The 109,937-nt window shown below is 60.2% G+C and carries 116 protein-coding genes and 1 pseudogene (2 of these 117 only partly in view); 84 read left to right on the top strand and 33 right to left on the bottom strand.

Going from position 1 to position 109,937, the window contains the following annotated elements; all coding sequences use genetic code 11:
• Positions 1-562, top strand: partial view of a phosphoserine phosphatase SerB gene (gene serB / locus ACZ9IL_RS15075; RefSeq protein ID WP_476004217.1) — the 3' portion only. Its footprint begins 443 nt before the window's first position; only the last 562 of its 1,005 coding nucleotides appear in the window; its start codon lies beyond the left edge, outside the window; it ends in the stop codon at positions 560-562.
• A 24-nt stretch (positions 563-586) separates the two neighbouring features.
• Positions 587-1,492, top strand: coding sequence for an alpha/beta fold hydrolase (locus ACZ9IL_RS15070; RefSeq protein WP_476004216.1), 906 nt, complete (start codon positions 587-589; stop codon positions 1,490-1,492).
• A 98-nt stretch (positions 1,493-1,590) separates the two neighbouring features.
• On the opposite strand, the gene ACZ9IL_RS15065 is transcribed toward ACZ9IL_RS15070, so the two are convergent.
• The gene (locus ACZ9IL_RS15065; protein WP_476004215.1) at positions 1,591-3,960 is read right to left on the bottom strand and encodes a PilZ domain-containing protein; all 2,370 of its coding nucleotides are present in this window, start codon (positions 3,958-3,960) and stop codon (positions 1,591-1,593) included.
• Between the two features lie 100 nt (positions 3,961-4,060).
• Here ACZ9IL_RS15065 and radA point away from each other — a divergent pair, with 100 nt between their 5' ends.
• Positions 4,061-5,425 carry a DNA repair protein RadA gene (gene radA / locus ACZ9IL_RS15060; protein ID WP_476004214.1) on the top strand — a complete coding sequence of 455 codons (1,365 nt, stop codon included), beginning with the start codon at positions 4,061-4,063 and terminating at the stop codon, positions 5,423-5,425.
• A 57-nt stretch (positions 5,426-5,482) separates the two neighbouring features.
• On the opposite strand, the gene ACZ9IL_RS15055 is transcribed toward radA, so the two are convergent.
• The gene (locus tag ACZ9IL_RS15055; protein ID WP_476004213.1) at positions 5,483-5,869 is read right to left on the bottom strand and encodes a PilZ domain-containing protein; all 387 of its coding nucleotides are present in this window, start codon (positions 5,867-5,869) and stop codon (positions 5,483-5,485) included.
• Between the two features lie 102 nt (positions 5,870-5,971).
• Positions 5,972-6,454 carry a sigma D regulator gene (gene rsd, locus ACZ9IL_RS15050; protein WP_476004212.1) on the bottom strand — a complete coding sequence of 161 codons (483 nt, stop codon included), beginning with the start codon at positions 6,452-6,454 and terminating at the stop codon, positions 5,972-5,974.
• A gap of 340 nt (positions 6,455-6,794) precedes the next feature.
• On the opposite strand from rsd, the gene hupA reads away from it, so the two are divergent.
• Entirely contained in the window at positions 6,795-7,067 is a 273-nt protein-coding gene (gene hupA, locus ACZ9IL_RS15045; protein ID WP_476004211.1) for a nucleoid-associated protein HU-alpha, read from the top strand.
• A 113-nt stretch (positions 7,068-7,180) separates the two neighbouring features.
• Positions 7,181-7,606: a hypothetical protein gene (locus ACZ9IL_RS15040; protein ID WP_476004210.1), complete on the top strand. Its 426-nt coding sequence runs from the start codon at positions 7,181-7,183 to the stop codon at positions 7,604-7,606.
• An 80-nt stretch (positions 7,607-7,686) separates the two neighbouring features.
• Here ACZ9IL_RS15040 and ACZ9IL_RS15035 read toward each other — a convergent pair whose 3' ends face one another.
• Positions 7,687-7,836 (bottom strand): hypothetical protein, encoded by a 150-nt coding sequence (locus ACZ9IL_RS15035; RefSeq protein WP_252995557.1) that lies wholly within the window; start codon positions 7,834-7,836, stop codon positions 7,687-7,689.
• A 3-nt stretch (positions 7,837-7,839) separates the two neighbouring features.
• A complete protein-coding gene (dusA, locus tag ACZ9IL_RS15030) occupies positions 7,840-8,826 on the bottom strand; it encodes a tRNA dihydrouridine(20/20a) synthase DusA (RefSeq protein ID WP_476004209.1) in 987 nt (328 codons plus the stop codon).
• 136 nt (positions 8,827-8,962) lie between these two features.
• Between dusA and zur the strand changes: the two genes are divergently transcribed.
• From zur to ACZ9IL_RS15015, 3 genes are read left to right on the top strand one after another with little or no spacing between them, the layout of a single operon-like run.
• A complete protein-coding gene (gene zur / locus ACZ9IL_RS15025) occupies positions 8,963-9,421 on the top strand; it encodes a zinc uptake transcriptional repressor Zur (protein ID WP_476004208.1) in 459 nt (152 codons plus the stop codon).
• Positions 9,411-9,872 (top strand): chemotaxis protein CheX, encoded by a 462-nt coding sequence (locus ACZ9IL_RS15020; RefSeq protein WP_033129238.1) that lies wholly within the window; start codon positions 9,411-9,413, stop codon positions 9,870-9,872. The genes zur and ACZ9IL_RS15020 overlap by 11 nt, the downstream gene beginning before the upstream one ends.
• Positions 9,873-9,877: 5 nt before the next feature.
• Complete coding sequence (locus tag ACZ9IL_RS15015; RefSeq protein WP_476004207.1) at positions 9,878-10,105, top strand: hypothetical protein; 228 nt, start codon at positions 9,878-9,880, stop codon at positions 10,103-10,105.
• An 85-nt stretch (positions 10,106-10,190) separates the two neighbouring features.
• On the opposite strand, the gene brnQ is transcribed toward ACZ9IL_RS15015, so the two are convergent.
• Both brnQ and ACZ9IL_RS15005 read right to left on the bottom strand, forming a co-directional pair.
• Positions 10,191-11,480 carry a branched-chain amino acid transport system II carrier protein gene (brnQ, locus tag ACZ9IL_RS15010; RefSeq protein WP_476005363.1) on the bottom strand — a complete coding sequence of 430 codons (1,290 nt, stop codon included), beginning with the start codon at positions 11,478-11,480 and terminating at the stop codon, positions 10,191-10,193.
• 207 nt (positions 11,481-11,687) lie between these two features.
• Entirely contained in the window at positions 11,688-12,398 is a 711-nt protein-coding gene (locus ACZ9IL_RS15005) for a tRNA1(Val) (adenine(37)-N6)-methyltransferase (protein WP_476004206.1), read from the bottom strand.
• A gap of 129 nt (positions 12,399-12,527) precedes the next feature.
• On the opposite strand from ACZ9IL_RS15005, the gene srmB reads away from it, so the two are divergent.
• Complete coding sequence (gene srmB, locus ACZ9IL_RS15000) at positions 12,528-13,751, top strand: ATP-dependent RNA helicase SrmB (protein ID WP_476004205.1); 1,224 nt, start codon at positions 12,528-12,530, stop codon at positions 13,749-13,751.
• A gap of 183 nt (positions 13,752-13,934) precedes the next feature.
• Here the strand turns inward: srmB and yaaA are convergent, their stop codons facing one another.
• From yaaA to tapT, 3 genes are read right to left on the bottom strand one after another with little or no spacing between them, the layout of a single operon-like run.
• Positions 13,935-14,708 carry a peroxide stress protein YaaA gene (yaaA, locus tag ACZ9IL_RS14995; protein ID WP_476004204.1) on the bottom strand — a complete coding sequence of 258 codons (774 nt, stop codon included), beginning with the start codon at positions 14,706-14,708 and terminating at the stop codon, positions 13,935-13,937.
• 31 nt (positions 14,709-14,739) lie between these two features.
• Positions 14,740-15,849, bottom strand: coding sequence for a PilT/PilU family type 4a pilus ATPase (locus ACZ9IL_RS14990; protein ID WP_476004203.1), 1,110 nt, complete (start codon positions 15,847-15,849; stop codon positions 14,740-14,742).
• A gap of 26 nt (positions 15,850-15,875) precedes the next feature.
• The gene (gene tapT / locus ACZ9IL_RS14985) at positions 15,876-16,910 is read right to left on the bottom strand and encodes a type IVa pilus ATPase TapT (protein WP_476004202.1); all 1,035 of its coding nucleotides are present in this window, start codon (positions 16,908-16,910) and stop codon (positions 15,876-15,878) included.
• A gap of 39 nt (positions 16,911-16,949) precedes the next feature.
• Here tapT and ACZ9IL_RS14980 point away from each other — a divergent pair, with 39 nt between their 5' ends.
• The 5 genes from ACZ9IL_RS14980 to ACZ9IL_RS14960 all read left to right on the top strand — a co-directional run bounded on the left by ACZ9IL_RS14980 (position 16,950) and on the right by ACZ9IL_RS14960 (position 19,941).
• The gene (locus ACZ9IL_RS14980) at positions 16,950-17,651 is read left to right on the top strand and encodes a YggS family pyridoxal phosphate-dependent enzyme (protein ID WP_476004201.1); all 702 of its coding nucleotides are present in this window, start codon (positions 16,950-16,952) and stop codon (positions 17,649-17,651) included.
• Positions 17,652-17,808: 157 nt separating this feature from the next.
• On the top strand, positions 17,809-18,633 hold the full coding sequence (gene proC, locus ACZ9IL_RS14975; RefSeq protein WP_476004200.1) for a pyrroline-5-carboxylate reductase: 825 nt from the start codon (positions 17,809-17,811) through the stop codon (positions 18,631-18,633).
• 24 nt (positions 18,634-18,657) lie between these two features.
• The gene (locus ACZ9IL_RS14970) at positions 18,658-19,209 is read left to right on the top strand and encodes a YggT family protein (RefSeq protein WP_476004199.1); all 552 of its coding nucleotides are present in this window, start codon (positions 18,658-18,660) and stop codon (positions 19,207-19,209) included.
• The gene (yggU, locus tag ACZ9IL_RS14965; protein WP_476004198.1) at positions 19,209-19,517 is read left to right on the top strand and encodes a DUF167 family protein YggU; all 309 of its coding nucleotides are present in this window, start codon (positions 19,209-19,211) and stop codon (positions 19,515-19,517) included. The genes ACZ9IL_RS14970 and yggU overlap by 1 nt, the downstream gene beginning before the upstream one ends.
• 4 nt (positions 19,518-19,521) lie before the next feature.
• Positions 19,522-19,941 carry a DUF4426 domain-containing protein gene (locus tag ACZ9IL_RS14960; RefSeq protein WP_042643266.1) on the top strand — a complete coding sequence of 140 codons (420 nt, stop codon included), beginning with the start codon at positions 19,522-19,524 and terminating at the stop codon, positions 19,939-19,941.
• A 79-nt stretch (positions 19,942-20,020) separates the two neighbouring features.
• Here ACZ9IL_RS14960 and ACZ9IL_RS14955 read toward each other — a convergent pair whose 3' ends face one another.
• The 3 genes from ACZ9IL_RS14955 to ACZ9IL_RS14945 all read right to left on the bottom strand — a co-directional run bounded on the left by ACZ9IL_RS14955 (position 20,021) and on the right by ACZ9IL_RS14945 (position 21,821).
• Positions 20,021-20,860 (bottom strand): lysostaphin resistance A-like protein, encoded by an 840-nt coding sequence (locus tag ACZ9IL_RS14955; protein ID WP_476004197.1) that lies wholly within the window; start codon positions 20,858-20,860, stop codon positions 20,021-20,023.
• A 237-nt stretch (positions 20,861-21,097) separates the two neighbouring features.
• On the bottom strand, positions 21,098-21,394 hold the full coding sequence (locus tag ACZ9IL_RS14950; RefSeq protein WP_476004196.1) for a hypothetical protein: 297 nt from the start codon (positions 21,392-21,394) through the stop codon (positions 21,098-21,100).
• A gap of 52 nt (positions 21,395-21,446) precedes the next feature.
• Entirely contained in the window at positions 21,447-21,821 is a 375-nt protein-coding gene (locus ACZ9IL_RS14945; RefSeq protein WP_476004195.1) for a YacL family protein, read from the bottom strand.
• A gap of 176 nt (positions 21,822-21,997) precedes the next feature.
• On the opposite strand from ACZ9IL_RS14945, the gene ACZ9IL_RS14940 reads away from it, so the two are divergent.
• From ACZ9IL_RS14940 to ACZ9IL_RS14905, 8 genes are all read left to right on the top strand, one after another.
• A complete protein-coding gene (locus ACZ9IL_RS14940) occupies positions 21,998-22,138 on the top strand; it encodes a hypothetical protein (protein WP_476004194.1) in 141 nt (46 codons plus the stop codon).
• Positions 22,125-23,240: a sugar diacid recognition domain-containing protein gene (locus tag ACZ9IL_RS14935; protein WP_476004193.1), complete on the top strand. Its 1,116-nt coding sequence runs from the start codon at positions 22,125-22,127 to the stop codon at positions 23,238-23,240. The genes ACZ9IL_RS14940 and ACZ9IL_RS14935 overlap by 14 nt, the downstream gene beginning before the upstream one ends.
• A gap of 119 nt (positions 23,241-23,359) precedes the next feature.
• Positions 23,360-24,622, top strand: a complete 1,263-nt coding sequence (locus tag ACZ9IL_RS14930; protein ID WP_476004192.1) for a GntP family permease — start codon at positions 23,360-23,362, stop codon at positions 24,620-24,622.
• A gap of 9 nt (positions 24,623-24,631) precedes the next feature.
• Positions 24,632-25,765: a glycerate kinase gene (locus ACZ9IL_RS14925; protein WP_476004191.1), complete on the top strand. Its 1,134-nt coding sequence runs from the start codon at positions 24,632-24,634 to the stop codon at positions 25,763-25,765.
• A 201-nt stretch (positions 25,766-25,966) separates the two neighbouring features.
• Positions 25,967-26,530, top strand: coding sequence for an NnrU family protein (locus ACZ9IL_RS14920; protein ID WP_476004190.1), 564 nt, complete (start codon positions 25,967-25,969; stop codon positions 26,528-26,530).
• 53 nt (positions 26,531-26,583) lie between these two features.
• A complete protein-coding gene (locus tag ACZ9IL_RS14915) occupies positions 26,584-27,120 on the top strand; it encodes a glutathione peroxidase (protein WP_476004189.1) in 537 nt (178 codons plus the stop codon).
• A gap of 76 nt (positions 27,121-27,196) precedes the next feature.
• On the top strand, positions 27,197-28,132 hold the full coding sequence (locus ACZ9IL_RS14910) for a LysR family transcriptional regulator (RefSeq protein WP_476005362.1): 936 nt from the start codon (positions 27,197-27,199) through the stop codon (positions 28,130-28,132).
• Positions 28,133-28,314: 182 nt separating this feature from the next.
• The gene (locus tag ACZ9IL_RS14905) at positions 28,315-29,511 is read left to right on the top strand and encodes a NupC/NupG family nucleoside CNT transporter (RefSeq protein ID WP_476004188.1); all 1,197 of its coding nucleotides are present in this window, start codon (positions 28,315-28,317) and stop codon (positions 29,509-29,511) included.
• Positions 29,512-29,787: 276 nt separating this feature from the next.
• On the opposite strand, the gene ACZ9IL_RS14900 is transcribed toward ACZ9IL_RS14905, so the two are convergent.
• Together ACZ9IL_RS14900 and arfB are read right to left on the bottom strand one after the other, a co-directional pair.
• Positions 29,788-30,279 (bottom strand): methylated-DNA--[protein]-cysteine S-methyltransferase, encoded by a 492-nt coding sequence (locus tag ACZ9IL_RS14900; RefSeq protein ID WP_476004187.1) that lies wholly within the window; start codon positions 30,277-30,279, stop codon positions 29,788-29,790.
• 39 nt (positions 30,280-30,318) lie between these two features.
• On the bottom strand, positions 30,319-30,735 hold the full coding sequence (gene arfB, locus ACZ9IL_RS14895; protein WP_476004186.1) for an alternative ribosome rescue aminoacyl-tRNA hydrolase ArfB: 417 nt from the start codon (positions 30,733-30,735) through the stop codon (positions 30,319-30,321).
• A gap of 202 nt (positions 30,736-30,937) precedes the next feature.
• On the opposite strand from arfB, the gene glnK reads away from it, so the two are divergent.
• From glnK to ACZ9IL_RS14870, 5 genes are all read left to right on the top strand, one after another.
• Positions 30,938-31,276 (top strand): P-II family nitrogen regulator, encoded by a 339-nt coding sequence (gene glnK, locus ACZ9IL_RS14890; protein WP_476004185.1) that lies wholly within the window; start codon positions 30,938-30,940, stop codon positions 31,274-31,276.
• Between the two features lie 229 nt (positions 31,277-31,505).
• The gene (locus tag ACZ9IL_RS14885; protein ID WP_476004184.1) at positions 31,506-32,513 is read left to right on the top strand and encodes a Fe(3+) ABC transporter substrate-binding protein; all 1,008 of its coding nucleotides are present in this window, start codon (positions 31,506-31,508) and stop codon (positions 32,511-32,513) included.
• 39 nt (positions 32,514-32,552) lie between these two features.
• Positions 32,553-34,178: an ABC transporter permease gene (locus ACZ9IL_RS14880; RefSeq protein WP_476004183.1), complete on the top strand. Its 1,626-nt coding sequence runs from the start codon at positions 32,553-32,555 to the stop codon at positions 34,176-34,178.
• A gap of 198 nt (positions 34,179-34,376) precedes the next feature.
• Complete coding sequence (locus ACZ9IL_RS14875) at positions 34,377-35,435, top strand: ABC transporter ATP-binding protein (RefSeq protein ID WP_476004182.1); 1,059 nt, start codon at positions 34,377-34,379, stop codon at positions 35,433-35,435.
• A gap of 55 nt (positions 35,436-35,490) precedes the next feature.
• Positions 35,491-36,396: a Dyp-type peroxidase gene (locus tag ACZ9IL_RS14870; RefSeq protein ID WP_476004181.1), complete on the top strand. Its 906-nt coding sequence runs from the start codon at positions 35,491-35,493 to the stop codon at positions 36,394-36,396.
• A gap of 194 nt (positions 36,397-36,590) precedes the next feature.
• On the opposite strand, the gene argR is transcribed toward ACZ9IL_RS14870, so the two are convergent.
• Positions 36,591-37,061 (bottom strand): transcriptional regulator ArgR, encoded by a 471-nt coding sequence (gene argR, locus ACZ9IL_RS14865; RefSeq protein ID WP_005308670.1) that lies wholly within the window; start codon positions 37,059-37,061, stop codon positions 36,591-36,593.
• A 200-nt stretch (positions 37,062-37,261) separates the two neighbouring features.
• On the opposite strand from argR, the gene ACZ9IL_RS14860 reads away from it, so the two are divergent.
• The 7 genes from ACZ9IL_RS14860 to ACZ9IL_RS14830 all read left to right on the top strand — a co-directional run bounded on the left by ACZ9IL_RS14860 (position 37,262) and on the right by ACZ9IL_RS14830 (position 42,397).
• A complete protein-coding gene (locus ACZ9IL_RS14860) occupies positions 37,262-38,002 on the top strand; it encodes an ATP-binding cassette domain-containing protein (RefSeq protein ID WP_476004180.1) in 741 nt (246 codons plus the stop codon).
• 24 nt (positions 38,003-38,026) lie between these two features.
• Positions 38,027-38,764, top strand: a complete 738-nt coding sequence (locus tag ACZ9IL_RS14855) for a transporter substrate-binding domain-containing protein (protein WP_476004179.1) — start codon at positions 38,027-38,029, stop codon at positions 38,762-38,764.
• 3 nt (positions 38,765-38,767) lie between these two features.
• A complete protein-coding gene (gene artQ / locus ACZ9IL_RS14850) occupies positions 38,768-39,418 on the top strand; it encodes an arginine ABC transporter permease ArtQ (RefSeq protein ID WP_476004178.1) in 651 nt (216 codons plus the stop codon).
• Between the two features lie 2 nt (positions 39,419-39,420).
• Entirely contained in the window at positions 39,421-39,546 is a 126-nt protein-coding gene (locus tag ACZ9IL_RS14845; RefSeq protein ID WP_476004177.1) for a hypothetical protein, read from the top strand.
• Positions 39,547-39,548: 2 nt separating this feature from the next.
• Complete coding sequence (artM, locus tag ACZ9IL_RS14840; protein WP_476004176.1) at positions 39,549-40,211, top strand: arginine ABC transporter permease ArtM; 663 nt, start codon at positions 39,549-39,551, stop codon at positions 40,209-40,211.
• A 242-nt stretch (positions 40,212-40,453) separates the two neighbouring features.
• A complete protein-coding gene (mdh, locus tag ACZ9IL_RS14835) occupies positions 40,454-41,389 on the top strand; it encodes a malate dehydrogenase (RefSeq protein ID WP_476004175.1) in 936 nt (311 codons plus the stop codon).
• Between the two features lie 408 nt (positions 41,390-41,797).
• Complete coding sequence (locus ACZ9IL_RS14830; protein WP_476005361.1) at positions 41,798-42,397, top strand: tetratricopeptide repeat protein; 600 nt, start codon at positions 41,798-41,800, stop codon at positions 42,395-42,397.
• A gap of 90 nt (positions 42,398-42,487) precedes the next feature.
• On the opposite strand, the gene hmpA is transcribed toward ACZ9IL_RS14830, so the two are convergent.
• Positions 42,488-43,681: an NO-inducible flavohemoprotein gene (gene hmpA / locus ACZ9IL_RS14825; RefSeq protein ID WP_476004174.1), complete on the bottom strand. Its 1,194-nt coding sequence runs from the start codon at positions 43,679-43,681 to the stop codon at positions 42,488-42,490.
• Between the two features lie 110 nt (positions 43,682-43,791).
• On the opposite strand from hmpA, the gene ACZ9IL_RS14820 reads away from it, so the two are divergent.
• The gene (locus ACZ9IL_RS14820; protein ID WP_476004173.1) at positions 43,792-44,265 is read left to right on the top strand and encodes an Rrf2 family transcriptional regulator; all 474 of its coding nucleotides are present in this window, start codon (positions 43,792-43,794) and stop codon (positions 44,263-44,265) included.
• Between the two features lie 31 nt (positions 44,266-44,296).
• Here the strand turns inward: ACZ9IL_RS14820 and ACZ9IL_RS14815 are convergent, their stop codons facing one another.
• Both ACZ9IL_RS14815 and ACZ9IL_RS14810 read right to left on the bottom strand, forming a co-directional pair.
• Positions 44,297-45,577 (bottom strand): HlyC/CorC family transporter, encoded by a 1,281-nt coding sequence (locus ACZ9IL_RS14815; RefSeq protein ID WP_476004172.1) that lies wholly within the window; start codon positions 45,575-45,577, stop codon positions 44,297-44,299.
• A 39-nt stretch (positions 45,578-45,616) separates the two neighbouring features.
• Positions 45,617-46,408 carry a cytochrome C assembly family protein gene (locus tag ACZ9IL_RS14810; protein WP_476004171.1) on the bottom strand — a complete coding sequence of 264 codons (792 nt, stop codon included), beginning with the start codon at positions 46,406-46,408 and terminating at the stop codon, positions 45,617-45,619.
• A 286-nt stretch (positions 46,409-46,694) separates the two neighbouring features.
• Between ACZ9IL_RS14810 and ffh the strand changes: the two genes are divergently transcribed.
• The 5 genes from ffh (at position 46,695) to rplS (ending at position 50,216) form a co-directional block, all read left to right on the top strand.
• The gene (ffh, locus tag ACZ9IL_RS14805) at positions 46,695-48,074 is read left to right on the top strand and encodes a signal recognition particle protein (protein WP_476004170.1); all 1,380 of its coding nucleotides are present in this window, start codon (positions 46,695-46,697) and stop codon (positions 48,072-48,074) included.
• 182 nt (positions 48,075-48,256) lie between these two features.
• Positions 48,257-48,505, top strand: coding sequence for a 30S ribosomal protein S16 (gene rpsP / locus ACZ9IL_RS14800; RefSeq protein WP_033129199.1), 249 nt, complete (start codon positions 48,257-48,259; stop codon positions 48,503-48,505).
• A 24-nt stretch (positions 48,506-48,529) separates the two neighbouring features.
• Positions 48,530-49,051 (top strand): ribosome maturation factor RimM, encoded by a 522-nt coding sequence (gene rimM / locus ACZ9IL_RS14795; protein ID WP_033129198.1) that lies wholly within the window; start codon positions 48,530-48,532, stop codon positions 49,049-49,051.
• A 34-nt stretch (positions 49,052-49,085) separates the two neighbouring features.
• Positions 49,086-49,832 carry a tRNA (guanosine(37)-N1)-methyltransferase TrmD gene (gene trmD / locus ACZ9IL_RS14790; RefSeq protein ID WP_476004169.1) on the top strand — a complete coding sequence of 249 codons (747 nt, stop codon included), beginning with the start codon at positions 49,086-49,088 and terminating at the stop codon, positions 49,830-49,832.
• Positions 49,833-49,868: 36 nt separating this feature from the next.
• On the top strand, positions 49,869-50,216 hold the full coding sequence (rplS, locus tag ACZ9IL_RS14785; protein ID WP_005313505.1) for a 50S ribosomal protein L19: 348 nt from the start codon (positions 49,869-49,871) through the stop codon (positions 50,214-50,216).
• 97 nt (positions 50,217-50,313) lie between these two features.
• Here the strand turns inward: rplS and ACZ9IL_RS14780 are convergent, their stop codons facing one another.
• The gene (locus tag ACZ9IL_RS14780; RefSeq protein ID WP_476004168.1) at positions 50,314-50,643 is read right to left on the bottom strand and encodes an isoamylase early set domain-containing protein; all 330 of its coding nucleotides are present in this window, start codon (positions 50,641-50,643) and stop codon (positions 50,314-50,316) included.
• 83 nt (positions 50,644-50,726) lie between these two features.
• A complete protein-coding gene (mutH, locus tag ACZ9IL_RS14775; RefSeq protein WP_476004167.1) occupies positions 50,727-51,401 on the bottom strand; it encodes a DNA mismatch repair endonuclease MutH in 675 nt (224 codons plus the stop codon).
• 732 nt (positions 51,402-52,133) lie between these two features.
• On the opposite strand from mutH, the gene rppH reads away from it, so the two are divergent.
• The 8 genes from rppH (at position 52,134) to ACZ9IL_RS14735 (ending at position 59,958) form a co-directional block, all read left to right on the top strand.
• Entirely contained in the window at positions 52,134-52,673 is a 540-nt protein-coding gene (gene rppH / locus ACZ9IL_RS14770; RefSeq protein WP_476004166.1) for an RNA pyrophosphohydrolase, read from the top strand.
• A gap of 12 nt (positions 52,674-52,685) precedes the next feature.
• Positions 52,686-54,965, top strand: a complete 2,280-nt coding sequence (gene ptsP, locus ACZ9IL_RS14765) for a phosphoenolpyruvate--protein phosphotransferase (RefSeq protein WP_476004165.1) — start codon at positions 52,686-52,688, stop codon at positions 54,963-54,965.
• A 66-nt stretch (positions 54,966-55,031) separates the two neighbouring features.
• Entirely contained in the window at positions 55,032-55,856 is an 825-nt protein-coding gene (lgt, locus tag ACZ9IL_RS14760) for a prolipoprotein diacylglyceryl transferase (protein WP_476004164.1), read from the top strand.
• A gap of 94 nt (positions 55,857-55,950) precedes the next feature.
• Complete coding sequence (thyA, locus tag ACZ9IL_RS14755) at positions 55,951-56,745, top strand: thymidylate synthase (RefSeq protein WP_476004163.1); 795 nt, start codon at positions 55,951-55,953, stop codon at positions 56,743-56,745.
• Between the two features lie 350 nt (positions 56,746-57,095).
• Positions 57,096-58,286, top strand: a complete 1,191-nt coding sequence (gene nhaA / locus ACZ9IL_RS14750; protein ID WP_476004162.1) for a Na+/H+ antiporter NhaA — start codon at positions 57,096-57,098, stop codon at positions 58,284-58,286.
• Between the two features lie 20 nt (positions 58,287-58,306).
• Positions 58,307-58,687: a hypothetical protein gene (locus ACZ9IL_RS14745; protein WP_476005360.1), complete on the top strand. Its 381-nt coding sequence runs from the start codon at positions 58,307-58,309 to the stop codon at positions 58,685-58,687.
• The gene (gene nhaR, locus ACZ9IL_RS14740) at positions 58,674-59,606 is read left to right on the top strand and encodes a transcriptional activator NhaR (protein ID WP_033129189.1); all 933 of its coding nucleotides are present in this window, start codon (positions 58,674-58,676) and stop codon (positions 59,604-59,606) included. Before ACZ9IL_RS14745 ends, nhaR begins: the two co-directional genes overlap by 14 nt.
• A 49-nt stretch (positions 59,607-59,655) precedes the next feature.
• Positions 59,656-59,958 (top strand): ArsR/SmtB family transcription factor, encoded by a 303-nt coding sequence (locus tag ACZ9IL_RS14735; protein ID WP_476004161.1) that lies wholly within the window; start codon positions 59,656-59,658, stop codon positions 59,956-59,958.
• Positions 59,959-60,007: 49 nt separating this feature from the next.
• Here ACZ9IL_RS14735 and rpsT read toward each other — a convergent pair whose 3' ends face one another.
• Positions 60,008-60,271, bottom strand: a complete 264-nt coding sequence (gene rpsT, locus ACZ9IL_RS14730) for a 30S ribosomal protein S20 (RefSeq protein WP_033129187.1) — start codon at positions 60,269-60,271, stop codon at positions 60,008-60,010.
• A 191-nt stretch (positions 60,272-60,462) separates the two neighbouring features.
• Here rpsT and murJ point away from each other — a divergent pair, with 191 nt between their 5' ends.
• The 12 genes from murJ (at position 60,463) to ACZ9IL_RS14670 (ending at position 74,443) form a co-directional block, all read left to right on the top strand.
• Complete coding sequence (gene murJ, locus ACZ9IL_RS14725; RefSeq protein ID WP_476004160.1) at positions 60,463-62,031, top strand: murein biosynthesis integral membrane protein MurJ; 1,569 nt, start codon at positions 60,463-60,465, stop codon at positions 62,029-62,031.
• Between the two features lie 221 nt (positions 62,032-62,252).
• Positions 62,253-63,227: a bifunctional riboflavin kinase/FAD synthetase gene (gene ribF, locus ACZ9IL_RS14720; protein WP_476004159.1), complete on the top strand. Its 975-nt coding sequence runs from the start codon at positions 62,253-62,255 to the stop codon at positions 63,225-63,227.
• Positions 63,227-66,088 (top strand): isoleucine--tRNA ligase, encoded by a 2,862-nt coding sequence (gene ileS, locus ACZ9IL_RS14715; RefSeq protein ID WP_476004158.1) that lies wholly within the window; start codon positions 63,227-63,229, stop codon positions 66,086-66,088. The genes ribF and ileS overlap by 1 nt, the downstream gene beginning before the upstream one ends.
• Positions 66,088-66,591: a signal peptidase II gene (lspA, locus tag ACZ9IL_RS14710; protein ID WP_476004157.1), complete on the top strand. Its 504-nt coding sequence runs from the start codon at positions 66,088-66,090 to the stop codon at positions 66,589-66,591. The genes ileS and lspA overlap by 1 nt, the downstream gene beginning before the upstream one ends.
• Positions 66,588-67,040, top strand: coding sequence for an FKBP-type peptidyl-prolyl cis-trans isomerase (gene fkpB / locus ACZ9IL_RS14705; RefSeq protein WP_476004156.1), 453 nt, complete (start codon positions 66,588-66,590; stop codon positions 67,038-67,040). Before lspA ends, fkpB begins: the two co-directional genes overlap by 4 nt.
• A 64-nt stretch (positions 67,041-67,104) precedes the next feature.
• Positions 67,105-68,040 (top strand): 4-hydroxy-3-methylbut-2-enyl diphosphate reductase, encoded by a 936-nt coding sequence (ispH, locus tag ACZ9IL_RS14700; RefSeq protein WP_476004155.1) that lies wholly within the window; start codon positions 67,105-67,107, stop codon positions 68,038-68,040.
• Between the two features lie 110 nt (positions 68,041-68,150).
• A complete protein-coding gene (tppA, locus tag ACZ9IL_RS14695) occupies positions 68,151-68,558 on the top strand; it encodes a type IVa pilus pseudopilin TppA (protein ID WP_476004154.1) in 408 nt (135 codons plus the stop codon).
• Between the two features lie 3 nt (positions 68,559-68,561).
• Positions 68,562-69,125, top strand: a complete 564-nt coding sequence (gene pilV / locus ACZ9IL_RS14690) for a type IV pilus modification protein PilV (protein ID WP_476004153.1) — start codon at positions 68,562-68,564, stop codon at positions 69,123-69,125.
• Positions 69,122-70,114 carry a PilW family protein gene (locus ACZ9IL_RS14685; RefSeq protein WP_476004152.1) on the top strand — a complete coding sequence of 331 codons (993 nt, stop codon included), beginning with the start codon at positions 69,122-69,124 and terminating at the stop codon, positions 70,112-70,114. The genes pilV and ACZ9IL_RS14685 overlap by 4 nt, the downstream gene beginning before the upstream one ends.
• The gene (gene tppD, locus ACZ9IL_RS14680; RefSeq protein ID WP_476004151.1) at positions 70,111-70,542 is read left to right on the top strand and encodes a type IVa pilus pseudopilin TppD; all 432 of its coding nucleotides are present in this window, start codon (positions 70,111-70,113) and stop codon (positions 70,540-70,542) included. The genes ACZ9IL_RS14685 and tppD overlap by 4 nt, the downstream gene beginning before the upstream one ends.
• A gap of 11 nt (positions 70,543-70,553) precedes the next feature.
• Positions 70,554-74,162 carry a pilus assembly protein gene (locus tag ACZ9IL_RS14675; RefSeq protein ID WP_476004150.1) on the top strand — a complete coding sequence of 1,203 codons (3,609 nt, stop codon included), beginning with the start codon at positions 70,554-70,556 and terminating at the stop codon, positions 74,160-74,162.
• Positions 74,159-74,443: a TapY2 family type IVa secretion system protein gene (locus tag ACZ9IL_RS14670; protein ID WP_476004149.1), complete on the top strand. Its 285-nt coding sequence runs from the start codon at positions 74,159-74,161 to the stop codon at positions 74,441-74,443. The genes ACZ9IL_RS14675 and ACZ9IL_RS14670 overlap by 4 nt, the downstream gene beginning before the upstream one ends.
• A gap of 13 nt (positions 74,444-74,456) precedes the next feature.
• On the opposite strand, the gene ACZ9IL_RS14665 is transcribed toward ACZ9IL_RS14670, so the two are convergent.
• On the bottom strand, positions 74,457-74,960 hold the full coding sequence (locus tag ACZ9IL_RS14665) for a GspH/FimT family pseudopilin (RefSeq protein WP_476004148.1): 504 nt from the start codon (positions 74,958-74,960) through the stop codon (positions 74,457-74,459).
• A gap of 138 nt (positions 74,961-75,098) precedes the next feature.
• On the opposite strand from ACZ9IL_RS14665, the pseudogene ACZ9IL_RS14660 reads away from it, so the two are divergent.
• From ACZ9IL_RS14660 to luxS, 4 genes and pseudogenes are all read left to right on the top strand, one after another.
• A pseudogene (locus ACZ9IL_RS14660) lies at positions 75,099-76,723 on the top strand (NAD+ synthase).
• A gap of 9 nt (positions 76,724-76,732) precedes the next feature.
• A complete protein-coding gene (gene glnB, locus ACZ9IL_RS14655) occupies positions 76,733-77,071 on the top strand; it encodes a nitrogen regulatory protein P-II (protein ID WP_005308848.1) in 339 nt (112 codons plus the stop codon).
• Positions 77,072-77,122: 51 nt separating this feature from the next.
• On the top strand, positions 77,123-77,722 hold the full coding sequence (locus tag ACZ9IL_RS14650; protein WP_476004147.1) for a transglycosylase SLT domain-containing protein: 600 nt from the start codon (positions 77,123-77,125) through the stop codon (positions 77,720-77,722).
• A gap of 17 nt (positions 77,723-77,739) precedes the next feature.
• Positions 77,740-78,249 carry an S-ribosylhomocysteine lyase gene (gene luxS / locus ACZ9IL_RS14645; protein WP_476004146.1) on the top strand — a complete coding sequence of 170 codons (510 nt, stop codon included), beginning with the start codon at positions 77,740-77,742 and terminating at the stop codon, positions 78,247-78,249.
• Positions 78,250-78,306: 57 nt separating this feature from the next.
• Here the strand turns inward: luxS and ACZ9IL_RS14640 are convergent, their stop codons facing one another.
• A complete protein-coding gene (locus ACZ9IL_RS14640) occupies positions 78,307-79,329 on the bottom strand; it encodes a GGDEF domain-containing protein (RefSeq protein ID WP_476004145.1) in 1,023 nt (340 codons plus the stop codon).
• A gap of 133 nt (positions 79,330-79,462) precedes the next feature.
• On the opposite strand from ACZ9IL_RS14640, the gene rnr reads away from it, so the two are divergent.
• From rnr to ACZ9IL_RS14615, 5 genes are all read left to right on the top strand, one after another.
• On the top strand, positions 79,463-81,835 hold the full coding sequence (gene rnr / locus ACZ9IL_RS14635) for a ribonuclease R (protein WP_476004144.1): 2,373 nt from the start codon (positions 79,463-79,465) through the stop codon (positions 81,833-81,835).
• Positions 81,832-82,581 carry a 23S rRNA (guanosine(2251)-2'-O)-methyltransferase RlmB gene (gene rlmB / locus ACZ9IL_RS14630; RefSeq protein WP_476004143.1) on the top strand — a complete coding sequence of 250 codons (750 nt, stop codon included), beginning with the start codon at positions 81,832-81,834 and terminating at the stop codon, positions 82,579-82,581. Before rnr ends, rlmB begins: the two co-directional genes overlap by 4 nt.
• 10 nt (positions 82,582-82,591) lie before the next feature.
• Positions 82,592-83,158: a Crp/Fnr family transcriptional regulator gene (locus ACZ9IL_RS14625; RefSeq protein ID WP_476004142.1), complete on the top strand. Its 567-nt coding sequence runs from the start codon at positions 82,592-82,594 to the stop codon at positions 83,156-83,158.
• A gap of 59 nt (positions 83,159-83,217) precedes the next feature.
• The gene (locus ACZ9IL_RS14620; protein WP_476004141.1) at positions 83,218-83,673 is read left to right on the top strand and encodes a GNAT family N-acetyltransferase; all 456 of its coding nucleotides are present in this window, start codon (positions 83,218-83,220) and stop codon (positions 83,671-83,673) included.
• A gap of 104 nt (positions 83,674-83,777) precedes the next feature.
• On the top strand, positions 83,778-84,614 hold the full coding sequence (locus ACZ9IL_RS14615) for an EamA family transporter (protein ID WP_476004140.1): 837 nt from the start codon (positions 83,778-83,780) through the stop codon (positions 84,612-84,614).
• 36 nt (positions 84,615-84,650) lie between these two features.
• Here the strand turns inward: ACZ9IL_RS14615 and ACZ9IL_RS14610 are convergent, their stop codons facing one another.
• Both ACZ9IL_RS14610 and ACZ9IL_RS14605 read right to left on the bottom strand, forming a co-directional pair.
• The gene (locus ACZ9IL_RS14610) at positions 84,651-85,499 is read right to left on the bottom strand and encodes an alanyl-tRNA editing protein (protein ID WP_476004139.1); all 849 of its coding nucleotides are present in this window, start codon (positions 85,497-85,499) and stop codon (positions 84,651-84,653) included.
• Positions 85,500-85,609: 110 nt separating this feature from the next.
• The gene (locus ACZ9IL_RS14605; RefSeq protein WP_476004138.1) at positions 85,610-86,833 is read right to left on the bottom strand and encodes an Nramp family divalent metal transporter; all 1,224 of its coding nucleotides are present in this window, start codon (positions 86,831-86,833) and stop codon (positions 85,610-85,612) included.
• Between the two features lie 237 nt (positions 86,834-87,070).
• Here ACZ9IL_RS14605 and rpsF point away from each other — a divergent pair, with 237 nt between their 5' ends.
• From rpsF to ACZ9IL_RS14585, 4 genes are all read left to right on the top strand, one after another.
• On the top strand, positions 87,071-87,457 hold the full coding sequence (rpsF, locus tag ACZ9IL_RS14600; RefSeq protein WP_033131862.1) for a 30S ribosomal protein S6: 387 nt from the start codon (positions 87,071-87,073) through the stop codon (positions 87,455-87,457).
• 30 nt (positions 87,458-87,487) lie between these two features.
• Complete coding sequence (gene rpsR, locus ACZ9IL_RS14595) at positions 87,488-87,718, top strand: 30S ribosomal protein S18 (RefSeq protein ID WP_005313392.1); 231 nt, start codon at positions 87,488-87,490, stop codon at positions 87,716-87,718.
• A 49-nt stretch (positions 87,719-87,767) separates the two neighbouring features.
• Positions 87,768-88,214 (top strand): 50S ribosomal protein L9, encoded by a 447-nt coding sequence (gene rplI, locus ACZ9IL_RS14590; protein ID WP_033131861.1) that lies wholly within the window; start codon positions 87,768-87,770, stop codon positions 88,212-88,214.
• Positions 88,215-88,326: 112 nt separating this feature from the next.
• On the top strand, positions 88,327-89,070 hold the full coding sequence (locus ACZ9IL_RS14585; RefSeq protein ID WP_476004137.1) for a ferredoxin--NADP reductase: 744 nt from the start codon (positions 88,327-88,329) through the stop codon (positions 89,068-89,070).
• 400 nt (positions 89,071-89,470) lie between these two features.
• Here ACZ9IL_RS14585 and ACZ9IL_RS14580 read toward each other — a convergent pair whose 3' ends face one another.
• Positions 89,471-89,818: a hypothetical protein gene (locus ACZ9IL_RS14580; RefSeq protein ID WP_476004136.1), complete on the bottom strand. Its 348-nt coding sequence runs from the start codon at positions 89,816-89,818 to the stop codon at positions 89,471-89,473.
• A 247-nt stretch (positions 89,819-90,065) separates the two neighbouring features.
• Between ACZ9IL_RS14580 and ACZ9IL_RS14575 the strand changes: the two genes are divergently transcribed.
• Complete coding sequence (locus ACZ9IL_RS14575; RefSeq protein ID WP_476004135.1) at positions 90,066-91,052, top strand: Preprotein translocase subunit SecY; 987 nt, start codon at positions 90,066-90,068, stop codon at positions 91,050-91,052.
• A 169-nt stretch (positions 91,053-91,221) separates the two neighbouring features.
• On the opposite strand, the gene ACZ9IL_RS14570 is transcribed toward ACZ9IL_RS14575, so the two are convergent.
• Positions 91,222-91,389 carry a hypothetical protein gene (locus tag ACZ9IL_RS14570; RefSeq protein ID WP_349922608.1) on the bottom strand — a complete coding sequence of 56 codons (168 nt, stop codon included), beginning with the start codon at positions 91,387-91,389 and terminating at the stop codon, positions 91,222-91,224.
• A gap of 56 nt (positions 91,390-91,445) precedes the next feature.
• On the opposite strand from ACZ9IL_RS14570, the gene ACZ9IL_RS14565 reads away from it, so the two are divergent.
• From ACZ9IL_RS14565 to gshA, 4 genes are read left to right on the top strand one after another with little or no spacing between them, the layout of a single operon-like run.
• Positions 91,446-92,411 carry an NADP-dependent oxidoreductase gene (locus ACZ9IL_RS14565; RefSeq protein WP_476004134.1) on the top strand — a complete coding sequence of 322 codons (966 nt, stop codon included), beginning with the start codon at positions 91,446-91,448 and terminating at the stop codon, positions 92,409-92,411.
• Positions 92,408-92,845: a YqaA family protein gene (locus ACZ9IL_RS14560; protein ID WP_476004133.1), complete on the top strand. Its 438-nt coding sequence runs from the start codon at positions 92,408-92,410 to the stop codon at positions 92,843-92,845. Before ACZ9IL_RS14565 ends, ACZ9IL_RS14560 begins: the two co-directional genes overlap by 4 nt.
• A 27-nt stretch (positions 92,846-92,872) precedes the next feature.
• Positions 92,873-95,686: a M16 family metallopeptidase gene (locus ACZ9IL_RS14555; RefSeq protein ID WP_476004132.1), complete on the top strand. Its 2,814-nt coding sequence runs from the start codon at positions 92,873-92,875 to the stop codon at positions 95,684-95,686.
• 58 nt (positions 95,687-95,744) lie between these two features.
• Entirely contained in the window at positions 95,745-97,343 is a 1,599-nt protein-coding gene (gene gshA, locus ACZ9IL_RS14550; protein ID WP_476004131.1) for a glutamate--cysteine ligase, read from the top strand.
• 128 nt (positions 97,344-97,471) lie between these two features.
• Here gshA and ACZ9IL_RS14545 read toward each other — a convergent pair whose 3' ends face one another.
• Complete coding sequence (locus ACZ9IL_RS14545) at positions 97,472-98,791, bottom strand: anaerobic C4-dicarboxylate transporter (protein ID WP_476004130.1); 1,320 nt, start codon at positions 98,789-98,791, stop codon at positions 97,472-97,474.
• Between the two features lie 130 nt (positions 98,792-98,921).
• Entirely contained in the window at positions 98,922-100,364 is a 1,443-nt protein-coding gene (gene aspA / locus ACZ9IL_RS14540; RefSeq protein ID WP_476004129.1) for an aspartate ammonia-lyase, read from the bottom strand.
• A gap of 449 nt (positions 100,365-100,813) precedes the next feature.
• On the opposite strand from aspA, the gene ACZ9IL_RS14535 reads away from it, so the two are divergent.
• The gene (locus ACZ9IL_RS14535) at positions 100,814-101,287 is read left to right on the top strand and encodes an FxsA family protein (RefSeq protein ID WP_476004128.1); all 474 of its coding nucleotides are present in this window, start codon (positions 100,814-100,816) and stop codon (positions 101,285-101,287) included.
• 36 nt (positions 101,288-101,323) lie between these two features.
• On the opposite strand, the gene ACZ9IL_RS14530 is transcribed toward ACZ9IL_RS14535, so the two are convergent.
• The gene (locus ACZ9IL_RS14530; protein ID WP_476005359.1) at positions 101,324-102,658 is read right to left on the bottom strand and encodes an MATE family efflux transporter; all 1,335 of its coding nucleotides are present in this window, start codon (positions 102,656-102,658) and stop codon (positions 101,324-101,326) included.
• A gap of 242 nt (positions 102,659-102,900) precedes the next feature.
• Between ACZ9IL_RS14530 and ACZ9IL_RS14525 the strand changes: the two genes are divergently transcribed.
• The 5 genes from ACZ9IL_RS14525 to ACZ9IL_RS14505 all read left to right on the top strand — a co-directional run bounded on the left by ACZ9IL_RS14525 (position 102,901) and on the right by ACZ9IL_RS14505 (position 107,666).
• Positions 102,901-103,194 carry a co-chaperone GroES gene (locus tag ACZ9IL_RS14525; protein ID WP_005318973.1) on the top strand — a complete coding sequence of 98 codons (294 nt, stop codon included), beginning with the start codon at positions 102,901-102,903 and terminating at the stop codon, positions 103,192-103,194.
• Positions 103,195-103,234: 40 nt separating this feature from the next.
• The gene (gene groL, locus ACZ9IL_RS14520; protein WP_476004127.1) at positions 103,235-104,869 is read left to right on the top strand and encodes a chaperonin GroEL; all 1,635 of its coding nucleotides are present in this window, start codon (positions 103,235-103,237) and stop codon (positions 104,867-104,869) included.
• A gap of 95 nt (positions 104,870-104,964) precedes the next feature.
• Positions 104,965-105,462: a putative pterin-binding protein gene (locus ACZ9IL_RS14515; RefSeq protein ID WP_476004126.1), complete on the top strand. Its 498-nt coding sequence runs from the start codon at positions 104,965-104,967 to the stop codon at positions 105,460-105,462.
• A 25-nt stretch (positions 105,463-105,487) separates the two neighbouring features.
• Positions 105,488-107,419, top strand: a complete 1,932-nt coding sequence (locus ACZ9IL_RS14510; RefSeq protein WP_476004125.1) for a putative bifunctional diguanylate cyclase/phosphodiesterase — start codon at positions 105,488-105,490, stop codon at positions 107,417-107,419.
• Positions 107,420-107,477: 58 nt separating this feature from the next.
• The gene (locus tag ACZ9IL_RS14505; RefSeq protein WP_476004124.1) at positions 107,478-107,666 is read left to right on the top strand and encodes a hypothetical protein; all 189 of its coding nucleotides are present in this window, start codon (positions 107,478-107,480) and stop codon (positions 107,664-107,666) included.
• 58 nt (positions 107,667-107,724) lie between these two features.
• Here ACZ9IL_RS14505 and rluA read toward each other — a convergent pair whose 3' ends face one another.
• Together rluA and rapA are read right to left on the bottom strand one after the other, a co-directional pair.
• A complete protein-coding gene (gene rluA / locus ACZ9IL_RS14500; RefSeq protein ID WP_476004123.1) occupies positions 107,725-108,381 on the bottom strand; it encodes a bifunctional tRNA pseudouridine(32) synthase/23S rRNA pseudouridine(746) synthase RluA in 657 nt (218 codons plus the stop codon).
• A gap of 36 nt (positions 108,382-108,417) precedes the next feature.
• Positions 108,418-109,937, bottom strand: the 3' portion of a protein-coding gene (gene rapA / locus ACZ9IL_RS14495) for an RNA polymerase-associated protein RapA (protein ID WP_476004122.1). The gene runs 1,348 nt beyond the window's last position; the window shows 1,520 of its 2,868 coding nt (coding positions 1,349-2,868); its start codon lies off the right edge, out of view; the stop codon is at positions 108,418-108,420.

Raw genomic sequence — 109,937 nt, 5'->3', positions numbered from 1 at the left:
CGCCGCCGTGACGGCGGCGGCCATGCAGGGCAAGCTGGAATTTGCCGACAGCCTGCGCAGCCGGGTCGCCCTGCTGGAAGGGGCGCCAGTCGCCATTCTCGACGAGGTGGCGGCCAACATGCCCTGGATGCCGGGCTTGAAACTGATGGTCGATACACTCAAGCAGGCGGGCTGGAAGGTGGCGATCGCCTCCGGTGGCTTCACCCGCTTCGCCGGTGAGCTGCAACAGGCGCTGGGGCTGGATGCCATCTTCGCCAACGAGCTGGCGGTGGAGAGTGGCCGCCTGACCGGGCAGGTGAGCGGCCCCATCGTTGATGCCACCGTCAAGGCCGAGGTGCTGCAACGGCTGGCGGCCGAGTACGGTATCGATCCGGCCCAGACCGTCGCCGTCGGCGATGGTGCCAACGATCTCAAGATGATGGCGGTGGCAGGCCTTGGCATCGCCATTCACGCCAAGCCGCTGGTGCGGGCTCAGGCGGCAGCCACCCTCAATCATCACGATCTGGAAGGGGTACTCTGTCTGCTCGGGGCCCTCTCTTGCCGCGAACGGCGCTGGAACTGAACAAGGGTCAAGGAGGACCCATCGATGGAACTGTTGCAACAATCCCTGTTTATCCCCTGTGGCGAGCATCGACTGCACGTGCGCCACATCCAGCCCAAGGTCGCGGTGCATGCCGACCCCATCCTGATGGTGCACGGCGCCATCGAGAACGGCCGCATCTTCTACACCGAATCCGGCAAGGGGCTGGCCTGTTATCTGGCACGTCACGGCTATCAGGTCTATGTGGCCGACCTGCGCGGCCGGGGCCTGAGCACGCCGGCCATCGCCCAGCAGACCGGGCACGGTCAGCATGAATTGATCACCGAGGATCTGCCCGCACTGCAACACTGGGTCGCGGCCCGCCATGCCGGCGCCCGGGTGCACTGGATGGCCCACTCCTGGGGCGGGGTCATCATGGCCTCGACCCTGGCCCGTTTCCCCGAGCTGGCCGAGCAGATAGCGAGTCTGGTGTTCTTCGGTACCAAGCGGGGCGTCTCGGTGCAGAACCCGGAGCGCTGGCTGAAGGTGGACTTGATTTGGAATCGGCTGGCCCCCTGGCTGGCACGCGGCAGCGGCTTCCTGGCGGCGCGCAAGTTGAAGATGGGGGCCGATGACGAGCCCCTGCGTTACTTGCAGGAGACCATTCCCTGGGTGAAATGCGGGCCCTGGCAGGATCCCCACGACGGCTTCGCCTATGACGAGGCGGCGAGCCGGGTGGCCTGGCCGCCGCTCTGGATGATCTCGGCCAAGGCGGACAAGGTGCTGGGTCATCCGATCGACGTGCGCCGTTTCAGCACGGAAATGGGCTCGGCCACGCGCCACACCCGGCTCGGGCTCGACAACGGCAACCGGCTCGACTACGACCACATCAACATGCTGACCGCCCCCCAGGCGCAGGAGGATCACTTCCCCCAGATCCTGAGCTGGTTGCAGGATCCGCAACCGGGCTGATGTCGCTTGAGCGAGCCATCCCAGGCCTGGGCCGGGCCGATAGCACAAGGGCGACCCACTGGGTCGCCCTTGTCGTCAGCCATGCTTGTCCTGCCGCTTCAGCCCGCGGAGGAGGGGATACCGAGCCGGAACAGGGTAGCCTGGCTGGTGTCGGTCAGCTCACCCACACCCACCACGCTCCACAGCTCTTCCTCCAGCTTCTTGGCCTTGTGAATGGCAAATTTGGCGATGTAGTCCAGCTCATTGGCGATGAAGCTGGTGTCCGGCCGGCCGGTGCGGGAGATGCCGACCAGCACCGAGTAGAACTCGCCCTGCTGCAGGGCCAGCTCGACGAAGCGGCGCTTGTCCTCCAGCGACGCAAAGCTGCTGGCCAGCCGGCTGAGGAACAGGGGGGCGCCACCCTGTGAGTGCAGGCTGGCGATGTAGACCTCCTCCTCCTTGGGTTTGTCTTCCCGCTCGATGGCCCGCAAGGGATTGAGCAGCAGGGTCTTGAGCAATCCGCCCTGGAACAGGGGATAGAGGTTCGCCTGATCCTCTTGCTCGGCGCAGGCTTGCAACAGCCGGGAGAGGCTGCGCGGGCGAGGGGCCAGCCCCACCGCGGCCGGCGTCGGGGCAGCCTTGAACTTGTTGAGATAGACGGGGGTGTTGAAGGTGTGGTGGGTGAAGATGTTGCGCAGTGCTCGCGCCATGCCTCGGTAGCGCCTGTGTTCCCGGGTGGTCTTGAGCTTGTTCTGGTTGCTCTCGATCAGCAGGCTGAAGAACTGGTGGCCGATGTGGCGAGCCGCATCCCCTTCGATGCACAGGTGCAGCACGGTGCGGCTCAGGTTGAGGCTGACCAGCCGATAGGGCAGCCGCTGCAGATCCATGCTCTTGGCGAGATCCTGCAGCCGGGGCAGGGCGACGGTGATGATCTCCCCCTTCTCTCCCTCGAACGCCTCTTCCAGCTCGATCTGCATGCCATGGGCCGAGATGTCCCGGGTCCAGCCGAGCCAGGCTCTCTCCTTGTGGCGGATCACGATCGCCGTCTTGTGGATGTAGCGCGCCTCCTTGCGCAGTTGCACGTAGTGCAGCGTCTCTATGTCGAAGGGGGTGGTACTGGTGCCGTGGCCGAAGCGCTGCAACTCGTTGGCATTGTGTGGCTGGTTGGCATCGTAGCGAAACTCGTCGCGCTGATTGTCGAGCCCTATCTCCTGCAGCAGGCCGACATGGCCTATCTGCTGCAGCCGTTCACGCATCAGCATGTCCTGCAACTGGTGCGACTCCGATTGGTTGTCGAGATCGGCCTCGTGCAGAGAGCAGGCCTCCAGGCTGAACTTGTAGACCCGCCAGCTGGGGCGGCGAGCGCCGACCTGGAAGAACAGCGAGGTCAGGCCGCTTTGCTGCAACTCTTCCCGGGTGGCGGAGAAGAAGTAGAGGTGGCTGCGTACCGAATGGGTGAAGCTGTAGATCAGGGTCTCGCGCAGTGTTCCTCTGGCCGGGAGCAACGACCGCATCCGTGCCGCCGGGAACAGGCTGGCGAGCATGTCGCGGTTCTTGGCATCCCGCCAGTACTCGAGCAGGTGCTGGTTGTTCTCGGTGCGCAGGGTCATCTCCAGCGCGGGGCTGTCACCCTTGCCGAAGAACAGCGGCATGCCGGTCATGCGTGGCAGGTAGAACTGCTCGTAGCCCTTGACGATGGCCGCCGACAGCAGGTAATCGACGCTGACCCGGTAGCGGTTGCGGTTGTGTTCGATGAATTCGCGCAGGAAGTGGTCGAAGGCGGGATAGTCGCCACTCTTCACCAGCCGCAGCCAGAATTTCCCCTCCTTCTGCTCTTCCCCCAGGATCTGGTAGCCGATGGGGGAGCGCAGTATGGGGTTGGCGTGTTCCCGCTCCAGCCCGGTGAAGAGTACCTCGACCTGTTCGCCGGTCTGGTAATCGGGCAGATAGGGCACCGATACCCGGATCCCGCCGAGGGAGATGTCCGAGCTCTTGGCAAACAGCTTCTCTCCATTTAGCAGCTTGAGCACCATGGCGGAGCTGAAGTGCATCCGCTCCTCTTGTCGGCCGTAGTGGCTGGCGAAGGGGATGGCCTGAACGTCGAAGAGACGAAAGGGGCTGGCGGGCAGGGACAGACTCTCCCCCCGGCCCTGATTGAGTTTGTACCAGGCCTGCAGCGCCTCGTAGACCCCTAGCGTGTAGCTGTCCCGGTAGAGGTAGCACTGGGATTGAAACTGCTCGACCGCCTCGGCGGGCATGAAATGGGTGACGCCTTCAAACTCGTGCACCAGACAGAGATCGCTCAGCTCGTTGCGCATGTCGATCACCCGCCGGCAGGGGGCGCATTTACGCTTGATCTCCATCTTGAGCAAGAAGCGGCTGTTGGCATTCTCGTTCTGGGTCAGGCGGTTGAAGATCTCGTCGAAATCCTTTTCTCTGAGCAGGGGGACAAGCTGTTCTATCAGGTGTAGCGGTTGTTCTGAATCCATGTATTCCTGCCGCGGAAAGTCACTTTTCCGATTCTGGGTTTGATCTGTCGGTCGCAAACCAGTATATCAAGCAGGAAATCATCCTGTCCCCGAGTTATCCATGGCCAAAAACAAAACCGCCTATGTTTGTACCGAATGTGGAGCCGACTTCACCCGCTGGCAAGGTCAGTGCGGCGAGTGCAAGGAGTGGAACACCATTACCGAGGTCCGGCTCGGGGTCACCACCCCCGGCAAGAGCGCCCGTTACACCGGCTATGCCGGCGCCATCGGCAGCCAGGTACAGACCCTGGCGGAGGTCGCGACCACCGAGATCCCCCGTTTCGGTTCGGGCTTCAAGGAGCTGGATCGGGTGCTGGGCGGCGGTGTGGTGCCCGGCTCGGCCATCCTGATCGGCGGCAACCCGGGGGCGGGCAAGTCGACCCTGCTGCTGCAGACCATGTGCGGCCTGGCCGAGCGGATGAAGACCCTGTACGTGACCGGGGAAGAGTCTCTGCAGCAGGTGGCGATGCGGGCCAACCGGCTCGGGCTGCCCACCGACAAGCTGCGGATGTTGTCCGAGACCAGCGTCGAGCAGATCTGCATCATCGCCCAGCAGGAGCAGCCGCAGATCATGGTCATCGACTCCATCCAGGTAATGCACGTGGCGGATGTGCAGTCATCCCCCGGCTCCGTCTCCCAGGTGCGGGAATCGGCGGCCCTGCTCACTCGCTACGCCAAGCAGAACCACGTCGCCATCTTCATGGTGGGCCACGTCACCAAGGACGGCACCCTGGCCGGTCCCAAGGTGCTGGAGCACTGCGTCGACTGCTCCGTGCTGCTGGACGGTGCCCATGATTCGCGTTTTCGTACCCTGCGCTCCCACAAGAACCGTTTCGGTGCGGTCAATGAACTCGGCGTCTTCGCCATGACGGGGCAGGGTATGAAGGAGGTGAGCAATCCCTCTGCCATCTTCCTGAGCCGGGGCGAGGAGCAGGCGCCAGGCTCCATCGTGGTGGTGATCTGGGAGGGTACCCGGCCACTGCTGGTAGAGTTGCAGGCGCTGGTGGACTACTCCCAGGTCTCCAACCCGCGCCGGGTGGCGGTGGGGATGGATCACAACCGCCTCGCCATGCTGCTGGCGGTGCTGCATCGCCACGGTGGCCTGCAGATGGCGGATCAGGACGTCTTCATCAACGTGGTGGGTGGGGTCAAGGTCGAGGAAACCAGCGCGGATCTTGCGTTGCTGCTGGCCATGGTCTCCAGCTTCCGGGATCAGGCCCTGCCCAAGGATCTGGTGGTGTTCGGCGAGGTGGGGTTGTCCGGGGAGATCCGGCCCGTGCCCTCCGGCCAGGAGCGTCTGCAGGAGGCGGCCAAGCACGGCTTCCGCCGCGCCATAGTCCCTTACGCCAATGCCCCCAAGCACCCCATCGAAGGGATGGAAGTGGTGCCGGTGAAGAAGCTGGCCGATGCCCTCGAGGCTTTGTAAGCCGTGAGCTGACAATAAAAAAGGAGCGCATGGGCGCTCCTTTCTCGTTACTGCAATTCAGGCCGAAGGAGGGTTGTGCTCCTGGTGCTCCTGCAGCAGTTGCTCCAGCTCACGATACAACAGTTGCTCTTCCCCGACGTTCAGTTCGATCATCCGCTTGAGGTGGCTGGCACTGTCGATATCGATGTGGTGACAGTAAAAGCCCAGCTTCTTGCTGGCCTCATGCGTCAGCGTCACCTGCATCTTGATCTCGATGTCGCTGCCGCCGAGTACGAAGCAGATCTCGTACTCCTTGTCGTCGCTGCCAATCCAGTCCTCTGGTCTGAGCAACAGAGCACCCTGCAGGGAGACATCGACCAGCTGGGTCCGCCATTGGTGCGGCCCCTGCATCAGCTTGGCGGCTGTCAGATAGAAGATCCTGGTAAAGTGGCGTCGCTCGGCCATGTTCATCTCCGGTCTGCGTGTGAACGCAGTGCTAACAATTCAGGTTCCAGAGTGTAATGTAGCTTGCTCATCAGGATCTTGAACTGGCTCAGGTATTGGACATCAGACCTGCTGATGGCTGAGGGATTCGACCACCTGCAGCGCCTTGACCAGACGATCCTCCTGCTTGAACCTGTCCTCCAGCACGGGCCCCAGATGATTCAGGTCTTCGTCGAGCAACAGCAACTGGGCTTCGTCGGCGTTGCTGTATTTGTCGTTGAACTCCAGGGCAAACTCGGTGCAGGCCCGGATATGGGGATAGATGCGTTTGGCCAGTTCCAGCTTGTCACCGCTGGCCTGCTCGAAGGCGGTGACCACGTGGTTGTAGATCTCGAAGTGACCGGCGCTGACATAGTCGACCAGTTGCTCGCAGAAACGCTGCAGTTCGACGTGACCGGGGAGGGAGCGTTGCTTGGATCTGGCAGGCATGAGCCCGGCCAGCCGCATGTACTCGACCAGTAACGCCTGCCTGGCATCGAGCCAGTCATCGATCGCTCTGTGCTTGCCTGACAGCGCGCGCTTGGTTTTTTCCAGTTCAGTTAACATAGTCCCTCCGTGGGCATGGCATGGAGCTAGATGGCTACAAGCCTGCGGTCATTCCCATCGACTGACAACACTCCCTATAACTAGGGAAAATACTGTTGACCGTCAATAGGAGTGTGGGGATATTGTTACATCAGATGGGGGTTTGCGTACAAGTCCTCATCGGTTGTTCGCCACCGTACCGTCAATCAGGACGACGAAGGGGCGAGATATGTGACTATTTCCGCAGATCTTGATGAAAACCCCAGCATTCAAGCCAACCCGGCTGATAAAGCCTTTGCCTGAGTGTTTTTTTTTGAATAGAGTGGCCCGGTGCTAAATGCCCGATCATAAAGGAAATGTTATGAACAAAGCTCAACTTGTCGATGCAATTGCCGCCAAAGCAGACCTGAGCAAAGCTCAGGCTAAAGTCGCTCTGGAAGAGATCATCAATGGTATTACCCAGAGCCTGAAAGAGGGCGATGCCGTTCAGTTGGTGGGTTTTGGTACCTTCAAGGTCAACCATCGTGCGGGCCGTACCGGTCGTAACCCGCAAACTGGCAACGAGATCCAGATTGCAGCCGCCAATGTGCCGTCCTTTGTGGCAGGCAAGGCGCTGAAAGACGCCGTAAAGTAATAGCGTAAAGTTATCGAATGAAACCCGGCGCCAGCCGGGTTTTTTCTTGCCATCGTCAGCAAAATTTGTTTCAGATACACTCAGGATATGGCATGCGCTGTAGCGAGGTGGATATGGAACAGAAGAATGCCATTCGGCAGGTTGCCGTGCCATGGGCACCCTCCCGTCAACTCCCCCCCGGTCTGGTCGTGGCCGAACTGCATCAGGATATCTGGGGTGACAATCTGACGGTCGTGCTGGGCCGCGCCCGCAGCATCGATCTGCCACCGCAACCACTCTGCCGGGTCAATTTTCGCCATATCTTCGCCGTGCGGGTGATGGAAGACTGCGATCTGGCGGAAGGCCGGGACAGCCATGCCATCGAGGAGCAGATCCAGCTGATCATCCCGTCCCGTTTCGCGAGCTGGTTCCATCAGGAATCCGATGGTCTGCATCTGGATGAGGATCTGCAGCACTATCGCATCTCGACCTGGGATTACTGCGCCGACGTGCTGACCTCAATGCCCCCCGAGCTACAGTTTGTGGAGGTGGGCGAATAAGCGGGGCGTCGCAGCAGACATAAAAAAGCCGGAGCATCAGTGCTCCGGCTTTTTTGCATCCAATGGCCAGGCGGCGGGTGTCAGCCCAGCAGTTGATCCTTGTGCAGACCCAGTACTATCACGAGTCCGAGCAGGTAGAAGGCGCTGAGCTTGATGCCGAGGATGGCGAGCAGACCGGCACAGAGGCGAACCAGCGCCTTGTGCAGCCAGGATCCGGTGAAGCGATACATGGTTTACTCCACCGTCAGCGGGCTGGCGAATTCGGGCACCTTGGCCATGGCATCCAGCACCACCTGGATGCCGGCGCCCGGTTTGCAGGCATTCTCGCTCAGGTGACGACGCCAGGCCCGGGCACCCTGCATGTTCTGGAACAGGCCCAGCATGTGGCGGGTCATGTGGGAGAGGTAGTTGCCCTTGGCCAGCTCCTGCTCCATGTAGGGCAGCATCATCCGCACCACCTCGTGGCGGCTCGGTATCTCGTTGTTCAACCAGAACACCTGGTTGTCTACCTGAGACAGGATGTAAGGGTTCTGATAGGCCTCGCGCCCCATCATGACCCCATCCACGTGCTGCAAGTGTGCTAGGGTCTGCTCCAGGCTGGTCACGCCCCCGTTGAGGGCAATGGTCAGATTGGCATAGTCCTGCTTGACCCGATAGACGCGCGGGTAGTCCAGCGGCGGGATCTCCCGGTTCTCGCGGGGGCTCAGGCCGCTCAGCCAGGCCTTGCGGGCGTGGACGATGAAGGTGTCGCAGCCGGCGTCGCGTACCTGCTCGATGAAGGCTTGCAAGAATTCGTAGGAGTCTTGCTCGTCGATGCCGATGCGGGTCTTGACCGTCACCGGAATATCGACCACGTCGCGCATCGCCTTGACGCAGTCGGCCACCAGCGCGGGTTCACCCATCAGGCAGGCACCGAAGCGGCCGTTCTGGACCCGGTCAGACGGGCAGCCCACGTTGAGGTTGATCTCGTCGTAACCGCGTTCCTCTGCCAGCTTGGCGCAACGGGCCAGATCCGCCGGGTTGCTGCCTCCCAGTTGCAGGGAGATGGGGTGCTCCTGCTCGCTGTAACCCAGATAATCCCCCTTGCCGTGAATGATGGCGCCGGTGGTCACCATCTCGGTATAGAGCAGCGTCTGACTGGTCATCAGACGGTGAAAGTAACGGCAATGCCGATCGGTCCAGTCCAGCATGGGGGCGATGGAAAAACGCTGCGCCTGCATAAAAATCATCCGGGTTCGCAAAACAAGGGGGCGGATTCTACCACAACGTGAGGGAGCCCCAGAAAATGAATTTTGTCGCCGCGCAAGCGGGGCCCTGTGATAGGATCCGGCTAATTGACAGGGTAGCTGCGTGATCATGAATCAAGACCAACTCTTACTACGGGCGGAACGCCTCTGCGAACAACGGGGGATCCGCTTCACCCCGACCCGGCGCCAGGTGTTCCGGCTGCTTGCCGCCCACGGCAATGCCATCAGCGCCTACGATCTGCTGGCCCAGTTGCAGCAGACCGAGGCCCATGCCAAGCCGCCCACCGTCTACCGGGCGCTCGACTTTCTGCTCGAGCAGGGTTTCGCTCACAAGGTGGAGTCCCTCAACGCCTTCATCTTCTGCTGCCACTTCGACCATGCCCACCCGATGCAATTGCTGATCTGCGATCGCTGCGGGGAAGTCGTGGAGCTGCACGATCCGGCCATCGACGGCGCGTTTTCCGAGCAGGCTCATCTGCATGGCTTTACTATTACCAACAAGACCATAGAAGCCCATGGTCAATGTGCTCGCTGTTCCGACCCCGTAGGAAGTCAAGATGAAGGCTGATTTTGTAAACCCGTTCCTGCTCTCCCTGCTCAATGTGCTGTCCACCATGGCACAGCTGGAGCTCAAGCCTGGCGCCCCCAAGCGCAAGACGGATGAGCTGGCGCGCGGGGATGTGTCCGGCCTCATCGGCATGGTGGGCCCGCAGACTCGGGGTTCGCTCTCCATCAGCTTCGAGAAGGGACTGGCGCTCGAGATCATGCGCCGCATGCTGGGGGAGGCGCCGACCTCCATCAATGAGGAAGTCACCGACATGGTGGGCGAGATCACCAACATGGTGACCGGCGGGGCCAAGCGCATGCTGGGGGAGAAGGGCTACGAGTTTGACATGGCGACGCCCATCATCGTCTCGGGCCCCAATCACACCATCACCCACAGAGCCGATGGGGCCAAGATCATGATGCCGTTTGATTCGGATTATGGCCGCGCCACCATCGAAATCTGCTTCGAGTAATCATCATGTGGACTGTGCTGAAATGGAGTGTCATCGGTAGTGTGCTGCTGCTTATCCTGTCCGATATCCAGCTCAGCACCTCCATCTACAAGTACGAAGACAATCGGGTGCAGATAAACTTCCCGCGCTGGCAGGCCAAGCAGCCCTGGGCCACCCTCAGCTGGCATGCGGGTCAGACCGAGTACCAGTGGTATGGCTTCGCGGGCAAACCCAAGCCGCTATCCGTGCTCTAGCGCCAGCGTCTTTACTCACGCAGATATGCGCAAAAAAAGAGGCCAGCAGATGCTGGCCTCTTTTTTATTCTGGAAAGCGCGACACTCAGGCGGCTTCGGTGGCCAGCTTGTCAGCACTGCGTCCCACCAAGCCGAGGCCGCAGGCCAGCAGGGTCGGCAGCAACCAGGCCAGGCCCTTGTCAAACAGCGGCAGGAAGGCGAAGGCATCCATCTTCATGCCAGCGGCGCCCAGACCATCCAGACAGCCGAACACGAAAGCCACCACCAGCACGGAGCGGAACACCAGGCGTGGACGACCGAAGTAACCCTTCAGGAAGGTGACCAGCACCAGCGCCACGGCAACCGGGTAGATGGCGACCAGCACCGGGATGGAGAGGCTGATGAGCTGGCTCAGGCCGACGTTGGCGACCACGGCGCAGATGACGCCGAGCAGCACGACCAGCTTCTTGTAAGCCACGCCGGTGAGGTTGTGGAAGAAGTCGGAGCAGGCGGAGATGAGGCCCACGGCGGTGGTGAAGCAGGCCAGGGTGATGATGGCCGCCAGGATGAATTGACCCGGTTGACCGAACAGGCTCAGCACGTAGGCGTTGACGATGGCGCCGCCATTGCTGACATCGGTGGCGACACCGGCCGCGGTGTTACCCAGTTGGAACAGGGAGACATAGACCACGGACAGGCCGATGGCGGAGATGATACCGGCGATGGCCAGATACTTGAACTGGCTCTGGTAGTCGTTGATGCCTTTCTTGCGCAGCAGATCGACGATCAGGGCGCCAAACATCAGGGACGCCAGGGTATCCATGGTGTTGTAGCCTTCCAGGATCCCTTTCACGAAGGGGCTGCTCTGATAGTCACCGGCGGCGGCAGGCATGGTGCCCTGGGGCGCGACGAAGACGCCGATGGCCAGGGTCAGCAGCAGCAGCATCAGCACCGGGGTCAGGTATTTGCCGATGGCATCCATCAGCTTGCCCTGATTCATGGAGACCAGGATGGCGATGCCAAAGAAGATCACGGTGTAGGCTGCGAGCCCGGCCTGACCCATGTCGCCGATGAAGGGCTTGAGGCCCATCTCGTAGGCTACCAGACCGGTACGGGGGGCGGCGAAGGCCGGGCCAATGATGATGTAGATGGCCACGGCTAGGGCGGTGGCGATACCGGTGGGCAGCAACTTGGTCATGCCGGCCCAGCCGTTGCCCGCCTTGGCGACGGCGAGGATGGTGATGAGCGGCAGGCCTACGGCGGTGACCAGGAAGCCCAGCATGGCGACGGACAGGTGCTCACCGGCCATGTAGCCAGCCAGCGGCGGGAAGATGATGTTACCGGCGCCCAAATAGAAGGCAAAGGTCATGAAGCCCAATCCGAGCACATCGGACATGGTGAGTGATTTCGTCAAGTTCAACCTCGTCTGTCTTGCAAGCAATTGCTTGTTATCGTTTTTATTGATCGCTGAGTAATATTCCTCAGGAGTAAAAAAAAGAGCCCCGCTGTTTTTTTCATCACGACCAGTGGTTTGAGCTGGTCTTGAGCGGGTGCTCGTTTATGGAACAGCATAATGATGTGAAAAAATAGTTCAAGGCGAAATTTACATCTTCAAATAGAAGGGGTGGGCTAGTTGGATATATCTGTCGGAATAGGCTCCATCAGCAGAATGGATCAGTATTTCACCCTGTTCACACCTGTTTGATCCTCTGCCAAGTCGCAATAAAACGCGATTTGCCGCTTTCCCCTCCCTGGTGATAACAGCTACGTAACAAGCACCATACAGATCATAATCCGCCGAAATGTCCAGGATTTCAGCGGCCATGGCAGTGGGCAGCACCAGCGCCAGTTGTCCATGCTGACTCAGCAGGCGGTTACAGGCCGCCAGCAAGGCCCGGCTGTCGAGCCCCCCGGTGTGACGGGCCAGGGCTCTGGCCGGATCGCGAAACGACTGACCTGCCCCGAAGTAGGGGGGATTGGAGACGATCAGATCGTAAGGGGAGGCCTGATAATCCTGGATCGCGCGCTCGATGATGTTGACCCGTGTGGCCCAGGGGGAGGCGGCCACGTTCTCGCGGGCCTGGGCGGCGGCGGCGGGATCCAGCTCCACCCCATCGACCTGGCAATCGGCTGTGCTGCGCTGGGCCAGCATCAGGGCAATCAGGCCGCTGCCGGTGCCGATGTCCAGCACCCGGCGTGCATCCGCCACCGGCGCCCAGGCCCCCAATAAAATGCCGTCGGTGCCCACCTTCATGGCACAGCGATCGTGCTCGACGTGAAACTGTTTGAAGGTAAAACCACTGCTTCGTCCCATCTGACCCCCGTCTGCTGCCCGCTACACCTGAAAATGGTCGGCGATTATAGCGACTAAGCCATAGTCGCCATAGGAGCTGGCGGCATAATCGCCTATAATCTGCGGTTTCCTAAATGACCGAGTATTGACATGAGCCAGTCCTTTGATGATTTCGACCTGAATCCAGCCCTCAGCCGGGCCCTGGCCGAGATGGGTTTCACCCGCCCCACTACCATTCAGCAGATGGTGCTGGAGCCAGCCCTGGACGGCCGCGATATTCTGGCATCCGCACCGACCGGTACCGGCAAGACCGCCGCCTTCCTGCTGCCCGCCATGCAGCACCTGCTGGACTTCCCGCGCCGCAAGCCGGGCCCGTGCCGCATGCTGATCCTGACCCCGACCCGGGAGCTGGCGCTGCAGGTCAGCGCCCATGCCAAGGCGCTGGCGGTGCACACCCACCTCAGCATCGAGACCATCATCGGCGGCGTCAGCCATGAAGAGCAACTGCCGGCGTTGACCAAGACCACCGACATCGTGGTGGCGACCCCGGGCCGTCTGCTCGAATACATCGAGAAAGAAGAGTTCGAGAGCCACGACATCGAGGTGCTGGTGCTGGATGAGGCGGATCGCATGCTGGACATGGGCTTCATCAAGGACGTGAACCGGATCGTGGCCGAGGCGCGTTACCGCAAGCACACCATGCTGTTCTCCGCCACCCTGGAGGGCGCTGGTCTGGAGAAGTTCGCCAACGAGATCCTGAAAGATCCGGTCGAGCTGCACGCCGAGCCGCCCCGCAGCGAACGTCGCCCGATCACCCAGTGGGTGCATCTGGCCGATGACGCCGCCCACAAGCTGGCGCTGCTGATCCACATCCTGAAGGATCCGGAAACCCAGAAGGCCATCGTCTTCGTCAAGACCCGTGAGCGGCTGGCGGAGCTTTCCGGCCAGTTGCAGGCGGCCGGTGTGTCCTGCGCCTGGATCCGGGGCGAGATGGAGCAGAGCAAGCGCATCGAGTCGATCCGCAAGTTCCACGCCGGTGAAGTGCCCTTCCTCATCGCCACCGACGTTGCCGCCCGCGGCATCGACCTGCCCAACGTCAGCCACGTCATCAACTACGACATGCCCTACGGTACCGACGTCTATGTGCACCGCATCGGCCGTACCGGCCGGGCCGGCAACCGGGGTTGCGCCATCAGCCTGGTGGAAGCCCACGACATGGCCATGGTCTCCAAGATCGAGCGTTACACCGAGGAGCGTCTCAAGCGTCGGGTGATCGAGGAGCTGCGTCCGAGGCACAAGGAGGCGCGGGTGCCGGTGAAGAAGAAGAAACCGAAGGACGGCAAGAAGAAGTCTGCCAAGAAGAAAAAGAAATAATATTTGCAGCAACGGCCATCCTCGGATGGCCGTTGTGTTTTATGGGGTAGGCAAAAGCACGGCTGGCTGAATTGCGGACAGAAAAAAGCCGATGCATAGACATCGGCTAATAAAAAGTGCTTACAACAGAGGATTCATAGGTTCAGACCCGAGGATCCTGCGATTGGTTCCCTCTTTTTGTAATTAATTTTCAGTGCGCTTGAACATCAGGGTGTGAGCATCCGACTCTTGGGGCACGAAATAGTAGCCGCCTTCGTTGAAGCCGGTCAGTTGCTCCACCTCGGTCAGCCGGTGCTTGATGATGTGGCGGGCCATCATGCCGCGGGCCTTCTTGGCATAGAAGCTGATGATCTTGAACTGACCGTTCTTCTCGTCCTTGAACACCGGGGTGATGATCCGGCCCTTCAGCACTTTCGGGCGCACGGATTTGAAGTATTCGTCAGACGCCAGGTTGATCAGCACCTCATCCCCCTGGGCTGCCAGCGCCTTGTTGAGGTGTTCGGTGATGATGTCGCCCCAGAACTGATAGAGGTCCTTGCCGCGCTCGTTGTCCAGCCGAATGCCCATCTCCAGCCGGTAGGGCATCATCAGATCGAGCGGGCGCAACACCCCGTAGAGACCGGACAGCATGCGCAGATGCGCCTGAGCGAAGTCGAGATCCGCCTCGCTGAAGTCTTCTACCGCCAGCCCGGTGTAGACGTCACCCTTGAACGCCAGCAATGCCTGACGGGCATTGGCCGGGGTGAAGTCCGGCTGCCACTCGGCGAAGCGTGCCGCATTCAACCCCGCCAGCTTGTCGCTTATCTTCATCAGGCTGGCTATCTGATCCGGAGCCAGTTGGCGGGCCCGGCCGATCAGCCGGGCCGAGCAGTCCAGCAACTCGGGCAGGGTATGGCGGGACGTCACCAGCGGCGACTCATAATCCAGCGTCTTGGCCGGGGAAACCACAATCAGCATAACGATCCTTTATAGCGGTGACACACGCCCCTCATTCATCCAGGGTGACGTTGTCGAGAGTACCTGCACCCAGCTGCTCGCGGCCGGACAGCTTGATCAGCAGTCGCAGGTCGTTGGCCGAGTCGGCATGGGCAAGGGCCTCACTGTAGCCAATTTGGCCGGCACAGAACAGGGTGAACAGTGCCTGATCGAAGGTCTGCATGCCGAGTTCGGTGGATTTGGTCATCACCTCCTTGAGTCGATGCACCTCCCCCTTGCGGACGATGTCGGTGATGAGCGGGGTGTTGAGCAGGATCTCGAAGGCGGCGACCCGGCGCTGACCATTGGCGTTGGGCAGCAACTGTTGCGCGACGATGGCGCGCAGGTTGAAGGAGAGATCGAACAGGAACTGGCGATGTTTCTCCTGCGGAACCAGGTGGAGGATGCGATCCAGCGCCTGATTGGCGTTGTTGGCGTGCAGGGTGGCGAGGCAGAGGTGGCCGGTCTCGGCAAACTGGATGGCGAGCTCCATGGTCTCCTGGGTGCGGATCTCGCCGATGAGGATCACGTCCGGCGCCTGGCGCATGGAGTTCTTCAGGGCCACATCGAAAGATTCGGTGTCGATCCCCACCTCCCGCTGGGTCACCAGGCAGCGGCCGTGCTGATGCACGAACTCCACCGGATCTTCCACCGTCAGAATGTGGCCGTCGCCGTGCTGATTGCGATGGCCAATCATGGCCGCCTGGGTGGTGGATTTGCCGGCGCCGGTGGCCCCGACAAAGAGCACCAGACCGCGTTTGGCCATGGCGACATCCCGCAGCACGGGGGGCAGCACCAGCTCGTCGAAGGTCGGGATCCGGGTCTCGATGCGGCGCAGCACCATGCCCGGCAGATCCTGCTGCCAGAAGGCGCTGACCCGAAACCGTCCCAGCCCCTCGCGATGGATGGCGTAGTTGGCCTCGCGGCTGTGCAGGTAGCGCTCGAAGTGTTCCGTATCCAGGCTCTCTTTGACCAGATCCAGCGTGGCCTGCCGGTCCAGCGGGTTGTTCCCGAGGGGGACCAGGCGGCCATTGACCTTGAGGGTCGGGGGGGCGCCGACCGTGATGAACAGGTCCGAGCCCTTTTGTTCAACCAGTGCAGCCAACAGAACATCCATGTTCATAGCGTCTCCTTGGGGTAAAAAATTAGTCAAATACTGTTGGGATCGGCCGCCTTGGCCTTGGCATCGAGGGCCGCGACCACCCCCCGGTTGACCAGCTGCTTGAGGCTCTGATCCATGGTCTGCATGCCGTGGGTCATCCCGGTCTGGATCACCGAGTAGAGCTGGGCGATCTTGTCTTCCCGGATGAGGTTTCGCACCGCCGGGATCCCCATCATGATCTCGTGGGCCGCCACCCGGCCACCGCCGATCCGCTTGAGCAGGGTCTGGGAGATGACCGCCCGCAGGGATTCGGAGAGCATGGAGCGCACCATGTCCTTCTCCGAGCCGGGGAAGACGTCGATGATACGGTCGATGGTCTTGGCGGCCGACGAGGTGTGCAGGGTGCCAAATACCAGATGGCCGGTCTCGGCCGCGGTCATGGCGAGGCGTATGGTCTCCAGATCGCGCATCTCGCCCACCAGTATGATGTCCGGGTCTTCCCGCAGCGCCGAGCGCAGGGCGTTGGAGAAGCTCTTGGTGTCACGATGGACCTCGCGCTGGTTGACCAGACAGCGTTTGTTCTCGTGCACGAATTCGATGGGGTCCTCGATGGTGAGGATGTGGTGATGGAAGTTGTCGTTGATGTAGTCGACCATGGCCGCCAGTGTGGTGGACTTGCCCGAACCGGTCGGGCCTGTGACCAGCACCAGACCGCGCGGGAACTCGGCTATCTTGCGAAACATCTCCGGTGCCCCCAGATCGTCCAGGCTCAGCACGGTGCTGGGGATGGTGCGGAACACGGCGCCAGAGCCGCGCGCCTGCTGGAAGGCGTTGACCCGGAAACGGGCCATGCCGGGTACCTCGAAGGAGAAGTCCACCTCGAAGTTCTCCTCCAGCTCCTTGCGCTGGTGGTCGTTCATGATGTCGTAGATGAGGGCGTGTACTTCCCTGTGGTCCAGGGCGGGCAAATTGATCTTGCGAACCTCCCCATCAACCCTGATCATCGGGGGAACCCCGGCTGAGAGGTGTAGATCCGAGGCCTTATGCTTTACACTGAAAGCCAATAACTCTGTGATATCCATAGATTTGTTATTCTCCCATCACAAGATCACGAACGAAATATGAGCCAGATTGCCCAGCACCTGCTTCAGGTAAAGGAACGTATTGTACAGGCCGCCCGGCGGGTTGGCCGTGGTGCCGATCATATCCAGTTGTTGGCGGTCAGCAAGACCAAGCCACTCGCGGACATCCAGGCTGCCTATGCCGCGGGTCAGCGGCGCTTCGGCGAATCCTATGCGCAGGAGGCGGCGGTCAAGATCGATACCCTGCGTGCCCAGGCTGACTATGCCGACATAGAGTGGCACTTTATCGGTCCGCTGCAATCCAACAAATCCAGGCTGGTGGCGATGCGATTCGATTGGGTGCAAAGTGTCGATCGCGACAAGCTGATCGAGCGCCTCAACACCCAGCGTCCAGCCGGGTTGCCTGCGCTAAATGTCTGTCTGCAAATCAATATTAGCGGAGAGAGCAGCAAATCCGGTACGTCGGAGCAAGAGATTTTCCGATTGGCGGCGCTGGTCTCCCAGTGTGAGCGACTGCGGCTGCGCGGTCTGATGGCCATCCCCGAACACACCCGCGACGAAGCGGTATTGGCCGCGCAGATGCAGCGCATGCAGACTCTGTTCACCGAACTTGCGCGACAATATCCGAGCGTCGATACCCTCTCGATGGGCATGACCGAGGATCTCGAGCCGGCGATCGCCCATGGCAGCACCATGGTGCGGGTCGGTACCGCCATCTTCGGTGCCCGTGATTATTCATAGACCCGGAACGGATGATGCAGAGCCTGGCTGCGACAGGATCGCGAGGCCCGCATTCACGACGACATCAATGAGGAGCCTTTGATGCAGCATAAGAATTTTGCCTTTATCGAGGCAGGAAAGCAGGACTTCGCAGGTATTTCATCAGCAGGAGCGCAAGATGCAGCATAAAATCCTCGCCTTCATCGGGGCAGGCAACATGAGCCGCAGTATCATTGCCGGCCTGGTGCAGGCGGGCTATCCCGCGGATCGGATCCTGGCCGCCAATCCGAGCCGCCCCAAGCTGGACGATCTGGCCAGCCAGTTCGGCATTGGCATCACCCAGAACAACGCCGAGGCGGCCCGGGCGAGCGACGTCATCGTGCTGGCGGTCAAGCCGCAGCTGATGGCGGCCATGCTGGGTGCGCTGGTCGCCGAGCTGGGGTCGCTGGAGGGCAAGCTGCTCATCTCCATCGCCGCCGGCATCAGGGTCGAGCGGTTGCAGGAGATGGCCGGAGGTCATGGCCGGATCATCCGTACCATGCCCAACACTCCCTCCCTGCTGGGGCTGGGGATGACGGGCCTCTATGCGCCAGTCGGGATCACCCAGGAGGATCGCGATGTTGCCGAGCAGATGATGCAGGCCGTGGGCAAGACCCTCTGGACCTCGCAGGAGTCGGGCATCAATGGCGTCATCGCGGCGGCGGGCAGTGCACCGGCCTACTTCTTCCTGTTTATGCAGGCGATCGCCGAAGAGGCCGAGGCTATGGGCTTCTCCCCCGAACAGGCTCGCCTGCTGGTGCAGCAGACCGCGCTCGGCGCCGCCGCCATGGTAGAGCAGAACCCGCAGCTCTCCCTGCAGACCCTGCGCGAGCAGGTGACCAGCAAGGGCGGCACCACGGCCGAGGCCGTCAAGACATTCCAGGAGCAGGGGCTGATGCCGCTGACCGCGCGTGCCATGCAGGCGGCCGTCACTCGAGCCGCCGAAATGGAAACTCTTTTCTGAACCCTTTTTTGAACAGGAGCCCGGATGAACACCGCTTACTTTCTGATTAACACCATTTTCGATCTCTACCTCATGGTGGTATTGCTGCGCGTCTGGCTGCAGTGGGCCCGCGCCGACTTCTACAACCCCATGAGCCAGATGGTGGTCAAACTGACCAATCCGCTGGTGATCCCGCTGCGCCGCGTCATTCCCGGTTTCGGCGGGCTGGACATGGCCTCGGTGCTGCTGGCACTGATCATCGCCTTCGCCAAGCTGGCGCTGCTCAAGAGCATGAACGTGCTGTTGACCGACTGGCTCACCCTCAGCCTGTTCGCCTTCCTCACCATACTGAAGAAAGCGGGCTCCATGATCTTCTGGGTGCTGCTGATCCGCGCCATCCTGAGCTGGGTCAGCCAGGGTCGCAACCCCATCGAATACGTGATGCATCAGCTGACCGAGCCCTTCCTGGCACCGATCCGTCGCATCCTGCCGGCGTTGGGTGGACTGGATCTTTCGGTGCTGGTCGCCTTTATTGCGCTGCAAGCCATAAACTATCTGTTAGGAGATCTGTTCGGCCAGCTGTGGTGGATGATCTGATGCCAGCCGTCCTGCAAGAGGGGGACGGGATGACGCTACATCTCATGATCCAGCCCAAGGCGAGCCGGGATCAGATCGTTGGATTGCATGGCGACGAGTTGAAAGTGGCCATTACGGCGCCGCCGGTGGATGGTCAGGCCAATGGCCATTTGATCAAGTACCTGGCCAAGCAGTTCAAGGTGGCCAAGGGGCAGGTTCGTATCGTGCGGGGGGAGCTGGGGCGACACAAGACGGTCACCATCGAAGCGCCAAGGCAGATCCCCGCCGAGATTGAAGCCCTGCTGGAGAGCGGAACACGAGAAGGATGACATCATGAAAACAGCCTGGATTAGCTGCCTGCTGGCACTGTTGATGACGCTGCCGTTGCGGGCCGAACAGATGAAGGAGCTGGGCCCCTGGCAGGTGCATTACAACGCCTTCAACTCCAGCTTCCTGACGCCCGAGGTGGCCAAGGCCTACGGTCTGGAGCGCAGCCGTTACAACGGCATCATCAACATCGCGGTGCAGAACAAGCAGGGGGTTGCCCAAGCGGTGGGCATCAGCGGCGAGGCCAAGAATCTGACCGGTACCATCCGTACCCTGAGTTTTCAGGAAGTGAAGGAGGGGGAGTCCATCTACTATCTGGCGGTGCTGCCGTATCGCAATGAGGACACCTACCAGTTCACCCTGAAGATCATGGGGGAGGGCCAGCAGCAGACCCTGACCTTCCAGCAGACCTTCTACGTCGACTAGACGCCACCTTGTTCGATGAAATACCCAGAACCGGCCGGTTCTGGGTATTTTTTTAGCCGGGATCTGCCCGGCGGCGGCTTCAGCGGCTGGCCAGCGGGTAGGTGAACAAGGCCAGGTGGGCGAAATTGAACAAGAAGTGCAGCAGGATGGCGACGCCGAGGCGTCCGCTCCACTGGAATGCCAGTCCGTAGCAGGCCCCTGCCAAGGTGGCAAACAGCATCAGCAGCGGGCCGCCGGCCAGATGCGCGGCCCCGAACAGCAGGCTGGCGACCAGGATGCCCACCCAGAGCCTGGTGCGCTTGGCGATGGCTTGCTGGATAACGCCCCGAAACAGCGCCTCTTCCGCCACGCAGGTGAACAACAGGTTGTTGAGGGCAAACAGCCACCACCAGTGGGGCAGACCCAACTCCGGCTTGAGGGCGCCAAGTTGCCAGGCGAGGATCAGCTGCGCCGCCAGTGGCAGGATCAACAGGGCCAGCGGCCGCCAGCGGATCGCACCCGCCGGACCGAGTAGGGCGGGCCAGGCCAGCAACAGACCGAAGAAGATCAGCGGCTTGTCCAGATTGAGATAGAGACTGAAGGGCACGCTGGCGGGGCCGGCCAGCACCCGATCCAGCACCCTGGGATTGTCAAACCCCGGCACCAGATGCAGGGCCAGGGCGATGGCCCACAGCAGCACCAGGCCGAGTGCGATCCCGCGCCAGGGCAGGGGCAGCCTGGGCGTTCGCCAGGCCAGCAACAGGCCGGCGAGGCTTGCCAGCAGGGCGATGGGAGAGAGTCGCTCACACCAGAGCGCGGCCAGCAGGGCCACCCCCAGCAGGAGCAGGCCGGGCTGTTGCTGACGAGCGAGACAGAGCAGCACGGCCAGCGCCAGCGCCCCCCAGATCAGGGCATCAGATAGCGGTAATAGCGGTAACATTGAGTCTCCTTGCGTCGTCGAGGGGGGGCACCTTAACGATCCGCCATGCTGTGACACAAGGGTCAATAAGCTGGTCGGATCCCTGCCGTCCCCTGGTTTGCTGCCTGAATGGTGCCTATTTGCCCATAAAAAAGCCGGAGCAGAGGCTCCGGCTATTGCTGTCTCACTTGCGACTTTGTGCCATTTATTGGCGTCACGGTGGAATATAAGGCAGGTTTTTTTATTAAAAATAGATGATTATCGGCCAGATTCGGCGATCACCCGAGCGATGATATCGGCCCGCTTGGTGGCTTCCAGCTCGCCCAAGGCGATCAGGCCGGCCTTGAAGATCACGTTCTTCGGCAGGCTGACGTCGTCCAGGGTGGTGATGGCCTCCACGTGCATGCCGTTCAGACGGCTGGCATCACGCGGGCTCAGGTTGACCTGGGTATTCATCACCTGCTTGCCCTTCTTCTTGGCGGGCACGGCGGCTTTCTGGCTGGATTCCTGTTCTTCGTCTTCCGGCAGTTCATCATCAAAATCGTAAATAGACATAGTCAATCCTGTTGGGTTGCTGCGGGCATGCTGCCCGACATATAGAGGGTAATCAGCCCATATCCTCGTTGCGGATAAAGGCGCGCCAGGAGGCAAGCACCTGGGCAAAGTCTTCCAGCCCGCACATGGCCAGCTGCTCATCATCGTAGTAGGCGAGATCGTCGAGATCCTCGTCCAGCGAGATGTTGAGGACGTTGGCTTTCACCTCCGCCTCCTCATGGGTGAGCAACAGCGAATAGTCGCCGCCGGGCAAGCTGTATTCGACCAGGGCGCGGCTGGAGAGGCGGTCGATGATGTTGAACAGCTCATCGAGTTTCTCCTCATCCTTGCCCACCTCGTCGATCAGCCATTGGCCGATGGCTTCATGGCCCATGGAGAACCGGGCGCGATAGCCACCGAACGGGTCGCGGCGAAATTCATAGTCCATAGCGGGATCCATAGCGAAAGAGTGGGGCATCACCACGGCGTGGCATCTGGCGCCAAATCGTGATCCATGGTGGGGCACACCTGAGGTAAAGTGGCCTATTCTAGCGATCCCCCCCGCGCTTGTCTTGATGATGTGGCATCTTTGCAGCGTTACCTCGTTTTTTGTTCGGAGATCCCATGCAGTTACATGACGCGCTCGCCCACCAGATTGTCAGCCGGGCGATGAAGATCCTGTCGTTCTCAGTCAAGGTGGGTGGGGAAGAGCATGGCCTCGTTATCGCCATCGACGCCATCGGGAGATCTTATGCGGCTCAATGACGCGCTCGCGCATCAGATTGTCAGCCGGGCGATGAAGATCCTGTCGTTCTCGGTCAACGTGATGGACGAGCATGGCCTCATCATCGCCTCCGGCAACCCGGAGCGGCTGCACCAGCGCCACGAGGGGGCGGTGCTGGCGCTGACCGAGAACCGGGTGGTGGAAATAAGCGACGCCACCGCCCGCCAGCTCAAGGGGGTGCGCCCCGGCATCAATCTGCCCATCGCCTATCAGGGGGAGCTGCTCGGGGTCATCGGCATCTCGGGGGACCCAGACGAAGTGCGTGCTTACGCCGAGCTGGTGCGGATGACCGCCGAACTTATCCTGGAGCAGGCGGCGCTGACCGAACAGTTGCAGTGGGACAAGCGCCACAAGGAGGAGCTGGTGTTGCAGCTCATCCGTGGCGAGGGGCGAGTCGATCAGTTGCAGCAGGCGGCCCGCTTCCTCGATCTGGATCTGGCCCAGCCTCGGGTGGTGGCCGTGCTGGCGCTGGAGGAGGCGGATCCCGCCCGGCTGCGGGAGCTGGTGCACCTGCTGGAGAACCCGGAGCGGGACAACCTGGTCGCCATCAACGGCCTGGACGAGATAGTGGTGCTCAAACCGGCCCAGCTCAGCGACGGGGTCTGGCAATCGGCGCAGGAGCGCAGCCGCATCAAGCAGTTGCTGGCGCGCATCCCCCACTTCAAGGTGCGCATCGGGGTGGGTGATTACTTCGCCGGGATCGACGGGCTGGCCCGCTCCTACCAGACGGCGCGGGACACCCTGCGCCGTGGCATGCGCCAGGCACCGCGCAAGCAGACCTACTTCTTCGAGGATTACCGGCTGCCGGTGCTGCTCGGCAGTCTGGCGGACTCCTGGCAGGCGGATCAGCTGCGCGCGCCCCTGCTCAGGCTGGCGCAAGAGGATACAAAGGGAACGCTGCAAAAGACGCTGCGCCAGTATTTCTTGCAGGACTGTGATCTGCATCCCTGTGCCGATTCACTGTTCATCCATGCCAACACGCTACGCTACCGCCTGACCCGGATAGAGCAGATAACAGGATTAAGTTTCAACAAGTTAGACGATAAATTCCTGCTCTATCTCGGGCTCAATCTCGACGGCTGATTTGTTCGTTTGAACAAATATAAAGGTCCCGTAAAGGTAAGCTTTGGCTTTTTCACCAAAGCATTCCGGACGGGGATCACCATAATGGCGGCCACTTATTACTATAAAAGGTGCCCGTCATGATCCCTGTATCCGCGCTCGGCGCTCTCGCCGCGCTCTCCATCGCCATCTTCCTCATCCTGAAGAAGGTACCGCCCGCTTACGGCATGATCGTCGGCGCCCTGGCCGGTGGCCTGATCGGCGGCGCCGATCTGACCCAGACCGTCGCCCTGATGATCGGTGGCGCCCAGGGGATCACCACCGCCGTGATGCGGATCCTGGCGGCCGGTGTGCTGGCGGGCGTGCTGATCGAATCTGGCGCGGCCACCACCATCGCCGAGACCATCGTCAAAAAACTTGGCGAGACCCGTGCCCTGCTGGCCCTGGCGTTGGCCACCCTGATCCTGACCGCAGTCGGCGTCTTCGTGGACGTGGCCGTCATCACGGTCGCCCCCATCGCCCTGGCCATCGCCCGCCGCGCCGATCTCTCCAAGGCGGCCATCCTGCTGGCGATGATCGGCGGCGGCAAGGCGGGCAACGTCATGTCCCCGAACCCGAACGCCATCGCCGCGTCCGACGCCTTCCACCTGCCGCTCACCTCGGTGATGGCGGCCGGTATCATCCCGGGTCTGTTCGGGTTGGTGATGGCCTACTGGCTCGCCAAGCGTCTGAACAACAAGGGCAGCAAGGTTGCGGCCGAGGAAGTGGTGAGCTTCGACGGTGTCGCGTTGCCGGGCTTCTTCGCCGCCATCAGCGCCCCCCTGGTCGCCATCCTGCTGCTGGCCTTGCGTCCCGTCGCCGGTATCGTCGTGGATCCGCTCATCGCCCTGCCGCTCGGCGGCCTGGTCGGCGCCCTGATGATGGGCAAGTTCAGCAAGGTGAACCAGTTTGCCGTCTCCGGGCTGGCCCGCATGGCGCCGGTCGCCATCATGCTGCTGGGGACTGGTACCCTGGCGGGCATCATCGCCAACTCCGGGCTGAAGGACGTGCTGATCAGCGGCCTGACCGCCTCCGGTCTGCCCTCCTACCTGCTGGCCCCCATCTCCGGTGCACTGATGTCGCTGGCGACCGCCTCGACCACCGCCGGTACCGTGGTGGCGTCCAACGTGTTCAGCTCCACCCTGCTTGAGCTCGGCATCACCAGCCTCGCAGGCGCCGCCATGATCCACGCCGGTGCCACCGTGTTTGACCACATGCCCCATGGCTCCTTCTTCCACGCCACCGGGGGCAGCGTCCACATGGGCGTGAGCGAGCGTCTCAAGCTCATCCCTTACGAAACCGCCGTCGGTCTGACCATTGCTGCCGTCTCCACCCTGATGTTTGGCGTGTTTGGTCTCGCCTAAGGAACTGATATGAAAATTGTTATCGCACCGGATTCATTCAAGGAGAGCCTGAGCGCCATGGCGGTGGCCGATGCCATCGAGGCTGGTTTCAAACAGGTGTTGCCCGACGCCACCTACGTCAAGCTGCCGATGGCCGATGGCGGCGAGGGGACTGTCCAGTCCCTGATCGATGCCACCGGTGGCCGCATCCTGCCGGTGGAAGTCACTGCTCCGCTCGGCAACAAGGTGCAGGGCTTCGTCGGCCTGCTGGGGGATGGCGAGCGCGCCATCATCGAGATGGCAGCCGCCTCCGGCCTGCATCTGGTCGAGCCGGAACTGCGCAATCCGCTGCTCACCTCTACCGTCGGTACCGGCGAGCTGATCCTGGCGGCGCTGGAGATGGGGGTGAAACACCTGATCCTCGGCATCGGCGGCAGCGCCACCAACGATGGCGGCGCGGGGATGATCCAGGCCCTCGGCGGCAAGCTGCTCAAGAGCGATGGCACTCCCATCGCGCTGGGAGGGGGTGGTCTCCTTGATCTGGCCAGCATCGACCTGAGCGGACTGGATCCGCGCCTTGCCGGGATCACCATAGAGGTGGCCTGCGACGTGGACAATCCGCTGTGCGGCCCGACAGGTGCCTCCGCGGTGTTTGGTCCGCAGAAGGGTGCAACCCCGGCCATGGTGGCCCAGCTGGATGCCAACCTGGCCCACTACGCTGGCTGTATCGAGCAGACCCTGGGCCGCCAGGTGAAGGACATGGCCGGTGCCGGCGCCGCCGGTGGCATGGGCGCGGCCCTGGTCGGCCTGCTCGGTGCCGAGCTCAAGCCCGGCATCCAGATTGTCATAGAAGCGCTGAAACTGGCCGAGGCGGTGGCGGATGCGGATCTCGTCATCACCGGCGAGGGCCGCATCGACAGCCAGACCATCCACGGCAAGACCCCCATCGGGGTGGCCCGCTGCGCCAAGCAGTTTGGCAAGCCGGTGATCGGCATCTCGGGTTGCCTCACCGACGACTACGGTGTGGTGCACGAGCACGGTCTGGACGCGGTCTTTGCCGTGGTCAACCGCGCCATGTCCCTGCCGGAGGCGCTGGCGACGGCCACCACCAACCTGCAACTCACGGCTCGCAACGTGGCCGCCCTCTATATGCTGCGCAAGTAATCCCTTCTGGCCGGTGCGAAGCGCCGGCCATCCCCCGTCCCGTGTAGCGGATGTGGTTGGCTGCTTGGCAGCAAACGCTCTGACGCACCTTGCCGATCCCCGATCGGCTTTTTTCATTATCCCGCTGTCTTTTATGTGGTTTTTGTATTCTGGCCGAAGGCTTTGCGGCATAGTGATCCCCCATACTGTGAGGGGAAACCCATGATCTTGCTGACCCTGGGGGTAGTGCTATTTACCCTGATCCATCTCTATCCCTGCTTCGCCGCCCCTCACCGTGCCCGGTTGCGGGATCGGCTGGGGGAGCACCGTTACAAGGGGCTCTTCTCGCTGCTGGTGTTCGTCGCCATCGCCTGCATCATCGCCGGCTGGCGCACCTCCAGCCCCCTGCCGCTCTATTTCCTGCCCGTCTGGGGCCCCGCGCTGGTGATGGGAACCATGCCCGTCGCGCTGATCCTGCTCTGCGCCGGCCAGGGTGCGAACCATTTCCGGCGCTGGCTGGTGCATCCCCAACTGCTCGGCACCCTGCTGTGGGCGGGGAGCCATCTGGCCGTGAACAGCGAGGCTCGCTCCCTGATGCTGTTCGGTGGACTGGGGCTCTGGGCGCTGGTCAGCATCGTCTGGATTTCGGTGCGTGACTGGCAGCAGAAGCCGCGACCCGAGGCGAGCTGGCAGGGTACCGGGATCTGCGTGGGCGCCGGCCTGGTGCTGACGGCACTGATGATCTTCTGGGGCCACGGCTGGCTGACCGGGATCCCCCTGTACTGATCCCCGGGGCGAGATCTCGCGTATGATGCGCAAAGATGCGAGGAGTCACGTCAATGAAATGGTTCAGCCTGTTGTTGCTGCTCGGTGCGAGCACGGCCTCTGCGGTTTGTCCCGACTACTTCAATGTGGAGCAGCGGGAGCTCAACGGCACCCAGCGCCACAACCTCTGCCAGTTGACCGAAGGCAAGGTGGTGCTGGTGGTCAACACCGCCTCCTACTGCGGTTATCGCGGCCAATTCGCCGATCTGGAACGGCTCTATCAGGGTTACAAGGAGCGGGGGCTGATCGTGCTGGGTTTCCCCTCCAACGACTTCTGGCAGGAGTCAGGGGATGAGGGCAAGACCGCCGCTGTCTGTCGGCGTGACTACGGCGTGACCTTCCCCATGTTCAACCGGATCGCCGTGCGCGGGGACGATGCCAGCCCGCTCTACAAGGGACTGGCGGCCGCCGCCGGCGGCGATGCCCCTGGCTGGAATTTCCACAAGTACCTCATTGGGCGCGATGGCAAGCTGATCGCGAGTTACGGTGCCAAGCAGAGTCCGGATGCCGATCCGCTGCTGGCTGCCGTGAAACAGGCCCTCGATCACTAGGCCTCGTCGGGCGGCTCTGGAATAATGGCGTCAGTCTCTTCAATCTGGTGATCCCGTGCTGCAACGCCTTCCTCAAATGGTGATCTTCGATGCCCTGGTCCGTGAGCAGGGCATCTCCGCCGCTGCACGGCGGCTCGGCGTCTCCAAGTCCCACATCAGCAAGCAGCTGGCCCTGCTCGAGACCGAGCTCGGTGCCCAACTGGTGCAGCGCACCACCCGTCGTTTCGCCCTGACCGAGCTTGGCCAGGAGTATGCCCGCCACTGCCGTGCCTTGGTGGCGGTGGCGCAGGAGGCGGACTCCATGGTGGCGGAACGCCGTGGCAAGGTGAGTGGCGTGCTGCATCTGGGGGTCGGCCAGTCGTTTGGCCGGCTGCACGTGATCCCGCGCCTCAAGGCGTTTCAGCAGCGCTACCCCGAGCTGGAGCTGGAAGTCTCGTTGTTCGATCACAGCGCCAATCTGGTGGATGAGGGGCTGGATCTCTGGATCACCACCGTCGAGGACAAGCCTCAGGGGTTGGTGGGGCAGCGGCTGGCGGATATCCACTTCGTGCTGGTGGCCTCGCCCGACTACCTGCTGAGTCACGGTACCCCGCTGCAGCCCAGGGATCTGGCCCAGCATAACTGCATCACCTACCAGAGCCGGGAGCGGCGCTACCACGAATGGTCGTTCCGCCAGGGCAAGGAGCGGCAGACGGTGCAGGTGGCGGGCAATTACCGGGTGGATCTGGCGGAGGCGGTACGGGACGCCGCTCTGGCCGGGCTCGGCATCGCCTATGTCGCCAACTACTTGCTGGACAAGGAGTTGCAGTCCGGCCAACTCATCTCCCTGCTGCCCCAGTGGCGACCGAACCAGAAGATGGCGGTGCACGCCGTCTATGCCAGGCGCGAGCATCTGGATCCCAAGATCCGGCTGTTCATCGATTTCCTCAAGGAGAGCTTCGGTCCCGAACCCTATTGGGAGCAGCGGCTCGCCCCCTGGCTTGGCGGCAAATTGTCCAGCCCTGTGGAATGATCGTTTCCATATACGAACGCTGGCTTTCTCCTGATACCAAAATTGAACCAAATCAGCAGCTTGGCGCAACCGATATCGTGCAAACGTTTTTGCTAACAGAGTTGTAACCAAGCAGGCTTGCAGTGAGCGCGCGGGAGGAGCAGAATCCGCGCCCATCTTTTACCCCACTAGATGGAATCCCTATGATTGCCCTGCTTGGCATCCTGAGTATCCTGGCGATGGCCGTACTCTGCTCTGATAATCGTCGTCGTATCCCGTTGCGAACAGTGGGCTTCGCCCTCTGCCTGCAAGTGCTCTTCGCCGCGCTGGTACTCTGGCTGCCTGCCGGTCAGCATGTGCTGAACGGAGTGAGCGAGAGTGTCAGCAGCGTGATCGGCTACGGTCAGGAGGGGATCGCCTTCTTGTTCGGCGATCTGGCCAAGTTCAAGCTGGGCTTCATCTTTGCGTTCAACGTGCTGCCGGTGATCATCTTCTTCTCTGCCCTCATCGCCATCCTCTACCACATCGGCTTGATGCCCAAGGTGATCGCCCTGCTCGGTGGCGGCCTGCAAAAACTGCTGGGTACCGGCCGTGCCGAGAGCCTCTCCGCCACTGCCAACATCTTCGTCGGCATGGTGGAGGCGCCGCTGGTGGTCAAACCCTACCTCTCCAAGATGTCCGACTCCCAGTTCTTTGCGGTGATGAGTTGCGGCCTGGCCTCGGTGGCCGGTGGCACCCTGGTGGGTTACGCCAGCATAGGGGTCGAGCTGAAATACCTGATCGCGGCAGCCTTCATGTCGGCGCCAGCGGGTCTGGCCATGGCCAAGATCCTGGTGCCGCCCAGTGCCGATGAGGTGGATCACCATCAGGACGTGGAGATGCCGCGCTCGACCAACGTGATCGAGGCGGCGGCCGATGGCGCCATGGCGGGTCTGAACATCGCGGTGGCGGTGGGGGCCACCCTACTGGCCTTCGTCGGGGTGATCGCCCTGCTCAACGGCCTGCTGGGCTGGGCCGGCGATCTGGTGGGGCTGGAGCTGAGCTTCCAGATCATCCTGGGCTGGCTGTTTGCCCCCGTCTCCTGGCTGATCGGCGTGCCCTGGGGCGAGGCTCAGGCGGCCGGCGCCCTGATCGGCACCAAGATCGTCATCAACGAGTTCGTCGCCTTCATCGCTCTGGTGCAGGATCAGACCCTGAGCGAGTCGAGCAAGGCCATCGTCACCTTCGCCCTGTGCGGCTTCGCCAACATCTCCTCCATGGCGATCCTCATCGGTGGCCTGGGGGCCATGGTGCCGGAGCGCAAGTCCTTCATCGCCCGTTACGGCATGCGCGCCATCCTGGCGGGGGTGCTGGCGAATCTGATGAGCGCCTCCCTGGCGGGGTTGTTCCTCGCCCTCTGATTTGACCCTGGGTTAGCACCTTCCGGTCAAGGCCTGCTTCGGCGGGCTTTTTTGTGGCCAGGCGACAGGCAAAAAAAAGCGCCTCTGGGGAGGCGCGGGGAAAAAGACAGATTGGAAGCGTCACACGGGTGGTACCTGGATGAGGGATGACCCGTGCCATCCAAGTATGAAGCCATGATGCCAGCCCCTGTCTGAAGCCCTTCTGAGGCGATTCTTCATGCTGCATTCATTTTGCTAAGCCCCCGTTGGCCTGGTTCGGGTGTCTGGATCTTGCGGTCAGGGCGTCAGCTCAAAGGACTGATGTGATTGCTCCAGCGCCAGCAGCCAGCGCTTGATGGGCAGACCTCCGCCATATCCGATCAGCTCGCCGCTGCGGCCTATGACCCTGTGGCAGGGCACTATGATGCTCAAGGGATTGCGACCGTTGGCGGCCCCGACCGCCCGCATCGCCTTGGGGTTGCCGATGGCCTTGGCGATCTCCAGATAGCTGGTGGTCTCGCCGTAGGGGATCTCGCACAGGGCCTGCCAGACCGATTGCTGGAACGGGGTGCCCCGGGCGGCGAGCGGCAGGTCAAAATGTTGCAGCCGGCCGGCGAAGTAGGCCTCGAACTGCTCGATGAAGGGGGCCAGCGCCACCTCGTCCCGCTGCCACTCCGGCGCTGGCTGCACCGGCCGCTCACCTCGTACAAATTCCACGTAGCGCAGTCCGTCCCGGTCGATGGCGACGAGCAGAGGGCCATGGCCGCTGTCACAAAAACTGTATTTCATCTTCTGCATTCCTTGGTTCGTGCCGGTCGGCAGGGCGCCTCATTCCAGCCCGGGTTTGCCGCGGGTCGATTTTATTTCCCCCTTGCGCTTCTTGGCATCGACCCGCTTGCGCTGGGAGCTGCGGGTCGGCTTGGTGGCGTGACGAGCCTTGGGGCGCCACGCGGACTTTTTCAGCAGTTCCACCAGCCGGGTCATGGCCTCCTTGCGGTTCATGTCCTGGCTGCGATGGGTCTCGACCCTGATCTGGATGAAGCCGTCGTGCACCCGGCTGTCGCTCAGCTTGTCGAGCCCCTCCTTGTAGAGGTCCGGCAGGCTGGGGGAGTCGCGGTAATCGAAGCGCAACCAGACGGCGGAGTCGGTTTTGTTGACGTGCTGACCCCCGGCACCCTGGGCGCGCATGGTCTGGAACTGCAGCTCATGCCAGGGAATGGTCACGCTGTTGGAGATGACTAACATGGGGTGATGCTCTCATTTGGTGCATCAAGGGAGTCTGGTGCAGCTTGGTGCCTCAAGATGGGGCGAGATGCGCTTCCTTGGTGATCCTGGGTCATAATGGCCCAAGGGTTAAATCCTATCTTTATGAAAATAAACAATAAAAATACTTGGCACAAGAATTGATGGCTCTATCCACGACATACCATGGATTGGGAGCAACCAGATGAAGCTGATTACTGCGATTATCAAACCCTTCAAATTGGACGATGTGCGCGAAGCCATCGCCACCCTGGGGGTCGAAGGTCTGACCGTGTCCGAGGTCAAGGGCTTCGGTCGCCAGAAGGGACATACCGAATTATACCGGGGAGCCGAGTATCAGGTCGACTTCCTGCCGAAGGTGAAGCTGGAAATCGCCACCGCCGACGAGAACGTGGAAGGGGTGATCGAGGCCATCTGCAAGGCGGCTTATACCGGCAAGATCGGCGATGGCAAGATCTTCGTCTACGACTTGTTGCAGGCGGTGCGTATCCGTACCGGCGAGAGCGACGACGAGGCGCTGTGATGCCCATGCTGCCGTGCGCCGGTCGGGGCGTAGGCGGTTTGGCGGAGCCAGGCTGGTTGAAGTGAGCGACATATCATCGAGAGGCCGGGTGGGATTCCATCCGGCCTCTTTGTTTGGTCGGTGGTTAAATATGTGATCCTACCTGTGCAAACGACCTTGATCCGGCGGTGCCGACTGTGCAGAATGCAAACGAAAATAGTTATCAATCGATGCACACAAGGAATGGATGATGAAAATGAAGATGTTGGCGCTGCTCTTCTCCTCGCTGGTCACCCAGTCGGCATTGGCAGCAGGGGAGGTGAACGTCTACTCCACCCGCCAGGATGAGCTGATCAAGCCCATCATCCAGCAGTTCGAGAAGGAGACCGGGATCAAGGTCAACGTGGTATTCGCCAAGGAGGGGCTGAACGAGCGTCTGGAGCGGGAAGGCAAGCTCTCCCCGGCCGACCTGATGCTGACCGTCGACATCAGCCGCCTGACCGATCTGGTGGACAAGGATCTGGTGCAGTCGGTCGACAGCAAGACTTTGCAGGAGAACATCCCCTCCATCTATCGCGATCCCGAGAACCGTTGGTTCGCCCTGACCACCCGGGTGCGCGCCATCTATTCCAGCAAGGAGCGCCTCGGCAAGCTCGACACCATCAGCTACGAAGATCTGGTCAAGCCTGAATTCAAAGGCAAAATTTGTACTCGCAGCGGCAAACACGAATACAATGTGGCGCTGGTCTCCTCCATGATCGCCCATCACGGCATGGCCGACACCAAGACCTGGCTGGAAGGGGTCAAGGCCAACCTGGCGCGCAAGCCGCAGGGCAACGATCGGGATCAGGTCAAGGCAGTCAAGGATGGCATCTGTGATATCGCCCTCGGCAACAGCTACTACCTGGGCGCCATGTTGAAAGATCCGGCGCAGAAGTCCTGGGCCGATGCGGTCTACATCAACTTCCCGAACCAGGGAGATCGCGGTGCCCACGTCAACGTGAGCGGTGTGGCCATGACCAAGTACGCCAAGAACAAGGTTGAGGCCCAGAAGCTGATGGAGTTCCTCTCCGGCGACACCGCCCAGCACCTGTATGCTGACGTGAATGCCGAGTATCCGGTCAAGGTCGGGGTGGAGCCGTCCGCCATGGTCAAGTCCTGGGGCAGCTTCAAGTCTGACGCCCTGCCGGTCAGCGACTATGCCAAGCACCGCAAGGACGCCTTGCAACTGCTGGATGAAGTGAAGTTCGATTTGTAATCAGATGGGGCCAAGGGCCCCATCAATCGCTGTGGTCTCATGAAAAATTCTGGTTGGATTGCCGGCAGCTGGGTCAGTGCCCTGCTGCTGGGTTTGCCCGTACTCGCCCTGATCTTCTCCGCCTTCTCGGCGGACGGAGAGCTGTTTCGCCATCTCACCGACACCGTCTTGCTCGACTACCTCGCCAACACCGCCGGACTGGTGCTGGGGGTGGTGGGGCTCAGCTTGCTGTTCGGGGTCCCCACCGCCTGGCTGGTGGCCATGTGTCAGGTGCCGGGGCGCCGTGCCCTGCAATGGGCGCTGATGTTGCCCATGGCCATGCCCTCCTACATAGTCGCTTACGTCTATACCGATCTGCTTGATTACTCGGGCCCGCTGCAGGCGGGACTGCGGGCCCTGTTCGGCTGGCAGAGCCCGGGTGACTACTGGTTCCCGGCCATTCGCTCCCTCGGCGGGGCCGCCTGGGTACTGGCACTGGTGCTGTTCCCCTATGTCTATCTGCTGACCCGGGCCTCCTTCCTGGAGCAGTCGGTCAGCCTCATTCACTCCAGCCGGCTGCTTGGCTGCACCCCCTGGCAGAGCTTTCGCCGCCTGAGCCTGCCGCTGGCGCGCCCCGCCATCATGGTCGCCATCTCTCTGGTGGCGATGGAAACCCTTGCCGACTTCGCCACCGTGCATTTCTTTGCCATCAACACCCTGACGACGGCCATCTACGACACCTGGCTCGGTTACGGCAGCCTGGCCACCGCCGCCAAGCTCTCCTGCCTGATGTTGCTGGCGGTGGTGGTGCTGATCGCGTTTGAACGGCGCTCTCGCCAGCGCCAGCAGGTGTTCCAGAAATCCATGGGCCACGAGCAACCGCTGCGTTATCCGCTCAAGGGGGGATGGCGCCTGCTGGCGGGGTTCTGGTGCTGGGGCCTGGTGCTGGCAGGCTTCGCCCTGCCGTTCGCCATCCTGCTCGATTACGGGGTGCGCTACTTCGCGCTCTCCTGGACGCCGGAGTTCGTCCGCTTCGCCGGCAACAGCCTGCTCATCTCGGCCTTGACCGCCCTGCTCGCCATGGCCGTCGCGCTGTTGCTCGGTTTCTGTCGCCGTCTCGACGGCGGCACTCGCAGCCTGCTACCCCTGCGCATCGCCGCCATGGGTTATGCCATGCCGGGCACAGTGCTCGCCATCGGGGTGCTGGTGCCGCTGACGGCGCTGGATTTCGGCATCAACGATCTGGCCGAGTGGCTTGGGCTTGCGGGGCCAGGTCTGCTGTTGACCGGCACCCTCACCGCCATCGTGTTCGGTTATCTGGTGCGCTTCGTGGCCATCGCCATCGGCTCGGTGGAGAGCAGCATGAGCAAGATCTCCCCCAGCCTCGACATGGCGGCGCGCTCCCTGGGGCAGGGGACCGGTGGCATGCTGCGACGGGTCCACCTGCCGCTGGTGCGGCGCGGCCTGTTTGCCGGCGCCATGCTGGTATTTATCGAATCCATGAAGGAGCTGCCCGCCGCCCTGCTGCTGCGGCCGTTCAACTTCGAGACCCTGGCGACCCACGTCTATCAGTTCGTCTCGGACGAGATGCTGGAGCGGGGGGCGCTCGGCGCCATCGTCATCGTGCTGGTGGGCCTGGTGCCGCTCATCTGGATCAACCGCAGCCTGGACAGCCAGGGCCATTGAGCCCTTGTCCGGCCTGACGTCAAAGAACGAGAGGAGACGAGCCTTGTCTTGTCTGAATATCGAGAAGGTCAGCTGTCACTACAACGGCCGGCCCGTGCTGGAGCAACTTTCTTTGCAGGTGGCCGACAACGGGATCGTCTGCCTGTCATGGGGTGGCCAGCGGCTGGCCCGGCGTTCCAACAAGAGAGGAAGAGTCCTTTGTCCTGCCTGAATATCGAGAAGGTCAGCTGTCACTACAACGGCCGCCCCGTGCTGGAGCAACTTTCTTTGCAGGTGGCCGACAACGAGATCGTCTGTCTGCTGGGTGCCAGCGGCTGTGGCAAGACCACCCTGCTCAAGGCCATTGCCGGCCTGCTGCCGCTGGCGCAGGGGACGATCCGGCTCGGCGATACCCTGCTGGACGGGCAGGGCCACAGCCTGGCACCGGAGGCGCGCAACATCGGCATGATCTTTCAGGATTACGCCCTGTTCCCGCACCTGACGGTGGCCGACAACGTCGGCTTCGGGCTGGTACGCCAAACCCGCAGCGTGCGCCAGCAGCAGGTGGAGGAGGCGCTGGCGCTGGTCAATCTGCAGGGGCTGGGGGAGCGCTATCCTCATCAGCTTTCCGGCGGTCAGCAGCAACGGGTCGCCATCGCCCGCGCCCTGGTGTGCAAGCCCAGGCTGATGCTGCTGGACGAGCCCTTCTCCAACATCGACACCCAGGTGCGGATGAAGTTGATCCTCGAGATCCGTACCCTGCTCAAGCGACAGGGCATCGGGGCCATCTTCGTCAGCCACAGCAAGGAGGAGGCGTTTGCCTTTGCCGACCGGCTGGCGCTGTTCCGGGCCGGCCACATCGAGCAGGTGGGGGAGCCGGAGCAGCTCTATCGCCGCCCGCAGAACCGCTTCGTGGCGGAGTTTCTCGGTGGGGTGAACTACCTGGCCGCCGAGGTGGTGGACGACCGCAGCGTGCAGACGGCGCTGGGGCTTATCTGCGGTCATGAACCCCATGGCCGCGCCGTCGGTGAGCGGTTGCAGCTGATGCTCAGACCCCAACAACTGGTGCTGACGGCGGCGGCAGAGGGGGAGCTCCGGGTACGGGAGCAGCAGTTCCTCGGTCACCACTGCCGGGTGCTGGTGGAGTGCGGGGATCTGCTGCTGGAGGCCAGCATAGGGGAGCCGCTGGAGGGAGAGCGAGCCGAGGTCACGGTTGCCCCCCATGCCCTGGTGCTGTTTGGGGATGTGCCCGATAGCGATGTGAAATCAAGGAATTGACGCTATTCCGGTTTATAATCCCGCCACGCCCATAGCAATGCCTTTGGAGAGAGAAATGAAAGCCCAAGCCGGGATCTGCGCAGAGCCGAATCTGCACGCCCTCTATCTGATGTTCAATCGCACCGGTGACGGTGCCGAGCTGGCGACCCGTCTGGCCAGGCTGCCGGTCCTGTGGGATGCGGTCAGTACCGATTTCCCCGATGCCGGTTTCTCCGGTCTGGTCGCCGTGGGGGCCGAGGGCTGGGATGCCATCTACCCCGCTGCCCGTCCGCCCCAGTTCCGCGGCTTCATGGCCCAGTCCGCCAACGGCCAGGAGGCGCCCAGTACTCCCTTCGATCTGTTCGTGCAACTGCGTGCCGACCGGGTCGACGTGCTGCATCACGCCGGTCAGCGGGTGATGGCGCTGCTGGCCGGCTTGGTCGAGCTGGCCGAAGAGGTCAGGGGCTTTCGCAACCAGGATTGCCGCGATCTCACCGGTTTCGTCGACGGCACCGAGAACCCGCAAGATGCGCACAGGGCCGAGGTGGCGCTGCTCGAGGGTGGCGAATTTGCCGGTGGCTCCTATATCCACGTCCAGCGCTGGGTGCATGCCCTGGCGGAGTGGGAGAAGCTGGCGCTGAAGGAGCAGGAAGACATCATAGGCCGTACCAAGCTCGACAACATCGAGTACGAGTCGGCCGACAAGCCGCAGACCTCCCACATCAAGCGGGTCAACCTCAAGACCCCCAAGGGGGAGTCCATGGAGATCCTGCGCCAGAGCATGCCCTGGGGCACCATGCGCGAGCAGGGGCTCTACTTCATCTCCTGCTGCCGCACGCCGCTGCACTTCAATGCCATGCTGGCGAGCATGTATAAAGGGGAGGGCAGTCACTACGATCACCTGCTGCGCTTCACCAAGGCAGTGACCGGGGTGGCGCTGTTCGCACCTTCGCAAGATTTCCTGCTATCACAGGGTAAATAACAGCACAAATACGCTGCAGAAATGAGCCGAAGCGGGTGGTCTGGTACGGATCTCTGACCCTGTCGGCTCAGCTGTGACGCCGGGCAACAGAGCCCGGGTGCAAGCCAGGCGACCGACAGGGCGCCCAGATAACAAAAATCCCGGCCTAGGCCGGGATTGTTCGTTCAGGGGCGCCGTCACAAGACGGCTCCTGCTCAAGGGGTCTGTTCGAACAGTTCGAGCGCCGAGAGGTAGAGTTCTTCGATATCGGTGTCGCTGGTCGGGGTGATGAAGATGGTGTCATCACCGGCGATGGTGCCGAGGATCCCTTCGGCCTTGCCGAGAGAGTCGAGCAGACGGGCGATCAGCTGAGCGGCACCCGGGCTGGTGTGGATCACCACCAGGGCCCCGTTGTGGTCGACATCCAGCACCAGGTTCTTGAGCGGGCTGGAGGTGGTTGGCACACCCAGTTCCACCGGCAGGCAGTAGACCATTTCCATCTTGGCGTTGCGGGTGCGAACGGCGCCGAAGCGGCTCAGCATGCGCGAGACCTTGGATTGGTTGATGTTCTCGAAGCCCATCTCTTGCAAGGCGGTGACTATCTCTGCCTGGGAGCCAAAACGCTCCTCTTTCAGCAGGGCTTTAAAGGCCTTGGCCAGTTTTTCTTGCTTGTCGTTATGTTTCATCTTGGACTCACGAATGAGGGGGGTGGCCGCCTGTCACGCTCAGGCGGCAGATACGAACAGCGCTGCTATTTTGCATTCATATGCCGGTTTTGGCAAGGAAGCGGCGCTTGTTCTGCATATTGATTCAAATATAGCTTGCATCCACCCAACCTAGCGCTAGAATCAGGACGAAATTTTGAAAACTTATTCAATTGGGCTGTATGGGTATTGAATTAATCGGCATCGAAAAATCCTGGCACAAGGTGCAGGTACTGCAACAGGTCAGCTTCAAGACCGCGCCCGGCGAGACCTTGGTATTGCTGGGCCCGAGCGGCGCTGGCAAGAGCTCGCTGCTGCGCATGATGAACCTGCTGGACACCCCGGATGCCGGTGTATTGCGCATCGGCGACAGTGAATTTTCTTTCCCGTCCTCCATGTCCGTGGTGCAATTCAACCGTCAGGCACAGGCTCTGCGCCGCAAGGTGGGCATGGTGTTCCAGCAGTACAATCTGTGGCCACATCTCACCGTGATGGAGAACCTCATCGAGGCGCCGGTCAAGGTGCTCGGCATGAGCCGCGAGGCCGCCATCGACAAGGGCGCCTATCTGCTCGCCCAGTTGCAGCTTGCCGACAAGCGCGACGCCTGGCCGGCACGCCTGTCCGGCGGCCAACAGCAGCGGGTCGCCATCGCGCGCACCCTGATGATGGATCCCCAGGTGCTGCTGTTTGACGAGCCGACCGCGGCGCTCGATCCCGAAATTACCAAAGAGGTGGCGGAGATCATCCGCACCCTGAGCCAGACCGGCATCACCCAGGTGGTGGTGACCCACGAGGTGGAGTTCGCCCGCAAGGTGGCCAGTCAGGTGATCTATCTGGAGAAGGGGCGGATCATCGAGTCCGGTAGTGCCGCCATCTTCCAGGCCCCGCAGACCAGCCGGTTTGCCGAATTCTTGATGCATTGATACTGAGTCGATAAGGAAGCTGTCATGAAAAAGAGTCTGCTGTTGATCGCCGCCATGGGCCTGCTGAGCACTTCCGTGCTGGCCAAGGAGATCAAGTTTGCCACCGAGGCAACCTACGCGCCGTTTGAATACCTGGATGACAAGAACGAGTTCCAGGGCTTCGACATCGACCTGGCCCGCGCCATCTGCGCCCAGGCCAAGCTGGAGTGCAGCTTCCACAACCAGGCCTTCGACAGCCTGATCCCCAGCCTCAAGTTCCGTCGCTACGATGCGGCCATCGCCGCCATGGACGTGACCCCGGAGCGGGCCGCCCAGGTCGATTTCTCCGACATCTATTACGAGAACTCCGCGGTGTTCGTGGCCAAGAAGGGCAGCTTCAAGGGCCCGGAAGAGCTGGTCGACAAGACGGTCGGCGTGCAGAACGGCACCTCCCACCAGTCCTATCTGGTGGATAACTGGATCAGCAAGGGCCTGCTGACCGTGCCTTACGCCAGCTACCAGAGCGCCTTCCTCGACATGATGAACGGCCGTACCGACGGCGTCTTCGCCGACACCGCCGTCGCCGCCGACTGGCTCAAGCAACACAAGGATTACAGCGTCATCGGCACCCCGGTGACCGACGCCAAGTACTTCGGTACCGGTTTTGGCATCGCGGTGGCGAAGGATAATAAAGAGCTGCTGACCCAGCTGAACAAGGGGCTGGCCGAGATCAAGGCCAATGGCACCTATCAGAAAATCTTCGACAAATACTTCGCGCAGTAAGCCATGTTGAGCCTGTTGTTGGATGCAGCCTGGATGACCCTCGGGCTGGCCTTGGCATCACTGGTCGGGGGCATGGTGCTGGCGCTGTCATTCAGCGCCGCCGAGCTCAGCAAGCGCAGTTGGTTGGTGTGGCCGGTGGCCACTCTCACTACGTTGATCCGCGGCCTGCCGGAGTTGCTGGTGGTGCTGTTCATCTACTTCGGCTCGACCCAGGTGCTGTTCCTCATCACCGGCGAGTACGTGGAGTTCAGCCCGTTCGCCTGCGGTGTGCTGGCGCTCTCCCTGCTGTTCGCGAGCTACGCCACCCAGACCCTGCGGGCGGCGCTCAATGCGGTGCCCGCAGGGCAGCGACTGGCGGCGCTGGCGCTTGGCCTCGGCAGAGGCCACATCTTCTTTCGCATCGTGTTGCCCCAGGCCTGGCGTCATGCCCTGCCCGGACTCGGTAACCAGTGGCTGGTATTACTGAAAGACACGGCGCTGGTCTCCCTCATCGGGGTGAACGAGATGATGCGTCAGGCGCAGATGGCCTCGGCCAGTACCTACGAACCCTTCACCTGGTATGCCGCGGCAGCCCTCATCTACTTGGGCATCAGCCTGGTGAGTGAGTTTGGCCTCAAGCAGGCTGCCCGTTATACCCGTCGTTACGGAGGCTGATCATGCCGGACTATCTCATGACCCTGCTGGGTGGATTAGTGATCACCCTGCAACCGACCGTCTTCAGTCAGCTGAGTGAATTCGGGTTCAAGCAGACATCCTGTTATACCCGCCGCTACGGAGGCTGATCATGCAAGACTATCTCATGACCCTGCTGGGTGGTCTGGCGATCACCCTGCAGCTGACGGCATTCAGTCTGTTGCTCGGCGTGCTGCTGGCGGTTGGCATGACCTGGGTGCTGGAGCGGCGCATTCCGGTGGCGACCCAGCTGGTGCAGCTGTGGGTGTTGCTCTTCACCGGCACGCCGTTGCTGATCCAGATCTTCCTCATCTATTACGGTCCTGGTCAGTTCGAGTGGCTCAAGGCTGGCCCGCTGTGGGTGCTGCTCAAGCAGCCCTGGTTCTGCGCCGTGCTGGCGCTGGGGTTTAACACTGCGGCCTATTCCACCCGGCTGTTCAAGGGGGCGCTCGATGCGATCCCGGCCGGTGAGGTGGAAGCCTGTCGGGCTCTCGGCTTCTCGGCCGGGCAGACCCTGTGGATGAAGGCGCGTCATGCCGCCCGCCGGCTGGTACCCGCCTACTCCAACGAGGTGATCCTGGTGCTCAAGGGCAGCTCGCTCGCCAGTACCATCACCATCATGGACATCATGGGGCTGGCCCAGCGTCTCAACGCGCAGACGTATGACACCCTAGCGGTGTTCACCGTGGCCGGTGCGCTCTACCTGACCATGAATGGATTGTTAACAATTGGTTTCCGTTGGTGTGAACGACGAGCTCTGGCATTTCAGTCCTGAAACAGTCGTAATTACCTCTTAATGGTGAGAGAGGCACAGAAAATCTGCGTCTTTCCTCCCATTTATCGCATATTCCTCTCCATTTTCATCCCCGCTTGTTCCTTGGCTCACAGAACTTGTGATTACAACTGTTATCAGATTGTTTTTTAGCAGGGGATCCTTTAAGGTGAGGCGCACAATAAGAAACAGCGTTAACCCAACTAGAAACAACCTTAAACCTACGCTTAAACATGGAGTTGATCATGAAAGTTGCCGTTCTGGGTGCCGCCGGTGGCATCGGCCAAGCCCTCGCTCTGCTGTTGAAAAATCGCCTGCCAGCTGGTTCCGAACTGAGCCTGTATGACATTGCCCCGGTCACCCCGGGCGTGGCGGCGGATCTGAGCCACATCCCGACTGACGTGAAAGTAAAAGGTTTCTGCGGTGAAGATCCGAGCCCAGCTCTGGTCGGCGCCGATGTCGTGCTGATCTCTGCCGGTGTGGCTCGCAAGCCGGGCATGGATCGTTCCGATCTGTTCAATATCAACGCCGGTATCGTCAAGAACCTGGTGGAGAAGTGCGCGGCCAGCTGCCCGACCGCGCTGATCGGCATCATCACCAACCCGGTCAACACCACGGTCGCCATCGCCGCCGAAGTGCTCAAGAAAGCCGGTGTCTATGACAAGCGTCGCCTGTTCGGCGTCACCACCCTGGACGTGATCCGTGGTGAGACCTTCGTGGCCGAAGCCAAGGGTCTGAACATCGACAAGATCCGTGTCAACGTGATCGGTGGCCACAGTGGCGTGACCATTCTGCCGCTGTTGTCCCAGATCGAAGGGGCCAGCTTCACCGCCGAAGAAGCGGCTGCCATGACCAAGCGCATCCAGAATGCCGGCACCGAAGTGGTGGAAGCCAAGGCCGGTGGCGGTTCTGCCACCCTGTCCATGGGTCAGGCTGCCTGCCGTTTCGGTCTGTCGCTGATCAAGGGTCTGCAGGGCGAAGCGAATGTCATCGAGTGCGCCTATGTGGAAGGCAATGGCGAGCACGCCACCTTCTTCGCACAGCCCATCCTGCTGGGCAAGCACGGCGTCGAGTCCGTGCTGGACTACGGCAAGCTGAGCGCCTTCGAGCAAGAGTCCATGAACAGCATGCTGGCCACCCTGAAGGCCGACATCCAGCTGGGCGTCGACTTCGTCAAATAAGCCGCAGCGTCGGTCATAAGGGGAGCCTCGGCTCCCCTTTGTCATTCTGGTGCCGGCCAAGCACCTGGTGAGAGGGCTAAGGAGTTGGGGTTTGCTGCCGATAACCGAGAGCAGCAGGAGATCTTCATGATGAAACCCAGTACCTTCGTCGGCTTTATCTGTTTATGCAGCCTCCCCTTGCAGGGGGCAGAGCCGGTCTCGGCTGCCTCGCAAACCCGGGCGCCTGTGGTGTCTGCTGCCACTGTGCCATCGAGTGCCGCCACCTCGGCTCCTGTGCCAGTGATTTCTGCTTCCATATCAGCCGTTTCTACTTCTGTGCCAGTGATTTCTGCTGCGGTGCCAGCTGTCTCGACTGCGGTATCAGCAGCCCCCGCCGTGGCCCCGGTCGTCCCTGCACCGACTGCGCCCATCCCGACATCGACCGCATCCGCCCCCTTGCCCGAGCCGCTGAGCACGGGCTTGCAGGCGGTGCAGCTCTATCGGCAGGACGAGCTGCTCAACTGGATTGAGCAGGGCCGTCATCTGACCCGGGTGAAGCAGGACCGATGCCAGCTGACCCAGGACATAGAGGCCCGTGCCTCGGTGATGAAGATCCCCGCCTATCAGTTTCTGTGGGGTGACATGTTGGCCTGGGGGGTCTGCATCAAGCCCGACGCAGAGGTTGGCGTGCAATATATGTGGGAGGCGGCCAATCAGGGGCTGGCGCCGGCGCTGGAGCAGCTCGGCCGCTACTACTGGAAGGGGATCCTGGTGCAAAAGGATCTGGCGCGGGCCGAGACTCTGATGCGGGAGGCGGCCAGCCTGGGTTTCCAGCGGGCGCAGATCGAATGGGTCGAGATGCTGCTGCAGGGCATGGGCAGCCCACTGGATTATGAGGAGGCCTATCACTGGCTGCACGGCACCGTCATCGGTGACAAGGCCACTCACCAGAAGGCGGCGAGCCTGCTGAGCCGGCTCGGCAATCGGATGCCCGCCAACGCCATTGCCCGCGCCAAGGCGATGCACTGAATCCTGCCTGATGTGATAGCGGATATGACAAGGCCCACGAACCTGTGTTCGTGGGCCTTGTTGCATCTCGCCATGAAGGGCGTTGGCGTCTTATAGATCCTGATGGGGGCCGAACACCTCGTAGTGCATCCGCTCGGCAGGCACACCCAGCGCCAGCAACTGGGCCTTTATCGACGTCATGAAGGCGAGGGGGCCGCAGAAATAATAGTGGGCATTGGCCGGGATGAGGTCAGTGACCTGCTCCAGCACCATGGTGCCGCTGAAGTCATAGTCTTCTCCTTCCACATCCTGGGCGGCGGGGGTGCGATACCAGACTCGGCTCTGCAGCTTGGCGTGTTGCCGGCTCTTGGCCTGGATCTCTTCCTTGAAGGCATGCACGGCGCCCTGTTCGCAGGCATGCAGCCAGCGGATGTCGGCAGCCTGCTCGTTCTGCAGTCGCTGATTGAGCATGCTCAGCATGGGGGTGAGGCCCACACCGGCACTGAGCAATACCACGGGGCAGCCGGCGTCGGCTTGCAGGAAGAAGTCACCGGTCGGCGGCATCAGCGCCACCTCGTCACCCGCTTGCAACTGGTCATGCAGCAGATTGGAGACCTGGCCCTGGGGCTCGCGCTTGACGCTGATGCGATAGTCGCGGCCGTTGGGGGCATCGGAGAGGGAGTATTGGCGGATCTCCTGATACTCCAGCGCCGGGTGGTTGAGCTGGATGCTGAGGTATTGCCCCGGTTTGAAGGTGAGCACGGGCTTGCCATCGGCGGGAGCCAGCACGAAGGAGGTGATGAGTTCGCTCTCCTTGCGTTTCTCCTTGATGATGAAGGGGCGGGCACCCTGCCAGCCACCGGCCTGCGCCGCCCGCTCCTGATAAATCTCGCTCTCCCGGCCGATGAAGATGTTGGCCAGCACCCCATAGGCCTTGCCCCAGGCATCCAGCACCTCGTCAGTCACCGCACTACCTCCCAATTCTTTGAGCGTGGCCAAGAGATGACTACCCACAATGTGATATTGTTCCGGCTGGATAAGGAAACCCGTGTGCTTGTGGGCAATGCGTTCCACCGCGCCGGCCAGGGCACCCAGGTTGTCGATATTCTTGGCGTAGGCCGCCACGGCGTTGAACAGTGCCAACGGTTGACCACCGCTGCGCTGGTGGGCCAGGTTGAAAATATCTTTCAGCTCGGGATTGTGGCTGAACATACGCTGATAGAAATGCTGGGTGAGCGCAGGCCCCGCCGATTCGAGCAAGGGAATGGTACTTTTGATGACGGCGATGGTGGCTTGATCTAACATAGGGGAGTCCTTACTAATTGAGCATTTAAGATGTCACTTAATAAGTTGCATCCTAGATGTTTAATTGATCTGAATCAACAATCAATTTTGCGCTTTGCGCCATAGGCACTATGAGACTGACTAGCTATACCGATTTTGGATTGAGAGCCTTGCTCTATCTGGCCACCCTGCCGGAGGGGGAGCTATCGAGCGTGGCCAAGGTATCGGCCTTGTACGATGTGTCCCGCAATCACATGGTGAAGGTGGTGAACCAGCTGGTGAAGTTGGGCTATCTGCAATCCCAGCGCGGCAAGAACGGCGGGATCCGCATGGCCTGTGCGCCTGAGGACGTCAACATCGGTCAGGTGATCCGGGCACTGGAAGGCAATCTGGACGGGATCGACTGTGGCTCGCCGGTCTGCCATATCGTCTCGGTCTGCTTGCTGAAGAGCGCCTTGAAGGAGGCGATGAATGCCTTCCTGGCGGTGATGGACAGCTATACGCTGCAAGACTTGCTGGCCAACCGCGCCGAGTTGCAGCAGGTGTTTGGCGAGTTGATCCCGACTCTGGTGTTGGAGCCGGAACCGGAAGAAGAGAACGAGTAAGACGAAAAAGGCTGCCATCGGCAGCCTTTTTTCAATCCTCGTAAGCCGAGTCACTGCGGTATAGATGCGGCATGATCCGCGCCATCTTCACCATGTTGTTCTCGACTTCAATGATCTCGATGGGATAACCCGCCAGCCTGACGCAGATGTTGGGCTGGGGGATCTCCTCCAGATATTCCAGGATCACCCCGTTGAGGGTGCGTGGCCCCTCGATGGGCAGATGCCAATTCATCTCCTTGTTCAGCTCGCGGATGCTGGCCGAGCCTTCCACCAGGAAGGAGCCGTCCGGCTGGGGATGGATCTCGTCGCTCGGGGTCGGCGTCATGGAGGTGGTGAAGTCCCCGACTATCTCCTCGAGTATGTCATCCAGGGTGATCAGCCCCTGAATGTCCCCGTATTCATCGACAATCAGCCCGATCCGTTCCTTGTTGCGCTGGAACTTGGCCAGCTGCACGTTGAGCGGCGTCCCCTCCGGAATGAAGTAGATGGGATCGACCTCCCGCAGCAGGCTGGACTTGTTGAATTGATCCCTGGCGACCAGCCTGAGCGCATCACGTGCGTGCAAGAAGCCGACAACGTCATCGATGTTGTCGCGATACAGCAGGATCTTGGTGTGGGCGCCGTGGGCCAGCTGACGCAGTATGGTCTTCCAGTCATCGTTGATGTCGATGGCGAAGATATCGCTGCGCGGCACCATGATGTTTTCCACCGTCATCTTGTCCAGATCCAGGATGCCGATCAGCATCTCCTGATGGCGCTGGGGGATCAGGCTGCCCGCCTCGTTGACCAGGGTGCGCAGCTCATCTGCATTGAGCGAGTCATTCGTGGTGTGATTCAGCCGCATCAGCCTGAGCAGCAAGGTGGTGATACCGTTGATGAGCCAGACGAAGGGGGAGAGGGGAACCATCAAGCCCTTGAGGATCCAGGAGGCCGGATAGGCAATCTTCTCGGGGAACATGGCCGCCAGGGTCTTGGGGGTAACTTCGCCAAACACCAGTACCACCAGGGTCAGGCCTACGGTGGCGATGACGATGCCGAGATCCCCGAACAACCGGATGCAGACGATGGTGGCGATGGCGGACGCCAGGATGTTGACCAGGTTGTTGCCGATGAGGATGAGCCCGAGCAGGCGATCCGGCCTGGCCAGCAGTTTTTCTACCCGGCGGGCGGCCTTGTGTTTGGTCTGGGCCAGATGCCGCAACTTGTAGCGGTTGAGGGACATCAGACCGGTTTCGGAACTGGAGAAGAAGGCTGACAAGAGGATCAAGATAACGAGGACAATCAGCAGTGTGCTCGTCGAGATACTGTCCAAAAAAGGCTCCTGTTGGATGATGGGGCGATGGCCGGGCCGTCAGCTCAGCAAGACTTCCTTGACGAAACGGCTGCCAAAATAGGCCAGGGTCAGGATGACGCTGCCGATGAGGCTCAGGGTAATGACCTTGCGGCCACGCCAGCCACGGCTGTGATGACCCCACAGCAGCAGCACGTAGACGCACCAGGCGAGGATCGACAGCACCGCCTTGTGGGACTTGCCCTGGGCGAACATGTCTTCCAGGAAGAACAGGCCGGAGGCGATAGACAGCGTCAGCAGGAACAGGCCGGCCGAGATGAGCTGGAACAGCCGTTTCTCCACCGTCATCAGCGGCGGCATGGCGGGCAGGTTGCTGATCTTTCTGGATTTCAACTTCCGGTCCAGATAGGCCAGCTGCAACGCAAACAGACAGGCTATCATCAGCACCGAGTAGGCCATCAGGGCGAGCCCGATGTGCAGCAGCAGCTGGGGATGGGCTTCGAGGTGAGTGATGTAGCGGCCTGGGATGAGGGCGCTCGCCGCGAGCAGCAGGGCCGAGAAACTGTAGACCACGGGCAGCAGGATCCAGCCGTTGAAGCGGCGGGTCACGCAGGTCATGAAGCAGCTGATGATGAGGGCGACCAGAGAGGCGACGTTCAGCATGCTGAGATTCTGGCCGGACTGAGTGGCCAGCACTTCGCTGCCCACAGCGATACCGTGGGCCGTCAGGGCCAGTCCGATACAGGCGAACAGCGACACTTGCCCGACGGGCTTGGCACTGAGCAGCAAATGCAGCGAGGCGATGATGGCCAGCAGGTAAAACGCCAGGGCCAGAACAGAGATCACGATCATAACCAGGTCGTTGTTAAACAAGCTTTATGAATAAGAGGGGCAGTATACCTTGCACAAGATATGCTCGCCAGTTGTGCCAGGGGCTAACTGCCCATATATAAGGAGCAGGTGGCCGCTTCGTGCGGTGAATAATCGTCCTCTGGCGTTGACTGAGGTATGATGCGCCTCATCTATCACGCCTGACCATCCTGATGGCAGGCGGCCGCTGTGCGGCGAATCATCGTCCTCATAGTGCTGACTGGGGTATAATGCACCCCATTTGTTACGCCAAGAACCGGAATGCGTCATGTTTGAGAATTTGACTGAACGACTCTCGCGCACCCTGCGCAATGTCAGCGGCCGTGGCCGACTGACCGAAGAGAACATCAAGGAAACCTTGCGTGAAGTGCGCATGGCGCTGCTCGAGGCGGACGTCGCCCTGCCGGTCGTGCGTGACTTCGTGGCACGGGTCAAGGAACGGGCCGTCGGCCAGGAAGTGGCCAAGTCCCTGAGCCCGGGCCAGGCATTCATCAAGATCGTCCATGGCGAGCTGGTCTCGGTCATGGGCGAGGCGAACGAGCAGCTCAACCTGGCCGCCCAGCCGCCGGCCATCATCCTGATGGCGGGTCTGCAGGGTGCCGGTAAGACCACAACCGTGGCCAAGCTGGCCAAGTTGCTCAAGGAACGCAGCAAGAAGAAGGTACTGGTGGTCAGTGCGGACGTCTACCGCCCCGCGGCGATCAAGCAGTTGGAGACCCTGGCCGGCGACATCGGGGTCGATTTCTTCCCGAGTGACGTGACCCAGAAGCCGGTGGCGATCGCCACCGCCGCCATCGATCAGGCCCGCAAGAAATTCTATGACGTGGTGATCGTCGATACCGCCGGTCGCTTGCACGTCGATGGCGAGATGATGGCGGAGATCCAGGATCTGCACGCCACCATCAAGCCGGTCGAGACCCTGTTCGTGGTCGACGCCATGACCGGTCAGGATGCGGCCAACACCGCCAAGGCGTTCAACGAGGCGCTGCCGCTTACCGGCGTGATCCTCACCAAGGCGGACGGTGACGCCCGCGGCGGTGCCGCCCTGTCGGTGCGCCACATCACCGGCAAGCCGGTCAAGTTCATCGGTATGGGCGAGAAGACAGACGCGCTGGAGCCGTTCCATCCGGATCGTCTCGCCTCCCGCATCCTCGGCATGGGGGACGTGTTGTCGCTCATCGAGGAAGTGGAGCGCACCGTCGATAAAGAGAAGGCTGCCAAGCTGGCCGACAAGGTCAAGAGTGGCAAGGGCTTCGATCTGGAAGATTTCCGTGAGCAACTGGCTCAGATGCGCAACATGGGCGGCATGATGGGCATGCTCGACAAGCTGCCCGGCATGTCCGGTCTGCCGGATAACGTGAAAGACCAGATGGATGACAAGCTCACCGTGCGCATGGAGGCCATCATCAGCTCCATGACGCCCAAGGAGCGCGCCCACCCCGATCTCATCAAGGGTTCGCGCAAGCGTCGCATCGCCGCGGGCTCTGGCATGCAGGTGCAGGACGTGAACAAGCTGCTCAAGCAGTTCACCGAGATGCAGCGCATGATGAAGAAGATGTCCGGCAAGGGCGGCATGCGCAAGATGATGGGTCAGATGAAGAACATGCTGCCACCCGGCTTCGGTGGCGGCGGTCGCGGCCCGTTCTGATCCCGCGGGATTCAGCCAGTTCAGGGGCCCACGACATGTGGGCCCTTTTCATGATGCACCCTGCGCAAAAAATGGCTGGTTTGGTTGCAATTATTACGAATCCAAGTAGAATTACGCGGCTTATTTTAAGCTAGGGTCCGCGTGTTTGCGGGCCTTGTTCATTAGATGTTAATGAGGACGATATGGTAACCATTCGTTTACAACGTGGTGGCGCGAAAAAGCGTCCGTTTTACCAGGTAGTAGTTACTGACAGCCGTTGCGCCCGTGACGGTCGTTTCATCGAACGTGTTGGTTTCTTCAACCCGGTCGCTACCGGCAACGCTGAAAAGCTGAAGCTGGACCTGGCTCGTATCGAGCATTGGGTTGCTACTGGTGCCGCTGTTTCTGACCGCGTTGCCAAGCTGATCAAAGACGCTGCCAAAGCTGCTTAATCAGTCAAACGGTAGGGAGTTAAGGTGGAAAAACCTATAGTTCTGGGCACCCTGGGTACCGTATACGGCATCAAGGGCTGGCTTAAAGTGAACTCCTTCACCGATGTTGCCGAAGCGATTTTCGATTACAACCCCTGGCTGATCAATCAGAACGGGGTGTGGCGTGAGATTCAGGTTTCGGCCTGGAAGCGTCACAACAAGGGTCTGATCTGCAAGCTCGATGGTATCGATGTGCGCGAAGATGCCCTGGCATTGACCAACGTCGAGATTGGCGTACCCGCCGATCTGTTGCCTGCGTTGCCCGAAGGTGAGTTCTACTGGCGTGACCTGATTGGTTGCTCGGTATCGACCACCAAGGGATACGACCTGGGCAAGGTGACCGAATTGATGGAAACCGGCTCCAACGATGTGTTGGTGGTTGAGGCCAATGTAAAAGATGCCTTTGGTGCGAAGGAGCGGTTGATTCCGTTCCTGGAAGAGCAGGTGATCAAGAACATTGATCTGACTGCTCGAACAATCGAAGTTGATTGGGATCCTGGTTTCTAGTTTCCCGCGCTAACACGGGTGCCGGAGGTTTCTTATGTGGATTGGGGTAATCAGCCTCTTCCCGGAAATGTTCCGAGCCATTACCGAGCACGGGGTAACGGGTCGGGCCGTCAAGAGTGGCCTGCTGCAGATTGAGTGCTGGAACCCTCGGGACTTCACCCACGACAAACACCGTACGGTCGACGATCGTCCCTATGGTGGTGGTCCTGGAATGTTGATGATGGTGCAGCCGCTGCGTGATGCGATTCATGCAGCCAAGCAAGCGGCGGGAGACGGGGCGAAAGTCATCTATCTCTCTCCTCAGGGACGCAAGCTGACTCAAGCGGGCGTAACCGAGTTGGCGACGAATCAAACATTGATTCTGGTCGCCGGTCGATACGAAGGTATCGATGAGCGCGTGATCCAAACCGAAGTCGACGAAGAGTGGTCTATCGGAGATTACGTGTTAAGTGGTGGCGAGTTGCCTGCCATGACCCTGATCGATGCGGTTTCGCGTCTGGTCCCCGGGGTCTTGGGTGATCAGGCCAGTGCCGAGCAGGACTCCTTCACGGATGGCCTGCTGGATCATCCCCACTACACTCGGCCGGAGTTGTTGGATGGATTGGCGGTGCCGGAGGCGCTGACAAGCGGCAATCACGAAGTGATCAGACGCTGGCGGCTCAAGCAATCGCTCGGACGAACCTGGCAGAGAAGGCCGGAACTTATTAACAACCTAGCTCTGACTGACGAGCAAGAATCACTTCTTGCCGAGTATGTCCGCGAAGTGCGTGACAGCGTCTAAGTAGAGTTTTCAGTTTATCCTAGGTAAGGAAAGACAATGAGCAAGATTATTCAGCAGCTTGAACAAGAGCAACTGCGTACCGACATCCCGGCATTTGCCCAGGGCGACACCGTACGTGTTCAAGTTCGTGTTAAAGAAGGTGGTAAAGAGCGTCTGCAGGCTTTCGAAGGCATCGTCATTGCCAAGCGTAACCGCGGTCTGCACTCTGCTTTCACCGTTCGCAAGATCTCCAACGGCGAAGGTGTTGAGCGTGTATTCCAGACTCACTCTCCGCTGATCCACAGTGTAGAACTGAAGCGTCGTGGTGATGTTCGCCGCGCCAAGCTGTACTACCTGCGCAACCTGTCCGGCAAAGCTGCTCGTATCAAAGAGAAGCTCAACTAATTCGATTCGAATTGGTGTCGGTATGTCGACGAATAGCTCGACAGGTAGTGAAAAGGCTCGCCAATGGCGAGCCTTTTTTGTATCCGTCATTCGGGACTCAGGCTGGCTGGCTGACCCGCACTACGGAATTGTCCCGCCCGAACGGGCCGGGCACATAGTCATCCGCCGCCCAGTCGTTGTCGTAATGACTCTCTCCTCCCGGCTGCACCAGCTGGTAACAGTACTCAAAATGGCTGGGACCATCGGTGGGCAGATTGAGGGTCGCCTTGAATTCCCCGTTCTTCATCCGCTTGAGTTCGATGGGTTGCCACTGGCTGAATTCCCCCAGTAGCAAGATCTGCTCGGCCTCGCCCGCGGCCTCTTTTTCCACTGCGAAGGTCACCTTGACCTCGGGACGCGACTTGAGAAACTGCTTGTTTATCGGCATATGCCCTCCTTGTCACTGACTGCGAAGAAAATGGTGCTGGTTATTTTTATACCACTTTATGACAAGGATGTTGATAGCGAAGATCACGCGGGCAAGGCGAAGTGGCGCAGCAACAGCTGATGGGTGAAGTCAATCTTGAGATAAAAGCCCCTTGGCAGGGTCTGGATTGGCTGGCCGTTGCGTCCGATGGCGCGGGTCAGTGCCTTGCTGTTGGCCGCCTTGGGCCGCAGCTGCATGACCTGGCCGTGGCGGGCGCTGATCTGTTCCACTTCCCCCAGCACTATCATGTCCATCAACTCTTCCCAGTCCTGGCACAATAACCGATCCTCTTCTTCGCTCGGACTCCACAGCAGCGGCATGCCGACCCGGCGCTCACCGATCGGGATCTCGCGGCTGCCCTCCACCGGGATCCAGAGTACCCGGGAGAGTTTGTTGCGCACGTTCGACTCTTCCCAGCGCTGGCCGCTGACACCGATCAGCGGCGCCACACAGACGAAGGTGGTCTCCAGCGGCTTGCCTTGAGGATCCACCGGGATCGTCTTGAGCTCTATCCCCAACTCGGGGAAGTCCTGCTCCGGCCTGCTGCCCGCGCTGGCACCCAGTTGCCACTCGATCAGCTGACCTACCCAGCCCTTGTCCCGCCGCAGATCCCGTGGCACCGGGATCCCGGCGTTGGCCGCAAGCTGGGCCAGGGGAAGCCCCGCCATGGCGTAGGCGCGAGCCAATAACTCTTGCTCTGACTGGGGACTGACGGGCATGAAGGGCTCCTGTGAGATGAATGGGTCTGGCAAGTCTGTTTTTGGTTGAGGATCGCTGTTTTTATAACCGATCACTGGCCAATTGTGCACAGGGGAGGGGGGATTGCCAATACTCATCTATAGCAATGATTTTAAAGGAGTTTGACTTTTTCTGCCAGCCATCGGAGGCGGAGGATCCTGGCTGAAACAAGTTGTCCAAGGGTTTGGCCTGGCTGTTGCACATAGTTATCCACAGAAATCTTGGATAACTGGCATAAAGTGATCATGGAGGCCCTTCCAATGGAAAAAAATGTGAGAGCACACCGATTTTTCCGGCTATAACGGTGCAGATAATGCACCAGGCTTGTGGATAAATCGGCCGTGATGGATCTTTGAACAGTCGAACTTGTTCACAATCCAGAGTCAGGATCCTCGGTGGCAAAAGACATGGATCTTGATCCAGCATTTAAATATTAACTGTATGTATTTAAATGAATATTTTGTTTGATACTGAATGAGGTATGATAAAGAATGATTCGGTACCCCGATATGAAACTACTGTATATACCCGTTTGATCACAGGCTTATACACAGTCTGGGTGGGCAACTCATGGTGGTTGATCTTAAAGTTTGTTTATAACTTAGCTTGAAATGGCAAGTTATTCATGAATGGAAGATGACAGTCCTTGTTTGCCGCCACGGGGTGAATGTGGAACAATCTCTTTATAGATTCAGCCTTTATAAGGTGATCACGTGATAGATGGTGACGGATTTCGTCCCAATGTCGGCATCGTGATCTGTAACCGTGACGGACAAGTATTGTGGGCTAAGCGCTATGGGCAGCACTCCTGGCAGTTTCCGCAGGGGGGGGTTGATGATGGTGAGTCGCCGGAACAGGCCATGTATCGTGAGCTATACGAGGAGATAGGCCTCAAGCCCGAAGACGTGACCATATTGGCGATCAGTCGCAACTGGCTGAAGTACCGCTTACCCAAACGACTCGTTCGCTGGGACAGTTCACCGGTCTGTATTGGCCAAAAGCAGAAATGGTTTTTGTTACAGCTCGATCCGGGCAAAGAGTCCAGGATCCAGTTTGGTTGTCATGGCCACCCGGAATTCGATGATTGGCGTTGGGTCAGCTTTTGGTACCCGGTGCGTCAGGTCGTCTCCTTCAAGCGGGAAGTCTACCGCCGGGTGATGAAGGAGTTTGCCCCACTGGCGATGCCGGTGCCTGCGGTGGTGCAGACGGGGCAGGCTAATCGAAAGGATGGGCGGCGTAACCGCTCGCGCTAAGGAGCACGCCAGTTGCTGACGGAACTCAGACGCATCGTCGAGAGCATGGCCGAGGCCAATACCCTCGAGCAGGCCTTGCAGGCATTGGTGAGCCAGACCCGGCTCGCCATGACGGTCGACTGCTGCTCCGTCTACGTCGCCGAGCCAGAGATGCGGCGTTATCGACTGGCGGCCACCGATGGCCTGGCCGAGTCGGCGGTGGGCAAGGCCACGCTGCCGTTCGAGCAGGGCATCGTCGGTCTGGTCGGTCAGCGCGAAGAGCTGATCAACCTGGCCGACGCCCCTTCCCACCCCAGCTTCAAGTTCCTGCCCGACGTGGCCGAAGAGGCGTTTCGCTCCTTCCTTGGCGCCCCCATCATGCATCAACGCCAGGTGGTGGGCATCCTGGTGGTGCAGCAGAAAGAGAGCCGGCTGTTCGATGAGGGGGAAGAGTCCTTCATGGTCACGCTGGCGGCGCAGCTGGCGGCCCGGATTGCCCAGGCACAGGCCAAGGGCTGGTTGCAGAAGACCGACTGGAGCAAGCCGCTGCGCGGCATTGCCGGCGCCAGCGGCATCGCCATCGCCAAGGCCTGGGTGTGGCGCCCGCGCAAGGCGCTCAATTCCATCACCCCGCGCAAAGACGAAGAGCACGCCAAGCAGTTGACGCGCCTCGAGCTCGCGGTGGAAGAGGTGCGCCACGATCTGGAGAGCCTGGCGCTGCGGTTTCGCGAGAGCTATAGCCAGGACTCGGTCGCCATCTTCGACATCTATCTGCACCTGCTGAATGATCCCGGCTACATCAAGCCCATTCGCAACAAGGTCAGCAAGGAGCACTGGACCGCTATCTCGGCGGTCAAGCTCATCAGCGATCGGTTGATCGAGCAGTTCAAGGGGATGAAGGATCCTTACCTGCGCGAGCGTTCTGCCGACGTGAAGGACATCGCCCAGCGGCTCATCAGCCGGCTGGTGCAGGACGAGCCCGAGCAGCTCACCATCGGTGAGCCCGTGGTGCTGGTCGCCGACGAGGTGACCGCCACCATCCTCGCCGAAATTCCCCGTGAGTTTCTGAGCGGGGTGGTGTCGCTCAAGGGCGGCACCAACTCCCATGCCGCCATCCTGGCGCGGGCCATGGGGGTGGCCGCCATCATGGGGGTGGATCTGCCGCTCGGCGACATCGGCGGTCGTACCCTGGTGGTCGATGGCTACAGCGGCGATCTCTTTATCGAACCCAATCAGGTGATCCTGACCGAGTACCGGCAACTGCTCAACGAGGAGCGGGAACTCGATACCCTGGTGCGCAGCGTCGACAACCAGGCCTCCGAGACCGCCGACGGCACGCCGGTGTCGCTGCTGCTGAATGCCGGCCTCAGCGCCGATACGGAGATCTCCCTCAATCATCTGGCGGATGGGGTCGGGCTCTATCGCACCGAGATCCCCTTCATGCTGCAGGAGAGCTTCCCCTCGGAGTGGGAGCAGACCGCCCGTTACCGCGGCATCCTGGAGACCTATCGTGATCGGCCGGTGTGCATGCGCACCCTGGACGTGGGGGGGGATAAACAACTGCCTTACTTCCCCATCGTGGAAGAAAATCCTTTTCTCGGCTGGCGCGGGATCCGGCTCACCCTGGATCACCCCGAACTGTTCCTGGTGCAGCTCAAGGCCATGCTGAGGGCGAGCGAGGGGTTGGACAATCTGGCCATCATGCTGCCGATGATCAGCAGCGTTGGCGAGATCCGCGCCTCCCGCCGCTTGCTGGATCAGGCCTGGCGCGAGGTCTCGGAAGAGGCGGCCAGCCGCGGGGCGGAGATCCGCTATCCGAGCCTGGGGGTGATGATAGAGGTGCCCTCCGCGCTCTACATCCTGCCGGAGATGGCGCCGCTCATCGACTTCTGGTCGGTGGGCAGCAACGACCTGACCCAGTATCTGCTGGCGGTGGATCGCAACAACGCCCGGGTCGCCAGCATCTATGATGCCTTCCACCCGGCGGTGATCCGCGCCCTGCAACTGCTGGTCGATGCCTCCCATCGCTACCAGAAGCCGGTCTCGGTCTGCGGCGAGCTGGCCGGGGATCCGGTGGGCGTGCTGCTGCTGCTGGCCATGGGCTATCGTCGTTTCAGCATGAATACCCACAACATTTCCCGCATCAAATACGTGCTGCGGCAATCCGATCTCGGCGAATTGACCACGCTGCTGACCGATGGTCTCAAGCACGATAATCCCCACGTGCTGCGCGGCCTGTTTGCGCGCTATCTGGAAGAGCACGGCCTTGGCGGTTTGCTGCGGGCCGGCCACAAGACCAAGCTGCCAGATTGATATTCAGTCTTGTCCCGGCTGACGAATGATCGGAGAATGCGGCTTTTCTTATGATTGGGGCCGCACATGCAGCACGATGGATATTGGGTTTTCTCGCAGATTGATCCCGTAGCATTCAGTTTGGGACCACTATCGGTACGCTGGTATGGTCTCATGTATCTGTTTGGTTTCGCCTTTGCCATGTGGCTTGCGGGGCGTCGCGCCGATGCCCCGAACAGCGGCTGGACCCGTGAAGAGGTGTCTGATCTGCTGTTCTACGGCTTCCTCGGGGTGATCCTCGGCGGCCGAGTCGGCTACGTGCTGTTCTACAACTTCGATCTCTTCCTCGCAGACCCGCTCTATCTGTTCAAGATCTGGACCGGCGGCATGTCGTTCCACGGTGGCTTGATCGGGGTCATCACCGCCATGTGCTGGTTTGCCCACAAGACCAAACGCCACTTCTTCACCGTGGCCGACTTCGTGGCACCGCTGATCCCGTTCGGACTGGGGGTGGGCCGCATCGGCAACTTCATGAATGGCGAGTTGTGGGGCCGGGTGACCGATGTGCCCTGGGCCATCATCTTCCCGGAGGCGGGCCCCGAGCCGCGTCATCCCTCCCAGCTCTATCAATTTGCCCTGGAAGGGGTGGTGTTGTTCATCATTCTCAACCTGTTCTGGCGCAAGCACCCGCCCCGCGGCGCCATCTCTGGCCTGTTCCTGCTGTGCTACGGCCTGTTCCGCTTCCTGGTGGAGTTCGTGCGCCAGCCAGACAGCCAGCTCGGTCTCTATTTCCAGGAGATCAGCATGGGCCAGATCCTCTCCACCCCGATGATAGTGGCCGGTGCCATCATGATCTGGATTGCCTACAAGCGACCACGGCTGTTTGGCAACGTGGCGAAGGAGGCAAAGTAATGAAGGCCTATCTCGATCTTATACAGAAGATCCTGCCGCAAGATACCTGTGGGAGTGTGAAGATCTTTGGTGATGCCATGAAGGAGGCCAAGGAATGAGGGCTTATCTCGACCTGATGCAGAAGATCCTGGATGAGGGCACGGTCAAGTCCGATCGTACCGGCACCGGGACCCTTTCCCTGTTCGGTCACCAGATGCGCTTCAACCTGGGGCACGGCTTCCCGCTGGTCACTACCAAGAAGTGTCACCTGCGCTCCATCATTCACGAGTTGCTCTGGTTCCTCAATGGCGATACCAACACCGCCTATCTGAAGGAACACGGCGTCAGCATCTGGGATGAGTGGGCCGACGAGCACGGCGATCTCGGCCCTGTCTACGGTGCCCAGTGGCGTTCCTGGCCGGCGGCCGATGGCGCCGTCATCGACCAGATCCAGCGGGCTGTGGATGACATCAAGCACAACCCGGATTCGCGCCGGATCATCGTCTCCGCCTGGAATGTGGGCGAGCTGGACAAGATGGCGCTGGCGCCTTGCCACGCCTTCTTCCAGTTCTACGTGGCGGACGGCAAGCTCTCCTGCCAGCTCTATCAGCGCAGCTGTGATGTGTTCCTCGGCCTGCCGTTCAACATCGCGAGCTACGCCCTGCTGACCCACATGATGGCCCAGCAGTGTGATCTCGAGGTGGGCGACTTCGTCTGGACCGGCGGCGACGTGCATCTCTATTCGAATCACATGGAGCAGACCGCGCTGCAGCTCTCCCGCGAGCCGCGCCCGCTGCCGCAACTGGTGATCAAGCGCAAGCCGGAGTCTATTTTCGACTACCGCTTCGAAGACTTCGAGATCCAGGGCTACGATCCGCACCCCGGCATCAAGGCGCCCGTCGCCATCTGACGCAAGTCGGGGCACTCTGGCCGGCATCACGTCATGATGCGACAGCATCTTATCGACAGGCACCTCAGGGTGCCTTTCTCATTTGTGGCTCATCCCCATAGCGACCAAACCGTACTTTGCCTCCCTGATGAGATCCCGATGAGAGGTGCGTGGGTCGGATATAAAATGAATTTCCATTCAAATTGATGAATGCGACAGTAGTTCAAAAAGGCGAGTTAAAACGGGCATATAGCAGACTTGGTGATTTTTGCTTTCGGTTTTTCCGTTGTTAATGGCAATAAGAAACGATTTTTCATTGAGTCACTTCGACTCTAGACTGAAAAAAATGCAATTCTATGGGTAGTCAGATCATGAGTGACGTAATCAAGAGATTTCTCAAACTGGAGTCAGCCTCCGGAATAATTCTGATCCTGGCGGCCTTGCTGGCCATCGGCCTGGCCAATTCGGCCATGGCTGAGCACTATCTGGCCTTCCTGGATACGCCTGTGCAGGTGCGCATCGCGGCCCTCGACATCGACAAGCCGTTGCTGCTCTGGATCAACGATGGCTTCATGGCGATCTTCTTCCTGCTGGTCGGGTTGGAGGTCAAGCGCGAGATGCTGGAGGGGGCGCTCTCGTCCCGGGTGCAGGCGACCTTCCCGGCCATTGCCGCGGTGGGCGGTATGCTGGCGCCGGCGCTCATCTATGCCTTCTTCAACTATGAAGACGAGGTGACCCGGGCCGGCTGGGCCATTCCGGCCGCGACCGACATCGCCTTTGCCCTCGGGGTGATGGCGCTGCTGGGCAAGCGGGTACCGGTGAGCCTGAAGGTGTTCCTGCTGGCGCTGGCCATCATGGACGACCTTGGGGTCATCATCATCATCGCCCTGTTTTATACCCAGCAACTGTCGCTGGCGGCGCTGGCGGTCGGCATCCTCGCGACCCTGACTCTGCTGTGGATGAACCGCCGCGGCGAGGACAGGATCGGCCTCTACATGCTGGTCGGTTTGGTGCTCTGGGTGGCAGTGCTCAAGTCCGGCGTCCATGCGACCCTGGCGGGCGTGGTGGTGGGCTTCATGATCCCGCTCAACGGCAAACGCTATGCGTCGCCGCTCAAGCACCTGGAGCATGTGCTGCACCCCTGGTGCGCCTACCTGATCCTGCCGCTGTTTGCCTTTGCCAACGCAGGTGTCTCGCTGGACGGGATAGGTCTGTCGGCCCTGCTGAGCCCGGTGCCGCTCGGCATCATGCTGGGGCTCTTCATCGGCAAGCCGCTCGGGGTGTTCACCATCAGCTGGCTGGCGGTGAAACTCGGCATCGCCCAGCTGCCGAGCGGGGTTAACTTCAAGCAGATATTTGCGGTCAGCATCCTGTGTGGCATCGGTTTTACCATGTCGATGTTCATCGCATCGCTGGCGTTCGAGCACGGCGGATTGGATTACGGCAGTTACTCACGGCTCGGGATCCTGGTGGGATCCAGCCTGGCGGCCGTGGTCGGTTATCTCGCCCTGTGGATGTCGCTTCCCAACCGGGAGGCGGATCAAAGCACGGAGGGGTTATGAGAAGACTGGGATGGTTGATCATGCTGGCGAGCCCGGCAGTCTGGGCGAACAGTCTGGTGGCGTGTCAGCAGGATGCGGCCTCGGCAGGTTGCTCTGCCTATCTCAACGGGGTGGTCGACAGCGCCCTCATGCTGGGGGAGCAGCAGGCCAAGGCCCGCTTCGGCGAGACCTTTGCCGAACGGGCCCTGAGTAGCCGGGCCGGGGAACGGGTGAAGAAGTCCAATCAGCGCTACTGCGGTGAGCGGATGCCGGATCCGGCCAGCCTCAAACTGGTGCTGCAAAAGCAGTTCGACGCAAACAAGGTTGACTCGATCAGCGACATGTATGACATTCTGGCGGTTGAACTCAGCTGCTACCGGAGCCCGCCAGCCGCGGGAACCCCATCGGATGTCACACCTTAACTACAACCATCTTTATTACTTTTGGATGACTCAGAAGAAGGGCTCCGTCACCCAGGCGGCGGAGGCCCTTTTTCTTACTCCCCAGACGGTCACTGGCCAGATCAAGCTGCTGGAGCAACGCCTTGGTGGCAAGTTGCTGATGCGCAAAGGACGATCCCTCGAGGCGACCGAACTCGGCCAGCTGGTGTTCCGCTATGCCGACAAGATGTTCAGCCTCTCCTACGAGATGCTGGATATCGTCAACTACCGCAAGGAGAGCCAGATCCTGTTTGACGTCGGCATCGCCGACGCGCTCTCCAAACGTCTCGCCAGCCGGGTGCTGCTGTCAGTCATTCCCAACGACGGCTCCATCCACCTGCGCTGCTTCGAATCGACTCACGAGCTGCTGCTGGAACAACTGAGCGAGCACAAGCTCGACATGATCCTCTCCGATTGCCCGGTGGATTCCAGCCAGCATGCGGGGCTGCTCTCCAAGCGGCTCGGTGGCTGCGGGGTCAGCTTCTTCTGCAAGGCGCCGCTGCCTTCACTGCCGTTTCCAGCCTGTCTGGAGGAGCGCAAGCTGCTGATCCCCGGCCGCCGCACCGCCATGGGCCGTCAGCTGACCCACTGGTTCGAGCAGCAGGGGATCTCTCCCAGCATCCTGGGGGAATTTGACGACGCGGCGCTGATGAAGGCATTTGGCTTCTTCAATCAGGGCATCTTCATGGCGCCGACCATCTATCGGGAGGAGATCCTGGAGGGGGAGGGGGTCATGCTGCTGGGGGAGACCCAGGATCTGATGGAGGAGTATTACGTCATCTTCGCCGAGCGGATGATCCAGCATCCGGCGGTGAAACGGGTGTGCGAGAGCGATTTCTCCTTCCTGTTTGCCGGCCAGGAAGATTTTACCGCTATCCAGCCGGCCCCCCTGTCGTTTTAAATGGCAGGGGCCGGGAGTATGATGCCTGACTTGCAGAAGAGGGAATGAGATGCAGCTGGAAGAGATGGAGGCAAATGCCGGGCGCGCGGTGACGCTGCTCAAGGCGCTGGCCAATGAACGGCGCTTGTTCATTCTGTGTCAGTTGCTGGAGCGGGAACTCTCGGTGGGGGAACTCAACGAGGTACTCAGATTGAGCCAGTCCGCTCTGTCACAACACCTGGCGGTGCTGCGGCGTGATGAGCTGGTGACGACGCGCAAGGAGGCCCAGACGGTTTACTATTCGCTGCGCAGCCACGAGGTGCGCGAGATGATAGGTCTGCTGAACAGACTTTACTGCAGCGCAGATAAATAAAAAACCGGCCCTGAGGCCGGTTTTTTGAGCTTTATACAGCCGAAGCTGATTAAGCCATAGCTTTGATCTGGGCAGACAGGCGGCTCTTGTGACGAGCAGCTTTGTTCTTGTGGATCAGGCCTTTGGTTGCCATACGATCCATGATCGGCTGGGCAACGGCGAAAGCGGCAGTGGCAGCAGCCTTGTCGCCAGAAGCGATGGCAGCAATTACTTTCTTCAGATAGGTACGGGTCATGGAACGACGGCTGGCGTTGTGTTGACGACGTTTCTCTGACTGAATCGCGCGCTTCTTAGCAGATTTGATATTAGCCAAGGTAAAACTCCTAAAACTGTCTTAGCGAGTGTATTGAAAAGGCCCGGAAATATGCCTTCACAACCACATATTGTCAAATGATTTGTGCAAATAAACACCGCCCCCCGGTGGTGTGTCAGTTGGGAGGCGGTTAAACTGTCGGCCGATTCTACCAGCATTCTTTCCATTCTGACAGTTCCAGAGGCTTCGTCTTGAGTAAGAAATTGATCAAATCCGGCATGATAGTGTCCGCAATGACGCTGGCATCCCGTGTGATGGGCCTGGTTCGCGATGTTGTCATCGCCAACCTGCTCGGCGCCGGGGTGGCTGCAGACGTCTTCTTCTTCGCCAACCGCATTCCCAACTTCCTGCGCCGCCTGTTTGCCGAAGGCGCCTTCAACCAAGCCTTTGTGCCCGTGATGACGGAATACAAGAAGAAGGGCGATGAGCGCGAGGTGCGTGAATTGCTGGCCGCGGTGGCGGGGACCCTGGGTGGCATCGTCACCATAGTGACCCTGCTCGGGGTGCTGGGCTCCGGGGTGCTGACCGCCCTGTTCGGCTGGGGCTGGTTCTGGGACTGGCTGCACGGCGGGCCGGCGGCCGAGAAGTTCGAGCTGGCCAGCCTGATGCTCAAGATCACCTTCCCCTATCTCTGGTTCATCACCTTCACCGCCATGGCGGGGGCCATCCTCAACACCTACGGCCGTTTCGCCGTCTCCTCCTTTACCCCGGTGTTTCTCAACATCACCATGATTGCGGCCGCCTGGTGGATAGCGCCCTTGATGGAGAAGCCCGAGATCTCGCTGGCGATCGGTGTCTTCCTGGGGGGCTTGGTGCAGTTCCTGTTCCAGTTCCCCTTCCTGCGCCAGATGAACATGCTGGTATGGCCCAAGTGGGGTTGGCACCATCCCGGGGTCGTCAAGATCCGCACCCTGATGATCCCGGCGTTGTTTGGCGTTTCGGTCAGCCAGATCAACCTGCTGATCAACACCATGCTCGCCTCCTTCCTGGCGACCGGTGCCATCAGCTACCTCTACTACTCGGATCGGTTGCTGGAGTTCCCCCTCGGCCTGTTTGCGGTCGCCATCAGCACCGTGATCCTGCCGGCGCTGGCGAAGAAACACGTGGATGCGGATCCGGCGGATTTCTCCCGCACCATGGACTGGGGGGTGCGGATGGTGATGCTGCTCGGCCTGCCCGCCATGGTGGGGATCGCCGTGCTGCGCGAGCCTATCCTGCGGGTGTTGTTCATGCGCGGTGAGTTCGGCCTGCACGAGGTGAGCATGTCCAGTGCCAGCCTGTTGGCCTCCACCACCGGGCTGCTCTCCCTGATGCTGATCAAGGTGCTGGCGCCCGGTTACTATGCCCGCCAGGATACCAGGACCCCGGTGCGGATCGGGGTGATGTCGATGGTGGCGAACATGGTGTGCAACCTCATCTTCATCTATCCGCTTGGCTATGTGGGGCTGGCGCTCGCCACCGCCTGCTCCGGCACCCTGAATGCGGCCCTGCTGTTCAAGGGGCTCTATGAGCAGAACGTCTACCGGCCGTCCCGCCAGACCGGTCTGTTCTGCCTCAAGTTGCTGGTGGCGACCCTGCTGATGGGCGGCCTGCTTGGTTACTTGTCACCGGATCTCGCCCAATGGGGGGCCTGGAGCATGGGCAAGGCCAGTCTGGAACTGACACTGCTGCTCTGCCTCGGTGGAGCCCTGTACGGGATCGTCTTGCTGGTGCTCGGTATTCGGCCAAGGCACCTGAAATCGGATCGGCAGCAGAACTGACCATAGCGCTCTGTGCGGCGAGTGGCTCGGCAGGTGTCCGGCATTCGGTCAAGACATCTGATGTTGGGTCAGCGGCGAGACGTCGCCGTTCGGTGTGAACATTCATGCTGTGGGGGCCCTGAAATGGGCCAAGACAGCTGAAATCGGGCGGGGAGGGCTGACCCTGCCTGCCGCCTGATATATAATCCGCCGATTTCCTGGCAGCAACGTACAAGGCACTGATGGAGCTTATTCGCGGCATTCACAATATCAAGCCCCGTCATCGGGGCTGCGTATTGACCATAGGCAACTTCGATGGGGTTCATCAGGGACACCATGCGGTGCTGGCCCGACTGCAGCAAAAAGCAGCCGAGCTGGGCCTGCCCGCCTGCGTCATGCTGTTCGAGCCCCAGCCCCTCGAGCTGTTTGCCGGGGCCGATGCCCCTGCCCGTCTCAGCCGCTGGCGTGAGAAGTACGAGGCCCTCAAGGGAATGCGGATCGATCGCATGCTCTGCGTGCATTTCACCCACCGTTTCGCCGAGCAGACGGCCAACACCTTTATCGAGCAGTTGCTGGTGGAGAAACTCGGCGTGCACTATCTGGTGGTGGGGGACGATTTTCGCTTCGGCCGCGGCCGAGAGGGCGATTTCCACCTGTTGGAGGAGGCGGGGCGTCGCTACGGATTCGAGGTGATCAGCACCCAGAGTTTCCAGATCGAACGCCAACGGATCAGCAGCACATTGGTGCGCGAAGCCCTCAAAGCGGGGCGGATGGCGGAAGTGGAGCTGATGCTCGGCCGCCCCTACGCCATCAGCGGTCGGGTCGCCCATGGCGACAAGCTGGGCCGTACCATAGGTTTTCCCACTGCCAATCTCGCCCTCAAACGGCAGGTGATCCCGGTCGGTGGCGTGTTCGCGGTGGAAGTGTTATGTTCCGGCAAGACCTTCCCCGGTGTCGCCAACGTGGGCGTACGGCCGACGTTGAGCGGCACACAAGCCAGATTGGAAGTACATCTATTTGATTTTTCTGGTGATCTATATGGTCAGCAGGTCAAGGTGCTGCTTCGCCACAAGCTGCGCGAAGAGCAGAAATTTGCCTCTTTCACCGCCTTGAAAGAGCAGATCGAACGAGATGCCCTGGCGGCCCGAGCCTGGTTCGGGCTGCCACCATTTAATTTACCCAGCACTCTTTTAGCAAAGAAGGGAACCCAGGACTGATGAGCGACTATAAACACACCCTGAATCTGCCGGAAACCGAGTTTCCGATGCGTGGCGATCTGGCCAAGCGCGAACCCAACATGCTGAAACGTTGGTACGATCAGGATCTTTACGGCGCCATTCGCCGCGCCAAAGCGGGCAAGCCTTCTTTCATTTTGCACGACGGTCCTCCCTATGCGAACGGCAGCATTCACATCGGTCACTCCGTCAACAAGATCCTCAAAGACATCATCATCAAGTCCAAGGGCCTCTCCGGTTTTGACTCCCCCTATGTACCGGGCTGGGATTGTCACGGTCTGCCCATCGAGCTGAAGGTCGAAGGGCTCGTCGGCAAGCCGGGTGTGAAGGTATCCGCCGCCGAATTCCGCGCCGAGTGCCGTAAATACGCCAAGACCCAGATCGAAGCGCAGAAGACCGATTTCATTCGTCTGGGTGTGCTGGGTGACTGGGACAAGCCTTATCTGACCATGGATTTTGGTACTGAAGCGAACATCATCCGCTCCATGGCCAAGATCGTCGAGAACGGCCACCTGCACAAAGGCTCCAAGCCGGTGCACTGGTGTACCGACTGCGGCTCTGCCCTGGCTGAAGCCGAAGTGGAGTACTACGACAAGAATTCCCCCTCCATTGACGTGCGCTTCAAGGCCGTCGATGAGGCAAGTGTCGCTGCCAAGTTTGACTGCCCCGAGGGTCATACCGGTCGTGGCCCGATCTCCGTGGTGATCTGGACCACCACCCCCTGGACTCTGCCGGCCAACCGTGCCGTCGCCCTGAACGCGGATCTTGATTACGCCCTGGTGCAGGTCGATGGGGATAACCCCGAGCGCCTGATCCTGGCCGCCGATCTGGTCAAGGACGTGATGGACAGAGCCGGGTTCGAGCAGTTCCACAACCTGGGCTATGCCAAGGGGGCGGCGCTCGATCTGTTGCGCTTCAACCACCCCTTCTACAGCTTCGATGTGCCTATCGTATTGGGCGAGCACGTTACCCTGGATGCCGGTACCGGCGCGGTACACACCGCCCCAGGTCACGGTCAGGAAGACTTTGTGGTCGGCCAGAAATACGGTCTGGAAGTCGCCAACCCGGTGGGTAGCAACGGTGTTTATCTGCCGGATACCGAGCTGTTTGCCGGTCAGCACGTGTTCAAGGCCAACGCCTCCGTGGTCGAGGTGTTGACCGAGCGCGGCGCCCTGCTGCATCACCAGGTGTTCAACCACTCCTACCCGCACTGCTGGCGTCACAAGACCCCGATCATCTTCCGTGCCACCCCGCAGTGGTTCATCAGCATGGAGCAGAAGGGGTTGCGCAAGCAGGCCCTGGCCGAGATCGAGCGCATCGAGCAGGACGGGATCAAGCAACATGGCCAGAGCGGCTGGGTGCCGGCCTGGGGCAAGAACCGCATCCAGGCGATGGTCGAGAATCGCCCCGACTGGTGCATCTCCCGTCAGCGTACCTGGGGTGTGCCCATCTCCCTGTTCGTCCACAAGGATACTCAGCAGCTGCACCCGGAATCCGTGCGTCTGATGCACGAAGTCGCCAAGCGGGTCGAGCAAGACGGTATCCAGGCCTGGTGGGATCTGGACAAGGCCGAGCTGCTGGGCAGCGACGCCGACCTGTACGACAAGGTGCCGGATACCCTGGACGTCTGGTTCGACTCGGGTTCGACCCACTCCTCCGTGGTGGATGCCCGTCCCGAGTTCAATGGCAAGTCGGCTGACATGTATCTGGAAGGCTCGGATCAGCATCGTGGCTGGTTCATGTCGTCGCTGATGATCGGCGTGGCCATGAAGAACAAGGCTCCCTACAACCAGGTGCTGACCCACGGCTTCACCGTCGATGGTCAGGGTCGCAAGATGTCCAAGTCCATCGGCAACGTAGTCAGCCCGCAAGACGTGATGAACAAGCTTGGCGCCGACATCCTGCGCTTGTGGGTTGCCAGCACCGACTATACCGGCGAGATGACCGTCTCCGACGAGATCCTCAAGCGTTCTGCCGATGCTTATCGCCGCATTCGCAATACCGCCCGCTTCCTGCTGGCCAACCTGAACGGCTTCAATCCGGCGACCGACATGGTGGCACCCGCCGACATGGTGGTGGTGGATCGCTGGGCCGTGGGCCGTGCCAAGGCAGTGCAAGCAGAGATTGTGACCGCGTTCGACGAGTACAACTTCCACGGTGTGACCCAGAAGCTGATGCAGTTCTGCTCCATCGAGATGGGCTCCTTCTACCTGGACGTGATCAAGGACAGGCAGTACACCGCCAAGGCCGACAGCCTGGCCCGTCGCTCCTGCCAGACCGCGCTGTATCACATCGCCGAGGCCATGGTGCGCTGGATGGCGCCGATCATGAGCTTCACCGCCGACGAGATCTGGGCCCTGCTGCCGGGCGAGCGCGGCGAGTTCGTGTTCACCGAGGAGTGGTACGATGGCCTGTTCGGGCTGGATGCCGACGAACAGATGGGCGACGCCTTCTGGGCCGAGCTTCTGACCGTGCGCGCCGAAGTGAACAAGGCGCTGGAAGCCGCCCGTGGCGAGAAGCGCATCGGTGGTTCCCTGCAGGCGGAGCTGACGCTGTTTGCCAAGCCCGAGCTGGCTGCCCGCCTGAATGCCCTGAGCGATGAGCTGCGCTTCGTGCTGCTCACCTCCAAGGCCAAAGTCGTGGTGGTGGACAGTGCACCGGCAGATTCGGTCGCCACCGAGCGCGATGACCTCTGGCTGAACGTGGCCCAGTCTGCTGCGGCCAAGTGCGATCGTTGCTGGCACCATGTGGAAGACGTGGGCACCATCCAAGGTCACGAAGAGATCTGTGGCCGCTGCGTCACCAACGTCGAGGGTGACGGCGAAACTCGTCAATTTGCCTGATGAACATGACTCATAACAAGAGCGGCCTGCGTTGGCTGTGGCTGGCGGTGCTGGCATTCGTACTGGATCAGGCGAGCAAGCTCGCCGTGGTCAAGTTGCTGCCATTCGGCTACCCGGGGGTGGAGATCACCCCCTTCTTCAATCTGGTGCACGTCTACAACAAGGGCGCGGCGTTCAGTTTCCTGGCCGATCAGGGTGGCTGGCAGCGCTGGTTCTTCGCGGTGCTGGCGTTTGCCATCTGTGGCCTGCTGATCCACTGGTTGCGCAAGCAGTCGGTCACCCAGCGCTGGAGTGGCATCGCCTACTCCCTGATCATCGGCGGAGCCCTCGGCAACGTGTTTGATCGGCTGGTGCTGGGCCATGTGGTCGATTTTCTCGACTTCTACTGGCAGCGTTCCCATTGGCCGGCATTCAATCTGGCCGACAGTTTCATCTTCATCGGCGCCGCCATGATAGTGCTGGAAGGTTTTCGCAGTGAGAAGAAGAAGGAAGAGGCGCTATGAGTCAGCAGATTACGGCAGATAGCAGCGTACTGTTCCACTTCGCCATCAAGCTGGAAGATGGCTCCGTTGCCGACAGCACGGCGCTGCACGGCAAGCCTGCTCGCCTGAAAATGGGTGATGGCAGCCTGACCGACACCTTCGAGCAGTGTCTGCTTGGGCTGCAACAGGGGGAGGCCAAGAGCTTCACCCTGAGCCCGGAGCAGGCCTTCGGTCTCTCCAATCCTGACAATATCTACCACCTGGACAGGGCCAAGTTCGGTGCTGATATGGAGCCCAAGGTCGGCACCATCATGGTGTTCGACCAGCCCAATGGCAGCGAGCTGCCCGGCATCATCCGGGCGGTGGAAGGCATGTCGGTGACGGTCGATTTCAACCACCCCCTGGCCGGCCATACCGTCACCTTTGAGGTGGAAATCCTGGCCGTCGATGACGAGGAAAAGGTGCACTGATGGATATCCTGTTCGCCAATTCCTGCGGTTTCTGCCGTGCTATCGGCATGAGTGAGGTGCTCTGATGGATATTCTGCTGGCTAACCCCCGTGGCTTCTGCGCCGGTGTCGACCGTGCCATCAGCATCGTCGAGAGCGCGCTGGAGAAGTTTGGCGCCCCCATCTACGTGCGTCATGAGGTGGTGCACAACCGCTATGTGGTGAGCAAGCTCAAGGATGCAGGGGCCGTGTTCGTCGAGGAGCTGGATGAGGTGCCCGATGACAGCATCGTCATCTTCTCCGCCCACGGCGTCGCCAAGGTGGTGCGCGAGATGGCCAAGTCTCGTGCCCTCAAGGTATTCGATGCGACCTGTCCACTGGTGACCAAGGTGCATATGGAAGTGCATCGTGCCAGTCGCAAGGGCTCCGAAGCCGTGCTCATCGGCCACGCCGGTCACCCCGAGGTGATCGGTACCATGGGGCAGTACGAGAACCGCGAGGGGGGGATGTATCTGGTGGAGACGCCGGAAGATGTGGCCAAGCTTCGGGTAAAGAATCCTGACGATCTCTGCTTCGTGACCCAGACTACCCTCAGCGTGGACGAGACCTCCGACGTCATCGATGCCCTGCGCCAGCATTTCCCCAAGATCCAGGGGCCGCGCAAGGACGATATCTGCTATGCCACCCAGAATCGCCAGGATGCGGTGCGGGAAATGGCCGGGCTGGTAGATACCATGCTGGTGGTCGGTTCACGTAACTCCTCCAACTCCAATCGCCTGCGGGAGCTGGCCGAGAAGGTGGGGGCTCGTGCCTACCTTATCGACGATGCCTCCATGATTGAGCCAGAATGGCTGGATGGGGTCGCCCGTATCGGAGTGACGGCAGGCGCCTCCGCCCCCGACATCCTGGTGCAGAACGTCATCGCCCGTCTGCGCGAGCTGGGGGGCAAGATAGTGACCGAGCATCCGGGCCGTGAAGAAAATGTCGTATTCGAAGTACCGCCCGAGCTTAGAATTATTTGAATGTGGCCAGGATGGCCTAAGAATAAAGAGCGATGTTCCTGATGCCGGATTTGTTGTTGCGACCTATCCGGCATTAGACTGTCAAGACAACCAGTCACCAAGGATGGGATATGATTGGGCTCCATCGAGGCTTTTCTCTTATTGAATTGATGATTGTCGTCGCAATTGTGGCGATTCTTGGTGCTATTGCCTATCCCTCTTATCAACGTTATCTGCTAACCAGTCACCGTGTTGAAGCCAAAAAAATGCTGTTAAATGCCGCGAACAGGCAAGAAACCTATTTTATGGACTTCAACCAGTACGCCTCTACCTCGGCTGCACTGAATATCTCCGACAACTCGGATTCCGGTCTTTATCATCTGGTTATTTCCGCTGCCGGCAACACATTCACCCTGTTTGCGACGGCTTCTGGAGCACAAGGCTCTGATAGCGACTGTATCATCTTCTCTATCGACCAGAACGGAACCCGCAGTGCCACCCGGCTTGGCAACACCACCAACAACGCTTGTTGGGACTAGCTGATGAGACTACACACTCGTTGCCCACAGACTGGATTCAGCCTGCTTGAAGTGATGATAGCCGCGGTGGTGCTCTCCTTCGGCCTGCTTGGCCTGGTGGCTATGCAGGCGACCGCCAAGTTCTCCGGTTATGAGGCGCGTCAACGTACCATTGCCAGCTGGCTGGCCAACGATCTGGTGGAGCGTGCCCGGATCAATAAAGACAGCTGGTCTGCACAGGGAACGACCGTCGTATCCGGTAACGCAATATTGAGTATGCCGAACTGCGCCAACATCGATGGGACTATGTCGGGTTGCAGCCGCAGCGATCGTCAAACACTGGATCTCTACTATTGGCAGCGTTCCCTGCTGGGGACAGCCGTCTCCGGCTCGGTCTCCTCCCTGCAAGCCCCCACTGGCTGTGTCATTCGTGGTGCCAATAACAGCCTGACGGTCGGGATCTTCTGGCGTGGTCGCGAGTCCCTGTCTGATGGAGCGAACGCCGTCGCCGCAGTACGAACCAACTGTGGACTGAGTGCAACAGCTGATCGTCAGAGGCGTCAGTTCGTACTGACGACCACATTATGAAATCCAGTGGCTTTACCCTGATCGAATGGTTGATCGCCATGTTGATCGGCGTATTTCTGGTCGGTGGTGGTCTGAGCGTTTTTGTAGCATCTCGTTCAACCACCGAAGATACGTTTGATCAGAGTGAGTTGCAGGAGAATGGTCGTATCGCCATGCGTATGTTGACTCAGGATCTTAAATGGGCGGGATTCTGGGGGGACTATACAGGGTCTCCAATGACGAAAGATCTGGGTATTACCTTGAGTAGTGGAGTTATTGTAGCGAACGATTGTTTAGACAACTTAAATCGTGGCAGCTTCCCAACGACCGTAGGCTCGCTACGTTCATTCTGGGTTGCTCAAATTGATGGTAATCGAGCTGTGATAGGAGGAGGGCTTGACTGTATTGGTACAGGCGATCGCATAAAAAATACAGAAATTATCAGTATCAAGCGACTGGTAGGGCGCTCTTTGGAAGCTAAAGACCTAGTAGCCACTCGTTTTTATCTTGCGACCACCACACAATCAGCTTACCTGTTCAAAAAGGGTGAAGCTATACCCAGTACCATGATTAATCCCCAGCTATGGGAATATCAACATTTTATTTATTACCTATCTCCAAATTCAACTAATGGCAACTCTGAGCTGCGTAAACGCTACTTAACACCAGGAGGTGGTTCATTATTAATTGGTGGCGCAATAGCTGAAGGCATTGAGCAAGTGAGGATATTGCTTGGTGTTGATGACAGTTCGGTACCTGATGGTGTAGTCGATCGCTATGTCGCCACCAATAATGTCAACGAGCAAGAGTGGAGTGAGGGGCGTGTCGTTGCTGCCAGAGTGTTCGTTCTTGTGCGTTCCTTGAAAGCCTCTAACCGTTATGCCAATAACAATACCTATCAGGTTGGCGACATATCGGTTCCGGGCAATGGCGATGGTTTTCGCCGGTTGTTATTGGAAACCAGCGTGTCACTGCGCAATCCGGCGGTGATTACCGGAGGAGGCTCATGAGAACTCAGCGCGGTGTGGCCCTGATAGTGGCCCTGATCATTCTGGTACCACTAACGCTTATTGCCGTGGTGGTGATGCAGTCGTCTGGGCAGGATCTCAAGATGGCGGGATCCGCGGCCAGTTTTCGGCAGGCAGAGCATCGACTCGAGGGGATCATGGAAGCGGCCATCCAGAGTAACAACTTCTCGACACTGATCGCCAACATGGGTGTGAGTGCATCGATCAATGTCAATAGCAGCAATGCCTCTGCCGCCGTAGCCCTCACGAATCGCACCGAAACTATTTGCAAGCGTAAGGTCGATGCCAGCAGCAATAATGTGATTCCGGTTTGTAAATATGTTGAGCTGCAGGCGAATGTAAACTATGGAAAATATTCCCGGCCCTTGAATTGGACTGCGGGTGTAGAACAACCACTGCTCACCAAATAGGAGCGAAGGATATGTGGTTACGTCAAATTGGAATGACGCTCAGCTGGTTCACCATGGTACTGGCTGCGACTATGGTAAAAGCCGATGATACCGAGCTTTTTATCTATGATTTCAATAAGGCTGGGGATTTCAGACCCAAGGTACTGCTGATTTTTGATAATTCAGGCAGTATGGCAGACACTATGGAACAGATTAAAGAAGTCTATAACCCCGCCACCATCTATCCTGTATTAAGTAATGATCCTGATTCAGGAAATAGTAAGAAATACATCTATTTTTCTACTGATGGTAGCATCCCAGCTATCAACAGCACCAAACGATTCTCCGATAAACTGAATTCCTGTGCCACTTCAAAAACACCGTTGTTGAATATTGGTTACTTTCAATCTCAAATATGGAGTTATGAGGTAAATAATGGTACGCCTCCTGGTAGAGGTCGTGGGGCCTGGTATTCTATAAGTGGCTATCAAGAAAGCAATATAAATTTAATTGATTGTAAACAAGATGTCACAGCTGCCAATTCGGCAAACCCGTACACTGGAACATGGGTAGTTGGTGCGGGTTATCCGGTTGATAAAACTAGTAATAACCAAGGGTCATGGTTTTATACCGCAGCGACGAAAGATGCGGTCAATGCAAGCAACACAGCTGTAACTCTTTATTCAGCTAACTATATTCGTTGGTATTATGGCCCAACCGGCTATTCAGTACAGTCTCGACTCCGCATTGCCAAAGATGCGGTAAAAGGCTTGATATCTTCTACACCAGGGGTCGATTTCGGCTTGGCCATATTTAACACAAATAACAGCACTAGTTCGAATGGAGGAAGAATCGTACGTGATATATTGGGCAGCGAGATAACGCTGACGAATGGCAAGACGGGAGAGCAGGACCTGCTGGACAGAGTCGAGGCATTAACGGCCAGCACCAATACGCCGCTCTGCGAGACACTGAGGGAGGCGTATCAGTTCTTCGGCAACAAGGCCGTTGTCTACGGCTTGCAAGGCAGCCCGAGAGATACAACGGCCGAGAGTCCGAGCGGTACCTATCAGGCCCCCTATGACAATTGTTCAAACAATGGGTACGTCATTTATATCACTGATGGCGAACCGACCCAGGATACGTCGTCAGATACATTTGTACAGGGGTTGGTCAATACACTGTCAACCGATGAAAAAGCAGCATATGGTTCTGTGGTGACTTATGGTTCCGATAAGCCCAAGGCTACCAGCTATCTGGCCGCTCTGGCCGGATATATGAAGCATAAGGATGTCAATTCGGTATCGCCCGGCACTCAGACTGTTACGACCTTTACCGTTGGTTTCGGGGATGAGGCGATCAGTGGCGCCGGTAATTTACTGGCTGAAACTGCCCGTCGTGGAGGGGGAGTATATTATCCGGCAACTAATGCATCAGCGCTGACAAATGCCTTGAAATCGTCTCTTCTGGCCATTCTTAGAATTAATACATCCTTAGTGTCACCGGCGATCGCCAGTAATAACTTTGACCGAACACGGAGCCTCAATAATATCTATTACGCCATGTTTGAACCGGATGACGGTCCGAGGTGGCGGGGCAATCTGAAGAAACTGGTATTTTCCCCGGATGGGTATGTTGCCGACAGCCGTGGCCTGCCGGCGATCAAATTTGATGGCACCATACTCGACAGTGCTCAAACCTTCTGGTCATCAACCAAAGATGGCAACAAGGTAGCGGAAGGGGGAGCACAAGACATGCTGGCGGCAAAGAGCAACCGCAACCTGTATGTCATCAATAATGGTCAAAGCCGGCTTGATACATTGACGAAAGCCAATCTGGTCTCCCAGGCCGGTACGGAAGCGGCACTAATGGCTTGGATGAAAGCCGGTGACACGACCGAGCTAGATGAGTTGATAAACTGGACCAAAGGAGTTGATGTCGACGATGAGGATTTTGACACCACCACCTTGATCCGTAGCGATATTATGGGTGATCCCTTGCACTCCCGCCCACTGGTGCTGAATTACGGTCCTCAGTCCGGCAATATGACGGACGCTCCCGATTTACGGATCCTGTTTGGCACCAATGCAGGTTTCCTGCATATGTTCAAGGATATGGGCAGCACCGTAGACGAGAATTGGGCGGCCATTCCCTACGAATTTTTGGCCAATCAGAAAGCCTTGCGTATCAACACCGAGTCAGCAGAACACATTTATGGTGTTGACTCCTCGCCTGTGGCGCTTATCAAGGACGCCAATCGCAATGGCGTCTTGAAGTCTTCCGAGAGCGACTTTGTGTGGGTGTTTACCGGGTTGAGAAGCGGTGGGAAAGCCTATTATGCCTTCGATGTGTCGGCCCCAAACACGCCAACGCTGAAATGGCGACTGAATTCGCAAACGGCAGGTTTTGGTGAGCTGGCATTGACCTGGTCGGTGCCTGAGATTGCCTTCATACCTGGCTATTTCAAAATTGTTAATGGCAAGCAGATCCAGCTTCCAGTCTTAATATTTGCTGGTGGTTACGACACCAATAAAAGCGGGCAAGGATTAGGAAGTGGAGACAGTTCGGGGCGGGGAATCTATATCGTCGACGCTGAGACTGGGGCTCTGGTATTCAGCGCAACGCCAGCGAACACCCCGACAACCGATCATCTGCAGGTCAGTGGCATGTCAGATAGCATGCCGGGCTCGGTCGCGACGATGGACAGTGACGGCGATGACAAGATTGATCGTATCTATGCGGGGGATACGGGCGGCAACATCTGGCGGATGGACCTGCCCTCTGCCACTAAATCCGATTGGAATGTATTCAAGTTTGCCAGCCTGGGATCGGATACGACCCAGGTAGATGACCGTCGCTTCTTTACCCAACCCATAGTGGTTCGAACCATCAACAAGCAAGTGACGGCAACGGTCGCCGGAGGAAATACAACTTATTCCTATCAGGATCGTCCCTTCGATGCCGTGTTGATAGGCAGTGGCGATCGCAATCGACCCTCATCTGAATCAACAGTCCATAACGGTTACTTCATGTTGCGCGATTACGATGTAATGCCCCGCACGTCAACTTCACCCACCAGATCGGCTATCCAAATTTCAGAACTCTACGATGTGACCAATGATCCCTTGTCGGCACAGACGACCAGTGCCGGCATTCTGGCAACCAAGGCGGGCATTACCAGTGCAAAAGGCTGGGTCAACTGGTTGAACGAAGAAGGTGAAAAGTCCCTGGGAGCGGGCGTCGTGCTACAGGGCAAACTCTATTTCACCTCCTTCCTGCCTCAGGTGCAGTCATTCCAGCAGTGCACCATTCAATCCATTGGGGCGGCACGCCAATATATGGTGGATATGCACTATGGCAGCTCCTTCCGCTACGTAGTGGATCTGGACGGTAATGAAACACCAGAACGCTATGTAGAGGTTCAAAACAAGGTGGCAGATGACTTGGTTGTACATGCGGGTGATGATGCAAAAATCCGCATCATAGGTGGAGGTGCAGGGGAGGAAGTCATTCTCAAAGACGATGGTAGTGGTGAACCTGAGCGCTGTACCGGAGGTGGTGAATGTGCTCAGGGAGCGGAGGAGGCCGATATGGACATGTCACCCAAGAAAATCTACCTGTATGAAGGAGAGGGGCAATGAAACCGCTGAAGATGATGTTGGGTCTGAGTCTTTTATTATCAGGCCCTGTGCTGGCGGATGACATGAAGTGCTATGTGGAGCTGGTTAATGAGCAGAAAGTCGTGCTGCATGGCACAGTAACGGATAGCAGCCAGAAGGCAGTACAGGAGAAGTTCAAACAGCGAGGGTACGAGGTCAATGGTGTCGTGCAACCGGTACACAAGTTGCTGGAGTGCCTGCCATCGGGAGAAAAGTTTCAGTCAAAAGAGGGACAGCAACAGGATGCGGCCCAGTTGCGATAGTGAACCAAGCTCATCAAGGGCAGGTATTGGCTTGAGTTGACTGGGTTGTGCGGCCTGATGGGGCAATGACCAAATTGATCTGAGCATTGCCTGGACTGCAGAGACTGAGGGTGGCATTGGTGACCAGGCTGGTGCCATCCGGGCTGAAGGTAGTGGAAATTCTGTTGTTGGCTGCGGTCAATGTTCTGGGGAAGGCGGGGCTTCTTGCCAGAAATTGCTCCCCATTATTGAGCACGTCGTTGCCGTTGATATCGACGAAGACCAATACTTGAGTCGGGCTGGCCATGACGCAGTTATCGCTGGCATTGGCTAAACAGGCAGTGACGGTTTGCTGGTTGTCGACCGCCTGGCTGCGGGCGAAGCGCAAGTACTTCAGGATCGTGCGGGATTCAAATCTCAGGGTGTTTTCATTGAGCAGGCTCGACATGGCGGGAGCCCCGATCCCGAGCAAGATAACGCCCAGGCTGACGGCAATCATCAGTTCCAGCAGGGTGAATCCTTTCACATCCTTGATCATGGTAAATATCTCCCTCGATTAGTTACATCTTATCTCCTGAGTGCCAGAACACCAGCGCAAAGGCCAAGTGTTGCGCTGGCACAGCCAGCGCCTTTTCTTTATCATTCCCCATCATTTTCGAGTTTAAGATGCATCGCCATGGCAAAAGCCCTCTCTCTGATGCTTGCCCAGTTAAATCTGACGGTAGGCGCCATCGAAGATAACTGTGACAAGGTACTGGCCGCGGCTGCCCAGGCCGATCTGCAAGGTGCCGATCTGCTGGTGTGCTCCGAGCTGGCGCTGACCGGTTACCCGCCGGAAGATCTGCTGCTGCGCGCCGACTTGATGATCCGGGTCGAGTCAGCCCTGGCCCGCATCGCGGCCTGGCAGGGTCATTGCGCCATTCTGGTAGGACATCCCTGGCGCGAGGGCGAGGCGCTCTACAATGCGGCCTCCTTCTATGAGCGGGGTCAACTGGTCGCCCGTTACTTCAAGCAGGACTTGCCGAACTACGGGGTATTTGACGAGAAGCGCTACTTCAGTGCGGGTTCTGAAACCTGTGTCGTGGCGTTCAGAGGGCACCAGCTGGGATTGCTCATCTGCGAGGATCTGTGGCAGCCGGGCCCGGCACTGGCGGCCAAAGAGGCCGGTGCCGAGCTGCTGCTCACCATCAATGCCTCCCCCTACGATCGGGAGAAACCCTGGATCCGCCATGAGCTGATGACCGAGCGCTGCGCCCAGACCGGGCTGTCGCTGGTCTACCTCAATCAGATATGCGGTCAGGACGAGTTGATCTTCGATGGCTGCTCCAAGGTCTTCAACAGCCAGGGCGAGCTGACTCATAAGCTGGCCCCCTTCGCTGAAGAGTTGGCGCTGGTGCGCTTCGAAAATACCCAACCGATGAAGGTAAAAGAGCCCGCAGCCTCCCTTGCACCCTTGGCCGAGATCTATCAGGCGCTGGTGCTGGCGGTGCGCGACTACATCACCAAGAACGGATTCCAGGGCGCCGTGCTGGGTCTCTCCGGCGGCATCGATTCAGCTCTGACCCTGGCCATCGCGGCCGATGCCATCGGTGCGGACAAAGTGCAGGCGGTGATGATGCCGTTCCGCTATACCGCCCAGATGAGTGTGGAAGATGCCAAGGAGCAGGCCGAGCGGATGGGCGTCGAGTTCGACATCATCTCCATCGAGCCCATGTTCGAAGGCTTCATGACCCAGCTTGCCCCCTTGTTCGAGGGCACGACACGAGACACCACGGAAGAAAACCTGCAGGCTCGCTGCCGTGGCGTGTTGCTGATGGCGCTCTCCAACAAGCGCCGCCGCATCGTGCTGACCACGGGCAACAAGAGCGAGATGGCCGTGGGCTATGCCACCCTGTATGGTGACATGGCTGGCGGCTTCGACGTGCTCAAGGACGTGCCCAAGACGCTGGTCTTCAAGCTGTGTGAATATCGCAACACCCTGGATTACGTGATCCCGCAGCGGGTCATCGACAGACCCCCCCGTCGGCAGAGCTGGCGCCGGATCAGGTGGATCAGGATAGCCTGCCCCCCTATGACATCCTGGATGCCATCCTCAAACGCTATGTGGAAGAAGATGCCTCGGTCGCCGATCTGGTGGCGGAGGGCTTCGAGGAGGCGGTGGTACGCAAGGTGATCCGGCTGGTGGATCTCAACGAATACAAACGTCGTCAGGCTGCCGTTGGGCCCCGCATCACGGCCCGCAACTTTGGTAAGGATCGCCGTTACCCCATTACGTCCGGGTTTGGCAAACAGAACTGGTAAGGAGTCACCATGAAGAAGATTGAAGCCATCATCAAACCGTTCAAGCTGGACGATGTGCGCGAGGCCCTTGCCGAGATCGGCATCAACGGCATGACCGTCTCCGAGGTCAAGGGGTTCGGCCGCCAGAAGGGGCACACCGAGCTCTATCGCGGCGCCGAGTACATGGTGGATTTCCTGCCCAAGGTGAAGGTGGAGCTGGTGGTACAGGACGAGGATCTCGATGCCTGCCTGGAGGCCATTCAGAATACCGCCCGCACCGGCAAGATTGGTGATGGCAAGATCTTCGTCTGCGAAGTTGAACGCGTTATCCGCATTCGTACTGGTGAAGAGAACGAAGACGCCATTTGATGTGGTGGACAAGTCTATAACGACGAAGAGAACCAAGATGGCATTTTGCTGATGTGGACACGTTTAATGGTGGCGGCAGGCCTGTTGATGGGTCTGACCGCCTGTAGTTCCAAGCCACCGGCCCAGCCGGAAAACCTGTGTCAGATATTCACGGAAAAGCCAGAGTGGCACCAGGCGGCACTCAAGATGAGCGAGCGCTGGGGCACGCCAGTGCACGTGATCATGGCGATGATGTACCAGGAGTCCTCCTTCGTACACGACGCCCAGCCGCCGATGCAGTACTTCCTGTTCATCCCGACCGGACGCGCCAGCTCGGCTTATGGCTATGCCCAGGTGAAGGACGAGACCTGGGATGATTACCAGCGGGAGACCGGCAACGGCTGGAGCGATCGCGACGACTTTGCCGACGCCATCGACTTTATGGGCTGGTACACTAACAAGGCCCAGCGGCTGAACGGCACCTCCAAGTGGGATGCCTATGGCCAGTATCTCAACTATCACGAAGGCTGGGGCGGTTACCGGCGTGGCAGCTACCGTGCCAAGGGGTGGCTGATGCAGGTCTCCCGCAAGGTGGAGGCCCGCGCCCAGCGCTACGGCGCCCAGTATCGACAATGCAAGGAGCGGCTCCCCAGCGGGGGCTGGTTCTCGTAACCAATCAGGAGTCAGAAATGCCGTTATTGGACAGTTTTACCGTCGACCACACCCGTATGGAAGCCCCTGCGGTGCGCGTTGCCAAGACCATGCAGACCCCGAACAAGGACACCATCACGGTGTTCGACCTGCGTTTCTGCGTGCCGAATCAGGAGATCCTCTCCGAGCGCGGCATCCACACGCTGGAGCACCTGTTCGCCGGCTTCATGCGGGATCACCTGAACGGTAACGGGGTCGAGATCATCGACATCTCCCCCATGGGTTGCCGCACCGGCTTCTACATGAGCCTGATCGGAGCACCGGACGAGGCCCGTGTCGGTGCCGCCTGGCGGGCTGCCATGAGCGATGTGCTGACCGTACAGGAGCAGGGCAAGATCCCCGAGCTGAACGAATACCAGTGCGGTACCTACAGCATGCACTCCCTGGAGGAGGCGCATGCCATCGCTCGCCACGTGCTGGAGCGCGGTATCGGCGTCAATCACAACGAGGAGCTGGCTTTGCCGGAAGAGAAGCTCAAAAGCCTCTAAGCGCATCGCCAGAATGAAAAAGGCCGGTCATTGACCGGCCTTTTTGTTGAATGCAGATCAGGACGGCAACGGCATCACCCGGTTGCGCCCCAGTTCCTTGGCCTTGTAGAGCAGCTTGTCGGTGCGCTCGACCAGAGCATCGGCCGCCTCCTGCCCGCTGTATTCACCGACCCCGAACGAGGCGGTGATGTGATCGATGCGGCGGCCTGACTTGCGATCCAGGATCGACATCTTCTCGATGGCCCGGCGCAGGCTCTCCGCCATCTGCCGGGTCAGCGCCAGGGAGCGGCGTGGTGCCAGCAGGGCAAACTCCTCGCCTCCCAGTCGATAGGCAGTGATCCCCTCCTTGCTGGCTTCGCGCAACCGCTTGCCGAAGATGCGCAGCACCTGATCTCCCAGCAGGTGGCCGTATTCGTCGTTGAAGCCCTTGAAGCGGTCGATGTCGGTCATGATCAGCGAGAAGGGCTGCTTGCTGCGGATCAGGCTGTCCATCTCCAAGTCGAAGGCGCGCCGGTTGAGCAGGCCGGTGAGGGCGTCCTCGGTGGCCAGCTTGCGGGTCTCGTTCAGGGCCTCTTTAAGCTCCTTGATCTCCTTCTCGGCACTGCTGAGCTGATTGCGAAAGTGCATGGTGGACATGCGCACGTCCCGCGACTCACGCACCAGCTCGCGCAGTATGGTCATGGTGTCATCCAGACTCAGCCCCTCGTCATCGATGAGGCTGAGGCGGTCGAAGCTCTTGTCGAGCATCGCCTGGAATTGGCCGGTGTCCACTAGTGCATCCTGCATGGAGTGGCCGAGCTCGTTGGCCATGGCGGCCAGATTGAGCTTCATGGTCTCCATCTGCCGCTCATCCTGGCTGGCAAGGTGCCGGTGATAGAGCCGCTCACAGGTAGTGAGAGAGCAGGTCCCCTGCAACTTGACCGCCTGATCGATGGCACCGTTCAGCTCTGGCATATCGCCGGAGACGTAGCTGTACCAGAGGTGGTAATTGTTCGGGGTGGTGGGAATTTGATACTTGATCATCAGGGGAACCGCCTGTTTCAAATAGGCGGCAGATTGGGCGAACGAGTCCTTGCTCATGAGTTCCGAGTCTCACATACCTGCAAACTGGGCCCAGTATGACAGAGAGATTGGCCAAAAGGCAGTCGATGGATGCCAATAGCTCCCCCCTTCGATATAATGTCTTCGTTATTACCTACCCAAAGGCCTGCTTATGTCTCAAAAAGATCCTTTCCTCCAACGCGAGGCCGAAAAATACGATAACCCCATCGCCAGTCGCGAGATGCTGCTGGAGCTCATCAGGGGCCATGAGAAACCCATGTCCCGCGAAGAGCTGGCCAAGGTCCTCAAGCTGACCGATGAAGAGCCGTTGGAAGCCTTGCGCCGTCGCCTGCGCGCCATGGAGCGTGATGGGCAGCTGGTCTTCACTCGCAACCAATGTTACGCCCTGCCGGATCGCCTGAATCTGGTCAAAGGCTATGTGCTCGGCCACAAGGATGGCTTCGGTTTTCTGCGCCCCGAGAGCGGCGGATCGGATCTGTTCCTGAACAACCGCGAGATGCAGCGTCTGATGCACGGCGACTATGCGCTGGTGCAACCGACCGAAGTCGATCGCAAGGGCCGCCAGGAAGCGCGGCTGGTACGTCTGCTCAAGCCCCGTGAGGCGGATATCGTCGGCCGTTACTTCGTCGAGAACGGCGTCGGTTTCGTGGTACCGGATGACAGCCGCATCGGCCAGGACATCATCATCCCGGAAGGGGAGAACAAGGGTGCCCGTCAGAGCCAGGTGGTGGTGGTGCGCATCAACCAGCGCTCCAACGGTCGCACCAGCTCGGTCGGTACCGTGCTGGACGTGCTGGGCGAGAACATGGCGCCGGGCATGGAGATTGAAATTGCCCTGCGTACCCACGGCATTCCCCATACCTGGCCGGACGAGGTGACCAAGGAGGTCGCCGGTCTGGGCGAACAGGTGCCGGAGAAGGCCAAAGAGGGTCGCATCGATCTGCGCGCACTGCCGCTGGTGACCATCGACGGGGAAGATGCTCGCGACTTCGACGATGCGGTGTTCTGTGAGGCCAAGCGCGGCGGTGGCTGGCGCCTCTGGGTCGCCATCGCGGATGTGTCCGCCTATGTGCGCCCGGGCACGGCGCTGGATGCGGAAGCCTATCAGCGCGGCAACTCCGTCTATTTCCCCGAGTTCGTGGTGCCCATGCTGCCGGAGGTGCTCTCCAACGGCCTCTGCTCCCTGAACCCGCAGGTTGACCGGTTGTGCATGGTGTGCGAGATGACCATCTCCGCCACTGGCCGCATGTCCGGTTACAAGTTCTACGAGGCGGTGATGAACTCCCACGCCCGCATGACCTACAACAAGGTCGCGGCGATCCTGGAGGGCGATCCCAAGCTGCGCCAGCAGTACGAGCCGCTGGTGGGCCACATCGAGGAGCTCAACAACCTCTACAAGGCGCTCAAGCACGCCCGTCACCAGCGTGGCGCCGTGGAATTCGAGAGCGAAGAGACCCGCTTCATCTTCAATGCCCAGCGCAAGATCGATCAGATAGTGCCGCTGGTGCGCAACGATGCCCACAAGATCATCGAAGAGTGCATGATCCAGGCTAACGTGGCGGCTGCCCGCTATATCGAGAAGAACGAGGCCTTCGCCCTGTTCCGTACCCACGACAAGCCAAGTGAAGAGCGCCTGATCGGCTTCCGTGACTTCCTGGCCGAGCTGGGCCTGGAGCTCAAGGGCGGGCTCGAACCCGAGCCGAAAGACTTCGCCGAGCTGGCTGCCCAGTTCGAGGGGCGCCCGGATGCCGAGCTGCTCTCCACCATGTTGCTGCGCTCCATGCGCCAGGCCGTCTATCAGGCCGACAACATAGGCCACTTCGGTCTGGCCCTGAAGTCCTACGCTCACTTCACCTCGCCGATCCGCCGTTATCCGGATCTGATCCTGCACCGCGCCATCAAATACCAGACGGCCAAGGAGCAGCAGGGCAATCTGCGCCACAAGTGGACCCCGAGCGGTGGTTATCACTACCAGCTGGAAGAAGTGGATCCCATGGGCGAGCACTGCTCCATGACCGAGCGCCGTGCCGACGACGCCACTCGCGACGTGGCTGACTGGCTCAAGTGCGAGTACATGCTGGATCACGTGGGTGACGAGTTCGACGGCGTCATCGCCAGCGTCACCGGCTTCGGCTTCTTCGTGCGCCTGGCCGAGATCCACATCGACGGTCTGGTCCACGTCAGTACCCTCACCAACGACTACTACCAGTTTGATCCCCTGCACATGCAGCTGATTGGCGAAAACTCCCGCCGTCGCTACCGTCTGGGTGACAAGGTGCGCGTCAAGGTGATGGGTGTGAACCTGGACGATCGCAAGATCGACTTCGTGATGGTGGAAGAGCCGCTTCCCGCCAACGGCAACAACACCAAAGGGACGGCGCGCAAGCCCGCCAAGGGTGCTCCGCGCGGCGAGAGACGCACCGAGAGCAAGGATGGCGGCAAATCCGACAAGGGTGGCCGCGCCAAACCCAGCAACAGACGACCGAGCAAGAAGGCTCGCGATAAGGTCAAGAGCACTAAATGAGTACTGAACTGATCTACGGCATTCACGCCGTCTCCGCGCTGCTGGAGCGCACCCCGGAACGCTTCATCGAGGTGTGGGCCCTCAAGGGCCGCGAGGACGATCGGCTGCAACCCTTACTGGACGAGCTGGAATCCCTCGGCCTCAAGGTGCAGAGCGTGAACCGCAAGACGCTGGATGACAAAGCGGAAGGCAACAATCATCAGGGCATCATGGCCAAGGTGATCGAAGCCCCCAAGCTGGCCGAGCACGATCTGGCCAGCCTGCTTGATGGTCTGGCTGAGCAGCAGACTCTGCCCTTCCTGCTGGTGCTGGACGGGGTGACCGACCCGCACAACCTCGGCGCCTGCTTGCGCAGCGCCGATGCGGCCGGGGTCCATGCGGTCATAGTGCCACGGGACAAGGCCAGCGGCCTGACGTCCGTGGTGCGCAAGGTTGCCTGTGGCGCCGCCGAGGTGGTGCCGCTCATCCAGGTCACCAACCTGGCCCGCAGTCTGCGGGAGTTGCAGGAGCGCGGAGTCTGGATCGTCGGCACCGCCGGCGAGGCGGATCACGATGTCTTCCAGGCCAAGCTGACCGGTCCGCTGGCGCTGGTGATGGGGGCCGAGGGCAAGGGCATGCGCCGCCTGACCCGCGAACACTGCGACGAGCTGGTGAGCATTCCGATGGCCGGGGCTGTTTCCAGCCTCAACGTCTCGGTGGCGACCGGTGTCTGCCTGTTCGAAGCCGTGCGTCAGCGTCGCGGCTGAGTCAGCGACGATGGACAGACCCCAGTTCAACCTGGATAGGGTCATGAACGAGCAGGAGGCCGAGCGCCTCCTCTCTTTTGCCCGCTCGCTGAGCCTCGCCCCCAAGTCTTGCCTCTGGCATGCCGGTGACAGCCCTGATCTGCTGATCAGGGTGGAGCAGGGACTGCTGCGGGCCAAGGTGGTGCTGGCGGACGGGCGCGAGTACATCAAGGAGTTCTATTGGGAGGGCGACGAGTTTATCGACTTCCACCACCTGCTCAGCGGTGAGCCCGCCCGCTACAGCGTGGAGGCGCTGGAGCCCTGTCGCGTGCAGCTGTTCAACCTGGCCGACCTGCGCCGGCTCCCTTGCTGGCCCGGCTGGTACCAGCATCTGCTGGCGGTGCAACTGCGGATCAAGGAAGAGAAAGAGCTGTTGCTGCTGACCGGCAGCCCCCAGGCTCGCTATCAGCACTTCCTGGCCAACTTTTCGGCGCTGGACGCCAGAGTGCCGGATCACCAGATTGCCGCCTATCTCGGCATTACCCCCATCAGCCTGAGCCGCATTCGCAAACGGCTCAAGAGTCTTAACCAAGGTTAATGCCGGTCAGGGCGTGAGCCCCTATGCTGGCGGGCCGACATGACATTAAGGAGTGACCCGTGAACTGGAGTCTCAAGAGCTGGAGTGAACTGACCACGGACGAATTGTATGAGCTGCTCGCCTTGCGCGCCGAGGTGTTCGTGGTGGAGCAGACCTGCCCCTTCCAGGATCTGGATGGACTGGATCGTCGTGACGGTGTCCTGCATCTGCTCGGCCATGATGGCCACCACCTGGCCGCCTATGCCCGCATCATGGCCCCCGGCATCGGTGACGAGCAGGGCAGCGCCATCGGCCGGGTGGTCACCTCGGCCCGGTCGCGCGGCGATGGCCTGGGTCACCGGTTGCTGACCGAAGCCGTAAAAGGCTGTGAGGCGCGCTGGCCGGATCACAGCATCTGGCTCGGCGCCCAGGCCCATCTGCAGGGCTTCTATGGTCGGCACGGCTTCGAACCGGAGGGGGAAGGGTACATAGAAGACGACATTCCCCACATGGGGATGCGTAGACGACAGGGCTGAGCTTGGGTGTTGTCGCGAGATGATGGGGCGACCATGAGATGACTCCCAGATTATTGCGATACAAACGGGTATGATCGTGCGCCCATATTGACTGGAACCCCGCTGTGACCCCCACCATCTTCGCGGCCATCCTGTTGGCCGCCTTGTTACATGCCTTGTGGAACGCGCTGGCCAAGCGCCAGGCCGCGGGCCAGGTCAGCGTGCTGCTGGTTGCCCTCTGCTCCGGCCTGTTCTCTCTCCCCTTCCTGCCGCTGGTGGGATGGCCAGATCCCGCCGAATATACCTGGTTGGCGCTCTCCATCCTGCTGCACAGCGGCTACTGCCTGTTTCTCGGTCGAGCCTATCGGTTGGGGGAGTTTGGCCAGGTTTATCCCCTGGCCCGTGGCAGTGCCCCGCTGCTGACCCTGTTGCTCGGGGCACTGCTGCTGGGGGAGTGGCCCGGATGGCTGGCGGTCGCGGGGGCCCTGGTGCTGGTGAGCGGCGTCTTGCTGATGGCCTGGCGCGGTGGCATCAGGCTGGCGCCTGCCGCCCTTATCGCCGTGTCGATCACGGCGCTCTTTACCGCTGCCTACACCCTGTCCGACGGCATGGGGGCTCGCTCGGCTGGCGCGCCGGTACGCTACACCCTGTGGCTGTTCGTTCTGACCGCGTTGCTGATGCCGCTGTTGATGCGCTGGCAGAGCCGCACCAGTCTGCGCAGCCTGAGCCGGGCTGACTGGTCTACGGGGGCGCTTGGCGGCCTGCTGTCGCTGCTTGCCTACGGTATCGTCATCTGGGCCATGACCCAGGCGCCCATCGGACTGGTGGCGGCACTGCGCGAGAGCAGCGTGCTGTTTGCCATGCTGCTCTCCTGGCTCTGGCTGGGGGAGCGGTTGGGGCGGGTCAGGCTGATGGCAGCGCTGATGATCCTGTGCGGCATCCTGCTGATCCGCCTCGGCTGATGGGACCCGGCTCAGGTTCTCCCAGCCGAGGCTGACTCAGGGACTGACCCTCGAGATAAGGACGAAGCCCTCCTCGGCGGGGGCCAGTTGCACCGAGACCTGACCCAGCTCGGCCAGGCTGCCGACATGGGTGCCACCGCAGGGGATGGTCACCTCTTTTCCCTCCAGCACGCAGTGCCAGTAACGCGAATCTATGATGGCCTCGCCTGAGCGCGAGCGGCGGATCTCTCCCCCCTCCGCCAGCCAGTTGGCCAGCTGTTCATTGATGCCTTGTTCGATGGCGGGCAGAGCCGCGAGCAGCTCGGTTGCCATCATCCCCTTCTTGCGCAGGCTCTTGCCGATGCGGTATTGCTCCCGGGAGCCGTTGGGTTCGACCCGCGAGGTCTGGATGGCGAGGCGGTCGAAATCGGGCTGGCCGAGGGCGTCGCGTTCGCTCACCTCCTTGCGCCAGTAGGGCATGAGCACCCGGTTGAGCGCCAATGCCACCAGATGGCAGCCGCTGTGGCCCAGGCTCAGGGCATGGCGAGCTTCGGCATCGACCCTCAGCTCGACCGCACTGCCGATCGCCAGTTCATGTCTGCCCGCCAGCGGGTGCACCACCACGAAGGCCCAGCCCTCGGTGCCCCGCTTGACCGGGATCTCTTGATCGACAAACAGCTCTCCCTGCGGGCTGATGGCCCCCATGCGGCAGGGGAGCACGCTTGCCTCACCACCCTCCCAGCCAACGGTACCTGTGTCGCCCGGTTGATCGGGCCAGAGGTGGCTCTGGGGATGGAAGGGGGTGAGATCGGTGACCAGCAGGGTCGGCTCACCGGCCTGACAATGAACGACCCTGGCCTGCTCGTGATGATGGCCCAGCACGAAGCTGGCTCGGCTATGTTCCATGGATGGCTCCCGCGCGTTGCGAATAAAGATAGAGCCGCAGCATACGCCAAAGTGCAGACGGGCTCATTAACCCGCGTTAATGAGCCCGTCTGGATGATGGCTATTGTGGGTCAGATCATGGAGACCAGCAGATAGGCGTTGAGGCCTATCACCAGGGCGACGATCAGGCGTCCCAGCGCCTGGGTCACGGGGTGGTTGCGATGCTGGCCCATCAGGGTGCGATCGCCGGTCAGGATCAGCAGGGGGATCAGCGCCAGCGCGATGCCAAAACTCAGGATCACCTGGCTCAGCACCAGGATCTCGGTGGTGTTGAGCCCCATGGCGATCACCACGAAGGCGGGCGCCATGGTGATGGCGCGGCGCAGCCAGAGTGGAATGGTGAAGCGCACGAAGCCTTGCATCACCACCTGACCGGCGAGCGTCCCCACCACGGTGGAGGAGATGCCGGATGCCACCAGGGAGAGGCCAAACAGGGTGGCGGCCGCTGGCCCGAGCAGGGGGGTGAGCGTCTGGTAGGCAGATTCCAGCTCGGCCACCTGCTGATTGCCGGAGCCGTGGAAGGCGGCGGCGGCCATGGCCATCATGGCCAGGTTGACGAAGCCGGCGATGGTCATGGCGATGGCCACATCCACCTTGGTGGTGTGCAGACGCTGGATGACGGTGCCCTGATCCTGGGTGTGCTGGGTCAGCGCCGAGTGCAGATAGATGACGTGGGGCATGACGGTCGCCCCCAGCACGCCGGCGGCGAGATAGACCGCATCGCTGTTGGGCAGGCCGGGGAAGAGGGCACCCTCCAGCAGACTCGGCAGATGAGGGCGGGAGAACACCAGCTCGACGATGTAGGCCGCGGCGACGAACAGCAGCAGACCGCCCACCACGAACTCCAGCGGCTTCTGGCCGCGAGATTGCAGCATGAGAATACCCCAGGTGACCAGGGCGGTGATGCAGGCACCCTCCAGCAGTGTGACCCCCAGCAACAGCTTGAACCCCACGGCAGCGCCGATGAACTCGGCGAGATCGGTGGCCATGGCGATGATCTCCGCCTGTATCCAATAGGCCCAGACGGCGGGTTTGGGCAACTTGTCCCGAATGTGCTCTGCCAGGTTCTTGCCGGTGACGATGCCGAGCTTGGCGGAGAGGGTCTGCACCAGCATGGCCATCAGATTGGCCCACACCACCACCCACAGCAACTGATAGCCGAAGGTGGACCCGGCCTGGATATTGGTGGCGAAATTGCCCGGATCGATATAGCCGATGGCGGCGATGAAGGCGGGCCCCAGCAGGGTCAGCTTGAATTTGCGGGCCGGGATGGCCGTGCTCAGTGCGGGTTGCATACTGCATCCTCCATAAGGATATGAAGACAGCATAGATCTAAATGATAATTGTTATCAATTGAAGTTTTGTATCGCCGCCATAGATAAAAACAACTGTCCGTGCCAGTTGCAGTGAGAGAGGCGATTTCGTACAATACGCCGCCCTAGAAAGCAGTGTCTAAACACCACTATGTTCCTTGCCTCCGAGGTCTGGCTGCACCTGGGCGGAGGCTGAATTAATCCGTAAGGAGCTAATTAATGCGTCATTACGAAATCGTCTTCATGGTTCACCCGGACCAGAGCGAGCAAGTACCTGGCATGATCGAGCGTTACACCGGCGCTATCACCACCGCTGGTGGTACTATTCATCGCTTGGAAGATTGGGGCCGTCGTCAACTGGCTTACCCGATCGACAAGCTGCACAAAGCTCACTACGTTCTGATGAACGTGGAAGCCGAGCAGGCCGTTATCGACGAACTGGAAACCAACTTCCGCTTCAACGATGCCGTTATCCGCAACATGATCATGCGCACCAAGCACGCCGTGACTGAAGTTTCTCCGATGGCCAAGGCCAAGGAAGAGCGCTTCCCACGTCGTGACGACGAGCGCCGCGAAGATGCTGTTGAAGCTTCTTCCGAAGAGTAATTCTGGATCACTGAATAGAGGATAAAGGCCATGGCACGTTATTTCCGTCGTCGTAAGTTCTGCCGCTTCACCGCCGAGAACGTTACCGAGATCGACTACAAAGATATCGTTACTCTGAAAAACTACGTCACTGAATCTGGCAAGATCGTACCGAGCCGTATCACCGGTACCCGCGCCAAGTATCAGCGTCAGCTGGCACGCGCCATCAAGCGTGCTCGTTACCTGGCTCTGCTGCCGTACACCGATCTGCACAACAAGTAAGAATCGGTCCGGCACTTAGGCCTAACTCAACTTTCTTAGAGGAAAGGTAATGCAAGTTATTCTGCTCGACAAAATCGCCAAACTGGGCGGTCTGGGTGACCAAGTCGCTGTTAAAGCTGGCTACGCCCGTAACTATCTGATCCCGCAAGGCAAAGCCGTTATGGCTACCAAGGCCAACATCGAGACCTTCGATGCTCGCCGTGCTGAACTGGAAGCCAAACTGGCTGCCGGTAAAGCCGCCGCTGAAGAGCGCGCTGCCAAGCTGGGTGAACTGGCTGCCGTTGTCATCGCCTCCAAATCTGGCGACGAAGGCAAGCTGTTCGGTTCCATCGGTACCCGTGACGTGGCTGATGCCATCACTGCTGCCGGCGTCGCCGTTGCCAAGAGCGAGGTCCGCATGGGCAACGTTCTGCGTAACACCGGCGAGTACGACGTTGTTGTTCAGCTGCACGCTGACGTCAAGGCAACCGTACAGATCCAGGTTGTTGCTCTGTAATAGCGTTTCGCTTTGCAGAAAAAACCCGCGCAACTGCGCGGGTTTTTTTCTTTTTGAATCAAGAGGGGATCAAAGGGTAAAGTGAGGATCCGTTCTCAAGAAGGAGATCCTTATGGCAGCCTGGGTTGAAGGCCGTGTCATCGAGCGCATCGAATGGACACCCACCCTGTTTTCTCTGCGCGTGGCGGCGGAGCTTGCCCCCTACAAGGCGGGGCAATTTACCAAGCTGGCCCTGCAACGGGGTGAGCAACGGGTGCAACGGGCCTACTCCTTCGTCAATCCTCCCAATAGCCCCTATCACGAATTCTATCTGGTCGAGATCCCGGATGGTCAGCTGACGCCGTCGCTGGCGGCCTTGCAGGCGGGCGACAGTCTGCTGGTCCAGTCCTTGGCCACGGGCTTCCTGACCCTCGACGAGATCCCGGCCGGCCGGGATCTCTGGCTGCTCTCCACCGGCACCGCCATCGGCCCCTTCCTCGCCATGCTGGCGGACGGCGAGGCGTTCGAGCGGTTTGAGAAGCTGGTGCTGGTGCACGGGGTGCGCAAGGGGGAAGAGCTTACCTATCAGGCGCTCATCACCGGCCTGGTCGAGCAGTTCGGATCCCGCTTCCAGTATGTTCCCTTCGTCAGTCGCGAGCCGTGGCCGGGCGCCATGGCGGGCCGGATCCCGGCGGCCATCGCCGAGGGGCGCCTGCAGGCGCGGGTCGGGATGACGTTCTCGCCCGAGCACAGCCAGGTGATGATCTGCGGCAATCCGGCCATGGTGAAGGAGACGCAACAGACTTTGCTGGAGATTGGATTGGCCAAGAACCTGCGGCGGGCTCCCGGCAATATCAGTGCGGAGAATTACTGGTAGGCGAGGCAGTTTAAATGGGTTGTTAATTTAGCCTTTACCATTCACTTGTTTTGTCATTTCTGTGCTAATTGGCTCTTTATGCTGCCTCAACGGAGCATCTCGCGGCTCCCGAGGCGGTATGTCCTGCTGGGATGGGACGGCATCGCGGCGGGCAGGGGGAGCTTCAAATGCCGCGCCGCTATCGAGCAGCCGGGAGAGCAGGTGGGAGTTGGTGTTGCGCATGCTGGCCTCTTAACCGCAGGAGGGTACGCAGTCTATCGTCGCCAAGCTTAATGGAAACGGAACAATCCTTGAGCAATTACCCGCCAGATCCGGCCATGAGGTGCGGCCATCAATGGCGAGCAGGGAACGGTTCACCCTGGCGTCCCTCGCGCTTGCGACAGCCAGGGTGCCCGACACCTTACTTGTTCTTGCCTTTGCCGTTGCCCTTCTCCTTGTGTTTGACGTCGTCATCCCAGTCCTGCTTGTCGTGGCCCTTGCCCGGGTTGTTGCCGCTGTGGATGCTGCGGTTGTCGTGATCGCGGTACTTGTTATCTATTTTGTCGCAGTCGAGTCTGATGCGGCTACTGCGATTGTCGATCTCCTGGCAGTTGTCCTTCCACCAGTCGTACTCCTTGTCGTCCCAATCCCGGTCGATCTGGCCCCGGTCGATGGAAATGTTGATGTCGTCGTTGGTATTGACGCGGGGGGCTGCAAATGCGACGCCATGGGCGAGGAGCAGGGAGAGCAGGAGGGGGGTCTTGTGCATGATGGCCTCGATAATAGAGCGATATGCATCAGTGTATGCCGCCTCAGCTTAACCTCGGCGGAACTGGGGATGGATGGCCTCGACGCCTCCTGTGGTTATTCCTTCGGGCGGCTATTTGCCCAATTCGGTCGCGTTCTACCCATCCAGATGAGGATATGAAGGAATTCAACCGAATAGCCTTCTCTCCACGAGTCCGATGACTATAATCGGCAGCCAAATTTCCTCTGCACCACATCGTCTCCTCATCATGACTACACAGGACACCACAGCACTGCGCTACCCCAAGGGGTGGTTCGCACTGACCACGGTTTACAGTTTCACCGGGCTGGCCATCCTGGCCTCCATCGTCTTCTCATTGTTGCTGTTTCTCTCCATCGACGACAACCCGCTGATGAAGTGGCTGTTTGGCGGGCTCGCCATCATCTTCGAATTGGGCAAATTCTACGTCTGGTATGAATACGGTGAGTGCAAGGCGCGCCGCGACCTCGGCGGTGCCTTCTGGTCGCTGCTGTTTTACTGCGTGCTGGCCGCCATCTCCATCGGTGGCAGCATCGGCGGCATCAACAGCGCCACCAATACCATCCTGAGTCAGCAGGCCCGCCACGAGCGGGAACTAGCCCGCTTCGACGAGCAGATCGCCAGCATAGAACGCCAGATCCAGCTCAACGAGGAGGCGGCCCGCAAATACATCGAGATGGCGCGCATCTCCAGCGGCGTCACTGGTCTGCAACAGGCCAACACCCAGCTGCGGCTGAAGCAGGATGAGCTGCGCCAGGAGCGGGACGCCAAGCCGCTCAACGAGCAATCCTCCATGCTGGGGCTGATGAGCAGTCTGGCGGACGGGGTGGGCATGAGCATCAGCCAGGTGCAGTTCCTGCTGGTCTGCTTCCTCTCGATCCTGCTCGATGCGTTCGGTGCCTACTTCGTCAGCCTGATCGGCGCGGAGAACCGCTTCCGCCGACTGTGGCAACGCCAGCAGCAGGCAGAAGCCGAGGCGGCGTCGGTAGCGACAGAACCCCAGATGGTGAGCAAGCCGGCACCGGCTCCCGCGCTGGTGGCGCGGGTTCGCGCCGTGCTGGAGAGCGGTGAACTCAAGTGCAGCAAGCGCCAGGTGGCACAGGCGCTGGCCATGCCGCTGGAGGAGGTGGACAGGGTGTTCCAGCATCTGCTGGCAGAAGGGGTGCTGGGGCAGGGCAGCAACCGCCACTACCATCTCAACACGCAAACAGGCTGAGGTCAGGGGCTGTGGACGGTATGACCGCCGCCGCCGTTATCACCATCTCAACCTGCAGGCCGGTTGAACCAGCCGGTTGCACAGGAGGCCACCCCAGGGTGGCCTCGTCGTTGCCGGGGATGGGACGACGGCGAGTGGCTCGGCACTGTCATCGGGCTGAGAAAGGCGGCTAGTGGGTCAGCACCATCATCAGGCTGAGGAAGGCGGCCAGTCCGCCACCCAGGCCGATGATCCAGTAAAACCCCCTGGCCCCCTGTTTGAGCGGGATGCGGAAGTAGAGCAGAAACGCCCACCATCCCAGGGCCAGCAACAGAGGAATAAGAAACATTCGAGCCATGGTGTCCTCGCTGTTATTCTGTGGATCCTTGATCAATCAACAGGATGGATTGTGCAATGACGCAGCTACAGATTACCGCATTCGGCGCCCCCTCGGTACTTAAGCTCAACCCTTCCCAGGACAAGGTGCCTGCCGAGGGGGAGGTGCGGGTGCGCATCTGTTTTGCCGGCGTCAATCCCATCGATGCCAAGACCCGGGCCGGCCTCGGCTGGGCGGCAGCCCAGAACAAGGACAAGCTGCCCTGGACCCCGGGTTATGACGTGGCGGGGGTGGTCGAGAAGACGGGCCCGGGCGTCACAAGCCTGCAGGAAGGGGATCCCGTCTGTGGCATGGTGGGCTTCCCGCTGGCGGGGGGCGGCTATGCCGAGAGCATAGTGGTGAGCGAGCACGATCTGGTCAAACTCGATGGGGTGAGCCTCAAGCAGGGGGCGGCGCTGCCGCTGGCGGGGCTCACCGCCTGGCAGGGGCTGTTCGAGCACGGCGGCCTCAAGGGGGGGCAGCGAGTGCTGATCCTGGCCGCGGCCGGTGGCGTGGGTCACCTGGCAGTGCAGTTCGCCAGCGCCTATGGCGCCGAGGTGGTGGTCACCGCCAGCAAGGAGAACCACGGTTTCCTGCACGGGATCGGGGCCACCACCATGGTGGACTACCACGATGCCGACTGGGTTGCCCAGGTCGGCCAGGTGGATCTGGTGCTGGATCTGATGGGGGGCGAGAGCGGCAAGGCGGCGCTCGCCTGCGTCAAGCCGGGCGGTACGCTGGTGACGGTGCCGACCATCACGGCGCAGAGCATCAAGGACGCCGGCGCCGCGTCGGGGATCGCCGTGAGCGGCATGCTGGTCCACCCGGATGGCAAGCAATTGGCCCAGATGCTGATGCTGCTGCGCCAGGGCGAGGTCCACATCACCCTGTCCGGTGAGTACGAGCTGGCGGAGGGGGCCCTGGCCCATCAGGCCATCGAGAGCGGCCATACCCGCGGCAAGCTGGTGCTGCGGATGCCGGCCGCCGAGCGCCATCTCGCATGATGGAGACACTGACGACCGGGCTGGGCTGGTTGTTTCTGAGTGCCTTCACCTCGGCGACCCTGCTGCCAGGCAGTTCGGAAGTGCTGCTCGGCGTCATGGCAAAGCAGGATCAGTGGAGCATGGCCAGCCTGCTGCTGTGGGCGACCCTCGGCAATACTCTGGGGTCCATGACCACCTGGTGGCTCGGCTGGCTTGCCACGTACAAGAAAAAGCCGGAAGATTTCCATGGCCGTGGGGAACAAAAGGCACTCGGTTGGCTCAAATTGCATGGTCACTGGTGCCTGCTGCTCGCCTGGACACCGGTGATAGGTGATGGTCTCTGTCTGCTGGCCGGCTGGCTGCGCCTCTCGTTCTGGCGCTCTCTCATTCTGATCGGGCTTGGCAAATTGCTTCGTTATGCCCTGGTGTTTCTGCTGGCCAGGCAGATCTTCTAGCTGTTTCTCTTCACTCACGAGGTAACCGTGAACAAATTCATTCCATTAAGCATTCTCCTTGGGATTGCCCTGCCGGTGCTGGCGGCTCCGACTCTGGTGTCGGAGCAGATCAAGCAGGAGGGCAAGCTCGGCATCCCCTACCAGATGTACAAACTCGATAACGGCCTGACCGTGATCCTGGCGCCTGACAAGTCCGATCCCGTGGTGCACCTCGACGTGACCTATCACGTGGGCTCGTCCCGCGAGACGGTCGGCAAGTCCGGCTTCGCCCACTTCTTCGAGCACATGATGTTCCAAGGGTCGAAGCATGTGGGTGATCAGGAGCATATGCGGATCATCAACGAGGCCGGTGGTGAGATGAACGGCACCACCAACAAGGATCGCACCAACTATTACGAGACGGTGCCGGCCAACCAGCTGGAGAAGGTACTCTGGCTGGAGGCGGATCGCATGGGCTTCCTGCTCGATGCGGTAAGCCAGAAGAAGTTCGAGATCCAGCGCGCCACCGTCAAGAACGAGCGGGCCCAGCGCATCGACAACCAGCCCTACGGCCTGCTTGGTGAGAAGGTGGGGGAGGCGCTCTATCCGCGCACCCATCCCTACTCCTGGCAGCCCATTGGCTATGTGGAGGATCTCGACCGGGTCGGGGTGGATGACCTCAAGCAGTTCTTCCTGCGCTGGTACGGGCCGAACAACGCGACCCTGACCCTGGGCGGCGACTTCGACACCAAGCAGGCGCTGGCCTGGATTGAGCAATACTTCGGCTCCATTCCCCGTGGCCCCGACGTCGCCGAGCCGACGCCGGCCCCGGCGGTCTTGCCAGAGACGCGTTATGTCACCCTGGAAGACAAGGTGCATCTGCCGCTGCTCTATATCAGCTACCCGACGGTGTCCCTTGGTGATCCTCAAGAGCCGGCCCTCGATGTCTTCGCCGACGTGCTCGGTGGCTCCGCCAGCTCCATGCTCTACCAGTCGCTGGTCAAAACCGGCAAGGCCATCGAGATCGGTGCCTCCCACTCCTGTGAGGAGCTGGCCTGCACCCTGACGGTCTACGCCTATCCAAATCCGGCTCAAGATGGCAGCCTCAAGACCCTCAAGGGGGAGGTGGACAAGGTGATCGCCGACTTTGCGAGCCGGGGCATCAAGCCTGCGGATCTGGAAAAGGCCATCAGCAGCTACCGCGCCGCCGCCATCTGGGGGCTGGACAGCATCGAGGGCAAGGTGAGCCAGCTCGCCATGGGTCAGGTGCTGGCTCAGGATCCCAACTATGTGTTCAAGAACCTGGATGCCATCAGCGAGGTCAAGGCGTCGGACGTCAAGGCTGCCTACGACAAGTTCATCGCGGGCAAGCCCGCGGTGGTGCTGAGCGTGGTGCCCAAGGGCAAGACGGATTGGCAGGCGGCCACGCCGAACTTCACCCCGGCCAAACGGGAGCTCCCGGATTACAGCCAGCATGGGGAACCGTTGGCCCTGCGGCCGGTGAAAGATGACTTCGATCGGAGCGTGCAGCCCAAGGCGGGCGCGGCGGTCAGCGTCAAGGTACCGGCCATCTGGCACGGCAAGCTGGACAAGGGGATCGAGATCATCGGCACCCAGAGTGACGAGATCCCGGCGGTCTCCATCATGATCGCCCTGCCGGGCGGTATCCGGGCCGAGGGCAAGGGTGAGCTGGGGCTGGCGAGCCTCACTGCCGCCATGCTGGAACAGGGCACGGTGCGCATGAGCGAGGCCGAACTCAGCGACGAGTTGCAAAAACTCGGTGCCAGCATCAGCGTCTCCAGCGCCCAGTACAACAACCTCATTACCATCAGCAGCCTGACCGACAAGCTGCCGCAGACGATGGCGCTGGTGCGCGAAGTCTTGATGCGCCCCGGCATGCGGGAGGCCGACTTCGAGCGCCTCAAGGCGCAGATGCTGCAGGGCATGAAGCAGAGCGAGCAGCAGCCGGAGTGGCTGGCGGGTCAGGCGTTCCGTGAGTTGGTCTACGGCAAGCAGAGCCGGCTCGGCCAACCGACCAACGGGGTGTTGACCGACGTGGAGACGCTGACCCTGGCGGATGTGAAGCGCTTCTATCAGGCCTATTACAACCCGACCAACGCCAAGGTGGTGGTGACCGGTGATGTGACCCAGCAACAGGTCGAGTCCGAGCTCGGTTTCCTGACCGAGTGGAAGGGGGCCACCCCCACCCTGGGGGATCTCAAGCCCAAGGGGGAGCAGGCCAAGCCCGGCATCTATCTGGTGGACAAACCGGGGGCGCCCCAGTCGGTGATCCGCATCGGCCGCCGCGCCATGGCGTTCGACACCACGGGTGACTACTTCGTCGCCAACCTGATGAACTTCAACCTCGGCGGCAACTTCAACAGCCGGATCAACCTCAACCTGCGGGAAGACAAGGGCTACACCTATGGTGCCAGCTCCGGCTTCCAGGCCAACCGCGAGGCTGGGATCTTCGCCACCGGTGCCAACGTGCGCACCGATGCGACCGTGGACGCCATCCGCCAGTTCCTCAAGGAGATGGACGGCTATCGGGCGAGCGGGCCGACCCCGGTGGAGCTGGCCTACATGCGCAGCGCCGTCTCCCAGCAGGACGCACTCTCCTACGAGACGCTGGCACAGAAGGCAGGTTTCCTGTTGCAGATGATCATGTATGACCTGAAGCCGGACTATGTGCAGGCCCAGGGCGAGCTGATAAAAACGGTTCCATCTGAGGTGTTAAAGGCCAGTGCGGCCCGCTGGCTCGATCCAGCCGAGATGGTGATTGTGGTGGTAGGCGACAAGCAAAAGCTTGAAAAACCGCTGGCGGAGCTTCATCTTCCCATTTATCCACTGCAGTTGCCCTGAGTGACACTGCAAAAAATAAGCGCCGCCCTCCTGGGGCGGCCCATCATGAGCCGTGAATATGACTACTACTAGCTTGTCGCTCACCGAGTTGCTGACCGCCCTGGGGACCCCGGAACGGGTGACCGCTCTCAAGGGGATCCGGCGCGGGATCGAACGTGAATGTCTGCGCATCACCCCCGAAGGCACCCTCTCCCAGACCGATCATCCCAGGAGTCTGGGGTCGGCGCTGACCCATGCCAACATCACCACCGACTACTCGGAGAGCCTGCTGGAATTCATCACCCCGGCCACCGACTCCATCGAGAGCCTGATCGAGCAGCTTGGCGACATCCATCGCCACACCATTCATCACCTCGGTGACGAGCGTATCTGGCCGCTCTCCATGCCCTGCTTCATCGGCGACGAGGAGAGCATCCGGCTGGCCCAGTACGGCAGCTCCAACATTGGCCGGATGAAGACGCTGTACCGGCAGGGGCTGAAGAACCGCTACGGCAGCCTGATGCAGGTCATCGCCGGGGTGCACTTCAACTTCTCCATGCCGGACAGCTTCTGGTGCGAGTGGCAGGATCTGGTGGGCGAGGGTTGCTGCAGCCAGCGTTTCATCTCCGACAAGTACATGGGGCTTATTCGCAACGTCTACCGCTTCGGCTGGCTGGTGCCCTATCTGTTCGGCGCTTCGCCGGCCATCTGCGACTCCTTCCTGAAGGGGCGCAAGAGCGCGCTGCCGTTCCAGAAGACCGGCAAGGGCACCCTCTATCTGCCCTATGCCACCGCGCTGCGCCTGTCCGATCTCGGCTACACCAGCAGCTCCCAGAGCAAGCTCAACATCAGCCATGACAACCTGCCGGACTATGTGGCCAGCCTGCGCCGTGCCATCAGCACCCACGATCCCGAGTTTGCCAAGATCGGGGTCAAGGTGAACGGCGAATATCGCCAGCTCAACGACAACGTGCTGCAGCTGGAGAACGAGCTGTATGCGCCGATCCGTCCCAAGCGCACCCCGCGCAGCGGCGAGAAACCGTCAGATGCGCTGGAGCAGCGCGGCATCGAGTACATCGAGCTGCGTACCGTGGACGTGAACCCCTTCACCCCGTTCGGCATCGATGTGGATCAGATCCGCTTCTTCGATCTGTTCCTGGTCTGGTGCCTGCTGCGCCCGTCCCCGGTGCTGACCGAGGAAGAGATTGCCCGCAACCGTCGCAACCAGAACAAGGTGGTGCTGGAAGGTCGTCGTCCCGGTCTCGAGCTGGAAGACGAGCAGGGTGCCGCCATCGGTCTCAAGGAGTTCGGTCTCAAGCTGTTCGACGAACTGGCGCAGGTCGCCGGACTGCTGGATCGTTGTTGTGGCCGCAATCGCTACCGCGAGACGCTGGCCATGCACCGCGAGAAGCTGCACAACCCCGAGCTGACCTACTCCGCCCGCCTGCTCAAGCAGTTGCTGGAGAGCGGCCAGGACAACGGCTGCTTCGGTGACGAGCTGGCGAGCCGTTACCGCGAGGAGATGCTGGCCGGTGAGTTGCAATACTGGGATGAGGCCTACTTCGCCGGCGAGGCGCGGGATTCGCTCATCAAGCAGCGGGAGCGGGAACGCGGTGACAGCCTGTCGTTCGATGACTTCCTTGCGGACTATTTCGGTACCCGGCAGACCACCAGTTGATGACCTGCCTTGGATGGTAAAAGCCGCTCCCATGAGCGGCTTTTTGTTGGCCGCCGAACACCGTACCCGTGCTCGGCAGACATAAAAAAACGGCCCCGCAGGGCCGTTTGGCAAGGAGTGAAACGCTATCAGAGGATAAGGCCACCGAAGAAGAAGCCCAGCGCCACTGCCATGGCGATGGTGGCGACACCCGGGATGAAGAAGGGGTGGTTGAACACCGCCTTGCCGATACGGGTGGAACCCGTGTCATCCATTTCGACCGCGGCCAGCAGGGTCGGGTAGGTCGGCAGCACGAACAGGGCGCTCACGGCGGCGAAGGAGGCGATGGCGGCCAGCGGGCTGACACCCAGTGCCAGTGCGGCCGGCATCAGCGCCTTGGTGGTCGCGCCCTGGGAGTAGAGCAGCATGGAGGAGAAGAACAGCACCACGGCCAGCAGCCAGCTGTATTGGCTCAGCAGGTCGCCGGCGAAGGCCTGGATCTCGACCATGTTGCCCTTCACGAAGACGTTGCCCAGCCAGGCCACGCCCAGCACACAGATACAGGCGGACATACCGGACTTGAAGGTCGGCATGTTGGTGATCTGGGCGGCGTCCAGCTTGCAGAACAGCACCATCAGGGTGGCGGCGGAGAGCATGATGCCCATGATGGCACCGTCACGGGGGATCGGCGGGCTGGTGATCAGACCGACGTTGCCGGAGATGGCGGTGGCATACGCCATGACGGCGACGATGGCGGCGATGAAGATACCGACGGAGAGCTTGGCATATGGCTTGAGCTCAACCTTGCTGGTACCGCACAGCTTGATCAGGCCCTTGGCCTTGCGCTCCAGGTAGACTTCGTCCAGCTCCAGCGGCTTGCCCAGCATGTTGGCCACGAAGGCGCCCAGGATACAGGCGATGAAGCTGGACGGGATGCAGATGGCCAGCAGGGTCAGGTAGTCGACACCGAGTGGTTCAAGCATGCCGGAGAAGGCAACCACGGCCGCCGAGATGGGGGAGGCGGTGATGGCGATCTGGGAGGCGACAACCGCGATGGAGAGTGGGCGGGAGGGGCGAATGCCCTGCTCCTTGGCCACTTCGGCGATCACCGGCAGGGTGGAGAAGGCGGTGTGACCGGTACCGGCCAGCATGGTCATCAGGTAGGTGACGACCGGTGCGGCGAAGGTGATGTGTTTTGGATTCTTGCGCAGCGCCTTCTCGGCCAGGGAGACCAGGTAGTCCATCCCGCCAGCCAGCTGCATACAGGCGATGGCACAGATGACGGACGCGATGATCATGATCACGTCCCAAGGCAGATAGGTCACCAGCTGATCACCGGGGATGGGCATGCCCATCCCCCAGGTCAGTACCAGTACCCCGAGACCACCGGCAAAGCCGATGCCGATGCTACCGATCCGGGCCCCCAGATAGATAGCGGCGAGCACGACAAGTAACTCGATTCCAATCATAGCGAATACTCCATTTTCCAGTTTTTTTTAGGTTTTATGTGGCAGAAAGCCAGTTCCCGATAGGGCTGAGGGGAGGCCGATCGGGAACTGACTCTATAGGGCCGGGAGAGATCCCGGCCCGTCGATACGCTTATACGGTGGTTTCGCGGGTGTAACGCTTGGCCTTGTATTGCGGGTTCATCAGGTTCTCGATGGAGAGGATTTCGTCCAGCTGCTCGGCGGTCAGCAGGCCGCGCTCCAGCACGACTTCGCGGACGTTCTTGCCGGTCTGGGCACAGATCTTGCCGACGATGTCACCCTCGTGGTGGCCGATGAAGGGGTTCAGGTAGGTCACGATGCCGATGGAGTTCAGCACGTGGTTCATGCAGATCTCCGGGTTGGCGGTGATCCCGTCCACACACTTCTCGCGCAGGGAGATACAGGCTTTTTCCATCAGGCTCAGGGATTCGAACATGGCTTGCCCTATCACCGGCTCCATCACGTTCAGCTGCAGCTGACCCGCTTCGGAGGCGAAGGTGACGGTGATGTCGTTGCCAAATACCTTGAAGCAGGCCTGGTTGACCACTTCCGGGATGACCGGGTTGACCTTGGCCGGCATGATGGAGGAGCCCGCCTGCATTTCCGGCAGGTTGATCTCTTTGAGGGCGGTACGCGGGCCGGAGGAGAGCAGACGCAGATCGTTACAGATCTTGGACAGCTTCATGGCCAGACGCTTGATGGCGCTGTGCAGCATCACGTAGGCGCCGCAGTCGGAGGTCGCCTCGATCAAGTCTTCTGCCGGGACATAGGCGCGACCGGTGATCTCGGCAAGGCGCTTGATGGCCAGGGCGGAGTACTCGGGCGGAGTGTTCAGGCCGGTACCGATGGCGGTGGCGCCGAGGTTCACTTCCAGCAGCAGATCCTGGCAACGCTTGATGGACTTGATCTCTTCACGCAGGGTGACGGCGAAGGCGTGGAATTCCTGCCCCAGGGTCATGGGCACTGCATCCTGCAGCTGGGTCCGGCCCATCTTGAGGATGTTCTTGAATTCATTGGCTTTGGCATCGAAAGAGGCGATCAGCGCTTCGAGGGCAAACAAGGTGGTATCGGTGCTGTTGACCACGGCCACGCGGAAACCTGTGGGATAGGCGTCGTTGGTGGACTGGCACTTGTTGACGTGATCGTTGGGGTTGATGACGTCGTAGCGGCCCTTCTCCAGGCCCATCAGCTCGAGGGCGATGTTGGCCAGCACTTCGTTGGTGTTCATGTTGACGGAGGTGCCGGCACCACCCTGATAGACGTCGACCGGGAACTGGTCGAAGCATTTGCCGGTGTTGAGCATCAGATCACAGGCTTCGATGATCTTGTCGGCGATTTCGGGACGAATGGTGCCCAGCTCACCGTTGGCCAGGGCGGCGGCCTTCTTGGTCAGCACCATGCCACGGACAAATTCGGGAACGTCAGAAATCTTCTGAGTGCTCAGCTTGAAGTTCTCGACCGCGCGCAGGGTGTGGACGCCGTAATAGAGATCGTTGGAAACTTCTTTGGTGCCCAGCAGGTCTTCTTCAATGCGGACGTTCTTGATGTCGCTCATTGTAATGCCTCAGAAATCAGATAAATGGAAATAATCCTCACCGAGTGGTCGCGACTTCCCTACGCACGGTTCATCCTGAAGCACCACACATCGAGTGGGGCAGTTGGGAGCCTGTTGCTCCCTGTTTAATAACTGATGTGGATATTACCTCAATTGAGGTACCTGATATTAGACCTGGATCACTAAATTTGAGACAGCCCCAAAGATCTTGTGGTCATTAAACAGATATTGCAATCGAGCGATTAACTTTGACAGAACAGCCACTTCAATCCCAGTTGGGCGGGCAAATATTTATCCGGATCCCGGGCTCCATCACTCGGCAGGCTTGAAAAATGGGGATGGGCCCCCATTTTATGGGGAAGAAACCGATACTATGGTGGGTTGTAGCGCTCGATTGTTCGCAGGCGGCACCGATCACAGGTTCATTTATTCATCGCACTGAGGTTGTTATGGGCAAGTTATTACTGTTGTTGGTCGGCCTGGTATTGCTGGAGCTCACCGTGATGATCGAGGTAGGTTCCGTGATCGGCGCCCTGCCGACGGTGGGCTTGCTGGTGCTGACCGCGGTGCTGGGGTCCTCTCTGGTGCGCAGCGAGGGGATCAAGACCCTGTTCAGCGCCCAGCAGAAGATGCAGCAAGGGGAGATGCCGGGCCGTGAGGTGATGGGGGGCATGATGCTGGCGTTGGCGGGTCTGCTGCTGATCATCCCGGGCTTTGTCACCGACTTCTTCGGCATCCTGCTGCTGCAACCCTGGTTGCGCAACCGGCTGGCCGACAAGCTGGTGGGCAGCAGCCAGTTCAGGATGCAGATGGGGGGCTTCCCGCCACAACAACAGCCGTTTGGAGCCGGCCCGATCGACGGACCCGGCCAGGACAACCGTGGCGGCACCACCATCGAGGGTGAGTTCGAGCGTAAAGAGTGAGTTAAAGAGTTCGTCGCCGTATCGAGGCCGTGCCGATCAGGGGTTGCCCCTGTGGCACAGCCTCTCGAACCTGCGGTGGGCATAGGCCCATGCCAGCAGGCCCGCCGCCAGGTTCGCCAGCAGTATCCCCAGATAGATCCCCTGTTCTCCCCCCAGTTTTGCGCCCAGCCAGGCCCCTGGCAGCAAGAACACAAACAGCCGCATCCCGTTGAAGACGAATGAGACAGCCGAGGCTCGCACGCCGTTGAGCGCGGAGGCCAGCAGCATCACCATACCCTGGAAGCCATAACCGATGGGCACCAGGTGCAGGTAGAGCACGATCAGCCGCACCACCTGGGGTTGTTCGCTGAACAAACCGGCGACGAGCGGAGCCAGCAGCCAGAGCAGGCCGTAAACGCCGAGCTGGAACAGCAGGGCGAAGCGCATGCACAACAGCAGCGCTGCCTTGGCGCGCGCCGGGCTGCCCGCGCCGCAGTTTTGCGAGATGAAGGGCGCCAGCACCGAGGAGAGCGCCATCATCACGATGAGCAGCAAGGCTTCTACTCGGGATGCGGCGCCGTAAGCGGCGACCACCTCGGTGCCCAGTCCGGCGAAGATGACCATCAGCACGGCGTTGGCCAGCGGGTTGAGCATGTTGGTGAACGAGGCGGGCACCGCCACGTGCAGCAGGGGGCGCCAGTGGGCCAGCAGCCGTGGGCGGGGGGAGAGCTGCCACAGCAAGAGCCCTTCTCGTGTGCGCAGGATATGGAGGCTGACCAGGGTCGCCATCAGCCAGGAGAGCGAGGTGGCGATGGCGGCACCGGGAATGCCCCACTCGGGGAAGGGGCCGATGCCGAAGATGAGCAGGGGATCCAGCACCCCGTTGACCAGCCCGGCGACTCCCATCACCAGGCTCGGGGTCTTGGTATCCCCGGTTGCCCGGATGGCGGCATTGCCGACCATGGGCAGCGCCAGCAGGGGCACGGTGAGATACCAGATCAGCATGTAGTCGTGGATCAGCGAAATGAGCTCGCGGCTGGCCCCGAGCAGGGTGAAGAGGGGGACTATCGTCAGGGCGCCCAGCGCGGAGATCAGGGTCACCAGCACGACGGCAAGGAACAGGCAGTCGGTGGTGATGCGTGCCGCCTCGTCGTGGCGGCCCTGACCCAGGGTATGGCCGAGCAGGGCGGAGAGGCCCGCGCCCAGCCCCATGGTCAGCGAGGTAACCACGAAGGTGACCGGAAAGGTGAAGCTGATGGCGGCCAGCGCCTCCGTGCCCAGCAGGCCGATGAAGAAGGTGTCGACCAGGTTGAAGGTCAGGATGGCAACGATGCCGAGGATCATGGGGCCGGTCATGCGCAGCAGCACTGAGGGCATGGGATCAGTCAGCATGGGGTTGGGTCGGCTCAAGGAATTGTCTCTATTGCAGCTGGGCCAGCATGCCGGCCGCGTCCATCCGCCTTCCTGGTAGGAGTTTGCTGATCCATCAACGTTGCTTATAGTACGTGAAAATTTTTTTTTTGTATTTGCCCTTGAAGGGCTACCCAAATTGCCCCAGATCAGGGGCATAACAAATTTGGCCAACCGTGGCCATTCCTCAAGCAACACAGAGACTCATTTTGGGAGAGTTATCGATGAAAATTCGTCCACTGCACGACCGCGTCATCATCAAGCGCATCGAAGCTGAAGCCAAATCCGCTGGCGGCATCGTCTTGACTGGCACCGCGGCCCAGAAGTCCACCCGTGGTGAAGTTCTTGCCGTGGGGACTGGTCGAATTCTGGACAATGGCGATGTCAAAGCCCTCGCCGTCAAGGTGGGTGACAAGGTGATCTTCAACGAAGGCTACGGCGTGAAGACCGAGAAGCTGGATGGCCAGGACGTGCTGATCCTGTCCGAGACCGACATCCTGGCGATTGTCGAAGCGTAATCACTCCCTTTTCCCCGAATTGATTTAAGGACTGAATAACATGGCAGCTAAAGAAGTTAAGTTCGGCAACGAAGCTCGCATCAAAATGCTGGAAGGCGTCAACATCCTGGCCGACGCCGTCAAGGTGACCTTGGGCCCGAAAGGCCGCAACGTGGTGCTGGACAAGTCCTTCGGTGCCCCGACCATCACCAAGGATGGCGTCTCCGTTGCGCGCGAAATCGAACTGGAAGACAAGTTCCAGAACATGGGCGCCCAGATGGTGAAGGAAGTTGCTTCCAAGGCCAACGACGCCGCCGGTGACGGCACCACCACCGCCACCGTACTGGCGCAAGCCATCGTCAACGAAGGCCTGAAGGCCGTTGCCGCCGGCATGAACCCGATGGATCTGAAGCGTGGTATCGACAAGGCCGTGGTGGCTGCCGTCGCCGAGCTGCAGGCTCTGTCCACTCCTTGTGCCGACAGCAATGCCATCGCTCAGGTAGGTACCATCTCCGCCAACTCCGACGAGAAAGTGGGTGCACTGATCGCCGAAGCCATGGATAAAGTCGGTCGTGACGGCGTCATCACCGTCGAAGACGGTCAGGGCCTGGAAGATGAGCTGGCTGTGGTTGAAGGCATGCAGTTCGACCGTGGCTACCTGTCCCCTTACTTCGTCAACAAGCCGGAAACCGGTGCCGTCGAGCTGGATGATCCCTTCATCCTGCTGGTGGACAAGAAAGTGTCCAACATCCGTGAAATGCTGCCTGTGCTGGAAGGCGTGGCCAAGGCGGGCAAGCCGCTGCTGATCGTCGCCGAAGATGTGGAAGGCGAAGCGCTGGCGACTCTGGTGGTCAACACCATGCGTGGCATCGTGAAAGTGGCTGCCGTCAAGGCACCGGGCTTCGGCGATCGTCGCAAGGCCATGCTGCAAGACATCGCCGTGCTGACCGGTGGTACCGTGATCTCCGAAGAAGTGGGCATGGAGCTGGAGAAGGCGACCTTGGAAGATCTGGGCCGTGCCAAGCGCATCGTCATCACCAAAGAGAACACCACCATCATCGATGGCGTGGGTGATGCTGCCCTGATCGAGAGCCGTGTTGCCCAGATCCGTCAGCAGATCGAAGAGACCTCTTCCGATTACGACCGTGAGAAGCTGCAAGAGCGCGTAGCCAAGCTGGCTGGCGGCGTTGCGGTGATCAAGGTTGGCGCTGCCACCGAAGTCGAGATGAAAGAGAAGAAGGCCCGCGTTGACGATGCCCTGCACGCAACCCGCGCCGCCGTGGAAGAAGGTGTGGTTGCCGGTGGTGGTGTTGCGCTGGTACGCGTTGCCGCCAAGTTGGCCGGTCTGCGTGGCGACAACGAAGACCAGAACGTGGGTATCAAGGTCGCCTTGCGCGCCATGGAAGCTCCGCTGCGTCAGATCGTCATCAATGCCGGTGAAGAAGCCTCTGTCATCGCCAATGCGGTGAAGAACGGCGAAGGCAACTTCGGCTACAACGCTTACACCGAACAGTACGGTGACATGCTGGCCATGGGCATCCTGGATCCGACCAAGGTGACCCGTTCCGCCCTGCAGTTTGCCTCTTCCATCGCCGGTCTGATGATCACCACAGAGTGCATGATCACCGAGATGCCGAAGAAAGATACCCCTGCCATGCCTGATATGGGTGGCATGGGTGGCATGGGTATGATGTAATCCTGTCATTGTTATCGAACGGCTCGCATTTGCGGGCCGTTTTTTTTAGCACTACTAAACTGTCTCTATTGATAGTGAAATCATCTGAGGTGAACATGCGAAATTTAGGCCTGATTCCATTACTGTTTTCCCTGGTCATGCCCACCATGACCTTGGCAGCCCCTGAGGGGCCTGTGATCCTCAAGGTGACAGGTAATGTGGATCCTGCCGATCAGGCGGATGGGGAAGTCGCTTTTGACATGGCCATGATCCAGGCGCTGCCGCAACACGAAATAGTGACGAGCAACCCCTGGGTGGACAAGCCGCACAAGTACGTGGGACCGAAACTGTCGGATGTCATGACGGCGGTCGGGGCCGAAGGCAAGAGTATCACCCTGACGGCCTTGAACAGTTTTCAGATCCGGGTCAACTGGGATAAGGTCAGACAATATGATCCTATTCTGGCCTGGCAGGACGACGGCATGACCATGCGGGTACGTGACAAGGGGCCGCTCTGGTTTATCCTGCCACTGGACAAGTATCCCGAACTCAAGCGCTCTGCATTCACCGACATGATGATCTGGCAACTGAGTTCGATAGATATTCAGCAGTAATGATGGTGACTTGCGGGGGCATGGGTTGAAAACGAAGACCAGGGCATGGCCCTTACTCAGCGTTCTTTATCTATCCATTCTGTTGTTCACGGGCAGCACTCTGTATTGCCTGGTGCAGATACAGAATGCGACCCGGGTGATGGAGAAGTACACCTACGACGTCTCCTGGGCCTTGATGCAGCTCCAGCTTGAGCTGGGCCGCTTTCTCAATGCCGTCGAGATTTATCATTACGGCGGTATCGACCATGAGACTCTGCTGCTGCGCTACGATATCCTCTGGAGCCGGACGCCGATCCTGCTGAGTGGCCAGTTGCGCAAGAGTCTGGCAGACAACCAGAAGACCCTGCGTCTGGTGAAACTGACCGAGAGCAATATCCGGGAACTGGAGCCCAAGCTGGCCGATCTCAAACCCGGTACCCAGGATTACCAGCAGATCATGATGACGCTTGCCCCCCTGCAAGAACCTTTGTCCTATTCCCTCGCCTCCGTCATGCAGAACAACATCAACGTCTATTCGGGTAATGACAAGCGCTTCGGCCAGTTGCGCAATGCCTTGCTGTTCATGGTGTCTGGCCTGGTGATCTCCGTCATCCTGCTCAGTGGCCTGCTGATCCGCGAGGCCAGGCGCCATTTCAGGACTGCCCGGGTCGATCCCCTGACCGGTCTGTCCAACCGACTGGCGCTGTTGGAGAAGATGGAATCCTATGTCAGCCGTGATACGCCGTTCGGACTGGTGCTGGTCGACATCAATGACTTTCGGGATATCAACAGCAAGTTTGGCTACAACACCGGGGATCTGCTGTTGCGGGAGTTGGCGAAGCGGCTGCGTGCGCTCTGTGAAAATGGTGAGTGGGTGGCACGTCTGGGGGGGGATCAGCTGGCCATGTTGCAGCGGGAGGGGAGCGACCTGCGCCATGTCAGGGAGCTGGTGGCGAGAGTGCTGCACTCCCTCAAGCAGGACATCCTCATCGATAACTATCCGTTCCGGCTGGAGGTGGGCATTGGCATTGCCTTCTTCCCCATGGACAGCAACCAGACCCAGGAGCTGCTCAGCCGGGCGGAACAGGCTCTGTCTCATAGCCGCAAGACCCATGTGCCCTATGTCATCTATGACAACTCCCTGCTCAACGAGACGGTCAGGCGCAAGCATCTCGCCTCTGACATGGTGATGGCACTGGAGCACAACGCGCTCGAGCTTTATTACCAGCCTATCGTCAACCTGGAGACGGGTCGCTGCGAGGCGGTCGAGGCGCTGCTGCGCTGGCGTCATCCCGAGCTGGGCTTCATTCCGCCAAACGAAGTGATCCAGGTCGCGGAGGAGTTCCAGCTGGCAGAGAAGCTCGGCAGCTGGATCCTGAATACCGCCTGCGAGCAGCTGCATAAGTGGCAACATCTGGGGCTGGTTGATCTGCAGATGTGCGTCAACATTTCCCCCGGCATGTATCAACGCAATTTGCTGAAACTGGTGGCCAAAGCCTTGATGGACCATCACATTCCAGCCGCCAGCCTGGTGCTGGAGGTGACCGAGGATACCTCCATGCGCGAGGTAAAAAACTCCCTGCAGCTGATGCAGGACCTTAACCAGCAGGGCGTCCAGTTGGCGCTGGATGATTTCGGTACCGGTTACTCTTCCCTGAGCTATCTGCAGAAGCTGCCGGTGAGCAAAGTAAAAATTGACCGCTCCTTCATCCAGGGAATAGACATTTCCATCGAGGCGGCCGAGCTGGTCGCCAATATCTGTCGGATGGGAACCATGCTGGGCAAGAAGCTGGTGTGCGAGGGCATTGAGACCCAGGGCCAGCTCGATGTGCTGCGCTCGCTGACCGATATCCATCTCTACGGGCAGGGCTATCTGTTCAGCCGTCCCGAGCAGGCGGCCAAGGTCTATCAGACCCTGCTGGAGATGGAGGAGCGCTGGCTGACACAGCGTGTTCCGGACAAGGCCTATCTGATCTGAGGGATATGACTCATGTCTGGCGCCTCCTGGCCGATAGTGTTTAGGCAGGAGGTACACAATGGATATTTCTAGCTCTGCATCTACGTCATATGGTTCTGCCTTGATGACGGCCAGTCTGGCGAAAAAACAGCAACTCCAGGACGGTGAGACCGCGCTGAAGTTGCTGCAGACTGCCGCCCAACCCGCTCAGGCGCCCGCTGCATCGGCAACGGGGTCATTGGGAAGCAACATCAATATTCACGTTTGACTCTAATGAAAAAGCCCCCATCGATGGATGGGGGCTTTTTTTATTCACGCTATCCAGCTCAGAGCGGGAAGGGCGCCGGTGCCTCGAAGCTCATCCGCTCACCACTGCGTGGATGAGTGATGGTCAGCTTGGCCGCATGCAGATAAAGGTGCGGAGCCGCCGCCAGGGCATCGGGATGGGCATAGAGGTTATCCCCCAGGATGGGATGACCCAACTCCAGCATATGAACCCGCAACTGGTGCGAACGACCGGTGATCGGCGTCAGTTTGATCAGGCTGTTGCCATTCTCGACCTTCAGCTTCTCCCACAGGGTCAGGGCATGGCGCCCCTCCTCGAAGTCCACCTTCTGCTTGGGGCGGTTGGGCCAGTCCACGCAGAGCGGCAGATCGACCTGACCGGAGTCAGCCTGCGGCTCGCCCCATACCCAGGCGAGGTAGTGCTTCTCGGTTTCCCGCTCACGAAATTGCCGGCTCAGTTCCCGATGGGAATTCGGGGTGAGGGGAATGACGATAACGCCCGTGGTGGACATGTCGAGGCGATGAGCCGCCGCGGCCTTGGGGTGCTGCTGCTTGACCCGGTGCAGGACGCTGTCTTCATTTTCGGGCCCGCGTCCGGGCACGCTGAGCAGGCCGGTTGGCTTGTTGACCACCATGATGTCCTTGTCCTTGAACAGGATATCGAGCCAGGGTTCCAGAGGCGGTGAATATTCAAACATAGCGTCTCGCATCTTCAATCAAGGGGGCGAACCCCATCAGTTATGGGTAACCACGATAAAGCGGATAGCGTCCAGCTTGAGCTGGGTCTGGTCGATCAGGTGGTGCAATTCTGCCTGCAAGTTGCGCAGATATTCCAGCTCGCTGTCGCGCACGTTCGGATTGACCGCCTTGAGGGTCTCCAGTCGGTCGAGATCCTGCTGCAGGGTCTGCGCCATCTGGGCACGGGCCTTATCCACTATGTCGGCCTTCAGCTCTTCGGCGATGACCTGGCCCTTGCCAATCAGACCGTGGATCACCGGCTGGGACGCGGTCACCAGCTTGCTGCCAAGGTGACGATTGACCGGGGTCAGCTGGCGGTTGAAGGCATCAAACGCCACCTTCTCCCCCAGATTCTGGCCGTTCTTGTCCATCAGCAGCCGGATCGGGGTCGGCGGCATGAAGCGATAGAGCTGGGGATGAGCGGCCGACTCGGCGACGAAGATCAGTTCCAGCAGGATGGAGCCTATCGGCAGCGCCTTGTTCTTCAGCAAGGCGACCGAGGTTGCCCCAATCTCGGAGCCCAGGATCAGATCGATGCCGCCGCGCATGATGGGGTGCTCCCAGGAGAGCAGTGCCATGTCGTCTCGCGCCAGGGCGATGGGGCGATCGAAGGTGACCGTCATGCCATCCTGGGGCAGGCCCGGGAAGCTCGGCACCAGCATGTGATCGCCGGGGGTCAGTACCAGTGCATGCTCACCCCTGTCGTCCTGATTGACGCCGATCTCGTCGAACATCTTGAGGGCAAAGGAGATCATGCCGGTGTCGTCATCTTCGGCGCTCAGCTTGTCGACCAGGGCACGGGCGGCATCGCCCCCGCTGGAGTGGATCTCCAGCAGGCGGTCACGGCCTTGTTCCAGGCGGGACTTGAGCGGCTCGTGCAGTTCACGGGTCTTGACCAGCAGGGCGTCCAGCGTTGCCTGTTCACCGTCATTGGCGGCCAGCAGCTCGAACAGCTCCTCGCGCACGGCTTCAAATACCGGGCGAGCGGTAGGACAGGTCTGTTCGAATGCATCCAGCCCATCGTGATACCAGTCCAGCAGTGCGCGCTGGGCGGTGCCTTCCAGATAGGGGACGTGGATCTCGACGGTATTCTGTTGACCGATGCGATCGAGACGACCGATGCGCTGCTCCAGCAGATCCGGGTTGAGCGGCAGATCGAACAGCACCAGATGGCTGGCAAACTGGAAGTTGCGACCCTCGGAGCCGATCTCGGAACAGATCAGCACCTGGGCGCCGCTCTCTTGTTGGGCAAAATAGGCGGAGGCTTTGTCCCGCTCCAGGATCGACATGCCTTCGTGGAATACGGTGCCACGGATCCCCTCACGGGTACGCAGTGCCTCCTCCAGCGCGAGGGCCGTCGCGGCCTCGGAGCAGATCACCAATACCTTCTGTTGGCGAGCGCCGAGCAGCAACTCCAGCAACCAGTCAACGCGCGGGTCAAACTGGGTCCAGCTGGCATTGTCACCCTCGAACTGCTGGAAGATCTTCTCCGGATAGAGGTAGCGCAGGGCGCGGG

This window comes from Aeromonas sp. TECH754 (assembly GCF_056279295.1).
This window is presented reverse-complemented; position numbering and strand designations above follow the sequence as displayed.

Excerpts from the sequence above, each read along its gene's own strand:
- ACZ9IL_RS14545 (WP_476004130.1), bottom strand. The coding sequence starts at position 98,791 with ATGATTGGAATCGAGTTACTTGTCGTGCTCGCCGCTATCTATCTGGGG.
- rplS (WP_005313505.1), top strand. The coding sequence starts at position 49,869 with ATGAGCAAGATTATTCAGCAGCTTGAACAAGAGCAACTGCGTACCGAC.
- ACZ9IL_RS14980 (WP_476004201.1), top strand. The coding sequence starts at position 16,950 with ATGAGCCAGATTGCCCAGCACCTGCTTCAGGTAAAGGAACGTATTGTA.
- ACZ9IL_RS14945 (WP_476004195.1), bottom strand. The coding sequence starts at position 21,821 with ATGGACTATGAATTTCGCCGCGACCCGTTCGGTGGCTATCGCGCCCGG.
- zur (WP_476004208.1), top strand. The coding sequence starts at position 8,963 with ATGAATCAAGACCAACTCTTACTACGGGCGGAACGCCTCTGCGAACAA.
- ACZ9IL_RS14610 (WP_476004139.1), bottom strand. The coding sequence starts at position 85,499 with ATGGAACATAGCCGAGCCAGCTTCGTGCTGGGCCATCATCACGAGCAG.
- rnr (WP_476004144.1), top strand. The coding sequence starts at position 79,463 with ATGTCTCAAAAAGATCCTTTCCTCCAACGCGAGGCCGAAAAATACGAT.
- ACZ9IL_RS14845 (WP_476004177.1), top strand. The coding sequence starts at position 39,421 with ATGCCGGACTATCTCATGACCCTGCTGGGTGGATTAGTGATCACCCTG.
- ACZ9IL_RS14670 (WP_476004149.1), top strand. The coding sequence starts at position 74,159 with ATGAAACCGCTGAAGATGATGTTGGGTCTGAGTCTTTTATTATCAGGC.
- nhaA (WP_476004162.1), top strand. The coding sequence starts at position 57,096 with ATGAGTGACGTAATCAAGAGATTTCTCAAACTGGAGTCAGCCTCCGGA.
- ACZ9IL_RS15005 (WP_476004206.1), bottom strand. The coding sequence starts at position 12,398 with ATGGGACGAAGCAGTGGTTTTACCTTCAAACAGTTTCACGTCGAGCAC.
- ACZ9IL_RS15035 (WP_252995557.1), bottom strand. The coding sequence starts at position 7,836 with ATGTATCGCTTCACCGGATCCTGGCTGCACAAGGCGCTGGTTCGCCTC.
- dusA (WP_476004209.1), bottom strand. The coding sequence starts at position 8,826 with ATGCAGGCGCAGCGTTTTTCCATCGCCCCCATGCTGGACTGGACCGAT.
- ACZ9IL_RS14565 (WP_476004134.1), top strand. The coding sequence starts at position 91,446 with ATGACGCAGCTACAGATTACCGCATTCGGCGCCCCCTCGGTACTTAAG.
- tapT (WP_476004202.1), bottom strand. The coding sequence starts at position 16,910 with ATGGATATCACAGAGTTATTGGCTTTCAGTGTAAAGCATAAGGCCTCG.
- glnB (WP_005308848.1), top strand. The coding sequence starts at position 76,733 with ATGAAGAAGATTGAAGCCATCATCAAACCGTTCAAGCTGGACGATGTG.
- ileS (WP_476004158.1), top strand. The coding sequence starts at position 63,227 with ATGAGCGACTATAAACACACCCTGAATCTGCCGGAAACCGAGTTTCCG.
- ACZ9IL_RS14955 (WP_476004197.1), bottom strand. The coding sequence starts at position 20,860 with ATGTTACCGCTATTACCGCTATCTGATGCCCTGATCTGGGGGGCGCTG.
- ACZ9IL_RS14910 (WP_476005362.1), top strand. The coding sequence starts at position 27,197 with ATGGTGATCTTCGATGCCCTGGTCCGTGAGCAGGGCATCTCCGCCGCT.
- fkpB (WP_476004156.1), top strand. The coding sequence starts at position 66,588 with ATGAGTCAGCAGATTACGGCAGATAGCAGCGTACTGTTCCACTTCGCC.
- ACZ9IL_RS14930 (WP_476004192.1), top strand. The coding sequence starts at position 23,360 with ATGATCCCTGTATCCGCGCTCGGCGCTCTCGCCGCGCTCTCCATCGCC.
- rpsR (WP_005313392.1), top strand. The coding sequence starts at position 87,488 with ATGGCACGTTATTTCCGTCGTCGTAAGTTCTGCCGCTTCACCGCCGAG.
- radA (WP_476004214.1), top strand. The coding sequence starts at position 4,061 with ATGGCCAAAAACAAAACCGCCTATGTTTGTACCGAATGTGGAGCCGAC.
- rplI (WP_033131861.1), top strand. The coding sequence starts at position 87,768 with ATGCAAGTTATTCTGCTCGACAAAATCGCCAAACTGGGCGGTCTGGGT.
- ACZ9IL_RS14970 (WP_476004199.1), top strand. The coding sequence starts at position 18,658 with ATGAACACCGCTTACTTTCTGATTAACACCATTTTCGATCTCTACCTC.
- rlmB (WP_476004143.1), top strand. The coding sequence starts at position 81,832 with ATGAGTACTGAACTGATCTACGGCATTCACGCCGTCTCCGCGCTGCTG.
- glnK (WP_476004185.1), top strand. The coding sequence starts at position 30,938 with ATGAAGCTGATTACTGCGATTATCAAACCCTTCAAATTGGACGATGTG.
- ACZ9IL_RS14900 (WP_476004187.1), bottom strand. The coding sequence starts at position 30,279 with ATGAAATACAGTTTTTGTGACAGCGGCCATGGCCCTCTGCTCGTCGCC.
- thyA (WP_476004163.1), top strand. The coding sequence starts at position 55,951 with ATGAGGGCTTATCTCGACCTGATGCAGAAGATCCTGGATGAGGGCACG.
- artM (WP_476004176.1), top strand. The coding sequence starts at position 39,549 with ATGCAAGACTATCTCATGACCCTGCTGGGTGGTCTGGCGATCACCCTG.
- yggU (WP_476004198.1), top strand. The coding sequence starts at position 19,209 with ATGCCAGCCGTCCTGCAAGAGGGGGACGGGATGACGCTACATCTCATG.
- mutH (WP_476004167.1), bottom strand. The coding sequence starts at position 51,401 with ATGCCCGTCAGTCCCCAGTCAGAGCAAGAGTTATTGGCTCGCGCCTAC.
- ACZ9IL_RS14885 (WP_476004184.1), top strand. The coding sequence starts at position 31,506 with ATGAAAATGAAGATGTTGGCGCTGCTCTTCTCCTCGCTGGTCACCCAG.
- ACZ9IL_RS14625 (WP_476004142.1), top strand. The coding sequence starts at position 82,592 with ATGGACAGACCCCAGTTCAACCTGGATAGGGTCATGAACGAGCAGGAG.
- ACZ9IL_RS14745 (WP_476005360.1), top strand. The coding sequence starts at position 58,307 with ATGCTGGCGAGCCCGGCAGTCTGGGCGAACAGTCTGGTGGCGTGTCAG.
- ACZ9IL_RS14570 (WP_349922608.1), bottom strand. The coding sequence starts at position 91,389 with ATGGCTCGAATGTTTCTTATTCCTCTGTTGCTGGCCCTGGGATGGTGG.
- ACZ9IL_RS15070 (WP_476004216.1), top strand. The coding sequence starts at position 587 with ATGGAACTGTTGCAACAATCCCTGTTTATCCCCTGTGGCGAGCATCGA.
- luxS (WP_476004146.1), top strand. The coding sequence starts at position 77,740 with ATGCCGTTATTGGACAGTTTTACCGTCGACCACACCCGTATGGAAGCC.
- ACZ9IL_RS15065 (WP_476004215.1), bottom strand. The coding sequence starts at position 3,960 with ATGGATTCAGAACAACCGCTACACCTGATAGAACAGCTTGTCCCCCTG.
- ACZ9IL_RS14940 (WP_476004194.1), top strand. The coding sequence starts at position 21,998 with ATGCAGTTACATGACGCGCTCGCCCACCAGATTGTCAGCCGGGCGATG.
- ACZ9IL_RS14905 (WP_476004188.1), top strand. The coding sequence starts at position 28,315 with ATGATTGCCCTGCTTGGCATCCTGAGTATCCTGGCGATGGCCGTACTC.
- tppD (WP_476004151.1), top strand. The coding sequence starts at position 70,111 with ATGAGAACTCAGCGCGGTGTGGCCCTGATAGTGGCCCTGATCATTCTG.
- brnQ (WP_476005363.1), bottom strand. The coding sequence starts at position 11,480 with ATGTCCGATGTGCTCGGATTGGGCTTCATGACCTTTGCCTTCTATTTG.
- ACZ9IL_RS14880 (WP_476004183.1), top strand. The coding sequence starts at position 32,553 with ATGAAAAATTCTGGTTGGATTGCCGGCAGCTGGGTCAGTGCCCTGCTG.
- ACZ9IL_RS14530 (WP_476005359.1), bottom strand. The coding sequence starts at position 102,658 with ATGCTGACTGATCCCATGCCCTCAGTGCTGCTGCGCATGACCGGCCCC.
- srmB (WP_476004205.1), top strand. The coding sequence starts at position 12,528 with ATGAGCCAGTCCTTTGATGATTTCGACCTGAATCCAGCCCTCAGCCGG.
- ispH (WP_476004155.1), top strand. The coding sequence starts at position 67,105 with ATGGATATTCTGCTGGCTAACCCCCGTGGCTTCTGCGCCGGTGTCGAC.
- ACZ9IL_RS14990 (WP_476004203.1), bottom strand. The coding sequence starts at position 15,849 with ATGAACATGGATGTTCTGTTGGCTGCACTGGTTGAACAAAAGGGCTCG.
- ACZ9IL_RS15040 (WP_476004210.1), top strand. The coding sequence starts at position 7,181 with ATGGAACAGAAGAATGCCATTCGGCAGGTTGCCGTGCCATGGGCACCC.
- ACZ9IL_RS14780 (WP_476004168.1), bottom strand. The coding sequence starts at position 50,643 with ATGCCGATAAACAAGCAGTTTCTCAAGTCGCGTCCCGAGGTCAAGGTG.
- ACZ9IL_RS15015 (WP_476004207.1), top strand. The coding sequence starts at position 9,878 with ATGTGGACTGTGCTGAAATGGAGTGTCATCGGTAGTGTGCTGCTGCTT.
- ACZ9IL_RS14580 (WP_476004136.1), bottom strand. The coding sequence starts at position 89,818 with ATGCACAAGACCCCCCTCCTGCTCTCCCTGCTCCTCGCCCATGGCGTC.
- trmD (WP_476004169.1), top strand. The coding sequence starts at position 49,086 with ATGTGGATTGGGGTAATCAGCCTCTTCCCGGAAATGTTCCGAGCCATT.
- rpsF (WP_033131862.1), top strand. The coding sequence starts at position 87,071 with ATGCGTCATTACGAAATCGTCTTCATGGTTCACCCGGACCAGAGCGAG.
- pilV (WP_476004153.1), top strand. The coding sequence starts at position 68,562 with ATGAGACTACACACTCGTTGCCCACAGACTGGATTCAGCCTGCTTGAA.
- ACZ9IL_RS14925 (WP_476004191.1), top strand. The coding sequence starts at position 24,632 with ATGAAAATTGTTATCGCACCGGATTCATTCAAGGAGAGCCTGAGCGCC.
- ACZ9IL_RS14950 (WP_476004196.1), bottom strand. The coding sequence starts at position 21,394 with ATGTCTATTTACGATTTTGATGATGAACTGCCGGAAGACGAAGAACAG.
- ACZ9IL_RS14860 (WP_476004180.1), top strand. The coding sequence starts at position 37,262 with ATGGGTATTGAATTAATCGGCATCGAAAAATCCTGGCACAAGGTGCAG.
- ACZ9IL_RS14665 (WP_476004148.1), bottom strand. The coding sequence starts at position 74,960 with ATGATCAAGGATGTGAAAGGATTCACCCTGCTGGAACTGATGATTGCC.
- arfB (WP_476004186.1), bottom strand. The coding sequence starts at position 30,735 with ATGTTAGTCATCTCCAACAGCGTGACCATTCCCTGGCATGAGCTGCAG.
- ACZ9IL_RS15055 (WP_476004213.1), bottom strand. The coding sequence starts at position 5,869 with ATGGCCGAGCGACGCCACTTTACCAGGATCTTCTATCTGACAGCCGCC.
- mdh (WP_476004175.1), top strand. The coding sequence starts at position 40,454 with ATGAAAGTTGCCGTTCTGGGTGCCGCCGGTGGCATCGGCCAAGCCCTC.
- argR (WP_005308670.1), bottom strand. The coding sequence starts at position 37,061 with ATGAAACATAACGACAAGCAAGAAAAACTGGCCAAGGCCTTTAAAGCC.
- artQ (WP_476004178.1), top strand. The coding sequence starts at position 38,768 with ATGTTGAGCCTGTTGTTGGATGCAGCCTGGATGACCCTCGGGCTGGCC.
- ACZ9IL_RS14915 (WP_476004189.1), top strand. The coding sequence starts at position 26,584 with ATGAAATGGTTCAGCCTGTTGTTGCTGCTCGGTGCGAGCACGGCCTCT.
- rluA (WP_476004123.1), bottom strand. The coding sequence starts at position 108,381 with ATGTTTGAATATTCACCGCCTCTGGAACCCTGGCTCGATATCCTGTTC.
- ACZ9IL_RS14685 (WP_476004152.1), top strand. The coding sequence starts at position 69,122 with ATGAAATCCAGTGGCTTTACCCTGATCGAATGGTTGATCGCCATGTTG.
- ACZ9IL_RS14650 (WP_476004147.1), top strand. The coding sequence starts at position 77,123 with ATGTGGACACGTTTAATGGTGGCGGCAGGCCTGTTGATGGGTCTGACC.
- ACZ9IL_RS14855 (WP_476004179.1), top strand. The coding sequence starts at position 38,027 with ATGAAAAAGAGTCTGCTGTTGATCGCCGCCATGGGCCTGCTGAGCACT.
- ACZ9IL_RS14810 (WP_476004171.1), bottom strand. The coding sequence starts at position 46,408 with ATGATCGTGATCTCTGTTCTGGCCCTGGCGTTTTACCTGCTGGCCATC.
- ACZ9IL_RS14535 (WP_476004128.1), top strand. The coding sequence starts at position 100,814 with ATGGGCAAGTTATTACTGTTGTTGGTCGGCCTGGTATTGCTGGAGCTC.
- tppA (WP_476004154.1), top strand. The coding sequence starts at position 68,151 with ATGATTGGGCTCCATCGAGGCTTTTCTCTTATTGAATTGATGATTGTC.
- ACZ9IL_RS14920 (WP_476004190.1), top strand. The coding sequence starts at position 25,967 with ATGATCTTGCTGACCCTGGGGGTAGTGCTATTTACCCTGATCCATCTC.
- hupA (WP_476004211.1), top strand. The coding sequence starts at position 6,795 with ATGAACAAAGCTCAACTTGTCGATGCAATTGCCGCCAAAGCAGACCTG.
- rpsP (WP_033129199.1), top strand. The coding sequence starts at position 48,257 with ATGGTAACCATTCGTTTACAACGTGGTGGCGCGAAAAAGCGTCCGTTT.
- lgt (WP_476004164.1), top strand. The coding sequence starts at position 55,032 with ATGCAGCACGATGGATATTGGGTTTTCTCGCAGATTGATCCCGTAGCA.
- gshA (WP_476004131.1), top strand. The coding sequence starts at position 95,745 with ATGACTACTACTAGCTTGTCGCTCACCGAGTTGCTGACCGCCCTGGGG.
- proC (WP_476004200.1), top strand. The coding sequence starts at position 17,809 with ATGCAGCATAAAATCCTCGCCTTCATCGGGGCAGGCAACATGAGCCGC.
- ACZ9IL_RS14560 (WP_476004133.1), top strand. The coding sequence starts at position 92,408 with ATGATGGAGACACTGACGACCGGGCTGGGCTGGTTGTTTCTGAGTGCC.
- ACZ9IL_RS14525 (WP_005318973.1), top strand. The coding sequence starts at position 102,901 with ATGAAAATTCGTCCACTGCACGACCGCGTCATCATCAAGCGCATCGAA.
- ACZ9IL_RS14960 (WP_042643266.1), top strand. The coding sequence starts at position 19,522 with ATGAAAACAGCCTGGATTAGCTGCCTGCTGGCACTGTTGATGACGCTG.
- ACZ9IL_RS14585 (WP_476004137.1), top strand. The coding sequence starts at position 88,327 with ATGGCAGCCTGGGTTGAAGGCCGTGTCATCGAGCGCATCGAATGGACA.
- hmpA (WP_476004174.1), bottom strand. The coding sequence starts at position 43,681 with ATGTTAGATCAAGCCACCATCGCCGTCATCAAAAGTACCATTCCCTTG.
- lspA (WP_476004157.1), top strand. The coding sequence starts at position 66,088 with ATGAACATGACTCATAACAAGAGCGGCCTGCGTTGGCTGTGGCTGGCG.
- groL (WP_476004127.1), top strand. The coding sequence starts at position 103,235 with ATGGCAGCTAAAGAAGTTAAGTTCGGCAACGAAGCTCGCATCAAAATG.
- ACZ9IL_RS14820 (WP_476004173.1), top strand. The coding sequence starts at position 43,792 with ATGAGACTGACTAGCTATACCGATTTTGGATTGAGAGCCTTGCTCTAT.
- rsd (WP_476004212.1), bottom strand. The coding sequence starts at position 6,454 with ATGTTAACTGAACTGGAAAAAACCAAGCGCGCGCTGTCAGGCAAGCAC.
- yaaA (WP_476004204.1), bottom strand. The coding sequence starts at position 14,708 with ATGCTGATTGTGGTTTCCCCGGCCAAGACGCTGGATTATGAGTCGCCG.
- ACZ9IL_RS14870 (WP_476004181.1), top strand. The coding sequence starts at position 35,491 with ATGAAAGCCCAAGCCGGGATCTGCGCAGAGCCGAATCTGCACGCCCTC.
- ACZ9IL_RS14935 (WP_476004193.1), top strand. The coding sequence starts at position 22,125 with ATGCGGCTCAATGACGCGCTCGCGCATCAGATTGTCAGCCGGGCGATG.
- ACZ9IL_RS14640 (WP_476004145.1), bottom strand. The coding sequence starts at position 79,329 with ATGAGCAAGGACTCGTTCGCCCAATCTGCCGCCTATTTGAAACAGGCG.
- ACZ9IL_RS14605 (WP_476004138.1), bottom strand. The coding sequence starts at position 86,833 with ATGCAACCCGCACTGAGCACGGCCATCCCGGCCCGCAAATTCAAGCTG.
- aspA (WP_476004129.1), bottom strand. The coding sequence starts at position 100,364 with ATGAGCGACATCAAGAACGTCCGCATTGAAGAAGACCTGCTGGGCACC.
- ribF (WP_476004159.1), top strand. The coding sequence starts at position 62,253 with ATGGAGCTTATTCGCGGCATTCACAATATCAAGCCCCGTCATCGGGGC.
- ACZ9IL_RS15020 (WP_033129238.1), top strand. The coding sequence starts at position 9,411 with ATGAAGGCTGATTTTGTAAACCCGTTCCTGCTCTCCCTGCTCAATGTG.
- ACZ9IL_RS14675 (WP_476004150.1), top strand. The coding sequence starts at position 70,554 with ATGTGGTTACGTCAAATTGGAATGACGCTCAGCTGGTTCACCATGGTA.
- ffh (WP_476004170.1), top strand. The coding sequence starts at position 46,695 with ATGTTTGAGAATTTGACTGAACGACTCTCGCGCACCCTGCGCAATGTC.
- ACZ9IL_RS14575 (WP_476004135.1), top strand. The coding sequence starts at position 90,066 with ATGACTACACAGGACACCACAGCACTGCGCTACCCCAAGGGGTGGTTC.
- ACZ9IL_RS14505 (WP_476004124.1), top strand. The coding sequence starts at position 107,478 with ATGGATATTTCTAGCTCTGCATCTACGTCATATGGTTCTGCCTTGATG.
- ACZ9IL_RS14735 (WP_476004161.1), top strand. The coding sequence starts at position 59,656 with ATGCAGCTGGAAGAGATGGAGGCAAATGCCGGGCGCGCGGTGACGCTG.
- ACZ9IL_RS14515 (WP_476004126.1), top strand. The coding sequence starts at position 104,965 with ATGCGAAATTTAGGCCTGATTCCATTACTGTTTTCCCTGGTCATGCCC.
- nhaR (WP_033129189.1), top strand. The coding sequence starts at position 58,674 with ATGTCACACCTTAACTACAACCATCTTTATTACTTTTGGATGACTCAG.